This is a genomic window from Streptomyces sp. NPDC100445 (assembly GCF_044759735.1).
Lineage (GTDB): Bacteria > Actinomycetota > Actinomycetes > Streptomycetales > Streptomycetaceae > Streptomyces.
Genome location: NZ_JBIVZV010000011.1, coordinates 1 through 105694, shown reverse-complemented (window position 1 = coordinate 105694; position 105694 = coordinate 1). Strand labels below are relative to the sequence as shown.

The window sequence follows — 105694 nt, the reverse complement described above, 5'->3', positions numbered from 1 at the left end:
CCTTCCGGCCTTCCGGCCTTCCGGCCTTCCGGCCTTCCGGCCTTCCGGCCTTCCGGCCTTCCGGCCTTCCGGCCTTCCGGCCTTCCGGCCTTCCGGCCTTCCGGTCCCCTCCTGGGGGTCCCGGTCCCTCGGTCGTCCCGGTCCCCTCCTGGCGGTCCCGGTCCCTCGGCCGTCCCGGCTTGCGGTCCCTCGGCCGTCCCGGCCTTCCGGCGGTCCACGGCCGTCCCCTGCCGTCCCAGTCCTCCCCCGGCTCGTCCGCCCCGGTCGTGAGGTCGTCGTCCGGGGGCGCCGCGGGGCCGTCGCGCCGGGTCGTTTGGGGAAGTTTTTGCTTGTGGCCGGTTCCTGACGCTCCGGGCCCGAGGACGCGCCGCCGCGCGGTCTCGCGGAGGCAAAGCGCGGCCGAAATCATGGGGGAGCGGGGCGGTCCAGTGTTACGGCCACGTTGACCGGACCCCCGGGCACGACGGACGCTCGTCATATAGATGCTCGATACAACTGGTTTGCCGGTCCGCCCCTCCCGACCACGACATCGCAGGTCGGCGGGGGAGACGGCCCGCAGCCGGAGGCAGGAGGCAGCGCATGTGCGGCATCACCGGATGGATCTCCTTCGACCGTGATCTGAGCGCCGAGACCACCACATTGCATGCGATGACCGAGACGATGGCCTGCCGGGGTCCGGACGACCGCGGCACCTGGACCGAGGGCCCCGCCGCCCTGGGCCACCGCCGCCTCGCCATCATCGACCTCCCCGGCGGCCGTCAGCCGATGACCCTGGCGACCCCCGGCGGGACCCTAGCCTTGGCGTACTCCGGCGAGGCGTACAACTTCACCGAACTGCGCCGCGAACTCCAGGACCGCGGCCACCGGTTCACCACCGACTCCGACACCGAGGTCGTCCTGCACGGCTACCTCGAGTGGGGCGACGCGATCGCCGAACGGCTCAACGGCATGTACGCGTTCGCCGTGTGGGACGGCCGGCACGACAAACTCGTGATGATCCGCGACCGCATGGGCATCAAGCCGTTCTACTACCAGCCGACCGCCGACGGCGTCCTGTTCGGCTCCGAGCCCAAGGCCGTCCTCGCCAACCCGCTGGCCCGCCGCCGCGTCACCCTGGACGGCCTGCGGGAGATGTTCGTCATGGTCAAGACACCGGGACACGCCATCTGGGACGGCATGCGCGAGGTGGAGCCGGGCACCGTGGTCACCGTCGACCGCTCCGGGCTGTCCACCCGCGTGTACTGGCGCCTGGAGACCCGCCCGCACACCGACGACCGCGACACCACCGTCGCCGGGGTGCGCACGCTCCTCGACGACATCGTGCGCCGGCAGCTGGTCGCCGACGTGCCGCGCTGCACGCTGCTCTCCGGCGGACTGGACTCCTCGGCCATGACCGCGCTCGCCGCCCGCCGCCTCGGCGAGCAGGGCGAGAAGGTGCGCAGCTTCGCCGTCGACTTCGTCGGCCAGACCGACCACTTCGTCGCCGACGAACTGCGCGGCACACCCGACACGCCCTTCGTCCACGACGTGGCCCGCCTCGCCGGCACCGACCACCAGGACATCGTCCTGGACACCCAGTCCCTCGCCGACCCGGCCGTCCGCGAGCAGGTCATCCGGGCCCGCGACCTGCCGGCCGGCCTCGGCGACATGGACGCCTCGCTGCTGCTGCTCTTCCGCGCCATCCGGGAGAAGTCCACGGTGGCCCTGTCCGGTGAGTCCGCCGACGAGGTGTTCGGCGGCTACCTCCAGTTCTTCGACGAGGAGGCGCGCCGGGCCGACACCTTCCCGTGGCTGGCGACCATGGGCCGCCACTTCGGCGAGGACGCCGACGTGCTGCGCGACGACCTCACCCGGTCCCTGGACCTGAAGGGCTACGTCGCCGACGGCTACCGCACCGCCGTCGCCGGCGTCGACCGGCTCGACGGCGAGAGCGACTTCGAGTACCGCATGCGGCAGATCAGCCACCTCCACCTGACCCGCTTCGTGCGCATCCTGCTCGATCGCAAGGACCGGATGAGCATGGCCGTGGGCCTGGAGGTGCGGGTGCCGTTCTGCGACCACCGTCTGGTCGAGTACGTGTACAACGCCCCGTGGGCGCTGAAGTCCTTCGACGGCCGGGAGAAGAGCCTGCTGCGGGAGGCGACGGCGGACGTCCTGCCGCGCTCGGTGTACGACCGCGTGAAGAGCCCGTACCCGTCCACCCAGGACCCGCAGTACGCCCGAGCCCTCCAGGAACAGGCGAAGGACCTGCTCGCCCGGCCCTCCCACCCGGTCTTCGACCTGGTCGACCGCGACCGGGTCCGCAAGGCCGCCGACCGGGACACGCCGGTCAGCACCCAGGTGGCCCGGCGCGGTCTGGAACGCACCCTGGACCTGGCGCAGTGGCTGGACCTGTACTCGCCCGAGCTGGTGCTCGACTAGAGCCCGATGGCGCGGTCGGCCGCGGCCGCCGACCGCTGCCACCACGTCACCACCGGCTCCCACACGACGACATGCGGCCCGGCGCCGAGCCGGTCGGCGCGGAAGGAGCGACCGGGGTGCGCCGCCGACGCGGACACGGTGACCACGTCCACCCGGCGGGCCTCGGAGTCCGCCGGGTCGGCGACGGTGCGCACGTCGGCGTAGGCGGTGCCGCCCGCCGCGAGCCGGTAGGTGCCGGTGCCGCCCTCCGGCACCGGCAGCGCGGCCCCGTCCAGGTCGCCGAAGGTCACCGTGGGCACGCGGTCCACGACGCAGGCGCGCGCGCCGCGGTTGGTGACGCCGACCCGCAGTACGGCCGGGTCGCCGGCCACGGCCTTCGCCCGCACCGTCAGCGAACCGGCGGAGCAGGGGCCGGGCCGCACATGGGCCGAGGCGGCGAGGCCGTGCGGTGCGGCGGGGCGGTCGGGGCCGGTGGCGGCCCGGCTCTGTGGTGCGGTCAGCAGTACGGCCGCCATGGCGGCCGAGGCGGCGGGTACGGTGACGGCGGTGCGGATGCGCATGACGGGTGCCCCCTGTGCGTCGGTGTCCCGGAATGGGTGGCCGAAGCACGCCTGCCCGGTGTGACCGCCGGGACACCCCGGAGGTTGCCCCCGCCGGGCTCCTGTCACCCGTTCGCGCCGGACCGGTCCCCGTCGGTCCGTCAGTCGGCGGCGCCGGCCCCGGTGACGGTTCCCCCGGTCTCGTCCGCCGGACAGGAACTGCCGTTGGCGGGCAGCGAGCCGTACAGCAGGAAGTCGTCGATCTTGCGGTGCACGCAGGACGAGGAGGTGTACCCGGTGTGGCCCTCGCCCTTGCTGTCGAGCACCACGGCGGACGGGCCGAGCCGCCGGGCCGTCTCCACGGTCCACTGGTACGGCGTCGCCGGGTCACCGCGTGTGCCCACCAGCAGCATCTTCGCCGACTGCACGTCCCGGACCCGGCGGCGGATGAAGTCGGTGCCCCGGGGGCGGCCGTAGCAGAGCAGCACCTGGGCCAGCCGGTAGCGGCCGAAGATCGGCGAGGCCCGGTCGTACGCGGCCCGCAGCCCCGCCAGGTCCCGGGTGATCCGCGCCGCGGTGGGCCGGTCGGGGTCGTCCGCGCAATCGATCGCCACCAGCGCGGCCGGCAGGTTGTCCACCGGTACGTCCTCGACGTCGGTCAGCCCGCCGTCCGCGCGGAGCCGACCCCGGGGCCCGTCGATGCCGCCCCCCGAGAAGGCCAGCACCCGCCGGGTGTCACCGTCCTCGACCAGCGAGGCCAGCGCCCGTTCCAGCGAGGGCCACAGCTCCTTGCCGTAGAGGGCCTGCGCGACGGCGCCCACGAGGTCCTGGCCGGAGAACGAGCCGCCGAAGTCCGTGGGCACCGGGTTCCGGTCGAGCGAGCGCACCAGCCGGACCACCGCGTCCCCGGCCGCCCGCCGGTCCTGGCCGAACGGGCAGGCGAGGTCGGTCGTGCACCAGTCCAGGAAGTCGTCCAGCGCGGTCTGCTGGGCGGCGGCGCCCGCGACGCCCCGCTCCGACAGGGGCTCGGTCAGTGTGTCGACCCCGTCCAGGGCCATCCGGCCGACCTTGCCGGGGAACTGGGCGGCGTACACCGAACCGAGCCGGGTGCCGTAGGAGAAGCCGAGGTAGTTCAGCTTGTCGTCGCCGAGCGCCTGGCGGATGACGTCGAGGTCGCGGGAGGCGTTCACGGTGCCGATGTGGGGCAGCACCGGACCGGAGTGCCGCGCGCACCGGTCGGCGGTCTCCCGCAACTGCCGGAGCAGCGCCGCGGGCCGGTCGAGGCCGGTGTCCCCGGGCGGGGAGAAGGCATCCTCGCCGTCGTCGCCGCAGCTGACGGGCGAGGAGCGGCCGACGCCGCGCGGGTCGAACGTGACCACGTCGTAGCCGTTGGTCAGGTCCATGAACTTGCGCCCGTCGGCGGCCAGTTCGGGGATGCCGGCGCCGCCGGGCCCGCCGAAGTCCAGCAGCACCGAGCCCCGCGAGTGCCCGGTGGCACGGTAACGGGCCAGCGCCACGTCGAGCGTGCCGGCCCGTGGCCGCGCGTAGTCCAGGGGGACGGTGACACTGGCGCACTGGAGGTCGTCCGGCATGTCCGGCCCCTCGCAGGCCCGCCACGTCACCTGCTGCCGGTAGAACCGGGTCAGGTCGGGCTGCGGCCGGTCGGCGGCAGCCGCGGGCAGCCCGGCACCGAGCAGTGCCAGGGCGAGGGCCGAGGCACCCGCGCCGCGCCGCACGGCGGGCCGTGTGGACAGCTTGGCCAGCATCGTTCGCCTCCCGGGGCGCCCGCCGCGGACCGGCCGTTGCCCTCGGATCACCATAGGCGCGCCCCGGACGGCCCGCCTCCGCACGAGCGGGCCGGCGACCGCCGTCGTAATATCCGCGCCCCGCGCTCTCCGGCGGCCCCGAACGCCCCGCCCGCGGTTCGACAACCGGGTCACTCGATGGAGTGAAAGACGGATAAGCCATAACTCCGATGGTTCGCCCGCGTTCTCCTGGCGTGCGGGTGAACGCCCGCGACCACGTGCGGAAAGCAGGGAACCATGAGACGGGCTACCCGAAACGGTGTGTTCGCCGTCGTCGCCGCCTCCGGCGCGATGGCCGTGGCGCTGCCGGTGTCCGCCGCCTTCGCGGCCGACGGGGCCGGCGCCCGGGGCGCCGCGGCCGGCTCGCCCGGGCTGATCTCCGGCAACACCGTCCAGCTCCCCGTGCACGTGCCGGTGAACGTGTGCGGCAACACCGTGAACGTGGTGGGACTGCTCGACCCGGCCGCGGGAAACGCCTGCGCGAACGGGGCGGACGGGACGCGGAAGGGTCCGGCCGAGTCGGGCGGCGGCGCGTCTGCGCAGGGCGCCGCCACCGGCTCGCCCGGTGTGGTCTCGGGCAACGGCGTGCAGCTCCCCGTGCACCTGCCGATCAACGTCACCGGCAACAGCGTCGACGTGGTCGGCGTGGGCAATCCGGCGCTGGGCAACCACGCGGTGAACGGCCCCACCGAGCGGACCCGGCGCCCCCCGCGCACCCCGGCCCCGGAGCACCGCGCCCCGAAGCCCCCGGCCGCGCCCCCGGCGCACCGCCCCGCCCCGCACGCCCCGCGGCCGGTGGCGTCCAGCCTGGCGCACACGGGAGCGGATCTGACGGCCGCGACCGTGGCGGGGAGCGCCGCACTCGTCCTCACCGGCGCGGTGCTGTACCGCCGCTTCCGGCCGGACCGCACCGACTGACCCACCGCGCCCGCCCCGGCCCACCCGCGCACGCCCCGCCCTGGCCGCGCACGCCCCGCCGGTCCCCCCCGCCGGGGCCGTACCGTCGCCGCACCGCGGGCCCGCCGGAGCGGCCCCGAGGCCGCGCCACGACCGTGCGAACCGGTTCGCCCCCGCCCGCCCGGCTCGGGGGCGCGAGCGCATCGGTGCTCATCGGTGCTCATCGGCTGATCTTGTCGTGGCGCGGCCCCCGGTCGCTCCGGAAGGATGCTGTGCGGCAGTCCCCCGAACGAGACGGAGCGCACCCATGACCTCTGCGGCCCCCCATGACCTCGTCGTCACGCAGGCCACCCCCGCCGACTGGCCGGTGATCAGCGGATGGGCGGCGGCGGAGGGCTGGAACCCCGGACTGTCCGACGGACCCGCGTTCTTCGCCCAGGACCCCGACGGCTTCTTCCTCGGCCGGATCGACGGCGAACCGGTGTCGGCCGTCTCCGTCGTCACCTACGGCCCCGCCTACGCCTTCCTCGGCTGTTACCTCGTCCGCCCGGACCTGCGCGGCCACGGACACGGCCTCACCACCTGGAAGGCCGGCCTGGCCCACGCCGGTGACCGGACCGTCGGCCTGGACGGGGTCGTCGCCCAGCAGGACAACTACCGTCAGTCCGGCTTCCGACCCGCCCACCGCACCATCCGGTTCTCCGGCCCGGCGCCCACCGGCCCGGCACCCACCGGTGTCCGCCCGGTGACCCCCGCCGACCTGGCCGCCGTCACCGCCTACGACAGCGCCTGCGGCCCCGCTGACCGCCACCGGTTCCTCGCCGCCTGGCTCACCACCCCCGGCCACCGCGCCCTCGTACGGGAGGACGGCGGGCGCCTCACCGGCTACGGCGTGATCCGCCCCGGGCACGACGGCCTGCGCGTCGGCCCCCTGTTCGCCGACACCGCCGACGACGCCCGGGCCCTCTTCACCGCACTCACCGCCGACACCGGCGGGCGGGAGGTCGCGCTGGACGTGCCGGAGCCGAACGCGGCCGGGATCGCCCTCGCCGAGGAGGCGGGGCTGCGCCCCTCGTTCGAGACCGCCCGCATGTACACCGGTCCGGTCCGCGCCCACGCCCGGGAGCGCGTCTTCGGCGTCGCCACCCTCGAACTCGGCTGACACCCGACGCGGTAATCCCGTTGCCGGGCCCGGCCGCCCGTGCTGGGGTGGGCCGCATGGATCATCCCGCTGTGCTCGCCCGGTACGACCGTGAGATGCGCGAGAACGCCCGGCCCGACGGGCCCGGGGCCCGGATCGAGCGGGCCGGTGCCGTCGTGCGCCAGGTCGCCGACGCGCACGGCTGGAACGGCGTCCTCTGGTCCGGGCTGGACGCGGCGGGCGCCGGCCGGGCGATCCGCGACCAGATCGCCCGCTTCACGGGCCTCGGCCGGGACTTCGAGTGGAAGGTCTACGGCCACGACGGGCCGGCGGACCTCGGGGACCGCCTCCTCGCCGCCGGGTTCCGGGCCGAGCCGGAGGAGACCCTGATGGTCGGCGAGGTGTCCGGGCAGGTGGCGGCGGTGCGGCCGCCGGCCGGTGTCCGGCTGGTGCGGGCCACCGGCCCGGCCGGTGTGGACCTCGTCGTCGACGTCCACGAGAGGGCGTTCGGCACCGACGGCACCCGGTTGCGGCACCGGCTGCTCGCCCGGCTGGCCGCCGACCCCGGCACGGTCGTCGCCGTGGTCGCGCTGGCCGGGGCGGAGCCCGTCAGCGCGGCCCGCATGGAACTGGTGCCCGGCACCGGGTTCGCCGGGCTGTGGGGCGGCGGCACCGTCGAGGCCTGGCGGGGCCGGGGTCTGTACCGGGCCCTGGTCGCGCACCGGGCCCGCGTCGCCGCCGCCGAGGGCTTCCGCCACCTTCAGGTCGACGCCTCACCCATGAGCCGCCCCATCCTGGCCCGGCTCGGCTTCCACGCCCTGAGCACCACGACGCCGTACGTCTACGGAAACTGACACGCCGTCGCCCTGCGGCCGCGCGGGACGCCTCTGTTCACCGCGCCTTCATGCCATGTACCTTTCAATCAATCGGCGCGTGGAGAACCCTCGAACGGGCTCTACGCGCGCAGACCGCGCCCGCATCCCCCTCTCCCCACTCCCACGGAGGTTCGCCGGATGCCCGGAAGCAGGAGTACCCGCCGCAGACTCACCACCGCCCTGGCCGGCCTCGGCCTGCTCCTCGGCACAGCCGCCCTCCAGCTCGGCACCGGCACGCCCGCCCGAGCGGCGGCCCCGCACCGCGTGCTGTTCGACAACGCGCACGGCGAGACGGCCGGCAACGCCGACTGGATCGTCTCCACCAGCCAGCCCGACCCGCTCGGCCAGGACCCCTCCCCGTCCGCCGAGACGGACTGGACCGGCGCCCTGTCCTCGTGGGGCGTCGCGCTGGAGAAGACCGGCGAGTACAGCCTGAAGACGCTGCCGCCGGGCTCCGCCCTCAGCTACGGCGGCACGTCCGCGACGGACCTGTCCACCGTCGACACGCTGGTGCTGCCGGAACCGAACAAGCCGTTCACCGCCGCCGAGAAGACGGCGATCATGACCTTCGTGAAGAACGGCGGCGGCCTCTTCATGATCTCCGACCACACCGGGGCCGACCGCGACAACGACGGCAAGGACGCCGTCCAGATCCTCAACGACCTGATGACGAACAACGGCGTCGACTCCACCGACCCGTTCGGCTTCTCCATCGACTCGCTGAGCATCGGCTCCGACCACCCGGCCGCGATCAGCGACAGCGCCGACCCGGTCCTGCACGGTTCCTTCGGCACCGTCACCAAGAGCCTGATCGCCAGCGGGACGACCGCCACGCTCAAGCCCGCCGACAACTCCGCCGTCAAGGGCCTGCTGTACCGCACCGGCTATTCCGGCAGCACCGGCGCGTTCTTCGCGACCAGCGCCTTCGGCAGCGGCCGCGTCGCGTTCTGGGGTGACAGCTCCCCGATCGACGACGGCACCGGCCAGTCCGGCAACACCCTGTACGACGGCTGGAACGACCCCACCGCCACCGACGCGGCCCTCGCCCTCAACGCCACCGCGTGGCTCTCCGGCGCGGGCGGCGGCACCGGTGGCGGCTCGACGTCCTGCACCGCCGCCCAGCTCCTCGGCAACAGCGGCTTCGAGTCCGGCGGCACGGTGTGGAGCGCCACGAGCGGAGTCATCACCGCCTCGACGGCCGAGAAGGCCCGTTCCGGCTCGTACTACGCCTGGCTCGACGGCAACGGCACCGCCACCACCGACACGCTCGCCCAGTCGGTGACCGTCCCGGCCGGCTGCCCGGCCACGTTCGGCTTCGCCCTGCACATCGACACCGCCGAGCCCGCCGGCGGCACGGCCTACGACACCCTGAAGGTGCAGGTGGTCAGCGCGTCCGGCACGGTCCTCAGCACCTTGGCGACCTACTCCAACCTCGACGCCGCGTCCGGTTACACCCAGCGCGCCTTCGACCTCGGCGGATACGCCGGGCAGACCGTCACCCTGCGGTTCACCGGTACCGAGGGCTCCAAGTACCAGACCTCGTTCGTCGTGGACGACACCTCGCTGCGTACCGGGTGAACCGGGGTCGGGGGCGGGCTCAGCCGGCCGGCACCGTCCGCTCCGGGGTGTTCCAGCCGGAGACCCGCACCCGTGGCGCCGAGCCGCGCAGATCAGCGGTCCGGTAGGTGGCCGTGAGGGTCAGTTCCTCACCGGGCCACAGACTCGTCTCGTTGTCCGACCAGCGCACCGGGAGCACCGGCCGGTTCCGCGCGTCCACGACCCGGACGTCCGTGAACAGCGCCGGGGTCGAGCCGGTCCCGGCGTGGCGCAGGGTCACCGTGGTGGTCGAGGTGCCCCCCGCCGACCGGGTGACCGCGGCCGCCGTCACCGGCACGCCCGCCATCGAGGTGAGCCCGCGGAGGTCGGCGTAGCCGGTGGTCGGGGTGTGCCACCAGTCGATGCCGTCCCAGTCGAGGGTGTCCGGCACGGTGGAGAGCCAGTACACGTTCCGGCTCACCTCCGTGCCGCCGGCGTCGCGGAGCACCAGCCGGAGCAGGTGGGTCCGCGCGGGACCGTCCACCGAGGCCGGCAGGGTGAGCACGGTCGCGCGGGCGCCGTCGCCGTCCACGGCCGTCCCGGTCACGGTCCTGTCGTACCTGGGGGTGCCGTCCGGGTCGAACAGGGTGGCCCGGACGGTGAGGCCGTGCTCCCCGGCGTGCCGGTTGTTCACCACGACGATCGAGTGGTCGTCGTAGGAGTACTGCGCGTGCAGCGGCTCGTTCGCCTTCTTCGCCCCGAAGTAGGACCCGTTCTGGTCGAGGTAGCGGTCCGTCAGCTGCCAGTGCAGCGACGTCCAGCCGCTGTTGAACATCCAGTGCACGACCCCGGTGGCGGGCCGCTCGGCGTCGGTGGCGTTGCGTCCGTAGGCCTCGAACTGGGCCCGGACGTTCTCGTACTGGGCCAGCTGGGCCTTGCGGACGTAGTCGGTGAGGCCCGTGGGCGCGCCGTAGCGGCCGGCCAGCGCGTGGTCGTAGAGGGCGAGGGTGCCGAAGGTGGCGGACGGCGAGCGGTGGTACTGCCGGGCGTCCGGGTCCCGCCACAGGGTGTCGAGTTCGGCGGGTGTCAGCATCCGGTGCAGGGTGTCCGGGGTGGGGATGCTCGGGCCCGCGCTGGTCTCGGAGTTGAAGCCGGTGGCGCCGCCCTCGCGCTTGGCGTACCAGTAGCCGGGCGGCACCCAGTCGTACGGGCCGCTCATCTTCATCCCCGAGCGGCCCAGGCGCGGTGTGGCGCCGTCGGAGGCGGCGGGTACGACCGGGGCGGTGAAGTCGGCGGCCCCCAGGGCGTCGAGGTACTCCGTCTCGATTCTCGCGTCGGGGGCGGAGTCGCTGCCGATCAGGAAGGACAGCACGCTGGGGTGGTCGCGCAGCCGGGCGGCCTCGGCGGCCATGGACGCCGCGGCGACGCGGTGGTCGGCCGCGGTCCACTTCTTCCCCGAGCCGCTGGGATTGACGTCGCCCTCCCACTTGTCGCAGCACTCCCAGCCCGGCAGCGTGAGGACGCCGTAGCGGTCGGCCAGGTCGAAGAACTCGTCCGGCTCCAGGTGGCCCTCCAGGCGGAGCGTGTTCAGGCCCAGGTCGACGGCGTACCTCAGGCGGTCCTCGGCGTAGCCGCGGTCCCAGCGCAGGAACTCGTCCGGGGACCAGCCGCCGCCCCGCACCAGCAGCCTGCGACCGTTGACGCGGTACTGCCGGGCGCCGTCCGCGTTCAGCGGGGCCCGTACGTCCCGGATACCGAACCGCTCGTGCGCGGTGTCCGAGACCGTGCCGGCGACTGAGGCGGTGAGGTCGAGGCCGTACAGCGGCTGCCCGCCCATCCCGGCCGGCCACCACACCTTCGGCGCGGTCAGGCGCAGGCCCGGCGTGTCGTCGGGGGTGAAGGTGACGGTCCGCGTCTCGTGGGCGGCGAGCCGCACGGTCCGGGTGAGGCGCGTGCCGGCGACGCTGCCGGAGATGTCGGCGGTCACCGGCGCGGCGGAGTCGTTGCGGGCCCGCGCCCTCACCGTCAGGCGGGCCGTGGCGAGCGACGGCACGGCCAGCTCCGTCACCACGTGCGCGTCGCGCAGCGCGACCGGGCCGCCCCGGCGCACCAGGACGTCGCGGACGATGCCCATGTTCCGGTCGGGCGGCGGCTGGAGCCAGTCGAGCCAGCCCATGGTGAGGTCGCTGTCCGGGTCGTTGGGCCGGATCCGGAAGGCGACCGTGTTCGTGCCGGGGCGCACCAGCGGGGTGATGTCGAGTTCGTGGTGGGTGTAGGCGCCGGCGACGTCCGCCGCCCCGGCGACCCGATGGCCGTTGACGTGGACGTCGGCCGCCGAGACGACCCCGCTGAAGTCGAGGGAGGTGCGCCGCGTGGTGTCCTCGACGGTGAAGTCGGAGCGGTACCACCAGGGCACCTCGAAGTCGGCCCGCGGGATCCCGCGCTGGGCGGTGGAGTGGAAGGGGTCGGGGTACACGCCGTTCGCCAGCAGCGCGGCCAGCACGGTCGAGCGGGGGCCCGCCGGGTACCAGCCCGCCGTCGGGTAGCCGGGGGAGGAGACGGCCGCCGCGGAGTCGGTCACCCGCGCGGTGGAGCGGACGGCGTAGCCGGCGAGCGGCGTGGCGGTGCCGGCGGCTGCGGGCACGTGCGTGACCCGGTCGGACCGGCGGGGTTCCGTCGCGTCCCGGGGGCCGGCCCAGGCGCCGGCGGTCAGGGTGCCGGCCACGGCGAGCAGCGCGACGGCCCTGGCGAGCCGGCGGGCGGGGCGAGGGATCACGGCGGACTCCAGCCTCGTAAAGTTAGGAAACTTTACAAACGCCGGTCACGCTAGGTCGGCCCCCGGACGCTGTCAACGATCCTCGCCGTCGGTGACGTTGAACGGGTCAGGTTCCGGCCGTGCGGCGCTCGAACACCACGTCGCGGGCCGTCTCCAGGGCCGTGGCCACCGCGCCCAGCAGCACGGCGTCCGTGCCGAGCCGGCTCGGCGCTATCCGCGGGCGCAGCGGGGTGAGCGTGCGCAGCCGCTCACGGACCGGCCGCAGCAGCAGCCCGGCGCTGCGGCCGAGCCCGCCGCCGAGGACGACCAGGTCCGGGTCGAGCACGGCGGCGGCCGCCGCCACCGTGTGCGCGATCCGCTCGGCCTCCAGCTCCACGGCCCGCACGGCGGCCGGCTGTCCCTGCCGGGCCGCGTCGAACACGGCCTTCGCCGTGAGCCGGCCGTTCATGCCGAACCGCCGGGCGGACTCGACCACGGCCACCCCGGCCACCGCGTCCTCCAGCCGTTCCGGCCTCCCCCGGCCGGGCCAGGGCAGGAAGCCGATCTCGCCGGCCAGCCCGTGGGCGCCCGTGAACAGCCGTCCCTCGCTGACGACGCCCATACCGAGGCCGGTGCCGATCAGGAGGTACGCGAAGAGCCGGCTGCCCGCGCCGGCGCCGTACGCGTACTCGCCGAGCGCGGCCAGATTGGCGTCGTTGTGCACCTCCAGGGGGAGGTCCAGCTCCTCGCGGATCCGGTCCACCAGCCCGGGGCGCCCCCAGCCCGGCAACTGTGCCGCGTACCGGACCCGCCGGTGCCGCTCGTCGTACACGCCGGGCGTGCCGAGCACCCCGTGCGCCATCCGGGCCGGGTCCGCGCCCGACTCGGCGATCGCCCGGCGGGCGGTGTCGACGACCAGGGCGGCCAGCGCGGCGGAGGTGCGGGCCGGGTTGCGCACGTCGGTCCGGGCGACGACCGTGCCGTCCAGGTCGGCGACCGCCACGCGCAGCCGGGCCCGGCCGATGTCCACGCCGAGGGCGTACCCGGCGGCCGGGTCGGGGGCGTACAGCACGGCGGTGCGACCGCGTTCGGGGGAGTGCGTGCCGGCCTCGCGCACCAGCCCGGCCGACTCCAGCGAGGCCAGGGCGCTGGAGACCGTCGGCTTCGACAGGCCCGTGTCCCGGGCCAGTTGGGCCCGGGAGGCGGCCCCCAGGGCGCGCAGCCGGTCCAGGAGCAGCCGCTCGTTGGCGCTGCGCAGGCGCCGGCGGCTCCAGGGCTGTTCCTGCGGCTCCGTGACCTCGCTGGCGGGCATCGCACCATTCTCGCGCATCCCCGGCGCCTACTTGACGCCTCTCGTAAGGCTCCTTAACTTTGTCCGCCGTCGGCCCCGCCGGGTACGGCGTGGTCCCGCGGCGTCAGGAGTCCCATGTCCGGCAGCCCGCCACCCACGGGTGGTTTCGTCCGTCGCGTCGGCCTGTTCCAGGCCACGGCGATCAACATGAGCCAGATGTGCGGCATCGGGCCGTTCGTGACGATCCCGCTGATGGTCGCCGCGTTCGGCGGTCCCCAGGCGGTCACCGGGTTCGTCGCGGGCGCGATCCTTGCCCTGTGCGACGGGCTGGTCTGGGCGGAGCTGGGCGCCTCGATGCCCGGCTCCGGCGGCAGTTACGTCTATCTGCGCCAGGCCTTCCAGTACCGCACCGGACGCCTGCTGCCGTTCCTGTTCGTGTGGACGGCGATGCTGTTCATCCCGCTGATCCTGTCCACGGGCGTGGTCGGCTTCGTGCAGTACCTGGGCTACCTCGCCCCCGGCCTCGGGCCGGCCGCCGGCGACCTGACCGGCCTCGCCGTCATCGCCCTGGTCGTCCTGCTGCTCTGGCGCGGCATCGAGCGCATCGCCCGCATCACCCTCGTCATGTGGGCCGTGATGATCGCCTCGGTGCTCCTGGTGATCGCCGCCGCCGCGACCGGCTTCAGCCCGCACCGGGCCTTCGCCTACCCGGCGCACGCCTTCGACCCGACGAGCGGCCACTTCTGGCCGGGGTTCGCGGCGGGCCTGACCATCGGCGTCTACGACTACCTCGGCTACAACACCACCGCCTACCTGGGTGCCGAGATCAAGGACCCCGGCCGCACCCTGCCGCGCTCCATCGTCCTGTCCGTCCTCGGCATCATGGCGATCTACCTGCTGCTCCAGATCGGCACCCTCGGCGTCGTCGACTGGCACCGCATGACCGACCCCCACGACATCGCCTCCACCTCGGTCGCCTCCGCCGTGCTGGAGGAGACGTGGGGCAGGGGGGCCGCCGACACGGTGACGGTGCTGATCCTGGTCACCGCGTTCGCCTCCGTGTTCACCGGGCTGCTCGGCGGCTCCCGGGTGCCCTTCGACGCCGCCCGCGACGGCGTCTTCTTCCGGCCGTACGCGCGGTTGCACCCCCGGCACCGCTTCCCGCCGGTCGGTCTCGCGACGATGGGGGTGATCACCGCGGTGGGCTTCCTGATCGGCCGTCACACCGACCTGCTCACCCTGATCCAGTTGCTCACCACGGTCATGGTCGTCGTCCAGGCGCTCGCCCAGATCGTGGCGCTGGGCGTGCTGCGCCGCCGGCGGCCGGACCTGCGGCGCCCGTACCGGATGTGGCTGTACCCGCTGCCGGCCGTCGTCGCCTTCGCGGGCTGGTGCGTCGTCTACGGGTACGCCGACCGCAACTCCCCGGGCCGCCGCCCCGTCGAGTGGTCGCTGGCCTGGCTCGCCCTGGGTTGTGCGGCCTTCGTGGCCTGGGCGTGGCGGGAGCGGGTGTGGCCGTTCGGTGAGAAGGAGATCAGCGAGGAGTACGCCGCCCTGGAGGCGAGCGCCGGCTGAGGCGCCGGCCGGCGTGCGGGAGGCCGGCCCGCCGTCGCGGACCGGCCCCGTCGCACGCTTCGCCCTTTTCTCTACGGCCTGGGTCCGCTCCTCGCCGCCGTACCGGCGCAGACCAGTCCGAGGACGAGGGCCAGGGCACCGATGACGACGTTGTTGATGATCATGCCCGTGTCCGGGGCGCGGCCCACGATCCACGGCGCGATGATCATCCAGACACCCATGGCGCACATGGCCCAGCTCAGGCCGTACATGCGCTCGGGGGCCCGGGTGAATCCGAGCGCCAGCAGCCCTATCGCGATGCCCATGATCAGGTTGTGGGTCGCGAGGGCCGGCTGGTTCGCCGTGTAGTGCAGGATCCACGGGGAGGCGGCGCAGTACAGGCCGAGCAGGAACACCGGCCCGTCCACGAGCGCCACGTCACGACCGTCGAGCATGCGGGCGTAGCGCGCCTGCATCTCGGGGACATCGGGGTGGCTCCTCATGTCACCCCTGTGCGAGACGTCGGCCATGGTTCGTCTCCTTCGGCTCTGCGGCCAGACCCGCGTCTGGCGCGGTGTGCGGTTGAGCGCCGCAGAATCCAGTTTGCACTTATCTCGCGCTTATGTGTAGAGATGCCCGGGATTGTTCACACCGTCGCCGGTCTGCTCCTCCAAGCTGCTGCGCAAACGATGCAGACCCCGGCGCGCATAGCTCTTGACCGTGCCCAGCGGCCACCCGGTCCGCTCCGCGATCTGCGTCTGGGTGAGGTCCTCGTAGTAGGCGAGTCGCAGGACGCGCTGCTGGGGCGCGGGCAGCCGGGCCAGTTCGCGACCCACGAACACGCGGTCCAGGGCCGCCTCGGGGCGCTCGGCACCGAACCCGTCCGGCGGCAGCACCGCGCCCGCCGCCGCGACCAGTTCGCCGCGGCGCGTCCGGGCGGAGAGCGCGTCGGCGATCTTGCGGCGGGTGATGCCGACGATCCACCCGGCCACCGTGCCGCGGTCGGGCCGGAAGCCGGCGCGGCCCCGCCAGACACCGAGGAACACCTGCTGGGTGACGTCCTCGGCCTCGGCGGCGTCGCCCAGCGTGCGCCAGGCCAACGAGTGCACCAGCCCCGCCCAGCGGCGGTGGACCGCGGCGAGGCAGGCCTCGTCGCCCGCCACCAGGCCGCGGGCGAGTTCCTCGTCGGTGAGCGGCGCCCCGGCGGGCGGCCACGGCGGCGGGCCGGCGGACCGGTCGGCCGGGGCCGCGGTGCGGGGCGCGACGGCGGTCGAATGCGGGCTCATGGCGACGGCTCCTTCGCGTCGGACGGGACGGGGGCCCGACGGGCCGCGCCGTCCCTGCGTGCCGGTGTGCTCCGGGGCGCGCTCCGGGTGTTCATCGTGTGAGTCCGCGGACCAGCGGGACAACTTGCATCGTTTCTGCGTCGTATGGACGGCGTAGGGTCGTCCCATGACCGCGACCGACCCCGTGGGAACGCCGGGGACCGACCGGACGGCGCAGCGCGGCCGGACCGGTCGCACCCCGGCCTCCGAGCCGGGGCTGACCACCGGTGCGCTGGCCCGCCGGCTGGGCGTATCGCCCACCACCCTGCGTTCCTGGGACCGCCGGTACGGCATCGGCCCCGCCGCCCGCGCCGACGGCCGGCACCGCCGGTGGACCGCCCGGGACGTGACCATGCTGGAGGCGATGTGCCGGCTCACCGCGTCCGGGGTGCCGCCCGCCGACGCCGCCCGGGCCGCGAAGGAGCGGGCGTACCCGCCGGCACCGCGCCCCCCGGCCGCCGGCGCGCCCGCCCCCGCACCGCCCGCCGTCCCGGCCGCCCCCACGGCGACCGACGCGGACGCCCCGTCACCCGGTGCCGCCCGGCAGGAGGGCCGCGGCCTCGCCCGCGCCGCCGTCCGGCTGGACGCGGCCGCCGTCGGCGAGCGGCTGGAGGCCGCCGTGGAGCGGTACGGCGTCGTGGTGGCCTGGCAGGACGTGATGCTGCCGACCCTGCACGCGGTGGGCCGCCGGTGGGAGTCGTCGGGGGACCGGTACGTCGAGGTGGAACACCTGCTGTCCTGGCAGGTGTCCACCACCCTGCGCCGGCACACCCGGCAGCCCGTGGCGCCGGCCGACCCCACGGGCGCCGGCCCCGTCCTGCTGGCCTGCGTCCCCGGTGAGCAGCACACCCTCCCGCTGGAGGCGCTCAACGCGGCACTCAGCCGGCTCGGCGTCCCCACCCGCATGTTCGGTGCCGCGGTGCCGGCGGACGCGCTCGTCGCGGCGGTACGGCGACTCGGCCCGGTCGCCGTGGTGCTGTGGGCGCAGGCCCGCTCCACCGCGAGCCTGCCGCTCGCCGAGCACGTGGCCGCCATGGAGTGGGGCGTCAAGGGGGCCCGCGCGCAGCCGCTGGTGATGCTCGCCGGCCCCGGCTGGGCCCGGCCCGCGCCCGGGACGGTCCGGCCGGCCGCCCTGACCGAGGCCCTGGCCGCCCTGGCCGCCGCGTACGGCGCCGCCCCGCCCACCGGTCCCGCCTGAGCGGTGGCGGACCGGGCCGTGGCGGGTCAGCCGGCCCCGGCGGCGAGGTCGCGGTCGCGGGCGCGGCGGAAACGGGACAGGCCCTCGGCCAGTCCCACCACCGGGTCCGGGTAGTCGCCGGTGCGCGCCCGCTCCGCGGCGCCCAGCTTCCACGGCTCGTGCACCGCCGCGCCCGCGACCTCCCGCAGCTCCGGCACCCAGCGGCGCACGTACGCCCCGTCGGGGTCGTGCCGCCTGGCCTGGGCGACCGGGTTGAGGACCCGGTTCGGGCGGGTGTCGGTGCCGGTGCCCGCGACCCACTGCCAGTTCAGCTGGTTGTTGGCCAGGTCGCCGTCGACCAGCAGCCGCAGGAAGTGGCGGGCGCCTACACGCCAGTCGACGTACAGCGTCTTGGTGAGGAAGCTCGCCGTGAGCAGGCGGGCGCGGTTGTGCATCCACCCCTCGTGCAGCAGCTGGCGCATCGCCGCGTCGATCACCGGATAGCCGGTGCGGCCCCGGCGCCACGCCTCGATGTCGTCCCACGCCGTGCGCTCGGACCGCCAGTGGTCGTGCTTGGTGCGGTAGTCGGCGGCGGCCACGGCGGGCCGCGCGGCCAGCAACTGGCGGTGGAAGTCCCGCCAGGCGATCTGCCGGACGAACGCCTCCGCGCCCGGCCCGCCCGCCAGGCGCGCCCGCCGCACCACCTCGACCGGGGAGAGGGTGCCGAAGTGCAGGTGCGGCGAGAGCCGGGACGTCGCGTCCCCGGCCATGTCGTCGTGCCGGTCCTCGTAGGCGGCGACGCCCGAGCGCAGCCAGGCGGTGAGCCGCTTCCTGCCCGCCGTCTCACCGCCCTCGGCTAGCCCCGGCGACAGCCCCGGCAGCGCTGCCCGCGACGGCAGTTCCTCCGAGCCGATGCCCGGCGGGACGCGGACCGCGCGCGGCGCGTCCCGCACGTCCCGCACGTGCTGCGCCGACCACTGCCGGAAGTACGGCGTGAACACGGCGAAGTGGTCGGAGGAGGCCGGGGTCACCGCGCCCGGCGTCACCACGGTGGTCACCGTGTCGTGGACGTGCAGCCGCCGCCCCTCCGCCTCCAGGGCCCGCCGCAGCCGTCGTTCCCGCCGGTGGGCGTAGGCGCTCACGTCGGCCGCCAGGTGGACCTCGTCGGCGTCCGCCTCCGCCGCCACCCGGCACACCTCCTCCACCACGTCGCCGGAGCGCACCACCAGGCGCCCGCCCCGCCGGCGCAGCCCCGCGTCCAGGTCCCGCAGGCAGTCGGCCAGGAACGCCAGCCGGTTGGGGGCGGCGAAGCCCGCGCCGTCGACCCCGGTGTCCCGGACGAACAGCGGGACGACCTGACGGGCGCCCTCCAGCGCGGCCCGCAGGGGCGGATGGTCGTACAGGCGCAGGTCGGCGGTGAACAGGACGACCGAGACGTACATGGCGCGGCTCCGGAGGCGAGAGGTGCGGACGCTGGCGGTTCCGGTGCGGCGGGCGCGGCGGATGCGCCGTCAGCGGGTGACGGCGGCGGTCCGGCGGGCCGCCGCCCGCGCGATGTTGCGGGCCATCCCGCCGAACACCACGGCGTGGAAGGGTGAGACGCTCCACCAGTAGGCGTGGCCGAGCAGCCCGCGCGGATGGAACAGTGCCCGCTGGCGGTACCGGCTGCGGCCGGTGCCGTCGGGTTCCGCGTACATCTCCAGCCAGGCCAGCCCCGGCAGCCGCATCTCCGCCCGCAGCCGCAGCAGGTGGCCGGGCTCGATCTCCTCCACCCGCCAGAAGTCCAGCGAGTCACCGACCCGCAGCCGCTGGGCGTCCCGTCGGCCGCGCCGCAGCCCGACCCCGCCGACCAGCCGGTCCAGCCAGCCGCGCAGGCTCCAGGCGAGCGGGAAGGAGTACCAGCCGTTCTCCCCGCCCACGCCCTCGATCACCCGCCACAGCTCGTGCGCCGGCGCGGCCACCGCCGCGTCCCGGTGGTCGGTGTAGAGGCTGCCGCCCGCCCAGTCGGGGTCGGTGGGCAGCGGATCGCTGGGCGCGCCGGGCACCGCGGCGGACGACCAACGGGTGGTCACCCGTGCCTCGCGCACCCGGCGCAGGGCCAGCCGCACCGCCTCGTCGACGCCGAGCGGCCGCCCCGGCGGGAGGGGCACGTACCGCTCGATGTCGTGCTCGTGGCAGACCACCTCGTGGCGCAGCGACTCCGTCAGCGGGCGCGCCAGGGACGCGGGGACGGGGGTGACGAGTCCCACCCAGTGGCTGGACAGGCGGGGGGTGAGGACCGGCACGGACACGATGAGCCGCCGGGGCAGGCCGGCGGTGCGCGCGTACCGGCGCATCATGTCGCGGTACGTCAGCACGTCCGGCCCGCCGATGTCGAAGGCGCGGTTGACGTCGTCGGGCAGGGTCGCGCTGCCGACCAGCAGGCGCAGCACGTCGCGGACGGCGATGGGCTGGATCCGGGTGTGCACCCAGCTGGGTGTGATCATCACCGGCAGCCGCTCCGTGAGGTAGCGCAGCATCTCGAAGGAGGCCGAGCCCGAACCGATGATGACGGCGGCGCGCAGCACGGCGGTCGGCACGCCCGAGGCCAGCAGGATGCGGCCGACCTCCGCCCGGGACCTCAGGTGCGGGGAGAGTCGCTCCTCGGGCACACCGGCCGGGGTCAGGCCGCCGAGGTACACGATGCGGCGGACCCCGGCCGCCTTCGCCCGCTCCCCGAACACCTGGGCGGCGCGCCGGTCGGTCTTCTCGAAGCCGCTGCCGGTGCCCAGCGCGTGCACCAGGTAGTACGCCACGTCGACGTCCCGCATCGCCTCGGCGACCGAGTCGGCGTCGGTGACGTCCCCGCGCACCACCTCCGCCTCGCCCGCCCACGGGTGGTCGCGCAGTTTGCCGGGGGAGCGGGCCAGACAGCGCACCCGGTACCCGGCGGCGAGCAGTTCGGGCACCAGCCGGCCGCCGATGTAGCCCGTGGCTCCTGTCACCAGACAGCGGAGCCCGCCCGCCGAGTCGTCGTCGTTCATCGCTTCCAGGTCCTCCGTGTCGGTGGCCCCCCGGTAGATGCCTTCCCGCCGGGCCGCGTCCGCGGATGCGTGTCCTTCTATAGGCTGATCACGTGGCGACAGCGGACGACCGGGAACGGCATGCCGGACCGCCGCAGGCACCGGCCCCGGACCTGCGGTCCTTCGCCGTGCACCTGCGCCGGACGAACGGTGAGATCAACCGGCTGGTGCACACGTTCGCCGGGGCCCACGGGCTGCACGCCACCGACGTACAGGCCCTGGCGGCCGTGGTGGACGCCGAGGAGCCGATGACGCCGAGCCGTCTGCGCGCGCACCTCGGTCTCACCTCCGGGGCGGTCACCGCCTGTCCGGACCGGCTGGAACGCGCGGGCCACGTCCGCGGGGTACGGGAGAGCGCCGACCGGCGTGTGGTCCACCTGTACCACGCCGACGGCGCCCGGGCGGCGGCCCGCGCCCACTTCCGGCCGCTCGCGGAGGCGACGGAGGCCGCCCGGTCGCGGTTCGGCCCCGAGGAGCTGTCGGCGGCGCTGCGTTTCCTCGTCGCGCTCGACGAGGAACTCTCCCGCATACGCTGACCCCCCGTGACGGGCCGCGCGTGCCGGCCCGCCGGGGGCGGTCCCGCATCCGCCGACCCCGCGGGAGCGGAACCGGCAGGTGTCCGCCGTGGGATCACGGCAACCGTATGACTCGATGATCGAGACGGTCGGTCATCGAGGTATCCGCCTCCCCGAGCCAGGAGTGAGATGGCCGCCCCTTCCCTCCGCACCACCCGCCTGCTCCTCCCCTTCGCCCTGCTCGCCGTCTGGCTGGCCGTCGGCGCCTTCCTGGGCCCGTTCGCCGGCCGCCTGGGCGAGGTCTCCACCAACGACCAGGCCGCCTTCCTGCCGCGCAGCGCCGAGTCCACCCGGGTCGTCACCGAACAGCGCGCCTTCCGGCAGCGGGAGACCCTGCCCGTGATCGTCGTCTGGACCGGCGACGGGGGCGGCTCCGTGAGCCGGCAGCGGCCCGCCGCGACCGCCGCCCTCGCCTCCCTCGCCCGGACCCCCGGCGTGGCCGGCCGGACCTCACCGGCCCTGCCCGCCGCGGACGGCCGAGCCCTCCAGGGGGTCGTTCCGCTCCGCCCCGACCTGGGGAAGGAGCTGCCCGCCACGCTCGACCGCATCCGCGCCGCCGCGGACCGCGTACCGGGCACCACCGCCCAGCTGGCCGGCCCCGCCGCGACGCAGGCCGACCTCGGCCACGCCTTCTCCGGCATCGACGGCCTGCTCCTCGGCGTCGCGCTCGCCGCGGTCCTCGTCATCCTCGTGCTCGTCTACCGCAGCCTCCTGCTGCCCTTCGTCGTCATCCTGAGCGCCGTGTTCGCCCTCGGGCTGGCCTGCGCGCTCGTCTACGCCCTCGCCGACCACGGCCTGGTCCGCGTCGACGGCCAGGTGCAGGGCATCCTGTCCATCCTGGTGATCGGCGCGGCCACCGACTACGCCCTCCTCTTCAGCGCCCGCCACCGCGAGGAACTCACCCGGCACACCGACCGGTTCGCGGCCACCCGGGCGGCGCTGCGCCGGTCCTGGGCACCCATCACCGCCAGCGCCGCCACCGTCGCCCTCGGCCTGCTCGCCCTGCTCCTCAGCGACCTCACCAACAACCGGGCGCTCGGACCGGTCGGCGCCCTCGGCATCGGCTGCGCCCTCCTCAGCGCCCTCACCTTCCTGCCCGCCGTGCTCCTCCTCCTGGGACGCGGCGCCTACTGGCCCACCCGGCCCCGGGCCACCGACGGCACGGACGGCGCCCACGGACTGTGGCAGCGCGTCGCCGGCGTCGTCGACCGCGCACCGCGCACGGTGTGGGCGAGCTGCCTCGTCGCCCTGCTGGCCTGCGCCGCCTTCGCCCCCACGCTGGCCTCCAGGGGCGTCCCGCTCTCCGAGACCTTCGTCGACGACGCGCCGTCCGTCGCCGCCCAGGACACCCTCGACCGGCACTTCCCCGGCGGCTCGGGCAACCCGGCCGTGGTCATCGCCGACGCCGCGCGGCTGCCCCGGGTGCTCGCCGCTGCCCGGCACACCGACGGCGTAGCCTCCGCCGGCGCGGTGAGCGCCTCCGGCCGGCCCGGCGCCGAGCCCCTGGTGGCCGGCGGCCGCGTCCGGGTCGACGTCACCCTGCGCTCGGCGGCGGACAGCGACGACGCCACGGACACGATCGCCCGGCTGCGCGACTCGGTGCGGGCGGTCCCCGGCGCACACGCCGTGGTCGGCGGCTACACCGCCCAGCGCTACGACACCCTGCGCACCGCCGAACGCGACCGGACCCTGATCGTCCCCGTCGTCCTGGGCATCATCCTGGTGATCCTGGCGGGGCTGCTGCGCTCCCTGCTGATGCCCGTCCTGCTCGTGGCCAGCGTCGCGGTCAATTTCCTGGCCACCCTCGGGGTCTCCGCCCTGGTCTTCCATCACGTGTTCGGCTTCACCGGCACCGACCCGTCCGTCCCGCTGTACGGGTTCGTCTTCCTGGTCGCCCTCGGCGTCGACTACAACATCTTCCTCATGTCCCGGGTGCGCGAGGAGTCCCTGCGCCACGGCGTGCGGCAGGGCGTCACCCGGGGACTGGTGTCGACCGGCGGGGTGATCACCGCGGCCGGCGTGGTGCTGGCGGCGACCTTCGCCGCCCTCGGTGTCATCCCGCTGGCCTTCCTGGCCCAGATCGCGTTCATCGTCGCCTTCGGCGTCCTGCTCGACACGCTCGTGGTGCGCTCCCTGCTGGTGCCCGCCCTGGTGCGGGACATCGGCCGCCTCGCCTGGTGGCCCGGCCGGCTGAGCCGGCGGCCCGCCGCGCGCGAGGCTCCGCGGACCGAGCGGACGGTGGACGAAGTCCGGTGACATGCCCTCGCCGATCCGGGGCAACAGAAGCGGTACAACATGTACATTCCGTTCGGGTCAGCGACGCAGGAGGTGGCCGCCGTGATGAGTGCCAAGGTGTTGGAGCGTTTCCCCGCAGGGTCTCCGCGGGGATCGTGGCCGGCGGAGGAGTACGCGGCGGCCCGGCGCGCCGAGGGTGAACCGGCCACCGTGGTCATGGACCTGAAGTCGGACGCCTTCCTCGTCGTGGTCGACGGCCAGGAGGACGACGGCCGCGTCTGAGGCGGCCCTCACTCCCGGGTCAGCTCCCGCGCCCGCCGCACGAACGCGGTGTGCAGGTCCTGGGCGGCCTGCGGAACCGACTCCGCCCGCCGGCGCTGGAGCACCAGCAGCACCCGGGTGGTCCCGCCGGCGAGCGGCCGGTACGTGATCGTGCCGGACCGCTCCAGCGGGTCCCCGACGACACTGAAGTCCGGCAGCACCGTCGCCCCGAGCCCCTCCGCGACCATCAGCTTGCCCATCTCCGCACCGTCGGTCGAGTACGAGAACACCGCGCTCCGCCCCGCAAGCAGCCGGTGCACATAGCGGTGCATCACGTACCCGGCCCGCATCGCGATCAGCGGCACGCCCAGCAGGTCGTCCACCCCGATCACCGGCAGCGCCGCGAGGGGGCTGTCCGGGCGCAGGCACACCACCGGTCGCCCGCGCAGCAGTTCCGTGCCCTCCATGCCGGCCGGCACGTCGTCGCCCTCCAGATGGTTGACGAGACCGAGGTCGAAGCCGCCCTCCGCCAGCCCGCGCCGGATGTCCGTCTGCTGGGCGCCCACCACCTCCACCTGGGTCACCGGATGCGTGGCGCGGAACTCCCGCAGCACGGGGATCAGCAGCGGCACGGTCGCCGCGTTGACCGTGCCCACGCGCACCATACGGCTGATGCGGTGCTGCTCACCGGCGGCCGCCCGCAGCCGGTCGACCGCCTCCAGCACGCTCACGATGTGCGGCAGCAGCTCCCGGCCCGCCCCGCTCATCGTCGCGCCCGACCGCTTGCGCTCCAGCAGGTCGACCCCGAGCTCCCGCTCCAGGTTCCGCACGGTCTCGCTCAACGCGGGCTGCGACAACCGCAGTTCCTCGGCCGCCCGCCGCAGTGAGCCGAGTCGGGTCACGGCCGCGATGTATTCCAGCTGTTCCGTCCGCACCGCCGCAGAATGCGTGGCCGGCGACATCCTGTTCAAGGGTTCCCCTGTCACACCTTCGTTAAATTCAATGGTCCGCGATACGAGACCGGTCGGGTTTACCTTGACGGCCATATCCGGCTGCTGCCACGATCGACGGCATGACGATGCGACTGGACCTCACGCGGCGACGCCATGTCGACCTCGCGCGCGTCTCCAGCGCCTCCTGTTGCCCCGCGGTCTGATCCGCCGCGCTCTCCCCGCCCCACCGGACCTCTCCGGCACGCCCGAATTCCCGCGCCCCCTGGCGCCCGGAATTCCGCATGCCCGAAAGTCCTCGCGCATTCCCCGCAACAGGAGTTCCGCATGCCCGCAGCGCCCCTGCAATTCGCCTACTGGGTCCCCAATGTCAGCGGGGGACTCGTCACCAGCACCATCGAACAGCGCACCGACTGGGGGTACGACTACAACCGCCGGCTCGCCGTGCTCGCCGAGAACAACGGATTCGAGTACGCGCTCAGCCAGGTCCGCTACATGGCCGGTTACGGCGCCGAGTACCAGCACGAGTCCACCAGTTTCAGCCTCGCTCTGTTGCTGGCCACCGAACGGCTGAAGGTCATCGCCGCCGTCCACCCCGGCCTGTGGCACCCGGGTGTCCTCGCCAAACTCGGCGCCACCGCCGACCACCTCTCCGGCGGCCGCTTCGCCGTCAACGTCGTCTCCGGCTGGTTCAAGGACGAGTTCACGGCGCTCGGCGAGCCCTGGCTGGAGCACGACGAACGCTACCGCCGCTCCGAGGAGTTCATCACCGCCCTGCGGAAGATCTGGACCGAGGACCACACCGAACTCGCCGGTGACTTCTACCGGCTGCGCGACTTCTCCCTCAAGCCCAAACCGCTCAACACCCCCGAGCGTCCGCACCCCGAGATCTTCCAGGGCGGCAACTCCACCGCCGCCCGCCGGATGGCCGGCCGCGTCTCCGACTGGTACTTCTCCAACGGCAAGGACTTCGACGGCGTCACCGAACAGCTCCGGGACGTCCGCGCGTCCGCCGCGGAGTCCGGGCGCCCCGCACCGAGGTTCGGGCTGAACGGCTTCCTCATCGCCCGCGACACCGAGGCCGAGGCCCACGACACCCTGCGCGAGATCGTCGCCGGGGCCGACACCGAGGCCGTCGAGGGCTTCGGTGCCGCCGTACGCCAGGCCGGGCGGTCCACGTCCGACGGCAAGGGCATGTGGCAGGACTCCACGTTCGAGGACCTGGTCCAGTACAACGACGGCTTCCGCACCGGGCTCATCGGCACACCGGAGCAGATCGCCGAACGCATCGTCGCCTACAAGAGGCTCGGCGTCGACCTGTTCCTCCTCGGCTTCCTGCACTACCACGAGGAGGTCGAGTACTTCGGCGAGCGCGTGCTGCCGCTCGTACGCGAACTCGAGGCCGGAGTGCCGCACACGGCCGACGGGCCCGAGATCGTGCCCGCGCACGTCTGACCCTCCCCCCACCTTCCGCACCGCACCCCGCGAAAGAGGTCGCCGCAGCATGAGCACCGCCCCCCGCACCGACTGGACCACCGGCCCCGCCCCGCGCACCGCCGAGGAGTGGATCGCCCGCGCCACCGAGGTGGCCGCCGTCCTCGCCACCGACGCCGCCGCCCGCGACCGGGCCGGCGCCACCCCGCACGCCGAGATCCGCCTGCTGAAGGACTCCGGCCTCGTCACCCTGCTCGGCCCCACCGAGCACGGCGGCGCCGGCCAGGAGTGGCCCACCGCCTACCGCGTCGTCCGCGAGGTCGCCAAGGCCGACGGGTCGATCGGCCAGCTCCTCGGCTACCACTACCTGTGGTTCTGGGCCGCGCGCCTGGTCGGCAACCGCGAGCAGTGGGAGCAGGTGGAGGCCGAGGCCTCCCGCGACCGCTGGTTCTTCGGCGGAGCCGTCAACCCGCGCGACAAGGACGTCACCGTCACCGAGGACGGCGACGACCTGGTCTTCACCGGACGCAAGTCCTTCTCCACCGGCAGCAAGATCTCCGACGTCACCGTCCTGGAAGGCGTCCTGGACGGCACCGACCAGCACGTCTTCGCCATCGTGCCCTCCGACAGCGAGGGACTGACCTTCCACGACGACTGGGACAACATCGGCCAGCGCCTCACGGAGAGCGGCGGCGTCACCCTCGACGGCGTCCGCACCCCGTGGTCCTCGGCGGCCGGCTACGTGGACAAGCGGTTCCGGCCGCGCGTCTACAACACCCTCAACGTCCCCACCATCCAGCTCGTCTTCGTCAACTTCTACCTGGGCATCGCGGCCGGCGCGCTGGAGACGGCCGCCACCTACACCCGCACCAAGGCCCGGTCCTGGCTGCACGGCGGCCACGAGCGGGCGGTCGACGAGCCGTACGTCATCGACATCTACGGCGACCTCACCGCCAAGCTGTGGGCGGCCGAGGCGCTCGCCGACGCCGTCGCCGCCGAGGGGCAGACGCTGCACGACGACCCGGACGCGGTCACCGAACGCGCCCGCGGCGAGTTCGAGGTCCGGGTCGCCGCGGTCAAGGCCCGCGCCACCGACGTCGCCCTGGAGATCACCACCCGCATCTTCGAGGTCACCGGCGCCCGCTCCACCGCCACCACCGAGGGACTGGACCGCTTCTGGCGCAACGTCCGCACGCACACCCTGCACGACCCGGTCGCCTACAAGCGCCGCGAGGTCGGCCGCTGGGTCCTCGAAGGCGAACTGCCCGAACCCACCTGGTACTCCTGACCGACTTCCCCTCCGGGCGCCCGCACCAGCGCGGGCGCCCGGCGCACCCGAAGGAACGAGGCACCCATGGCCACCGTCCTGTCCGTCTCCGGCAGCCCCTCCGCCTCCTCGCGCACCGGCCGCCTGCTGCGCCACCTGGACCAGCGGCTCATAGCCCAGGGCCACGAGGTGATCCCGCTCGACGTGCGCACCGTGCCGGCCGAGGCCCTGCTCGGCGCCGACTTCCGGCACCCCGCCATCGTGGCGGCCACCGAGCTGTTCGCCCGCGCCGACGGCGTCGTGGTCGGCACCCCCGTCTACAAGGCGTCGTATTCCGGCGTCCTCAAGGCGCTGCTGGACCTGCTCCCGCAGCACGCCCTGGCCGGCAAGACCGTGCTGCCGCTCGCCACCGGCGGCTCCACCGCCCACGTCCTCGCCATCGACTACGCCCTGCGCCCGGTGCTGAACTCCATGGGCGCCGCGCACATCGTCCAGGGCTGGTTCACCCTCGACAAGGACATCACCGTCCGGGAGGACGGCTCGGTGGCCGTCGCGCCCGCCACCGAGGAGGCCCTCGGGCAGGTGGTGGACCAGTTCGCGGCGGCCCTGGGTCGCACCCCGGTCCTGGCGGCGGCGAGCTGACCCCCATGACCGCACACGTCATCGCCGACCAGGCGGAGGCACTCGCCGTCGCCGCGGCCCTGGCCGACGAGTTCCGCGCCGGGGCCGCCGCGCGGGACGCCGAGCGCCGGCTCCCGCGCGCCGAACTGGACCGGCTCTCCGCGTCCGGGCTGCTGGCCGTCACCGTGCCCGCCGAGCACGGCGGCGCGGACGTCGGCGCCGGGACCCTCGCGGAGATCTTCCGGCTGCTCGGCTCCGCCGACGGCAGCCTCGCCCAGATCCCGCAGAGCCACTTCGTCCACGTCAACGTCATCCGCCGTCAGGGCACCGACGAACAGCGGAAGTTCTTCTTCGCGGAACTCCTCGCCGGCCGCCGCCTCGGCAACGCCCAGTCCGAGGCCGGCACCCGGCACGTCCAGGACATCCGCACCCGTCTGGCGCCCCGGGCGGACGGGTCCTACCTCCTGCCGGGCGTCAAGCACTACAGCACCGGTGCCCTGTTCGCCGACTGGATCCCGGTACTGGCCCGCGCCGAGGACGACAAGCTGCACGTCGCCTACGTCCCCCGGGACGCCCCCGGCCTCACCGTCGTCGACGACTGGGACGGCATGGGCCAGCGGACGACCGCCAGCGGCACCGTCCGCCTCGACGGCGTCCCCGTGCCCGGGGACCGGGTCCTGCCCCACCACCTCACCTTCGAGGGACCGCAACTGCACGGCGCCGTCGCCCAGTTGCTGCACGCCGCCATCGACACCGGCATCGCCGGCGGTGCACTGGCGGAGGCGGCCCGGTTCGTCCGCACCACCAGCCGCCCCTGGTTCGAGGCCGGCGACGGCAGCGCCACCGACGACCCGCTGCTCGTGCAGCGCTTCGGCGAACTCGCCTTGGAACTGCGCTCCGCCGAGGCGCTGCTGCGAGAGGCCGCCCGTGCGGTCGACGCGGCCCGCGCCCGGCTCACCGACGACTCCGCCGCCGAGGCGTCCATCGCGGTGGCCGCCGCCAAGGTGCGGGCCGCCCGGGCCGCCGTGGAGGTGGCGAGCGCCCTGTTCGAGGTGGCCGGCACCCGCGCGGCCCTCGACTCCCTCAACCTGCACCGCCACTGGCGGGACGCCCGCACCCACACACTGCACGACCCCGTGCGCTGGAAGATCCAGCACATCGGCCGGTACGTGCTCACCGGAACCCGGCCGCCCCGGCACGGCCTGCTCTGATCGGAGACCCCCACGTGCCCCTCACCTTCCACTGGTTCCTGCCCACCAACGGCGACAGCCGCCATGTCGTCGGCGGCGGCCACGGCACCCCGGCGACCGCATCCGGCCGGGACCGGCCGCCCACGGTCGCCTACCTGAGCCAGATCGCCCGCGCCGCCGAGGACCTCGGCTTCGCCGGCGCGCTCACTCCGACCGGCGCCTGGTGCGAGGACGCGTGGCTGACCACCGCCATGGTCAGCCAGAACTCCGAACGGCTGAAGTTCCTGGTCGCCTTCCGGCCCGGCTCGGTCTCCCCGACCCTCGCCGCCCAGATGGCGTCCACGTTCCAGCGCCAGAGCGGCGGACGGCTGCTGCTGAACGTCGTCACCGGCGGCGAGAGCCACGAGCAGCGGGCCTACGGCGACTTCCTCGACAAGGACGCGCGCTATCGCCGTACCGGTGAGTTCCTGCACATCGTGCGCCAACTGTGGGAGGGCGGGAGCGTCGACCTGCACGGGAAGCACCTCCAGGTGGAGGGCGCGAAGCTGAGCCGGGTGCCCGATCCGGTGCCCGAGGTGTACTTCGGCGGCTCCTCGCCCGCCGCCGGGGAGGTCGCGGCCCGGTACGCCGACGTGTACCTCACCTGGGGGGAACCCCCGGCCCAGGTCGCCGAGAAGATCACCTGGATACGGAAGCTGGCCGCCGAGCACGGCCGTACCCTCCGTTTCGGCATCCGGCTGCACGCCATCACCCGGGACACCTCCGAGCAGGCCTGGGCGGAGGCGGACCGGCTCCTCGCCGGCTTCGACCCCGAGACGGTACGGGCCGTGCAGACCGGGCTGGCCCGCAGCGAGTCGGAGGGCCAGCGGCGCATGCTCGCCCTGCACGGCGGCAGCCGGGAGGGCCTGGAGATCCACCCCAACCTGTGGGCCGGCATCGGGCTGGTGCGCGGCGGCGCCGGCACGGCCCTGGTCGGCAGCCACGACGAGGTCGCGGAGCGCGTCAAGGAGTACCACGCCCTCGGCATCGACGAGTTCGTCCTCTCCGGCTACCCGCACCTGGAGGAGGCGTACTGGTTCGGCGAGGGCGTCCTGCCCCGGCTCGCCGCGCAGGGCCTGTGGGCACACCCGGACGCCGGCGGCCGCACCGCCACCACGGCCCAGGTACCGTTCGCGAGCTGACCGCCCCGGCGGGGCCGGCGCACGCGGTCGGCTCCGGTGTCCGTCCGCCGGTTGTGCGGGGAGTCGCGTCCGACGTGCACGACCGGCTCGCCGAACTCGTCCTGCGCGGCGGCGGGGTCCACGACGTGGTGGCTGCCGTCTCCCAGGTGTGTGTCCGCGCCCGGGGCGGTGCGCGGTGTGACGGTGCCGCCGGTGGGTGGCACGCGTGCGCTGCGCCGCCCACGGCACCGCGCCGCTCGTCGCCTCGCGCCCTGCCGGCTGGCGCACGCGGTGGGCTCCGTGTCCGTCCGCGGGTTGTGCGGGGAGTCGCGTCCGCGACGGGGGCGGTGCGCGGTGTGACGGTGCGGCCGGTGGGTGGCACGCGTGCGCTGCGCCGCCCAGGGGGACCGCGTCTCTCGTCGCCTCGCGCTCTTCCGGCTGGCGCACGCGGTCGGCTCCGGTGTCCGTCCGCCGGTCGTGCGGGGAGTCGCGTCCGCGCCCGGGGCGGTGCACGGTGTGACGGTGACGCCGGTGGGCGGCACGCGTGCGCTGCGCCGCCCACGGGGACCGCGCCGCTCGTCGCCTCGCGCCCTGCCGGCGGGCCACGCGGTCGGCTCCGTGTGCGCCCGCTGGCCGCCCCGGGGAGTCGCGTCCGCGCCCGGGGCGGTGCGCGGTGTGACGGTGCCGCCGGTGGGTGGCACGCGTGCGCTGCGCCGCCCACGGGGACCGCGCCGCTCGTCGCCTCGCGCCCTGCCGGCGGGCCATGGGGAAGGGTCGCTGCTCGCCGCCGCGGCCCCGGCGTCCCGGTCCTCCCGGGGGCGGTCGTCACCGGTGCCGGGTCCGACAGGGACGCGCACCGGTGCCTCCCGTGCCGCTCGGTCGCGCGACCGTCCCGTACCTCCCGCGAGTGGCGCCGCGCGGCCGGGCCCCGGGACGCTCCTCCTCGTCCACGGACACCGCTTCCGGGGAGATTTTCGGTGGGCGCAGCGCGCGGTGCCGGGCCCGGGGCCGCGCGCTCGTGTAGGAGGTGACTCGGAGCTCGACACGGGTCCGACGCCTAGGAGGACGTCATGAACCACTACCTGCTCAGCGTGGTCCAGCCGGCCGGCGGGACCCCGCCCGGTCCGGAGGCGCTCGCCGGGATCATGCGCGACGTCGAGGCGTTCAACGACGAACTGCGCGCCGCGGGCGCCTGGGTCTTCGCGGGCGGCCTGCACGGCCCGGAGACCGCGACCGTGCTCCGCCCGCGCGACGGTGACGTGCTCGTCGCCGACGGCCCCTACGCCGGGGGCGAGGAATACCTGGGCGGCCTGTGCCTGATCCGGGCGGCCGACCGGGACGAGGCCCTGGAGTGGGGCCGAAGGGCCGCGTTGGCCACCGGCCTGCCCATCGAGGTACGGGCCTTCGTGGCCCAGCACTGACCGCTGTGACCCTCGTCATGATGGGGCGGCGACGGAATGAACTTCAGGTCATGAAAGGTTGGCCTTTACATCCGAACCGCACCGAGCCGGCCGGACCCGGCCCCGGGCCGCCCCGGCCCGCGCATCCCAGCGAGGCACCCGTGAACCAGTCCCTGCCCGAGCAGCCCGCCGACGTCGTGGCCCGGCTGCGCGCCACCTTCCGGACCGGCCGCACCAAGTCCGTCCAGTGGCGCACCGGCCAGCTCCGTCGGCTGCGCGCGATGCTCACCGAGCGCGGTGCCGACCTCGCCGCCGCCCTCCACGCCGACCTCGGCAAGAGCTCCACCGAGGCCTACCGCACCGAGATCGACTTCACGGTCCGCGAGATCGACCACACCCTGGACCACCTCGACGAGTGGCTGCGCCCGGAGCCCGCCCCCGTCCCCGCGCACCTCGGCGCGGACACCACCGCGTGGACGCAGTACGACCCGCTCGGCGTCGTCCTCGTCATCGCCCCCTGGAACTATCCCGCGCAGCTCCTGCTCGCCCCCGTGGTGGGCGCCCTGGCCTCCGGCAACGCGGTCGTCGCCAAGCCGAGCGAACTCGCGCCGGCCACCTCCGCCGCGCTGGCCGAGCTGATACCGGCCTACCTGGACACCGACGCGGTCGCCGTCGTCGAGGGGGGCGTCCCGGAGACGACGGCCCTGCTGGCGGAGCGCTTCGACCACATCTTCTACACCGGCAACGGTGCCGTCGGCCGCGTCGTCCTGCGGGCCGCCGCCGAGCACCTCACCCCGGTCACCCTGGAACTCGGCGGCAAGTCACCGGCGTTCGTGGACCGGGGCACCGACCTCGACGTGGTCGCGGACCGGCTCGCCCGCGGCAAGTTCCTCAACGCCGGCCAGACCTGCGTCGCCCCCGACTACGTCCTGACCGGCCCGGAGACGGCCCCCGCCCTGGAGGCCGCGCTGGTCCGCGCGGTCGAGGCGCTGTTCGGCGCGGACCCCGCGCTCTCGCCGGAGTACGGCCGGATCATCAACGAGCGCCACTTCGACCGGCTGTCCGCCCTGCTCGGCTCCGGCCGCGTCGCCGTCGGCGGCACCCGCGACCGGCCGGCCAGGTACATCGCGCCCACCGTCCTCGCGGACGTCGACCCGGGCTCGCCCGTCATGCGGGAGGAGATCTTCGGCCCGATCCTCCCCCTCGTCACCGTGGCCGGTCTCGACGAGGCCATCGCTTTCATCAACGACCGCGACAAGCCGCTCGCCCTGTACGTCTTCAGCGAGTCCGGGGCGACCCGCGGGCGCATAGCCGCCGAGACCTCCTCCGGCGGCCTGGGACACGGTCTGCCCCTGGCCCACCTCACCGTCTCCGACCTGCCGTTCGGCGGGGTGGGGGAGAGCGGCATGGGCAGCTACCACGGCCGCTACTCCCTCGACACGTTCAGCCACCGCAAGGCGGTCCTGGCCAAGCCGCTCGGCTGAGACCCCGCCGGGCACGGGTGTGCGAGACTCCGCCGATGATCACGGACACGGTCACCGCGGCAGACTCCGGCACGTTCACCCTCGGCGACCTGCCCGTGAACCGCGTAGGCCTCGGTGCCATGCGGCTCACGGGCAGCGCCCCCTTCCACCTGGGCACCCCCGGCGACCGGGCGCGTTCGATCGCCGTGCTGCGCACGGCCGTCGAGCTCGGCGTGAACCACATCGACACCGCCGCCTTCTACTTCTCCTCCCTGCGCTCCGCCAACGAACTCGTCAACACCGCCCTCGCCCCGTACGCCGACGGCCTGGTCATCGCCACCAAGGTGGGACCCTTCCGCGACCAGCGGGGCGAGTGGGGGACCTCGGCCCGGCCCGACGAGCTGCGCGGCCACGTCGAGGAGAACCTGCGCCAGCTCGGCTGCGACCACCTCGACCTGGTCTACCTGCGCCGCACGGGGCAGGACTCCATAGCCGAGCACTTCGGCGCGCTCGCCGAACTGCGCGAGGCCGGCCTCATCCGCCACCTGGGCATCTCCGCCGTCGCCCCCCGGCACCTGACCGAGGCGCTGGAGATCGCGCCCGTGGCCGCCGTACAGAACCGGTACTCCCTGGACGCCGCCGGTCCCGAGGGCGACGAGCTGCTGCGGATGTGCGCGGAGCGGGGCATCGCCTTCGTCCCCTATTACGCCGTCGCCGGCAAGGGCGGCGAACGCGGTGCCGCCGAGGCACGCCAGGACGAGGAGCTGCTCGCCGTCGCCCGGGCGCACGGAGCGAGCCCCACCCAGGTCCGCATCGCCTGGACCCTGCACCGGGGCCCGCACGTCCTCGCCGTCCCCGGCACCGGCGACCCCGCCCACCTGGTGCAGAACATCGCCGCGGGCGCCCTCCGGCTGACCGGCGCGGAAGTGGCCCGGCTCGACGCCCTGCGCACGTCGGGCCACTGACCGCTCCACCGGCACCGGGGGCGCTACCGGCCCGCCGGACGGGCCCGCGTCACCGCGGGTGCGGGCCCGTCACCACGGGCCGTCCCCCGCCCGCGGTGACGCGCGTAGAACAGGGACTGGCGTCCGTCGGGTTTTACGTATAACCTCACCCGCTAACCACCCCCGCCGGAAGGTCACGATGCGCCGTATCGCCCTGGTCACCCTCGTCGTCGACGACTACGACGAGGCCGTCCGCTTCTACACCGAGGCCCTGGGCTTCCGTCTCGCCGAGGACGCCCCGCGCCCCGACGGCTCCCGTTGGGTCGTCGTGGAACCCGGCGGCGACGGCTCGGGCACCGGACTGCTCCTGGCCCGTGCCAAGGACGCCGGACAGCGGGCCCGGGTCGGCGACCAGACCGGCGGCCGTGTCGGTTTCTTCCTGCACACCGACGACTTCGCCCGCGACCACGCCCGGATGACCGCCGCGGGCGTCACCTTCCTGGAGGAGCCGCGCGAGGAGCCGTACGGCACGGTCGCGGTCTTCCGCGACCTGTACGGCAACCGCTGGGACCTGCTCCAGCCCGTCGCCTGACCGCCCGGCGACGGCCGGCACCCGCCCCGACGCTTCCGCACCCCTGTCGAACCACCTGCCGAGGAAAGCCCTGCCATGACCGCGTCCCCTGTCGACACCGAGACCCTCCGCCGGCTGCCCAAGGCCGTCCTGCACGACCACCTCGACGGCGGCCTGCGCCCCGCCACCGTCGTGGAGCTGGCGGAGGCGGTCGGCCACACCCTGCCCACCACCGACCCCGACGAGCTGGCCGCCTGGTACTTCGAGGCCGCCAACTCCGGCGACCTGGTCCGCTACATAGCCACCTTCGAGCACACCCTCGCCGTCATGCAGACCCGCGAGGGCCTGCTGCGCACCGCCGAGGAGTACGTCCTCGACCTGGCCGCCGACGGCGTGGTCTACGCCGAGGTGCGCTACGCGCCCGAGCTGAACGTCAACGGCGGCCTGACGCTGCCCGAGGTCGTGGAGACGGTCCAGGAGGGCCTGGCGGCGGGCATGGCCAAGGCCGCCGCGGCCGGCACCCCCGTCCGGGTCGGCACCCTACTGTGCGGCATGCGGATGTTCGACCGGGTCCGCGAGGCCGCCGACCTGGCGGTCGCCTACCGCGACGCGGGTGTCGTCGGCTTCGACATCGCCGGCGCCGAGGACGGCTTCCCGCCCGCCGACCACCTCGCCGCCTTCGAGCACCTGCGCCGCGAGAGCGTGCCCTTCACCATCCACGCCGGCGAGGCGCACGGCCTGCCCAGCATCCACCAGGCCCTCCAGGTGTGCGGCGCGCAGCGCATCGGTCACGGCGTACGCCTCACCGAGGACATCGTGGACGGCAAGCTCGGCCGCCTCGCCTCCTGGGTCCGCGACCGCCGGATCGCGCTGGAGATGTGTCCCACCTCCAACCTCCAGACCGGCTGTGCCACCTCCATCGCCGAGCACCCGATCACCGTCCTGAAGGACCTGGGCTTCCGGGTCACGCTGAACACCGACAACCGTCTGGTGTCGGGCACGACGATGACCCGCGAGATGTCCCTGCTGGTCGAGCAGGCCGGCTGGACCGTCGAGGACCTGCGCACGGTCACGGTGAACGCCCTGAAGAGCGCGTTCATCCCGTTCGACGAGCGCAAGGCCCTCATCGAGGACGTGGTGCTGCCGGGTTACGCCGCCGCGCTCTGAAACAGTCCCCTCAGGTAGGCGGCCTGTCCGACGTGCTGGAGATCGTCGGACAGGACGCTCACCAGGCGGGCGCCCAGCGTGACCGGGGGGTCCCAGCCCTCGTCCACGACCCGTTCCAGGTCCTTGGCGGCCAGGGAGCGCAGGGCGTCGAGGGTCTGCGCGTGGACGGCGTCGTGGTAGCCGGTGAGCAGATCGGCCGACTCCACCCGCACCTTCGCCACGTCGGCGGCACTGTGCCCGTAACCGGTGTCGTGCCGCGGCAGGCCGAGCCCGAACCGCTTCTCCCAGTCCTGGGAGAGCCACACCTGGTCGAGGCCGAACGCGTCGGCGACGTGGTCGTCCTGCACCCGGGTCAGGTGCCAGACGAGCCAGGCGATCGTGTTGGCGTCCGGGGCCGGCCGGTGGTGCAGCCCGTCCGGGCCCAGACCGTCGAGGACGGCGTGGACTTCTTCCTGGATGCGGCCGTAGCCGTCGATGAGGATGTCCTTGGCATGCATACCGTCCACCCTCGCAAATGACCGCCGTCCGCGCGTGCCGATGTCCGTTTCCGCGGCCGCGCGTGCCGCGTTCAGTACGGCGGGAGCCCGTCCCCCGGCCGGTCCGGGCCGGCCGTCTCCAGGAGGGTGAGCAGGGCGCGGGCGGCCGGGCCGGTCGCCCCCTGCGGCGGCAGCAGCGCGACCGTCTCGTACCGTGTGTCGCCCACGCCCTCCAGGGGGAGCGCGGCGAGCGCCGGCCGCTTGTGCCGGAAGTGCCGGGGGACGACGGCGATCCCGAGGTTCTCGTCCACCAGGTCCAGCAGACCGTGCACGTCGTTGACCTCCAGCGCGACCGTGCGCCGGACCCCCGCCGCGGCGAACACCGTGTCCGTGGTGCGGCGCGGCCCCCAGTCGGGCTGGAAGTCCACGAACACCTCCCCGGCGAGGTCGTCGGGGCCCAGCACGGCCGCGGCCGAGGCGAGCCGGTGGCTGGGATGGCACAGCACGGTCATCGGCTCACTGGTCAGCGGCACCGAACGGAGCTGGTCGGTGTCGGCCCGGGTGCGGTAGGCGAAGGCCAGGTCCAGCCGCCCGGCCGCGACCTCCTCGGCCAGCGCCCCCGAGCCGGCCTGCCGCAGCCGGATCTCCACGTCGGGGTGCCGGCCCCGGAAGGCGGCGAGCAGCCCCGCCACGTGCACCCCGGCGATGCACTGCTCGGTGCCGAGCGCGAGCGTGCCGCGCAGCACGCCCTGCACCGCCGCCACCGCCTCGTGCGCCGAGCGCACCTGCGCCAGGATCCGCTCCGCCTCGACCAGCAGCGCCCGCCCGGCCTCCGTCAGGGTCACCCGGCGGGTGGTGCGCACGAACAACGGCGCCCGCAGCTCCCGCTCCAGCGTCCTGATCGACGCCGACAGACCCGACTGGGACACCATCAGACGTTCGGCGGCCCGGGTGAAGTGCTGGTCCTCGGCGACCGCGACGAAATGCTGGAGATGACGCAGTTCCATGATTGAGCAGCCTAACCGCTGAATTCCATCGGATTCTCCTGTTGGACCGCTGCCCCGGCTCCGGGGAAGAGTGGAGATCGGTAGACCGTGTGCCAACCCCTCTGGAGTCGCGTTGTACACCGCACACCCCGACCGTTACGCCGACATGCCCTACCGGCGCACCGGGCGCAGCGGGCTGAAGCTGCCCGCGCTGTCGCTCGGCCTGTGGCACAACTTCGGGCCCGACCGTCCCGTGGAGACCCAGCGCGCCATCCTGCGCCGCGCCTTCGACCTGGGCGTCACCCATTTCGACCTGGCCAACAACTACGGCCCGCCGCCCGGCGCCGCCGAGTCCGCGCTCGGCGAGGCCCTCCGGGCCGACTTCGCGCCCTACCGCGACGAGCTGGTCATCTCCACCAAAGCCGGCTACCTGATGTGGCCCGGCCCGTACGGCGAATGGGGCTCGCGCAAGTACCTGCTGTCCTCGCTGGACCAGAGCCTGACCCGGCTGGGCCTGGACCACGTCGACATCTTCTACTCGCACCGCCCCGACCCGGACACCCCGCTCGAGGAGACGATGGGCGCCCTGCACACGGCGGTGCAGCAGGGCAAGGCGCTCTACGTCGGCGTCTCGAACTACTCCGCCGAGCAGACCCGCGAGGCCGCCCGCATCCTGGCCGACCTCGGCACCCCGCTCCTCATCCACCAGCCGCGCTACTCGATGCTCGACCGGCGCCCCGAGGACGAGGGCCTGCTCGACGCGCTGGACGAGATCCAGGCCGGCTCCATCGCCTACTCCCCGCTCGACCAGGGCCTGCTCACCGGCCGCTACCTCGACGGCATCCCCGAGGACTCCCGGGCCGCGAGCGACAGCCCGTTCCTCAACTCCGACGCGGTCACCGAGGACCTCGTCGGCCGGCTGCGCGCGCTGGACGAGATCGCCACCTCCCGCGGCCAGACCCTGGCCCAGCTCGCCCTCGCCTGGGTGCTGCGCGGCGGCCGGGTCACCTCCGCGCTGGTCGGCGCGAGCAGCCCGCGGCAGCTGGAGGACAGCGTCGGCGCCATCCGCAACCTGGACTTCGACGCGGAGGAGCTGGAGCGGATCGACGCGATCGTCCGCGCGTAACCCGCACCACCGACGCCGGCCCACTGTCCGCCGGGGCCCTCCCCGACCTCCCGCCCCCGGAGCCCCCGGAGGACACCCACCGCCGACAGCCCGGCTGCCCCCGGCAACCGGGCTGTCGGCAAGCCCCACCCCTCCCGCGGTCCCGCCGCCCGGTGTCCCGCCTTCGCGGCAGCCCGCCTTCGCGTTGGCCGGCCCGGGCGCCCGCGCATTCCGTTCCGCTTCACTTCGCGCCCCCGGCCCACGCCACCCCGCCCGCCCCCGCCGGCCGCGCCGCTCCCCGGCCCGCGCAGGCCGTGCCCGTACGGGCCGGGGGTGTGGTGGTACCGGGTGGGGCGCGTCGGCCGTGTCAGGGGGAGGGCGGGACGCGGTCCAGGAAGCCCAGGACCTGACGGATGCGGCCCTCGTCGTCCAGGGTGACGACGTCGAAGCCGGCGACCGGTGCGGAGCCGTCGGCCTCGTTCACCAGTTCCCAGGCGAAGCGCGCGGTGTCGTGGTGGCCGTCGACCGGTCCGAGGGGACGGAACACGAAACCGGGGAACTGCGCGTGCGCCGCCGTGATCACGGCGGCGATCCCGTCGTGCCCGCGGACGTCGGCGAGGGGGTCGGTGTAGCCGCCGTCCACGGTCCACGCGGCGGCGACCGCCTTCGCGACGGCCTCCGGCCCGGTGGCGTTCCAGGCCTCGAGGTAACGGGCGGCGGCGTTCTCGTGACGGTCGGTGTGCGTGGTCATGGCGAAGCATCCTCCATCGAGGTCGTCCGTGCTGGTCAGGTCCCGGACGCGGGGTCCGCCGCTCCGGTGTGACCACCATGCCGCGAGGCGGGGGAAGGGGTCGATTACCTCCGGGGTCATCCCAGCGTCGCCGTACAGCCCGGTTCATTCCGGCCAGAACGGACGGTGAATATGCCAACAGACTGGCCGGAAAGGAATGGTGACAGTGTTTTGGGAGTGGCGATACTCGAAGGTCAGGGGGCACTTCACCGCACAGGAGCCGCACGGGGGACGAGAGGCCGGACCGGCAGTCAGCGAGGCGACCGGGGAGTGAGACGTGCACGACGAGTTCCTGTGCCATGTCACGGCGTACGGGATCTGTGGCGGCCGGCGCATCGGCGTACCGCTCGGCACCTACCGGGCGCCGACCCTGGCGCTGGCGTTGTGGTGGCTGCGGGACCGGGCGTCCTGGATCGCGGAGCGGCTCGACCCGAGCCCGGAGGATCCCGCGTTCCCCGCGGGCGCGCTGGTGCCGGTCGCGGTGACGGTGGCCGACGTCCCCGCCCTGCTGCGCGCCTGGTGCGCCGACGACGCCCGGCAGGAGCGGGCCGCCGACGAGCTCGCGGACGGTCGGCTGCTGCGGATCGCCGCGAGCGACGACACGACGGAGTACGAGCTGCTCGCCGAGTCCGTCGACGCGCTGCGGATGCAGCGCGCCGGCCCGGGCCTCGTCCTGCCCGTCGCCTGACACGTGTCCGTGGAGCCCGACCGGCTGTACCGGCTCCGCCGCTCCGGGGGGCGACCGGGGGGACGGATCGGTGGATCGCGGCGCCCTCCTGAACGACGGCCGCGACCCGTACCGAGACCACGCGGAGCTGCGCCGACGCATCGGCTCGGTCCCGTAGGACGGCACCCCGCGCCCCTGGCTCACCGTCCGGCGGGCGGTACCCGCAGAGCGCCCCGCGGTCGTGAGGGCCCGCGGCTCTCCTCTTTCGGAGTACAGTCCCACCCCGGCCGCCGCGCGCGGCGGGGATACGCATACGGTGGACTGGCGGGCCGGGCTCGGGGTACGAGGACTGGTGCGACACCGGCCGTACCGGGCTTCCGAGAGAGACAGCATGACCGAGCACCTGGGCGGGGCAGTGATACCGACTGGCTTCGACGTACCGGTGGAGCCGTTGCGACGCGCGGCCCACTACACCGGCGAACCCGGTTGCATCGCCGACGCGCGCGCGTTCGCCGCCCGGTTCCTGGAGCAGCTGCGGACCGAGTGGTGCGCCCCGGCCGACAGCCGCGCGGACGGTGAGCTGCTCCTGGTCGTGAGCGAGCTGGTGACCAACGCGGACCGGCACAGCAGCGGTCCGTACATCCTGGAGCTGGAGGGCACCAACAGCGTGGTCGCCGTCTCCGTGTACGACAGCAGCACCGCGCTGCCCCGCCGCTACCCCAGGGACCCGCAGCGGGTCGGACGGCACGGCCTGGAGATCGTGCACGCGCTGGCCTCGGAGGTCACCGTGGAGCGCGTACCGGTGGGCAAGCGGGTCCGCGCCCGTTTCGAACTCGCGCGCTGACCGCGGAGCCGCCCCCGCCCCGGGCGGGTCAGGCGCAGCCGAGTTCGCCCAGCATGCCCTGGCGCAGCCGGGCGATGATCCGCTTGATGAGCCGGGAGACGTGCATCTGGGAGCAGCCGAGCCGCTCACCGATCTCCGCCTGGGTGGCCTCCTCGACGAACCGCAGACGCAGGATCTCCCGGTCCCGGTCGCTCAGCTCCGCCATCAGCGGGGCCAGGGCGTGGAAGTCCTCCACGAGCCGCAGCCCCTCCTCCTCCACGCCGATGAAGTCGGCGAGCACGGCCTCGCCGTCCTCGGGGCCGTCGCCGGTGAGCGCCGCGTCGAGGGAGGCGGAGTTGTAGCCGTTGGAGGCGATCTGCGCCTCGACGACCTCGGCCCGGGAGATGTTCATCAGCGTGGCCAGTTCGGCGACCGTGGGGTCCCGGTCCAGCCGGCTCGACAGCTCCTCGCGCGCCTTGGCCAGCTCCACCCGCAGCTCCTGGAGGCGGCGCGGCACGTGGACCGCCCAGGTGGTGTCACGGAAGAACCGCTTGATCTCGCCCGTGATGTAGGGCAGCGCGAAGGAGGTGAACTCGACCTCGCGGGTCAGCTCGAACCGGTCGATGGCCTTGATCAGACCGATCATGCCGGTCTGGACGACGTCCTCCATGTCGTCGCCGCGGCCCCGGAACCTGGCGGCGGCGAACCGCACCAGCGACATGTTCATCTCGATGAGGGTGTTGCGCGCGTACTGGTGCTCGCGCGTGCCCTCCTCCAGCTCGCCGAGCCGGCGGAAGAACTGGCGGGACAGGTCCCGCGCGTCGCGCGGGGCGACGGCCCCGGGGTCCGCGATCCCGGGCAGTGGTCCCTCGCCCGTCCCGTCCCGCTCGGTCCTCATGGTGACCTGTGCCTGTGACCGGATCCCGGCGGCGGTCCTCATTGCCTCTCCCACGGAAGTCAGGGTGCGACGTCTGCCTTGGCGGCCTTCTGGATGCCGGGCCCCGTCCACGAGTGTGTGGCGGAGCGGGTACCCGGTATCCGCAGGACCAAGCGTACCTGGAGCGATCTTCACCCTCCGGATACCCGCGGTCACGGCGCGCACGCGCCCGCGCGCCCGAACCGGCGGGAAACCGCCGTTCCGCGATGCCCGGACCGGCGTTCCCCTCTGGGCGGAACGCCGGCCCCTTGTCTCATCCGGCGCCGCTCCTAGGCTGACGGGATGAGCAGCGAGGTGAGCGGAGAGACCCGGAAGGCCGCCCGGCGGCCGGTGCCCCTACCGGTGCGGGGGCCGCGGCCCACGCCACGGGAGCCGCTGTGGCGCGACCTGGTCGGCGCGGTACTGCGCCGGGAACGGCGGGCCCAGCGGCGCACCCTCAGGGAGGTGGCCGACGCGGCCCGCATCTCGCTGCCGTACCTGTCCGAGATCGAACGCGGCCGCAAGGAGGCGTCCTCGGAGGTCCTCGCCGCCGCCGCCCGCGCGCTCGGCCTGGGACTGGGGGACCTGCTGTCGCTCGTCCACGGGGAGCTGACGCCGGCGGAGCCGGTCCGCCGGCCGGTCCCGGGCCACCGGCCGGCCGCCGCGCCGCACCCCTCGCGCCAGTCGCCCCCGTCGGCTCGCGCGCACCAGGGGCTCTGCCTGGCGGCCTGACCGGCGGACCGATGAGTTTCGCGGCGCGCGGCGGTCGACAGGGGTGACCGCGTTCCGCGCTTTTGGGAGGTACCCATGACCACCGACGGTTTCGTCACGTGTCTCTGGTTCGACGGCCGGGCGGAGGAGGCCGCGCACCACTACGCGTCCGTGTTCGACGACTCCCACGTGGACCGCGTCGTGCGGTGCACCGACGCCGGGCCCGGCCCGGCCGGCTCCGTGCTGACCGTGGAGTTCACCGCCAACGGCCAGCGGTTCCTCGCACTCGACGGGGGTCCCCAGTTCCGTTTCAACGAGGCGGTCTCCTTCCAGATCCTCTGCTCCGACCAGCGGGAGATCGACCACTACTGGACGAGGCTCACCGAGGACGGCGGCGAGGGCGGCCCCTGCGGCTGGCTCAAGGACCGGTTCGGCGTCTCCTGGCAGGTGGTCTACGCCCCGCTGCTCGACATGATCGGCGATCCGGACCCGGAGAAGGCCGCGCGCGCCACCCGGGCCATGATGACCATGGGGAAGCTGGACGCCGAGGCCCTGGAGAAGGCGTACGCGGGGGAGCGGCCGGACCCGGTCCCGGCTCGGCGCGCGGGTCCGGTGCCGCGTGGCTAGCGTGAACACCCGGGACACACCGCACCAGGAGGTCACGACCATGGCCGTGCAGCCCGAGGGAACGCCCTGTTGGGCGGATGCGATGTTCGGTGACATCGAGGGCGCCAAGCGCTTCTACGCCGATGTGCTCGGCTGGACCTTCGGCGAGTCGTCGTCGGAGTACGGCCACTACACGCAGGCCTACGCGAACGGCAGGGCGGTGGCCGCCGTGGTCCCGCCGATGCCCGGCCAGGACGGCCGCTCGCAGTGGTGCCTCTACTTCGCCTCGCCGGACGCCGCCGCGACCGCCGAGCGGATCCGGCATCACGGCGGCGAGGTCCTGATGGAGCCGATGCGGGTCGGCGACCTGGGCACGATGTGCCTGGGCCGGGAGCCCAGCGGGGCCGTGTTCGGCGTGTGGCAGGCCGGCCGGCACGAGGGGTTCGAGGCGACGGCCACGCCCGGCGCGTACTGCTGGGCGGAGGTCTTCACCCGGGACCCGGAGCGGACGGACGCCTTCCTGGCCGCCGTCTTCCCCTACCGGATGAAGGAGATCGACGACGACGCGGTGGACTTCCGGATGTTCGAGGTGGGTGAGGACACCGTTCTCGGCCGGATGCGGATGACCGACGACTTCCCGCCGGAGGTGCCCTCGTACATCAACGTCTACTTCACCGTGGACGACTGCGACGCGGCCGTCGCCCGGGCCACCGGGCTGGGCGCGGTCTGCCGGTTCGGCCCCATGACCAGCCCGTTCGGCCGGTTCGCCGCGCTCAGCGACCCTCAGGGCGCCAACTTCACGGTGATCGACGTCACGACCACCGAGGGCGGCATGCCGAGGACCAGGGACGTCTGACCGCACCGGTCGGCATCCCCGTACAGCGGCCTCCGCGGCCATGGCATGATCGTGCGCATGCGTGAACGTGTGGTGGCCGCGTGCGACGGGGCTTCGAAGGGCAACCCCGGACCGGCCGGATGGGCCTGGGTCGTCTCGGACGACGACGAGCGGACCCCCGCCGGATGGGCGGCGGGCCCGCTCGGCCGGGCCACCAACAACGTCGCCGAACTGACCGCCCTGGAGCGGCTGCTCGCGGCCGTCGACCCGGACGTGCCGCTGGAGATCCGGATGGACTCCCAGTACGCGATGAAGGCCGTCACCACCTGGCTGCCCGGCTGGAAGCGCAACGGCTGGAAGACCTCCGCCGGCAAGCCCGTCGCCAACCAGGACCTGGTCGTGCGCATCGACGAACTGCTCGGCGGCCGGTCCGTGGAGTTCCGCTACGTGCCCGCCCACCAGGCCGACGGCGACCCGCTGAACGACTTCGCCGACCGCGCGGCCAGCCAGGCGGCCGTCGCGCAGGAGCCGGCCGGCAGCGAGCTGGGTTCACCGGAGCCCCCGCCGTCGCCGGACACCCCGGTGAAGGCCGGAGCGCCGCGCCGGAAGACGCCCCGGCGCACCGGCGCCACCGGCGGTACCGGGTCCCCCCGCACCATCAAGGCGAAGTTCCCCGGCCGCTGTCCGTGCGGTCGGTCCTACGCGGCCGGCGAGAAGATCGCCAAGAACGCCCAGGGCTGGGGCCACCCGGAGTGCGCCACCGTCTCGTCCTGATCAGCTGTCGAACGTGTAGAACGCCGTGTGGTCCAGCAGGTCCGCGGGACGCACGGTGTTCCACGGCTTCATGGTCTCGCCCAGGTCCACCACGTCCTGTGTGCCCCCCGTCGGCAGGTAACCGCTGCCCGGGTGGCGCCGCTGCCACTCCGCCCACAGCTTGTCGACGTAGGCGTGGTGCAGCCAGAACACCGGGTCGTTGGGGGAGACGCCGGTGGCCATCTGGCCGCCGACCCAGACGTGCACCCGGTTGTGCAGGTTGACCCCGCGCCAGCCCTCCAGGTGGTTGCGGAAGCCGTCGGAGGCGCTGTTGTACGGCGCCATGTCGTACGTCGTCATGGACAGCACCGACTCGACCTCGGCGCGGGTCGGCAGTTCGCGCACGGACGTGCCCAGTGAACGGCGCAGGAAGGTGCGGCCGTCCACCCGCACCTCGATCGGCCAGTTCCCGGCCGACGCGGCGAACGGGCCGTCCATCACCCGCCCGTCGGTGCTGCGTCCGGTGCCGCCGAGGAAGTCCGGCGCCCACAGGGAGGCGCGCACCGTGCGGTCGGTGCTCCAGTCCCAGTACGGCAGGGTGACCGTCGGGTCCACGGACCGGAGCGCCTGCTCGAAGTCGAGGAGGAATCTGCGGTGCCAGGGCAGGAAGGAGGGGGAGCGGTGGCCCGTCCGCTCGCCCGTGTCGGTGTCCGCCATGATGAACTCGTTGTGCGTGCGGACGAAGTCGTCGTAGCGTCCGCTGCGCTTGAGCTCGAGGACGGCGGCGACGAACCGACGCTTCTCGTCGGCGGTCAGGGCGGCCTGGTTCTTGCGTACCGTCATGGTGCGTGGTGCTCCGGGATCGTTGCTGGGGCGGTCAGTTGGCGGGGAACGGCAGCAGCACGGCACCCTGGAGCTCGTCCACCGCGGCCCGGGCGGCGGCGCGCGGGGTGGGCACCGGGTCGTAGTGGCTGACGACGCTGATCCAGCTGCCGTCGGCGTTGCGCATCACGTGCAGCTGCACGCCGTCGACGAACACCGCGTAGCCGCCGCCGTGTTCGTGGTGGTGTCCGTCCATGGTCGACGGACGGCCCTGTATCCGGCGGCCCTTGTAGACCTCGTCGAAGGAATCGGGCGCGGTGGGCTCGTGGTGGCCGGCGGCGGACGCGGTGGGCGCGGCGAGGCCGGCGGCCGTGACGGTCGTGGCGACGGCGGCTGCCGTGGTGAGCGCACGGCGCCGGGTGATACCGGGCATGCGAGTCCTCCTCAGGAGTGGTGGGGTGTGTCGACGCATGCCTATCGGGCATTCCGGGAACGGAAGAAATCGCCCGGAACGGGTTGGCCGTGATCCGGACAATCGCTCACATGTCGTACAGAATTGAAGTAAGATGATCTTGCTGTGATCCGGTGCGGCCGTACTGCGGAACGGGCAATTCCTTGCCGGTGCGCCCCGCTTCCCGAAGATCCTTTCCGGGGGCCGCCCGTCCGAGTGGCGCGGCTCACCACGCCAGGCTGACGCGATCGCGCGGGTGGGCGGGACTGCTACGGTCCGATGCCGTTCCACCACGTCCGGTGACAGTCAGGGGTGCGCGCGTGAAGGTCGTCTGTGTCGGAGGCGGGCCCGCGGGCCTGTACCTGGCCATCCTGCTCAAGCGGCAGGACCCGTCCCACGACGTCACCGTCCACGAACGCGACCCCGAGGGCTCCACCTACGGCTGGGGCGTGACGTACTGGCGGGGACTCCTCGACCGGCTCCAGGAGCACGACCCCGAGTCGGCGCGGGTGGTCGAGGAGCACTCCGTCCGCTGGGACGAGGGGGTCGCCCACGTCCGGGACCTCGCCACCCGCCACCACGGTGACGAGGGCTTCGGCATCGGCCGGCACCGGCTGCTCGCACTCCTCGCCGGCCGGGCCCGCGCCCTCGGCGTCCGCCTGGAGTACGAGAGCGCCATCGGCGAACCGCCCGCCGGCTCCGACCTCGTCGTCGCGGCCGACGGCGTGCACAGCGCTCTGCGCACCGGGCACGCCGGGCACTTCGGCACCCGGGCCGCCTCCGGCCGCAACCACTACATCTGGCTCGGCACCACCAAGGTGTTCGACGCCTTCACCTTCGCCTTCACCGAGACCCGCCACGGCTGGATCTGGGCCTACGGCTACGGCTACGGCGACGGCCACAGCACCTGTGTCGTCGAGTGCTCGCCGGAGACGTTCACCGGCCTCGGCCTGGACCGGGCGGACCGGGCCGAGGGCCTCGTACTGCTGGAGAAGCTCTTCGCCGGCGTCCTCGACGGCCATCCCCTCGTCGCCAGGCCCGGCGCCTCCTGGCAGACGTTCCGCACCCTCACCAACCGCACCTGGCACCACGGCAACCTCGTCCTGCTCGGCGACGCCGCCCACACCACCCACTACTCCATCGGCGCCGGCACCACGCTCGCCCTGGAGGACGCGATGTGCCTGGCCGGCGCCCTGAAGGAGCACGCCGCCCTGCCCGACGCCCTCGCCGCCTACGAGAGCAGGCGCCAAGCCGAACTGCTCGCCGCGCAGAGCGCGGCCCGCTACAGCGCCCAGTGGTACGAGAACCTGCCGCGCTACATCCACCTGCCCCCGCACCGGATGTTCGCCCTGCTCGGTCAGCGCCACTCACCCCTGCTGCCGTACGTGCCGCCGCAGCTGTACTACGGCCTGGACCGGGCGGCCGGACGGCTGGAGGCGCTCCGCCGGCTCAAGCGCTGGCTCGGCCCCCGCGCCGCCCGCGCCCTGCACGCCCGCTCCGCGGCCCGCCGCGACTGACCCCGCACGGACCCGGGCTCCCCGCGGGACCGACGGAAGGGCGTTGGTGAACAGCCATTCACCCGATAAGGTGAATTGTTATTCACCGCATCGCCGTGCCGTCCCGCAGGAGCCCCGATGGAGCAGCCAGCCGACATACCCACGCCGCCCGGCACCGGCACGCCGCCCCGGGCGCGCGACCGGTTCACCATCCCGGTGCTCGCGTCGGGCGGCATCCTCATGGCGGTCATGCAGACCGTGGTCGTCCCCCTCCTGCCGGACCTGCCCCGGCTCACCGGGTCGTCGCCGGCCGCCGTCTCCTGGATGGTCACCGCGACCCTGCTCTCCGGCGCCGTCCTCACCCCGGTCCTCGGCCGGGCCGGCGACATGTACGGCAAGCGCCGGGTGCTCACCGGCGCGCTCGCCCTGATGACCGTCGGCTCGGTGATGTGCGCGCTCTCCTCCGACATCCGCGTACTCATCGCCGCCCGCGCGCTCCAGGGTGCCGCCGCCTCCGTCGTCCCGCTCTCCATCAGCATCCTGCGCGACGAACTCCCGCCCGAACGCCGGGGATCGGCGGTGGCGCTGATGAGCTCCACCGTCGGCATCGGCGCCGCCCTCGGCCTGCCGCTCGCCGCGCTGGTCGTGCAGTACGCCGACTGGCACACCATGTTCTGGCTGACCAGCGCGCTCGGCGCGCTCGGTGTCACGGCGACCTGGTGGGCGGTGCGCGAGTCGCCGGTGCGCGAGCCGGGCCGCTTCGACGTCCTCGGCGCGCTGGGACTGGCCGCCGGACTGGTCTGCCTGCTGCTGGGCGTCTCCCAGGGCGGCACCTGGGGCTGGGGGAGCGGGCGGGTCCTCGGGCTGTTCCTCGCGGCCGTCGCCGTCCTCGCCCTGTGGTGGCGCCAGCAGCTGCGCGGCGCCCGGCCACTGGTCGACCTGCGCCTGGTCACCCGCCCCCGGGTGGGCCTGTCGCACGTGGCGGCCCTGCTGACCGGGTTCGCCTTCTACGCCAACTCGCTGGTCACGGCCCAGCTGGTGCAGACCCCCCAGGGCACCGGCTACGGCCTCGGCCTGTCCATCGTCGCGACCGGGCTGTGCCTCCTGCCCGGCGGCGTCACCATGCTGCTGTTCTCCCCGCTGTCGGCCCGCATCTCGGCCACGCGCGGCCCCCGTGTCACCCTCGCCCTGGGCGCCGCCGTCATCGCCTGCGGGTACGCGCTGCGCATCGCCGACAGCCGCGACCTGTGGATGATCATCCTGGGGGCCACCGTGGTCGCGACCGGCACCACCCTCGCCTACTCCGCGCTGCCGACCCTGATCCTGCGCGCCGTCCCCGCCGCGCAGACCGCCTCCGCCAACGGCGTCAACGTCCTCATGCGCACCATCGGACAGGCCGTCTCCAGCGCGGCCGTCGCCGCCGTCCTCGTCCACCACACCAGCCCCCTCGACGGCGTGCCCGTGCCCACCCTGCACGGCTACCTGCTCGCCTTCGCGATGGCCGGCGCCATCGCGCTCGCCGCCTGCGCGGCGGCCCTGACCATCCCGGGCGACGAGCCCGCCGACGGCGGCCGGCGCGCCCGCGGGGCCACCCGGGGCGCGCGCGACGGGGCGATGGAGGGAGCATGAGAGGCATGACCGCACCGGCCGGCCGCGAGGCCGCCCCCGCACGCCGGGACGCCGAGGCCACCAGGGCCGCCATCCTGAAGGCCGCCCGCCACCTCCTGGCCCGGCACGCCCACGCCGACATCACCCTGCGGGCCGTCGCCGAGCGGGCCGGCGTCAGCGCGCCCCTGATCCTGAAGTACTTCGGCAACAAGGACGCCCTCTTCGCCCGGGTGATGTCCTTCGACACCGACGCCGACGCCCTGCTGGACGCCCCGCTGCCCGACCTGGGCCGGCACATGGTCCGGCACGTGCTGTCCAGCCAGCGCGACCGCGGCGCCGACCCGCTGCTGCGCATCGCCTTCGCCCCGCTCCACGGCGACCACGGCGACATCCTGCGCGCCAACTTCCGCGCCCAGGTCACCGAACGGCTCGCCGCCCGGCTCACCGGCCCCGACGCGGGCCTGCGCGCCGAACTCGCCGTCGCCGCGCTCGTCGGCCTCGGCGTCATGTACGGCATCGCCCGCGGCCCGCACCTGCGCGGGACCGACGCCGACACCGTCGCCGACCGCTACGGGCCCGCCGTCCAGGCGCAGCTGACGCCCGGCCGCTGAACTTCGGCGGGCCCCGCGCCGGAGCGGCCGGTTCCGCGGGGCGCCGTGCCGGGTGACAGACTGGGCCCATGGACGAACGCGTAATCGGCAGGTCGGGTCAGTGGGCATCGGTGGTCGGACTCGGCACGTGGCAGCTGGGCGCCGACTGGGGCGACGTGGACGACAAGGAGGCCCTGTCCGTCCTGGAGGCGGCGGCCGAGTCGGGTGTCACGTTCTTCGACACGGCCGACGTGTACGGCGACGGGCGCAGCGAGGAGACCATCGCCTCGTTCCTGCGCGGCCGTCCCGACCTGCACGTGCTGGTGGCCACCAAGATGGGGCGCCGGGTCGAGCAGGTCCCCGAGAACTACGTCCTGGACAACTTCCGCGCCTGGAACGACCGGTCGCGCCGCAACCTGGGCGTCGACCGGATCGACCTGGTCCAGCTGCACTGCCCGCCCGCCGCGGTCTACTCCTCGGACGCGGTGTTCGACGCCCTGGACACCCTGGTCGAGGAGGAGCGCGTCGCCGCGTACGGCGTCAGCGTGGAGACCTGCGCGGAGGCGCTCGCCGCGATCGCCCGCCCGAACGTGGCGAGCGTGCAGATCATCCTCAACCCGTTCCGCATGAAGCCCCTGCGTGAGGTGGTGCCCGCCGCCCGCGAGGCCGGCGTCGGCATCATCGCGCGCGTGCCCCTCGCCTCCGGCCTGCTGTCCGGCAAGTACACGCGGGACACCGTGTTCGCGGCCAACGACCACCGCTCCTTCAACCGCCACGGCGAGGCCTTCGACCAGGGCGAGACCTTCTCCGGCGTCGACTACGCCACCGGCGTGGAGGCCGCCGCAGAGTTCGCCGCGCTCGCCCCCGAGGGGTACACCCCGGCCCAGCTGGCCCTGCGCTGGATCATCGAGCAGGACGGCGTCACCACGGTGATCCCCGGGGCGCGCAACCCGGAGCAGGCCCGCGCCAACGCCGCCGCGGCCAAGCTGTCGCCGCTGCCGCGGGAGACGTCCGCCGCGATCCGGGAGCTGTACGAGCGCCGCGTCAAGGACCAGGTGGAACACCGCTGGTAGGCGCCGGTGCGCCGACCGTTTGAACGAACGGCCGTCCGGTTACACGCACCGCATGACGGAGGCAGGACGACGCACAGGCCGCGACGAGACCGAGGAGGAGCGGGCGGATCGCAAATGGGGTGAACTCATCCAGGAGGTCCGCGTCGCCCAGACGGGCGTGCAGATCCTGTTCGGCTTCCTGCTGACCGTCGTCTTCCAGCCGAAGTACGTACGGCTCACCGACACCGACCAGGTCATCTACATCGTGACCGTCGTCCTGGGCGCCTGCGCCACCGGAGCCCTCATCGGACCCGTCTCCCTGCACCGCCTGGTCTCCGGCCGCCGCGTCAAGCCGCAGGCCGTACGACTGGCCTCCCGGCTGACGTTCGTCGGCCTGTTGCTGCTGCTGGCCACGATGACGTCGTCGCTGCTGCTGATCCTCCGGGTGGCCACGCACGACGCCTACGTGCCGTACCTGGTCACCGGCGTCGTCGCCTGGTACCTGGTCTGCTGGTACGGCCTGCCGCTGTGGGCCCGCAGCAAGCACACGGACCGCTCGGACGACCAGGACGACTGAGCACGGTCCCGTCGGACCCGGAGCGAGTCCGGACGGCACCGGCTGTCCCGACGCATCACGCGCTCGGCGGATCCGGCTCGCGATCGATCCTTTCGGCGCCGGCCAGCAGCACCGGGTGCAGTCGGCGTGCGGCGCTGAACAGCTCGATGCCCAGGAGCCGTCCGTGCGAGTCGTAGTCGAGTATCGCCGAGTCGTCCCAGGCGGGCACCTGCCGGACGGCCTGCCCGGGGGCGATGCTGTCGACGAGGTAGATGTACGCCATGTCCGACGACGCGTCGTGCTCGACCCGCATGACCGGCCTTCCCCGTTCTTCGCCGACCCCGGGTGTCAGGGCCTGCTCTCCCGGAGAGCCTACCGATCCGGAGATCGCCTCGACAGACCCCGCGACGGGCCGTGCGAGCGTGCGCGAACAGGCCGGGGGCCGCGGGTCCGGCGTGGCGCCGGACCCGACCGCGGGCACCGGTACGGCTATTCGGCCGCGGAGAGGATCTCCTCCAGCAGTTCGTCCACCGCGACGCGCTCTTGGCCCGGCGGGACGACCTGGTACGTCTCCCGGAGGAAGGAGGCGATGCCGGGCGCCCAGGCGAACACCACCGCGTGGTGCCGGCCGCCGTCCGGCCGCGCGTCCCCGAGGAACTCCAGGCGCAGTTCGTGCCACGGGCCGGTGGCCTCCGGCCGCATCCGCACGTCGCCGACCCCGACCGGTCTGACCAGGGCGTCCGAGAGCATCTGCCGGTCCAGCCGCCAGCAGGCCAGCACATGACCGTCGTGCGCGAAGGCGGCGGTGACGGCGAACGGGTCGTCGGCGTCGTAGCTGAGGTGGGCCAGCACCGGACACCGGCCGGTACCGTGCGCAAGGAGCTGCACCACCAGGGTCTTGTGCACGAACGAGTTCACGCGGGGGCCTCCGGGACGATCGGCGTAGAGCCCTCTAGTACCCCGGTAGCGCACGAGATGCTCATCCGAGCGACTGATTCCCTGAGTGGTGCGCGCCACGGCCGGCCGGAACGTCCCGGCGGCGGTCAGGCGAACGCCTCCCGCAGGGCCGGCAGCAGGGTCTTCGCCGACCAGTCGATGAACTCCGGCTGGGAGTCGCCGCCGATCTGCACCAGGGCCACCTCTCCGAACCCGGCCTCCGCGTAGGGCCGTACCGCCTCGACGAACGCCTCCGGGTCGTCGCCGCACGGGATGGCGGAGGCGACGTCGTCCTCGGTGACGAACTGGGTCGCGGCCTCGAAGGAGTCGGGGTGCGGCAGCTCGGCGTTCACCTTCCAGCCCAGGCCGAACCAGCGGAACTGCGAGTGGGCCCGCTTGACGGCCCTGTCGCGGTCGGTGTCGAAGCAGACCGGGAGCTGGCCGACCCGGGGCTTGCCGCTGCCGCCGTGCCGGTCGAACGCCTCCAGCAGGCCCGGCTTCGGCTCGGTCGCGATGACCAGGTCGGCGAGGTGTCCGGCGAGCCTGCACGAGCGTTCGCCGGAGACGGCGAGACCGATCGGCGGCGCCTCGTCCGGCAGGTCCCACAGCCGGGCCGACTCCACGTCGTAGTGCTGCCCGTGATGCGTGACGTGGCCGCCCTCGAACAGCGCGCGGATGATCTGCACGGCCTCCTCGAGCATCTCGTGGCGTACGTCCACCGGCGGCCAGCCGCCGCCCACGACGTGCTCGTTGAGGTTCTCGCCGGAGCCGAGGCCGAGCCGGAACCTGCCCTCGGACAGCAGCTGCACCGTCGCCGCCTTCTGCGCCACGATCGCCGGGTGGTAGCGCAGGATGGGACAGGTGACGTAGGTCATCAGCGGGATCCGCGAGGTGGCCTGGGCGGCGGCGCCCAGCACGCTCCACGCGTACGAGGCGTGTCCCTGGGAGCGCAGCCACGGGAAGTAGTGGTCCGACGTCACGGAGAAGTCGAAGCCGGCCTCCTCGGCCCGCACCAGGTGGTTCACCAGGTCACGGGGGCCGGCCTGCTCGGTCATCATCGTGTATCCGATTTGCACCATGGGGAGCGAGTCCCCGGCTCGGCCGCCGGAAAACGGCCGGCGGCCACCCGGTCAGTCCTTCGGCGGACGGAAGGTCCCGAGAAAGGTCCGCAGCGCCAGCCGGCCGGCCGCGTTCCCCCAGGCCCCCGCCGGGGTGGTGAAGCGCAGCGAGAAACCCCGCTCCCCGCCCAGCAGGCACCCGCGCCCGAAGGTGTGGACGCGTGAGCCGCCCGAGCCGGACAGCCACTCCAGGTCGGCGGCCCTGCGCCCCTGGTAGGTGGTGGCGCGGACGGCACCGAGGCGGTGGTAGCCGGGCAGCCTCGCCAGGCCGGGCTCGACGTCGTCCCGCCAGACGGCGACCGGGTCGGGGCCGACGCGGTCGCTGTAGGTCACGGCGAGGGCGGTCCGGTCACCGCCGCGGCCGAAGGTGACCCGGTAGGCGGCGCCGGCACCCCGGGAGGTGACCAGCCGCCGCCAGCCGTCGGGCAGCGCCACCGAGAAGCCCTCCGGTGCGGTGTAGGGGTGGTAGCCGGCCGGCAGGGCGGGGGAGGCGGACGGAGCCGGGGCGGGCGTGGCGGCGCCACCGGTGCGCCGGTCGGGGGGGCCGGCCGGGGCGGTGGCGCGGCGCGCCGGCCCGGCGGTGTCCGCGCCCGGCAGCGCGCCGGCCGCCGTCAGCACCGCGGCGGTGACGGCGGTCACCGCGAGGGCGAGCACCGCGCCGACGGTGGCGAGCCGCCGGCCGCGCCCGGGGCCGTCGGCGGCCCGGTCCGCGCCGGGCGCCCCGGGCGTCGGCGGGCGGTGCTCCGGGCCCGTCCCCGGGTCGCTCCCCGACTCCCCGTCCTCGGCCAGCGCCCGGGTCAGGGCCTCCCGGACCACCGGCCGGGTCAGCCGCTCCCGCGCGTCCTTGCGCAGCAGTCCCTGCACGGCCCGGGTGAGCGGGCCGGCCCGCAGCGGGGCGCGCAACGGCAGCCGCTCGACGGCCCGCAGGGTGGCGCCGGGCCGGCCGCGGTCCCGGAACGGCGGCCGGCCCTCGACCATCGTGTACAGCAGCGCCCCCAGCGCCCACAGGTCGGCGGCGGGGCCGGGGCGTTCGTCGCGGGCCTGCTCCGGCGAGGCGTAGGAGGGTGCCGTCAGCCGGGGCGCCGGGGTCGCGCCCGCCAGTCCGAACCCGGTGACGACGGCGGGGCCGCCGTCCCGCACGAACACCTGGCCGGGGCTCAGTTCCCCGTGGGTGATGCCCTCGTCGTGCGCCGCCCGCAGCACGTCCAGCAGTTCCAGGCCGGTGCGCGCGGCGCGCACGGGGGACAGGGGGCCCTCCCGGGCGAGGAGTGCGGCGAGCGGTGTGCCGTCGATCCACTCGGTGACCGTCCACAGGGTGCCGGCCTCCACCACGGCGTCGACGACCGCGGCGACCTGGCCGGGACGGAGCAGCCGCATGGCCTCGGAGGTACGCACCACCCGGGCCGTGACCCGGCGCGCGGTGTCCTCGGCGACGGGGCTCGGCAGGGCCGTCTGCGTCACCAGGCGGGGCCGCTGGGCGGCCGTGTCCTCGGCGTACCACCAGAGGCGGTTCGTCTCGCGGGCGAAGACCTCCATGAGCCGGTACCGCCCGGCGATCCACTCGTGTGCGGAGACGTGCGCCTCGACCATGGTCATCCCTCGCTGAAGCCCCTGCCGCCTGTCTCCCAGAGGTACGCGGGGCGCGCGGGGGTGCGTTCAGCGAATCCTCGATTCACGCCCCCTTTCTGCCTTTCGTTCATGGGTTCGAAGGTGCGTGCGGCGCCGGAAACGGCCACCCGTCCCGGCGCCGGCGGTGTCACAGCAGCCCGAAGCGCTCCGCCCAGCCGAGCAGTTCCCGGGGTGCGGTGTTGCCCCCGCACACCACCAGCCCGATGCGGGCGCCGGCGCCGGCCCGAGCCGCCACCTGCCGGGCCGCCGGCAGCAGACAGCCCGCGGCCGGCTCCGCCCACACCTTGGCGTGGTCGGCGAGGTCCAGGCAGCCCCGCACCGCGTCCCGGTCCGGCACCACCAGGACGTCCTCGACGAGAGCCGACACGTGGTCGTACGTCAGCTGGGCGACCGCGGGCGCGCTCAGGGTGGTGACCAGGGAGGACAACGGCACCGGTACCGGGCCGCCCGCCCTGAGCGCGCCGGACATCGCCTCCGCGCCCTCGGTCTCCACGCCCCACACCCGCACCCCTGGGCGCCGGGCGCGCAGCGCCACCGCGACCCCCGCGATCAGACCGCCACCGCCCACACTGACCACGACGTCCGTCAGCTCGCCCGCGTCCTCGGCCAGTTCCAGCCCCACGGTGCCCTGCCCGGCGATCACCACCGGGTCGTCGAACGGGTGGACCAGGGTGAGCCCCTCGTCCCGCAACCGGGTCACCAACTCGAAGGCGCTGTCCATGCCGTCGGTGAGCCGCACCGACGCCCCGGCCTCCTCGGCGAGCGCGAGGGAGCGCGCGGGCGCGGTCCGCGGCATCACCACGGTCGCCTTCACGTCGAGGGCCGCCGCCATCACGGCCAGCGCGACACCGTGGTTGCCGCCGCTGACCGCGACCACGCCGGCCGCCCGTTCCGCCTCGCTGAGCGAGAGCAGTCTCGCCGTGGCGCCGCGCGCCTTGAACGAGCCCGTCCGCTGGAGCAGTTCCAGCTTGGCGGTGACCGGGACGCCGAGCAGCGCGCCCAGACCGGGACTCGGGACCGTCGGTGTCCTGACGACGTGTCCGGTGATCCGCTGTGCCGCGGCTTCGATGTCCGAGATGCCGATCACGGTGCTCCGTCCTTCCGGCGCGGATCGCCGGTCGCGCCGCAAGCACCTTCACCCGCGGGGGCGTCCCAGGTCAACGCCGTACCGGAGGGTGGTCACCTAACACGGTCCGCCAGGAGGTCCACCAGCCGTGCCAGTTCCCCGGCGGGGCCGGTGGCCAGCGGGCCGTCGGCGAGCAGCCGTCGTGCGGTGGCCGTGTGGGCGCGGGCCTCGGCCAGGGCCGCCGCCCGGCCGCCCGCGGCCTCGACCAGCGCGGCGGCCTCCTCGGCCCGCCCGGGGCGGTCCAGCAGCGCGGGCAGCCGCCGGGCCGCCGGGGAAGCGAGCGCGGCCAGTACCGGAAAGGTCTTCTTGCGCTCCCGCAAGTCTGCGCCGACCGGCTTGCCGGTGACGGCCGGATCGCCCCAGATGCCCAGCACGTCGTCGACCAGCTGGAAGGCGACCCCGAGGTGCCGCCCGGCCCGGTCCAGGGCGCCGACCGTGGCACCGGGCGCCCCGGCGAGCGCGGCGCCCAGCGCGGCGGCACAGCCCAGCAGCGCGCCGGTCTTGCCCTCCGCCATCGCCCGGTACTCCGCCACCGTGACCCGTTCGGGCCCGGTCCACGGCCGGGTGGCGAACAGCAGGTCGTCGGCCTGCCCGCGCACCAGGTCGGCGAGGGCCGAGGACAGCAGCCGTACCGCCCCGGGGCCCTCGGGAGCCGCGGCGAGGACGTCCACGGCCAGCGCGAACAGCGCGTCCCCGGCCAGTACGGCCGGACCCGTGCCGTACGCCCGCCACACGGTGGGGCGGCCACGCCGCACCGCGTCCCCGTCCATGACGTCGTCGTGCAACAGCGAGAAGGCGTGCACCAGCTCCACGGCGACCGCCGCCGGCACCCCGGCCCGCCCGTCGGCGCCGGCGGCCTCGGCGCCCAGCACGGCCAGCGCCTGCCGCACGCCCTTGCCGCCGTCGGCGTCGGCGGGCGCCCCGCCCACGTCGCACCAGCCGAAGGAGTACGCCGCCATCTCGGCCACCCACGGGTGCAGCCGCCCCACCGCCCGCTCCAGCGCGGGCCGTACGAGGTCCCGGCAGCGCGTCAGGGTGAGGTGGGCCGGGTCCTGCACCCGCGAACCGAGCGCCGTCACCGGGCGGCCTCCGCCTCGACGCCGAACTCCCGCTGGGCCCGGGCCACCATCTCCCGGGCGTGCCGCAGCCCGCTGCGCTCCAGCGTGCGGGCCAGGGAGGCGAGTTCGGCGGCCGTCTCGGCGCGGTCGCGGCCGAGGCGGGCGAGGGACTTGGCGAGGCCGAGCCGGGACAGCGCCTCGCCGCGCGGCTCGCTCATCGTGCGGAACTCGGTGAGCGCCAGCTGATAGCGGTCCCGGGCCTCGGCGTACCGCCCGGCGCGGTAGTGGACGTTGCCCTGCATCTTGTGGTTGTAGGCGAGCGCGCTGGACAGGTTCATCTCGCGGCACGTGGCCTCCGCCTCGGCCAGCAGCTCCAAGGCGCGCTCGGTGGCGCCGTCGCGCACGGAGAGGACGTCCGCGAGTCCGCGCAGCGCCCAGGCGTACCCGCGCCGGTCCTCGGCCCGGCCGGCTATCTCGGCGGCCTCTTCGAACAAGGCGTACGCCCGGTCGAAGTCGCCGGTGTTGCGGTGCATCTGGGCGATGCCCTCCAGCGCCCACACCGTGTGCCGGGCCTCTCCCCGCTTGCGGGCCTCGGCCAGCAGCTGTTCGTGCAGCCGGCCGACCGCCGCGTAGTCGCCCTGGATGCGGCCGGTCTCCGCGAGCCCGGCCAGCGAGTAGCCGCGTACGACGACGTCCCCGCCGCGCTCGCCGAGGTCGGCGGCGAGCTTCAGCAGCCGCCAGGCGAGTGGGAACGCCCCGCGCTGGCGGGCCAGGGTGCCGCCGCTCCACAGCGCCCACGCCATCGCCGCGGTGTCGCCGGCCTCCCGGGCGGTGCGGTAACTCGCCTTCCAGGCCCGGTCGGCGTCCCGTACGTGGCCGAGCCTGCGGTGGGCCTCGGCGACGGCGAGCCCGCAGCGCGCCGCCTCGCCGGGCAGTCCGGCCCGCTCGGCCTCGCGCAGCCGCTCGGTGGCCTCGGCCAGCACGTCGACCAGCGAGGAGTTCACGGACAGGGTGGTCAGGGCGCCCTGGTACTCCGGGGCGAAAGCCTTGCCGTACATGCGTACCCTTCTATGCACGGAGTGTATACACGGCGTGCATAGCCTCTCGGAAAAATGCCCCGGCCCGAGGGCCGGGGCTCGGTCTGTTGTCGATCAAGACGCCGGTACGGCGCCACCGGTTGCCCGGCGGCGCGGCTCACTTGTGAAGGTTCAGTGCTGCTGGGCCTTCTGGGGCGTCAGCTCGCTCGGCCGGACCACCACGTACCCCTCGCCCTGGAGCATCAGCTGCACGGCCTCGCCGGAACCGCCGCGCAGCATCGAGCCGATGGACTGCGAACGGTGCAGCGAGGTCTGGAGGTGCGCGGTCCAGCCCACCACCGCGTCCGTGTCGACGTAGACCGGCGCCTGGGCCGTCACGGGTATCACCAGCGGGTTGCCGTCGCAGACCAGACCGAGCCGGCCCTGCCCGCTGAAGACGCTGTTGAACAGGCCGCCGCCGGCGATGCCCGACCCCTTCACCGTCCTGATCTCGTACGACAACGAGGCGTCGAAACAGAGCACGTTGCGGCCGTTGACCGTGAACTGGTCACCGGCCTCGACCTCGACGACGAAACAGTTCTGCGCCTCGTGCGCGAACCAGGCCTCGCCCTGGCCGCGCACCGCCATGAGGGGCAGTCCCTCGCCGGTGACCGCCCGCTTGAGCATGCCGCCGACGCCCTGCCCCTTGCGCTCGAACCGCAGGTCGCCGCGGTAGGCGATCATCGCGCCCTGCCGGGCGTGCATCTCACCGTTCACCGCGTACCCGAGGCACTTGGCGTTCTCTACGTACATCCCCGGCTCCACGGCCGGCTGCACCACGTGCTGACTGGAGAAAAGATCACCCTTCATGCGGGGCATGGTGTCCCGGACGGCGGTGTTCCGCCAAGATCACGGACAGTACCGGTTCGGCCACGCCGGGGCGGTCACGGCTTCGCCGCCCCCGTCCTGCCGCAGAACGCCGCGTCCAGGGCGCCCGCCAGCGCGTCGAGCACCTTGCCGTTGTTCGAGGTGTTGGCCATCGCGGTGAGGCTGCGCCCGCCGTCCTTCGTGGCGAACGCGTACGTGTAGTAACCCTGTACGACCCCCGTGTGCCCGTACACCGACACCCCGCAGGACAGCTCGCGCCGCCGCAGTCCGAGCCCGTACGCCGTCCTGGCGTCGACCCGGGTGAACCGCTCCATCTCGGCGAGCCGCGCGGCGGACATCAGCCGGCCGCCCAGCAGCGCGCCGTAGAACGTGTCGAGGTCCCGCGCGCTGGAGATGACCGCCCCCGCGCTCTGCGCCCAGGACACCGTCTGGGCGGTCGAGTCGACCGGCGCGGCACCCGCCGTGTCCTGGGTCAGGTAGCCGCGGGCGTACCGTCCCGGGATCGTGGTGCGCGGATGCACGTAGAACGTGTCGGTCAGCCCCAGCGGGCCGATGACGCGGTCCTGGTACGCCGTCGCCACGGACCGCCCCGTGAGCTTCTCGATGAGCAGGCCGGCGACGACGAAGTTGGTGTTGGAGTACGAGTAGGCGGCGCCCGGCGCGTTGGTGCGGGGCTTCTTGAGGGAGAGGGCGACCAGCTCGCGGTAGGTGAAGACCTTGTTCCGCACCGCCTCGAAGCCGGAGACGCTGTGCGCGAACATGTCGTTGGTGTAGTCGTACAGCCCGCTGCGGTGGCTCAGCACCTGACGGACCGTGATGCGGTCGTCGGGCAGCAGCCTCGGCAGGTACCGGTTGACCGGCGCGTCGAGCGAGAGCCGGTGCTCGTCCACGAGCTGGAGCAGCACGACGGCCGAGAACGTCTTGGTGACGCTGCCGATCCGGAACCGGTCCTCGGTGCTGACGGCCCGCCCGGTGGCCCGGTCGGCGACCCCGTGCGTGACCCGGTACGTCCGCCCGTGGTCGTCGATCCTGGCCAGCGCGCCCGGCGCTCCCCGGTCCACCGCCGACCGCAGCACCGCGGCCAGTCCGGCCGTGTCCGGCGCCGGGAGCGCCGCCGGCGCGGGGGTGCCGCGCTCCCCGGCCACGGCCTGGACCGGAACCGCGAGGAGGGACAGCGCGACCGCCCCGAGAACCGCTCCCCGTCCCACCGCTGCTGAGACCATCCGGTACCCACTCCCTAGGTTCGGTCGCCGATGCGATATCGGTCACATTCCGCCCTGGGAACCTAGGGGATCGAGGCAACGTCTCCCCGGTCGACACACAGTTGCGTGGTCCAGTGATCACTCTATGGCGCCCATTTGCAAAGGATTGCCATAGAAGTTCGCGAAATCGATCATTCCGGCTTTACGTGCACATGACTGATCGGACAGGGTAACCCTCCGGGGGCGCCAGAGCCCCCATGGCGTCATATCGCGCCATTTCTCAAGGCGGTTGGTGTCCCCGACCGCCTTCGAACGAAGGAACCCTGATCAGATTGCGTAGAGCGCACATACGCTCCGGGGCGATCGCCATCGCGGTGGCGACCGCCGCCACGGGCCTGGCCGGTACGGCCTTCGCGGGTCCCTCCGTGGAGCGGACCGCCGCCTCCACCGCCTCCGACGCCACCGCGGTGGTGCGGGCGGCGCGCACCGCGGCCTTCACGCACGCCTCGGCGACCGGTGTCTCCAAGGGCGACGTACTGCACGCCCAGGACGTCATGATCGACCCCGAGGGTGCCCGGCACGTCCGCTTCGTCCGCACGCACGGCGACCTCCCGGTCCTCGGTGGCGACCTGATCGTCCACCTCGACCACAAGCTCGGCTACACCGGCGTGACCCGCGCGGCCGACCACACCGTCGAGCCGGCCGCCAAGGCCCGGCTGACCCCGGCCCAGGCCGTCGCCAAGGCCGCCGAGGCCGCCAAGGGCGACGCGCGCGGCGCCCAGCTCGTGGTGGACGCCCGGGGCGGCGCCTCCGCGCTCGCCTACCAGGTCACCGTCGCCACGGACGACAACACCCACACGGTCGTCGTGGACGCGGTCAGCGGCAAGGTGCGCAGCAACACGCCCGTCCGGGACGAGTTCCTGTCGCCGAAGCTGGTCGACACCCTGCGCCGGCGCGGCGAGACCGCCGACCCGGCCACCGGCGCCGGCTCCGCCTCCGGCGCCTCCGGCCTCCTCGGCTCGGGCGCCTCCGGCGTCACGCACTACCCGTCGGCCGCCAAGGGCACCGGCAAGACGCTGTTCGTGGGCACCGTCGGTCTGACCACCACGCAGACCTCGCGCGGCCACTTCCAGCTCAAGGACCCGAACCGGTACGGCACCGAGACGCGGGACGCCAAGGGCTCGGAGACGGAGAAGTTCAGCGCCGGCACCAAGTTCACCAACACGACCGACGTGTGGGGCAACGGCAGGACCACCAGCCGGGTCAGCGCCGCCGCGGACGCCCAGTTCGGCATCACCAAGACGCTGGACTTCTACAAGTCCACGTTCGGCCGCAAGGGCATCGCCAACAACAGCAAGCCCGCCCAGGCGATGGTCCACTGGGGCAAGAAGGTCGCCAACGCCTTCTGGGACCCGGACTGCAACTGCATGCTGTACGGCGACGGCGACGGCGACGTGTTCAAGAAGCCGCTCGTCGTCCTCGACGTCACCGGTCACGAGCTGACCCACGGCGTGGTCGAGGCGACCGCCAACCTCCAGCCGACCTTCGTCGACACGCTGGGCAACCAGTACGGCGAGCCCGGCTCGCTGAACGAGTCGCTCGCGGACATCTTCGGCTCGAACGTCGAGTTCTACGCCAAGAACGCCAAGGACACGCCGGACTACCTCATCGGCGAGAAGCTGGGCCTCGCCCAGAAGTTCCTGCGCCGCTTGGACCACCCGTCGCTCGACAAGCTCGAGGGCACGATCGACTACTGGAAGCCGGAGGTGTACGGCACCGAGGTGCACGCCGGTTCGGGTGTCTCCTCGCACGCCTACTACCTCCTCGCCGAGGGCAGCGGCAAGAAGACGATCGGCGGCGTCGCCTACAACTCGCCGACGTACCACAACGTCACGGTCAAGGGGATCGGCCGCACCAAGGCGACCGCCATCTACTACCGGGCGCTCACCCGCTACATGGTCTCCGACACCGACTTCCACCAGGCGCGCCTCGCGACGCTGAAGGCGGCCAAGGACCTGTACGGCGCGAACAGCACCGAGTACAAGACGGTGGACAAGTCGTGGTCGGCGGTCAACGTCACCGCGGCCAACACGCCGGCCGCCCGCCACTGACGGACGGCAGCGACACCGTAGGACCGGATGCCCCGCCCCGCGCGGGGCATCCGTGCGTCCGGCCGCGCCGGTGGGCAGGTGCCCGCCGGGCCGGTCGGCGGTGGGGGAGAAGTCGTCGCCGGTGGTGGGCGGGGCCGTCGACGGCTACCGCTGTTCCCGCTCGGTCCGGGTGAGCGCGTACTCGGCCTCACCGTGTGCGGAGCCCTCGATGGCCTCCGGCCACTCCCCGGTGAAGTTCCGGACGAAGGACAGTCCCGACTTCTCCATGACGCGGCGGGAACGGGTGTTGCCGGCCATCGTGTTGGCCGTGACCCGTTCGACCTCCAGGTCCGTGAACCCCTTGTGGATCAGGGCCCGGGACCCCTCGGCGGCATGACCGTGCCCCCACGCCGCCCGGTTCAAGCGGTAGCCGAGCTCGACGACGGCGGGGCTGTGCTCGTCCGTCGGCCGGAACTCGAACTGTCCAGGGCGAGCAGGAGGCCGGTGTCCGCCGGCGTGAACGCGCGCAGGACGAGCCGGCCGGTCTCCAGGAAGTGGGTCGTGCCGCGATCCTCACCACGTGCCGGCCGGGCCCGCCACCGGGTTTTCCGGCCGACGCCCGCCGGTGGTGTCCACGCCGTGCGAGCCGCGGATCGCTGGACGAAGTGCGGTGCCGAGACGATCGACCGCTAGGACCGCTCCGGGACAGGCCACCTGATGGCCACCGCCTTCGACGGCGGTGCCGGTTCCGGGGCGCACGCCGGGATCCGGCGGCGCGCGGCGGTCAGCGCCGCCTCGACGTCCCGAGTACCGGTCGACACGCACAAGGTGTAGGCGACGTCCTCCATACGCTGGCGCACCCGAGTGCTGTCCGCGTCGGCCGCGTGCAGGACCGAAAGGGCTTCGTACTCTTCGACGAGGTCGCGCAGCAGAGCGGGGTGAGCCATCAACATGGGAGTTCTCCTTCCGCGGCACGGCGGACGGCCGGCGAGCGGCGGGGCTCAGTACCCGATTGTCCCTCCGTTGTCCCCCCTCCGCCACACGACCGGCCCTTGGCCGCGGTGCTGCCGGGTCGCCTCGCGGCCCGGTTCCCGCTGCGCCAATGGGGGCGGTTCGTGCCCACCGCAGTACGGCGCGCGGCTGCGGTGGCATGGAAAGGAGAGCCGGCTCCCGAGTCGAACCCCGGGACAGCCGAGCGTGGTGCGGACCGATCGAAAGGCGAGATCTTGGACTCCAACGTTCAGCCGGCGCAGCTGTCCGGGAGACGTGTTCTGGTCACCGGCGCGGCGCGCGGCCTCGGCGCGTCCATCGCCCGCTGCCTCGCGCAGGCCGGAGGGAGCGTGTGCCTGAGCGACGTACGCCGGGAACAGGGCGAGAAGCTCTGCGCCGCCCTGACCGTGGAAGGTCACGACGTACGCTTCGTCGAGTTGGACGTCCGCGACGCGGATGCGGTCGCCACCGTGATCGAGGAGCTCGAGCAGGGCGGGTGGCCCTTGGACATCCTGGTCAACAACGCCGCCGTCGACGTCACGAAGGCCATCGAGCACCTGACCGCCGACGAGGTCACCCATGTGGTCACCACGAACCTGCTGGGCCCGATGTACCTGTGCCTGGCCGTCTACCGGCGCATGGTCGCGCGCGGCGGGGGACACATCGTCAACATCCTGTCCACGGCGTCCAATCGGACCTGGACCGAGGCCGGCCCGTACGCCGCCAGCAAGACGGGGCTGCGGGCCTTCACCCACACCCTCTTCCAGGAGGCCCAGCGGGACTGCCCCGGCATCGGCATCACGGGGGTCGTCGCCGGCGGTATGGAGACGCCCTTCATCACGGAGCGCTTCCCCGACGCGGACACCTCCAAGCTCCAGCACCCTGACGTGGTGGCCGGCGCGGTCCTGAGCGCCCTGTCCGTACCGGCCACCAGCTCCATGGCCGAGGTGGTCGTCGTACCCCGCAACGAGCCGTCCTGGCCCTGACCACCGCACCGGGCGTGGACCACCTACGGTGACGTGTCGGCGGCCTCGTTCCTCGAGTCCGACCGCGGGACCGTGGTCCCGCGCGGCTGGAGATCGCGGCCGGCGAGTACGCCTGCACCACGCAGGACCTCGCCGACCTCGTCGAAGCTCCCGCCGTGGACTGCCTCCAGGCCGATGTCACCCGGTGCGGCGGCATCACCGGTGTCCTGGAGGCGGCGGGCCCGGCCGCGGCCCGGCACCTGGATCCCGAGCCCTACCGCGTGTACGGGACACCGACCGCCTGACCGGGCTCGCGTCCGAGGGGGGCGCCGGGGAGCGGGGTCAGTAACGCAAGGCGGAGCCGACGTCCGCCTTCACCCCGTTGGTCAGCTTGCGGTGGCTGGCGGCCGTGGCGTTGCCGGAGGCGCCGGCGGCCACCTTGTCGAGGGTCACCACCGTCACGTCCAGCAGGTTGCCGTTCTTGTCCGTGAAGTTGATCTGGACCGCGAAGGACTTGGCGGAGTTCGCGGTGTTCTTCGCGGTCACCTTGACCATGGCCTTGCCGTCACCGCCCGTGGTGACGGTACCGAGCGTCACATCGTCCTTGGCCTTCACCCCGCCCTTGGCCTCGTCGAGTCTGCGCTTGGCCTCCGCCGATGCCGACGCCAGCGCGTCGCCTCCCCGGGAGGAGAGGGAAGCCGCGGCGGAAGAGGCCGCCGAGGCCGCCTTGCTGGCGGCGCCGGACGAAGTCCCGGAGCTGTCGGAGCAGCCGGCTGCCGCGACCGCGACGACCGAGGCCAGTACCGCGCCCACCGCACCCCGTGCCCAGTAGTGGTCTGCCATGCCGCGCCTCCCATGATCACGCTACGAAGTGTCCCTCCCAGTGAAGGGGGCGCGGCCGCGTACCGCACGCGGGGTAGGACACCCGGCCCGCACAGGCACCCGAACGGCCGCCGATCGCGCCTCCCGGGCCCGAAGCAGTACCGGCGCGGCGCGGCCTTGGGCCGGCCGCAGGACCACAACGCCGGGTGGCCCCGTCCGGCGGAGTCCGCGCAACACTGGGAACCAGGGCCGATGGGCCCTGTTCCCTGGACCTCGGCAGCGGAATGATCGCAAGGAGACCCGAACACGCGACGAGGAGCGACCGATGGCGGAGCGCGAGCAGGCCGGGCCCGACGATCCGATCCGGGTCTTCCTCCTCGACGATCACGAGGTGGTCCGGCGGGGGGCGCACGACCTGCTGGACGACGAGCCGGACATCACGGTGGTCGGCGAGGCGGCCACCGTCGAGCAGGCCCTGGTCCGCGTCCCCGCGCTCCGTCCCGACGTGGCGGTCCTGGACGTCCGGCTGCCGGACGGCGACGGTGTGACCGTGTGCCGGGAGCTGCGGTCCAGCATGCCGGAGCTGGCGTGCCTGATGCTGACGTCGTTCGACGACGAGGAGGCCCTGCTCGACTCGATCATGGCGGGCGCGTCCGGGTACGTCCTCAAGCAGATCCAGGGATCGGACCTCGTCACGGCCGTGCGCACGGTCGCCCGGGGGCAGTCGCTGCTGGACCCGAGCGCCACCACCCGGCTCATGGCCAGGCTGCGGGGCGGGCAGCAGCGGGAGGTCGAGCCGGAGGCGCTGCCCGGACTGACCGAGCGGGAGCGGGAGATCCTGGCCCTCATCGGCGATGGCCTCACCAACCGGCAGATCGGCCGGCGGCTGTACCTGGCCGAGAAGACGGTGAAGAACCACATCTCCCGTCTGCTCGCCAAACTCGGCGTCGAACGACGTGTCCAGGCCGCCGTCATCGCCACCCAGGCCCAGGACCGCCTCCGCGCCCAGGGCCGCTGAGGACCGCACACAAGCCGCAGCAGGGGAGCCTCACGGGTCACGCGCCCGTGAGCGGGTGCCCGGTGACCATCTCCGCCTCGATCCGCACGAATGTGCCCGCCCGTCCGGGCATCCAGGAGTCGGGCCCGCGCTCCCGGAGGCGAGCGCGCTCGGCGGCGTCCGTCACCACCGTGGCCCGGCCGGTGACGACGACACTCCAGCCGGACCGGGTGACGGCGTCGAACTCGTCCGCCTCGAAAGCGACCACCGTACCGTCGACCGCGCGGACCAGGCCCGAGGCGCCGGCAGTCCGCAGCACCACGGAGGAATCCGCGTCCAGGCAGCAGCCGACCGGGAGCACGGCCGGCAGGGCCCGCTCGGTGTGGACGACGCGGCCGACCGGCGCCTCGCCCAGCAGGCGCAGGCAGTCCTGCCGGTCGAGTGGGTGGAGATCGCCGTCGTGAAGCACGGGGCCACCCTCCGCCGCGCCGCTTCCGGACGACAGGGCCGATCGGCCCTGTGGGGCACGACGGACCGGACCGTCCCCGTCACGTTCCCGCGGAGACGTGACGGTCCGGCCGGGCGGGCGGCGCATTGTCGGCCGTCCCGGCATCCGTCCCCACCGACGCCCGCGGGCATCCCGTACTGTCCTGTCGTCCGGCCCGTTCTACCGTGAGAGACGGGGCGGGGCGGGTCCAGCAGGGCAGGGGGGGCGGGAGGAACCGGTGGGAAGCTCCGAGAGCGCCGACGCGGCGCGGGTCGTGCGACTGCCGCAGCTGCGGCTGGACGAGCTGCTGGCGGAGCTGGAGGCACGCCTGGACGCGGCCCGCCGCACCCAGGACAGGGTGCACAGCCTGCTGGAGGCGGTGCTCTCCGTCGGCCGGGAACTGGAGCTGGAGCAGGCGCTGCGCGGCATCGTGGAGGCCGCGGCCGTCCTGGTCGACGCCGAGTACGCGGCGCTCGGCGTGATCGGCTCCGGCGGCGAGCGCCTCTCGGCGTTCATCACCCACGGGATCGGCGAGGCGGAGACCGCCCGCATCGGCCCGTACCCGCAGGGCCACGGCATCCTCGGTGAACTGATCCGCCACCCCGAGCCGCTGCGGCTGGCGAAGCTCTCCGCGCACGCGGCCTCGTACGGCTTCCCGCCCGGCCATCCACCGATGAACAGTTTCCTCGGCGTGCCGATCCGGGTGCGCGGTCAGGTCTTCGGCAACCTCTACCTGACCGAGAAGCGCGGCGGACGGCAGTTCGACGAGGACGACGAGTCGTTGCTGTCCACGTTGGCCGTGGCGGCGGGCGTGGCGATCGACAACGCCCGTCTGTACGAGGAGTCGAAGCTGCGGGAGCGCTGGCTGATGGCGAGCGCGGAGATCAGTACCGGTCTGATGTCGGGCGCGGGCCAGCACGAGGTGCTGGGGCTGATCGCGGAGCGGGCGCGGGACATCACCGGCTCGGCGCTCGCCGCCGTGGCGACCCCGGTGAGGAACACCGCCACCCTCGCGGTGGAGCTGGCCATCGGCCGGCAGGAGGACGCGCACCGCGGACTCGTCCTGCCGGTCGAGGGCACCCTGACCGGGCAGGCCTTCGCGCTCGGCGCACCCGTCAGCAGCCCGGACGTCTCGCACGACGACCGGATCACCGCGGGCCCCCCGAGGTTCGCCGGCCTGGGCCCGGCCATCGCCGTGCCGATCGGCCGGGAGGACCGCGTGCGCGGTGTGGTCCTGCTCGCCCGGGACACGGGCGCGAGTGCCTTCTCCGAGCGGGAGACGGACCTGCTGAAGGGCTTCGCCGCACAGGCCGCCGTCGCGATGGAACTCGCCGAGCGCCGCCGGGACGCTGAACAGATCGCGCTGCTGGAGGACCGCGACCGGATCGCCCGGGACCTGCACGACCTGGCCATCCAACGGCTGTTCGCCACGGGTATGACCTTGCAGAGCGCGGGCCGCTTCATCCAGCACCCGCAGGCCTCGGACCGGGTGCGGCGGGCCGTCGACGACCTCGATCGGACCATCAAGATCATCCGGTCGACGATCTTCGGCCTCCGTACGCACGACGACGGTTCCGCCCCCGGCCTCAGGGCCCGTGCGGTACGCGTGGCCGGCGAGGCGGCACCGCTGCTGGGCTTCACGCCCAGTGTCCGCATGGAGGGCCTGCTCGACACCCACGTGCCGCAGGAGACCGCCGACCACGTCGTGGCCGTCCTGTCCGAGTCCCTGACCAACGTCGCCCGCCACGCCCACGCCGACCGCGCCGACGTCGTGCTGGAGACCGACGGCCACCAGGTGCGGCTGACGGTCACCGACAACGGCGTCGGCATCCCACCCGAAGGGCGTCGCAGCGGACTGCGCAACATGACCGAACGAGCGCGCGACCTCGGCGGCGACATGGAGATCGACCGCGCCGAGGGCGGAGGAGCCAAGCTGGTCTGGCACGCACCCCTGAAAGAGCCGACGGCCCCCTCGCGGAACTAGTCGGGCATGCCGCGACCACTCACTCCCGTTCCCCTGCCTGGCCGCACAGGGCCGTTCGGGCCTTCGCGGGGGACCTGCGGGCCCTGCTCCGTGCCGGCCGTGGCAGGAAGGCTGGAGGTGATCCCGACAGCTGGAGGTGGACACCATGTCCCGCACCGTCACCGTGGGCCTCGACGGCTCCCCGGAGAGCAGGGCCGCCGCCGAGTGGGCGGCCCGCGAGGCGGCCCTGCGTGAGGTGCCGTTGCGGCTGGTGTACGTGAGGGAACCGGCCCCGGCGTGGACGGCGCAGGTCCCGCCGCCGGACGCGGAGCAGGGCACCGCGGTCGGGGACGGGGGCGGCGGCCCGCGCGAGGCGGCCGACGGTCGTCCGCGGGGCCCGGGTGGCCGTGCGCCACCAGGGCGTCGGCCCGTGCGTCCACGCGGGCCCCGACAGGATCGGTCATGGTGGACGGAGAAGGCGACGGCTCGCAGCCGAGGATCGAGGAGTCATGGCCGAACAGAGTGGACCGGACCCCAAGCCGCCGACGGCCGACCAGCCGCCCCAGGGGGACCTCGGACGCCGGATCGAGCGGCGGCGGCGCGAACTGGGCCTGTCGGTGGAGGACCTGGCTCACCGCGCCGGAATGGCGGCCCGTTACATCGCGCACCTGGAGAGACACAGCACGGCCGCGCCGGAAGCCGCCACGTTGCTGCGACTGGCCGGGGCGCTGGGGACCAGCCCCGGCGAACTCACCGGTGGCAACGTCGATCTGCCGCCGGGGACCGGGCGGGCCGGCGGGGCGCCTCGGGTGACGGAACTGGGCGAAGGGGACTGCCGGCGGCTGCTGTCGACACACGGTGTGGGCCGGATCGCGGTCTCCACCGACGCGGCCCCCCTGATCGTCCCTGTCAACTACAGCGTCGTCGACGACACCGTCGTCTTCCGGACCGAGCCGGGCACGGTCTCCCTCCAGGGGCTCGACCGGGAGGTGGCCTTCGAGGTCGACCGCGTGGACGACGCGCTCAGCCAGGGCTGGAGCGTCGTGGTGCGGGGCGTCGCCGAGGAGGTGACCGATCCCGACGCCGTACGCCGCCTCACCGGACAGGCCTACAGCGCGCCGTGGGCCGGCGGCGAACGGGACGTGTGGGTACGCATCACGCCGACCGCGCTGACCGGACGCCGCATCGACACCTGACGACCACGGCCGGGGAGGACCACGGCGGGGGAGGACCACGGCGGGGGAGGCCCCCCAGCGCCCCCGCGGGCCCCGGTCACGGCTCGGCCGGCGCCACGAGCGACGTCATCGGTCCGGTCCCGGCGATGGGTGGCGAGCCGATGATCAGGAATGTGCAGGGGGGAACGCGGACCCAAATTGTTCAGCCACTTGCAATCACTCTCCGTAATTTATCCGCTGCTCATGGTAGTCATTCGGTGTCCGGCGGTCACCGATCCCGGGCCGCCGTCCCCGGGTCGTGCTGGCAGTGGTCCGGCGGTGAAATCGCCAGCCAGCCGAGGAGTCGCATGTCCGAGCAGGACGCAGTCGAGATCGAAACAGCCTCCGGCAGGGTCTCCGGACTGAGGGCGGAGGACCACGTCCGGTTCCTCGGCATCCCCTACGCCGCCGCGCCGGTCGGCGAACTCCGCTTCGCCGCGCCCCGACCGCCCGCGCCCTGGACGGGCGTACGCGCCGCGCACGCCTTCGGTCCGACAGCGCCCAAGCCCCCGCTGGGCGGCCGGCTGGGCGAGATCGTCTCCGATCCGGACGTGGAAGGCCCCGACTGCCTGAACCTGAACGTCTGGACGCCCGATCCCGCGGAATCCGGGCTGCCGGTGCTGGTCTGGATCCACGGCGGCGGGTTCACCACCGGTTCCTCGGCGGTGCCCTCCTACGACGGCGCGACGTTCGCCCGTGACGGTGTGGTGTGCGTCAGCCTCAACTACCGGCTCGGTGTGTACGGTTTCGGCTACCTGCCGGACGCTCCCGCACCGGCCAACCGCGGTCTGCTGGACCAGATCGCCGCGCTGCGATGGGTCCAGGACAACATCGCCGCCTTCGGCGGGGACCCGGGCAGGGTGACCGTGGCCGGTGAGTCCGCCGGCGCGATGAGCATCCTCGCGCTGATGTCCCGCGACGACGGGCTGTTCCACAGGGCCATCGTGCAGAGCGGCACCGCCCACCTCGGCCAGACCCCCCAGGACGCGGCCAAGGTGCTCAAGCATGTCGCCGACGAACTCAAGGTCGAGCCCACCGCCCGGGCGCTGGGAGGTGTGGACACCGACGCCCTGCTCGCCGCGCAGAACCTGGTCAGCGGCAACATCAGCGTCAGCCCGAACAAGGCCAAGTACGGCGAGAGCACCATGGCCGCCTGCGGACTGGCGTTCATGCCGGTCGTCGACGGCGACGTCCTGCCCCGCCGCCCCATCGACGCCCTCGCCGACGGTGCGGGCAGTACCGTCGAGCTGCTGATGGGCACCACCACCGAGGAGTTCCGCCTCTTCGTCCTCACCCAGCCCCTCCTGGTGAACCTCGACAGCAAGATCATGTACAACGCGCACCTGGCCGCCTACAGCGTTCCCAGCGGCACGTGGGACGAGTACGCCAAGGGCGGCAGCGCCACCTACCCCCGGGCCAAGGCGTACGACGTGGCCTGCGCCGTGTTCACCGAGCGCATGTTCCGCATCCCCACCTACCGCATCGCCGAGGCCCGAGCCCGAGTGGACGCGGCCCCCACCCACCTGTACGAGTTCGGCTGGCGCTCGCGGGTCGCGCCCAACGACCGGCAGGTCGGCGTCGGCGCCTGCCACAGCCTGGACCTGCCGTTCGCCTGGGACACCCTGGACCTGGCCGACAGTCAGAAGTTCACCGGCCCCAACCCTCCGCAAGCCCTGGCCGACACCCTCCACCGGGCGTGGGCCGACTTCGCCCAGGGCGCGGACGTGCCCTGGGCCGCCTACGACACCGACAACCGCCCGGTCATGGCCTACGCCCACGACAACGACGACACCGCTCACCACGTCGTCCAGGACCCCCGCGGCAGCGAGCGCAAATGGTGGGACGGACACCCCGCGACCGCGTGACGGGCGAGCCGACCGGCACCCGGCGACCGCTCACCCGTCGGCGGCGTGCCGCCGACGGGCAGGTCCGCGCGGACGTCCGGTCGTCCCCGCCTCGCCGCGGCCGCTACCTCGTGCCGTTGTGGTCGGCGAGGGACGGCGGCTGGACGTGCGGATGGGTGGTGCGGTCCGTCTCGTCCTGCACGAGCAGGGAGAGGAGGGCGGCGACGGACAGGCCGGCTTCCGCCGGGTGCCGCAGCACCCGGTCCGGTTCGATGCGGTAGGTGTTCGTGCGTCCGTCGCGGGTGTGGGAGAGGTAACCGTCCTGTTCGAGGTCGGAGATGATCCGCTGTACCGCGCGCTCGGTCAGCCGGCAGCGAACGGCGATGTCGCGGATGCGGATGTTCGGGTTGTCAGCGATGGCTGCCAACACGCGCGCGTGATTGGTGATGAACGTCCATCCGGTGTGGGACTCGGGCACTCCGACCATGCCCACATTTTAGGCAGCGTCATTGCCGGAACCCAAATACATGACATACTTTTCGCGCATCAGATGACGTGTTCCGGATCGGAGCGCCACAGGAAGGGTCCGTAACGGTGTGCTTGGACGAAGTCGTCGCCGTGAGCAAGGGCGGCAGGGGTGAACAGTCACCTGGCTCGGACGGTGGTGTCCGAGCCGAGCAGCGCGTGGCGGTCGCGCAGTACGCGTGGCGCGGCGTATGGACCGTCGTCGCACACGGCCCCTGCGACGAGCAGACGGTCACCCCGCTGGCGCACGCGCTGGACACCGCGGCCAAGAACCACGCGACGGTCGTCCTGGACGCCTCCGGCATCACCTTCGCGGACTCGGCGCTGCTGAACCTGCTGATCCTCACGCACCGGGCGACCGACCTGCGTGTGGTGGCGCCGGGGCCCCAGCTTCGGCGGCTGCTGGAGATCACCGGGGTCGACACCGTCCTGCGGATACGGGCGACGGTCGACGACGCCGTTTCCGCCGAGTGACCCCGAACCGCTGACCCGAGGCGCCCCGGCTCACCCGTAAGGGTGGCCATGTCGGGACATCGCCCGTCACGGGCAGGGAGGCGATACACCTCTCCTGCCGTTCCGTGTGGCAACGAGTGGTACCGGCGCACCGGCCGCTACCGAGCCGGAAGCAGCCGGTCACTGTCCCCGTTCCGTGCCTCGGCCACCCCGCGCGTACGGAGCTGATCCCCTGTCCGGCGTGCCCGGGCGCGCCCCTCGGGCACGACCGGGCGCGGTTGCGCGGACCGGCGGGCGGATCAGGAGCCGTTGAGCTGGGATGCCTTGGGCACCTTGTTCTTCACCTCGGCGCCCGCGCTCTTCCCGGCGTCCTTCACCTGGTTGATGATGTCGTCGTAGCTGTTGACGGTGCCGTCGGTGGACTTGCCCTTGCGCAGTTTGGCGGGCAGCGCCTTCAGCGACGCGATGCCCGCGCTGAGCGGGGCCAGCGCCTTGGAGAGGGCGGGATCGCCCTGGGCGTTGCGGACGGCCGCCTTGAGCCGGTTGTAGGCGAACGCCCCGGCGACGGCGGCCTTGACCAGCGCCAGCCGACGGCCGTGTGCGCCCTTCTTGAACTTGCCTGCCTTGTACGGCTTGACGATCCACTGGTAGGTGGCGCCGGCGGCCAGGGCCGCGTCCGCCACGAAGCGTGTCTTGGCGAACTTGCGTTTCTCCGTGGAGGTGCTCGGGCTGGGTACGGGATCGGCGGCCGCGACGGTGGCGACGTTCCGCGCCGTGTGCTGGGGGGCGGCATAGGCCGTCGACCCCGCGAGCAGGGCGCAGCACAAGGTGAGCGCCACGGTCAGGCGCCGGATCGGTACGGGCATGGGTCTTCTCCCCGCGATAGAGGACACAGCACGCCCCGGCGGGATCGGTCACCGCCGAAGCGGATGGCTCCCCACCAGGCTCACCCGTGCACGCGGAGTACGCCACTCGATCGGGTGATCGGCGCCACCCGATGTGCCGCGGAGGTGGGAAACCCCCAGGTGAAGAGCGGCCGTCATCGGGGGGCGCGAGCCAGGTGTGCGCGCCGTGCACACCTGACGGGTCGTCATATCACCATTGCTCTTGGATCGTCGTGGCCGTGCGCTCCCGTGCCCGATAGTGGGCACCAGCACCACGAGAACAGGCGACGAGGAGGCCCAGGGATGACACGCCCGATCACGGCAGGGGTGGACGGTACGGAGGAGAGTCTGGCCGCGCTGGACTGGGCGGCCCGGGAGGCCGTCCGCCGGGGGGTTCCGCTGCGCGTGGTCCACGCGTGGCGGTACGCCGAGACGCTCGCCGACGCCGACCGGGACACCCAGCACGGGTGGGTGTCCCAGGGTGTCTCCGAGGCCGTGCGCGTCGTCACCGGGCGGCACCCGGACCTGACGGTGGACGTCGCCGTGGTGGAGGGCGGGCCCGCTCAGGCGCTGGCCGGCGCGGCGGCCGACGCCGAGATGCTGGTGCTGGGTTCGCGCGGGCACGGACCCGTGGTCGGCTTCCTGCTCGGCTCGGTCGGCCAGCAGGTCATCGCGGAGGCGGCCCGGCCCGTGGTGCTGGTACGCGCGAAGGACGAGGCGGCGGCCGAGGCGGCCGGACGGGACGTCCTGGTCGGCCAGCAGGGCTCGCCGGAGGACAGCGCGGCGGCACTGCGGTTCGCCTTCGAGACGGCCGCGGCCCGCGGCGCGACCGTCCGGGCCGTCCGGGCGTGGACGTTGCCGCCGGTGTTCGCCTACAGCCCCGGCTCGCTCCGGCTGCTGGACGACGCGGGCGGTCTCGAACCGTACGAGCGGCAGTCGCTGGCCGAGGCCGTGCGGCCCTGGCGGGAGCGGTTCCCCGACGTGCCGGTGGCGGAGCACGTCGAGATGGGCAGCGCGGGCCAGGTGCTGCTGTCGCTGGCCGGGCGGGCGCAACTGGTCGTCGTCGGGCGCCGGGCACACCGCACGGCCGTCGGCGCCCGGATCGGCTCGGTCGCGCACGGCGTGCTGCACCACGCGGACTGCCCGGTGGCCGTCGTGCCGCACGTCTGAGCCGCGGGACGGGCTACGCGGGTTCCGTCGGCTCCAGGGTGGTCCGCGCCTTCGGCAGCACCCGCTCGATGTAGTCCGTGACGGCGGTGTCCAGGCCTATGTCGTGCTGGGCGCGCTCGGACAGGTACCAGCGGTGTTCGAGGAGTTCGTGGTAGATCTCGGCCGGGTCCATGGAGCCGCGCAACTCGGGCGGCACCGCCCGCACGGTCGGCCGGAACACGTCCCGCACCCAGCGGTGCGCCAGCACCTCCGGGCGGGCGGCGAGCGGGTCGGCCGGGGCGTAGTCGTCCTGGGTGGCCATCCAGCTCTCCAGGTCGTTCAGCAGCCGCCGCGCCTGGTTCTCCTCGGCGTCCAGCCCCGTCAGCCGCAGCAGCTGCCGCTGGTGGTGGCCGGCGTCGACGACCTTCGGCACGAAGGTGACGGTGTCGCCGGTGGGGGAGTGCTCGATCTGCATCTCGGCCACGTCGAAACCGAGGTCGTTCAGGCGGCGGATGCGGCGCTCGATGTAGTGGTACTTGCCCGCCGGGTACACCGAGGTGCGGGTCAGCTCCTGCCACAGCCCCTGGTAGCGGGTGACGATCTCGTGGCCGAAGTCGACCGGGTCGACGGAGGGGTGGAGCGCGCCGGACGCCTCCAGGTCCAGCAGCTCGCCGCTGATGTTGACCCGCGCCAGGTCGAGGTCGTACTCCCGCTGACCCGGACTGAGTCGGGGGTGCAGGTCGCCGGTCTCGGCGTCGACCAGGTAGGCCGCGTAGGCGCCGGCGTCCCGCCGGAACAGGGTGTTGGACAGCGAGCAGTCGCCCCAGGCGAACCCGGCGAGGTGGAGCCGCACCAGCAGGACGGCGAGGGCGTCCATCAGCCGGTGCATGGTCGCCGGGCGCATCGTCGTCTCGAACATCGACCGGTACGGCAGCGAGCCGCGCAGGTGCCGGGTGACCAGCACCGGTTCCAGCGGCGCGCCGGAGCGGCCGGCCCGCCCGGTGACGACGGCCAGCGGGTCGACGGCGGGGATGCCCAGCCGGTCCAGGTCGCGCAGCAGCTCGTACTCGCGCAGCGCGGGCCGTTCGGCGAGTTCCTTGACGGCGATCACCTCGTCGCCGGCGCGCGCGTACCGCACGACGTGCCGGGAGATGCCGCGGGGGAGCGGCACGAGGTACTCCTCGGGCCACTCCTCCAGCGGCGTGTCCCAGGGCAGGGCTAGCAGCAGCGCGGGGTGCTCCGGGTTCGTGGCGTTGATCTGCAAGGCCATGGCACGAACCTTACGGCCTCGTACGCCTGTTCCCCGAGGCGTGGGCCGCGGCCCGCTCGGCGGCGGCCCGCACCGGTCCGCGGTGCGCGGGACCGTGCCCGGGCAGCAGCGTGTCGCCGTCGAGCGCGGCGATCAGCTCCAGGGAGGCGACCGCCCGGGCGCGCTCGTGGTGGAAGAAGCCCGGCAGCAGTTGCGGGCCCTTGATCCGCGAGGTGGCGTGCCCGGTGACCAGGGCGTCCCCGGAGATGACGATGCCCGCTCCGGGCAGGTGGTAGACGCAGTGGCCGTCCGTGTGGCCGGGGGTGTGGACCGGGACCGGCCGGCCCGGAAGGTCGAGCGGGCCCTCGGCCGGGAACGGTTCGGGCGCGGTGACGGGGTGCTGCTCGGTGCCGCCGACGCGCACGACGTGCGCCGCCCAGGGCAGGACGCCGGGCCGCCACGCGTTGCGGACCACGTCGGCCAGGGTCGCCTGCTGGAGGAAGTCCCGCCGGGCGTGCGGGACCTCGGCGGGGTGCAGCAGGACCGGCGTGCCGTGGGTGGCGCGCAGGTGCTCGGCGGAGCCCAGGTGGTCGTTGTGGGCGTGGGTGATCAGGACGGCCGTGACCGCCTCCGGTGAACCGCCCACCTCCGCCAGGGACTCCAGCAGACCCTGCCGGTCCCCGGGGTAGCCGGTGTCGACGAGGGTGAGGGCGTCACCGTCCTTGAGGATGACCCAGTTGGTGTGGTGGCCGTGCACCAGGTAGGTGCCTTCGGCGACTTGGCGTACGTAGGCCGGCATGTTCTCCCCGAGCGCTGGGCGGTGGTGGTCGGGGACAGCCAACCAGACGGGGGGACGGTCGCGGACCGAGGACCCGGACGCGCCGGGTCCCGGGGGAGGTCAGCGCACGCCGTGCGGCCGGAACTGGATGCTGACGCGCGGCCCGGCGGCCCGGGTGCTCTTGGGCACGCAGTGCTCCCAGGTGCGCTGGCAGGAACCGCCCATCACGATGAGGTCGCCGTGGCCGAGGGGCCGCCGCAGCGTGCCGCCACCTCCGCCGACCGGGCGCAGCAGCAGCTCCCGGGGCGCGCCGACGGAGAGGATCGCGACCATGGTGTCCTGGCGTCCGCCCCGGCCGATCCGGTCGCCGTGCCAGGCCACGCTGTCCCGGCCGTCGCGGTAGAGGCACAGCCCGGCCGTGGTGAAGGGCTCGCCCAGTTCCTCGGCGTAGTGCCGGGAAAGGGCTGCGCGGGCGTCGTGAAGGACCGGGTGGGGGAGCGGGTCCGCCGCGCCGTAGAAGGCCAGCAGGCGGGGCACGGCCACCACGTGGTCGTACATCGCCCGGCGCTCCGCCCGCCACGGGACGTCCGCCGCCAGCCGCCCGAACAGGGCGTCGGCCCCGCTCAGCCAGCCGGGCAGCACGTCGATCCAGGCGCCGGCGCCCAGCTCGGTGCGGCGCAGCCCGTCGAGCGGGCCGAGCCGCAGCTCGTCGGTCTGGTCGAACAGGGAGCCCTGGAGGTGCGTGGCCATGGGTCCAGCGTACTCCGTAATCGAAAATACGTTCCCATTCGATCACCCCGTCCGGCGGTGACCTGCCGGAAGCCCTTTCGATACATCGATGCATCCGATACATTCATGTATCGAACGGAGGTCGGTCACCCATGGAGAACGCCACCCCGGGGCGCGTCACCCGGCGCCGGGGCCGCACCCGCGCCAGACTGCTCGACGCCGCGTTCCGGGTGTTCGCCGCCAAGGGCTTCGGACGGGTCTCCATCGAGGAGGTCTGCGAGGCGGCCGGGTACAGCCGGGGCGCCTTCTACTCGAACTTCGCCACCCTCGACGAGCTGTTCTTCGCCCTCTACCGGGAACGCGCCGACCTCATCGCCTCCCAGGTGGCCGACGCCCTGGCCCAGGACGGACCCGACCTGGACGTACCCGCCTCCGTGGACCGGGTCACCGAGGCGCTCCTGCTCGACGTGGACTGGCTGCTGGTCAAGACCGACTTCCTGGTGCACGCGGCCCGGGACCCGGCGGTCGCCCGCACCCTCCTCGACCACCGGGCCCGGCTCAGGCGGGCCGTCGCCGACCGGCTCCGGCGGGCCCGGGGCCACACCGCGCTCCCCGCCGCCCTGGGCGACGTGGACGGCGCCGCGCACGCCGTGGTCGCCGCGTACGACGGCGTCACCACCCAGCTCCTGCTGGACCGGGACGCCGAGGCGGCCCGGGTCTGGCTCAAGCAACTCCTCACCGCACTGCTCACGGACGGCAGCCGCACCCCCGTCTGAACCCCGGCACCGGCCGGCCCCGAGCACCGTCAGGAAGGACACAGTCGTCATGGACGCGGACGTCATCGTCGTCGGAGCGGGCCTGGCCGGCCTGGTCGCGGCACACGAACTCACCAGCCGGGGCCGCCGGGTGGCCCTGGTCGACCAGGAGAACGCCGCCAACCTCGGCGGCCAGGCGTTCTGGTCCTTCGGCGGGCTCTTCCTCGTCGACTCGCCCGAGCAGCGCCGGCTCGGCATCAAGGACTCCCTCGACCTCGCCTGGAACGACTGGCGCGGCAGCGCCCGGTTCGACCGGCTCGACGACGAGGACACCTGGGCGGCGCGCTGGGCCCGCGCCTACGTCGAGTTCGCGGCCGGCGAGAAGCGGTCCTGGCTGAAGGGGCACGGCATGGAGCTGCTGCCCACCGTCGGCTGGGCCGAGCGCGGCGACCTGCGGGCCGACGGCCACGGCAACTCCGTACCGCGCTTCCACATCGCCTGGGGCACCGGCACCGGCGTGGTCGAACCCTTCGTGCGGTACGCCCGGCAGGCGGCCCGCGACGGACTGCTGACCTTCCACCACCGCCACCGGGTGGACGAGCTGGTCGTCGAGGGCGGCACGGCGCGCGGGGTGCGGGGGACCGTGCTCACCCCCGACGACTCCCCGCGCGGCGTCGCCTCCGGCCGCGAACGGGCCGGCGACTTCGAACTGACCGCCCAGGCCGTCGTCGTCACCACCGGCGGGATCGGCGCGAACCACGACATCATCCGCCGGTACTGGCCCGAGCGGCTCGGCACACCCCCCGCCCGGATGGTCACCGGCGTCCCGGCCCACGTCGACGGCCGCATGCTCGACATCAGCGCCGCGGCCGGCGTACGCCTCGTGAACCGCGACCGCATGTGGCACTACACCGAGGGCCTGGAGAACTGGGACCCGGTCTGGCCCGGCCACGGCATCCGCATCCTGCCCGGCCCCTCCTCCGTCTGGCTCGACGCCCTCGGCCGCCGGCTGCCCGACCCCTGCCTGCCCGGCTACGACACCCTCGGCACCCTCAGGCACCTGCGCACCACCGGGGACATCGCCGCGCACGACCACTCCTGGTTCGTCCTCACCCGGAAGATCATCGAGAAGGAGTTCGCGCTCTCCGGGTCCGAGCAGAACCCCGACATCACCGCCGGGGACCGCAAGGCCGTGCTGCGCGACCGGCTGCTCGGCAAGGGCGCCCCCGGACCGGTGCGGGCCTTCCTCGACCACGGCGCCGACTTCGTCACCGCCCGGACCCTCGAACAGCTCGTCACCAAGATGAACGCCCTCACCGGCGAGGACCTGCTGGACGCGGCCGAGGTGCGCCGTCAGATCGAGGCCCGCGACCTCCAGATCGCCAACCCCTACAGCAAGGACGCCCAGGTCCAGGGCATCCGCAATGCCCGCCGCTACATCGGTGACCGGCTCGGCCGGGTCGCCGCCCCGCACCGCATCCTCGACCCGGACGCGGGCCCCCTCATCGGGGTCCGGCTGCACGTGCTGACCCGCAAGACCCTCGGCGGCATCCAGACCGACCTCGACTCCCGCGCCCTCGGTACCGACGGCACGCCCATCGGCGGGCTCTACGCGGCGGGTGAGGTGGCCGGGTTCGGCGGCGGCGGCGTCCACGGCTACAACGCCCTGGAGGGCACCTTCCTCGGCGGCTGCCTGTTCTCGGGCCGGGCGGCGGGCCGGCACGCCGCCTCGCTCACCGCCTGAACCGTCAGTCGCGCAGCAGGTCCAGCAGGACGTGCGCGTGGCTCCTGTCCGGCGCCTTCGACGCCGTCAGCAGCGTCACCGGCCCCCCGCGGGCCGCCTCCCGGAGGCCGTCGAGCAGCGCGGCGGCCTCCGGGGCGCCCAGCTCCGCCTCGTACCGGCGGCGGAACTCCTCGTACCCGCCCTCGCCGGCGTGGTACCAGCGGCGCAGCTCGGTGGACGGGGTCAGTGGCTTGGCCCACCGGTCCACGTGCGCCGCGTCCTTGGCGAGGCCGCGCGGCCACAACCGGTCGACCAGCACGCGCAGGCCGTCGTCCGGCTCGGGCGGTTCGTAGATCCGGCGCAGGCGGACGCTCACGCTGGGGCCCCTCTCGGGTCGTGGACGCTCCCGCGAGCGTACTGCGGCACGCCCCGCCCACCGCTCCGCGACGCGGCACGACTTGACCGGAACAAGGGGGAGACCAGGGCCCCGTCCAACCTAGTCTGGCGGCCGAACGATCACCGGCCACCCCGGAGGAGCACACATGACGCCACCGCGCAGACGACCCGCCCGACGCCGTACCGCCGCCCTCGCCACCGTCCCCCTCGCCGTCGCGGCCCTCATCGGCGCCGCCGGACCCGCCGCCCCGGGCACCACCGGCGCGCCCGGCGCGGGCGACCCGTACTTCCCGCTGAGCGGCAACGGCGGCTACCACGTCCGCCACTACGGCCTGACACTCCGGTACGACACCGCCTCCCGCCGGCTCGACGCCACCGCCGTCCTCACCGCCCGCGCCACCCAGCGGCTCACCCGCTTCGACCTCGACCTGTCGGGCCTGACCGTCACCTCCGTCGCCGTCGACCACGCCCCGGCGGCGTTCCGGCGCGACGGCCAGGAACTCGTCGTCACCCCGCGCCACGCCCCGCGCCGGGGCCGGGAGTTCCGCGTCACGGTCGCCTACCACGGCACCCCGCGGCCGGTCACCGACCCCGACGGCTCCGCCGACGGCTGGATCCCCACCGACGACGGCGCGTTCGTCGCGGGCGAGCCGCAGGGCGCGATGACCTGGTTCCCGGCCGACAACCACCCCAAGGACAAGGCGTCGTACGACTTCACCATCACCGTGCCGCGGGGCCGCACCGCCGTCGCCAACGGTGTCCTGCTCGGGCAGCGCACCGCCCACGGCCGGACCACCTTCCGCTGGCGCGAGACCCGGCCCATGGCCGCCTACCTGGCCACCGCCACCATCGGGAAGTTCCAGGTCGAGCGGTACACCACCCGCGACGGCGTCCAGGTGTACAACGCCGTGGACCCGCGGGAGGCGCGGGCCGCCGCTCCCGTCCTCAAGAAGCTGCCCTCCGTACTGGAGTGGGAGAGTGGGCTGTTCGGGCCCTACCCGTACCGGGCCGCGGGCTCGATCGTCGACCACGCGCCCGACGTCGGCTACGCGCTGGAGACCCAGACCCGGCCGCTCTACGACTCCGCGCCCGACCTCGCCACCCTCGTCCACGAGAGCGCCCACCAGTGGTTCGGCGACTCCGTCTCCCTGACCGGCTGGAAGGACATCTGGCTCAACGAGGGGTTCGCCACCTACGCCGAGTGGCTCTACACCGAGCAGCACGGCGGCCGCACCGCCCAGCGGGCCTTCGACGCCCTCTACGCCCGCCCCGCGGGCGACGCCCTGTGGGCCTACCCGCCGGGCGACCCCGGCGGCGGCGCCCGCCTCTTCGGCACCCCCGTCTACGCGCGCGGCGCCATGGCGCTGCACGAACTGCGCCGGGCCGTCGGCGACCGGGACTTCCTGCGCGTGCTGCGCGCCTGGGCCGGGCGGCACCGCGACGGGCACGGCACGACGGCCCAGTTCGTGAGGCTTGCCGAGCGGACCTCGGGGAAGAGGCTGGAAGGGCTGTTCCACACCTGGCTGTACACGCGGGGGAAGCCGGACAGCGCCTGAACCCTGACCACTTCCACACAACCGGCGAGCAAGATCGACCCATGATCCGACGCAGAACCGCTGTCGCCGTCCTCGCCTCCCCGCTGCTGCTCACCGGCTGCGGCGGCGGAGCCGAGGCGACCGAGCGCCGGGCGCCGTCCCGCCGTCCGGCGCCGGCGCCCGCCCACCCGACGTCCACGCGTCCGGCCCCGAAGGGCATACCGGGGCTCGGTCCCGCACGCTCGGCGCAGATACCGGCGCGCTGCGCGCAGGCCGTCGTCGTCACCGGGCGCGGCAAGGACTCCCCGCACTGCACCGTCGTACTGCACCGGCGCACCCGGGACGGCTGGGAGGCGGGCCCCGCCTGGCCCGCCCACAACGCCCTGCACGGCTGGAGCGGCCACCACATCTCCGGTGACCTGCGCTCCCCGCTCGGTGTCTACACCCTCTCCGACGCGGGCGGCCTGCTCCCCGACCCCGGCAGCAGACTCCCGTACCACCACTCCGACGGCTTCCGCTCGCCCGGCACCGGCTTCAAGGGCGAACCGCTGGAGGGCTCCTTCGACTACGTCGTCGCCATCGACTACAACCGCCGGCCCGGCACCTCCCCGCTGGACTGGACGCGGCCCCTCGGCCCGGAACGCGGCGGCGGGGTCTGGCTGCACGTCGACCACGGCGGCCCCACCCACGGCTGCGTCAGCATCGCCAAGGCCCACCTGAAGACCCTGCTGCGCACCCTCGACCCGCACCGGCACCCGGTCGTCGCGATGGGGTACGCCGACTGGCTCGCCCGCTGAACGGCCTAGGATCCGAACTCGTGTGCGCACATGTGCTGGTCGCCGAGGACGACGAGAAACAGGCCGAACTCATCCGCCGCTCCCTGCTGGCCGAGGGGCACACCGCCACGGTGGTGCACGACGGCGCGACGGCGCTCGACGCGGCCCGCCGGCTGCGGCCCGACCTCCTCGTCCTCGACCTGATGCTGCCGGTCGTCGACGGCTTCGGCGTCTGCCGGGCGCTGCGCGGCGGCGCCGGCCCGGACATCCCCGTGGTGATGCTGACCGCCCGCTCCGCCGAGGACGACGTCCTGCTCGGCCTCGACCTCGGCGCGGACGACTACATGACCAAGCCGTACAGTCCGCGCGAGCTGATGGCCCGTATCCGCACCGTCCTGCGCCGCGGCGGACGCGGCGTCGGCGCCGGGCGCGAGGACCCCGTGGTGGGTGCCGCCGGGATCAGCGTCGACCCGGTGCGGCACGAGGTGCGGCGCGACGGCACGCCGGTGGAGTGCACGCCGGCCGAGTTCCAGATCCTGCTGGCCATGGCCGGTGAGCCGGAGCGGGTGTTCACCCGGCGTCAACTGCTGCACTGCACCCGCGGTTTCGACCGAGCGTCCACCGAACGGGCCGTCGACGTGCACATCATGAACCTGCGCCGCAAGATCGAGGCGGATCCGCGCCGTCCGACCCGCCTGGTGACCGTGTTCGGCGTCGGCTACAAGCTGACCGGCGCCCGCACGTGAGGCCGCCGGGCCGTACCGCTGAGGTGCGGGCGCTTCCGGTGCGGCGCCGGATCCCGCTGCGCAAGCGGCTGCTGGTGCGGCTGCTGTTCGGCTCCGCCCTGATCGCCGTCTGCTCGGTGGCCGCCACCGCCTGGCTCGCCGTGACCACCACCACGAGCGCGCTGAAGGAGGAGCAGGGCCAGGACCTGGCCGCCGACAACCGCATCCTCGCCCGGCTCAGCGGCTACGCCGCCACCCACCCGGACTGGGCCGGCGTGCGGCGCACCGTCCACGACCTGGCCGACCGGACCGGCCGCCGGATCGCGCTGACCACCGCCGACCGCACCCTCGTCGCGGACTCCGCGCCCCGCGGCACCCCGCTGCCGCCCCGGCCCGCCGCCACCGTCGACCCGCTGCGCACCGACACATACACCGAGACCGGCGCTCAGCTCAGCGGCATCGACCCGCGCGTCGTCGGCCCGTACCGGCTCCCGCCCGCCGAACGGCGCAAGCTGGACGCGCTGGCGGCCGTCCGCACCCGCTGCTACGCGCGGTACGGCCTCCGGGCCACCGTCGTCCGCACGGCGAGCGGGCGGCCGGTGGTCACCGCCGGGGACGGCACCGACCCCGCCGGATACGGGGCGACGGGCTGCGAGGACGGCCGGCTCAACACGCCCACCCCCACGGAGGAGCGGGCCCTGGACGGACTGGCGGAGCTCGCCCGCCCCTGTCTGCGCAAGGCCGGCGTGGAAACGGGCGGCCGGCCCTTCCCCACCTTCGACCCCGGCGGCAAGGACCCCCTCGGCGACCGCTACCTCCTCGCCAAGTACACAGCGGCGGGCAAGGGCGCCGACGCGCGGGCGGCGCAGAGCTGCGTCCGGACCGCCCGCCGCACCCAGCTGGAGCCCTACGCCGCCCCGCCGGCCGAGCTGTTCCTCGGCATCGGGGACCAGAACCCGGCCCGCTTCGACATGTCACCGGCCAACAAGGCCAAGGTGGTGGGCGTGGCCGGGCTGGTCCTCGCCGTCACCGTCGCCGTGACGGCCGTGGTCGCCGTCCGCCTGGTACGGCCCCTGCGCGCGCTGACCGCCGCCGCGCAGCAGCCGCCCGAGCTGCACGTGCGGGTGCCGGTGACCACCCGGGACGAGACCGGCATCCTCGCCGAGGCGTTCAACGGCCTCACGGAGCGCCGCGAGCGGCTGGAGGCCCAGCGCAGGGCCATGGTCAGCGACATCGCCCACGAGCTGCGCAGCCCGCTCACCAACATCCGCGGCTGGCTGGAGGTGGTGCGCGACGGGGTCGTGGACCCCGACCCGCCACTGCTGGACTCCCTGCACGAGGAAGCGCTCGTCCTCCAGCGGATCATCGACGACCTCCAGGACCTCGCCGCGGCGGACGCCGGCACCCTGCGCCTGCACCGGGAGCCGCTGCGCCCCGGTGACCTGCTCGACCAGGTCGCCGCCGCGCACCGGGTCGCCGCCGGCGCCGCCGGGGTCGCGCTGCGCACCGACGCCGGCACCGACGCCACCGCCTGGCTGGACGCCGACCCGGTACGGATGCGGCAGGCGCTCGGGAACCTGGTCTCCAACGCGCTGCGGCACACCCCCGCCGGCGGCGCCGTCACGCTCGCCGCCCGCCGGGACGGCGACGACGTCGTCCTCACCGTCACCGACACCGGCCACGGCATCCCGCCGGAGGACCTGCCACGCGTTTTCGACCGGTTCTGGCGCGCCGAGAAGTCCCGCAGCCGCCGCACCGGCGGCAGCGGCCTGGGCCTCGCCATCGTCCGTGACCTGGCCGCCGCGCACGGCGGCACCGCCGGGGCCGAGAGCGGGCCCGGCGCGGGATCGGTGTTCACCCTGCGGCTGCCGGGCGCGCCGCCACCGGGCGACACGGCCTGACGGGCGGACGCCCCCGGTCCGATTCCCGGCGTGCGCCAGGGGTACTCCGGTCGCGGCGCCGCGCAGCCGAGGGAGGTCATGCCATGAGCACAGCGGACGACCTGCCGGTCGTGTCCACGCTCACCGAGGTGGCCCGCCTGGTGGAACGGCACCGGGACCTGTACGTGCGCTGGTCCCGGGGACCCGCCACCGACCTCGACCGCGTCTCCAGCACCGACGAGCTGACCGGCGTGCCCATGCCCGGGCTGTCCGCCAACCCGCTCGACGTCGAGGCCTGGTGGGAGGACCGGTCCCGGGAGCTGTGGGTGGCGCGCCGCCTGTACGACTACGCGCACCTGCCGCACGAGAAGGGCCCCGGCGTCCGTCCCTGGGTCCTCAAGGGCCGGGAGACTGGCCGGGGCCCTGACAACGAACCGCTCGTGGCCGATGTCGAGCCGCTGTGCTGGATCGCGGGCGAGGTGATCGACGAGGCGAAGGCCGAGGTGGCCCGGCAGGAGCGGGCGTGGGGCACGCTGCGCCGCGGGAGCCGTTGACCCGGCCGCGGGGGCCCGCCAGGCCCCCGCTGTCGTCGCCGGTCACCCCGAGCGGGGCCGGGAGCGGGCGCGGCGCCGCAGCGCCCGGCGCTCCAGCTCCGTCGTACCACCCCAGACGCCGATGGTCTGGTCCGTCTCCAGCGCCCACCCGAGGCACTGCTCCCGGACCGGGCACTGCCCGCACACGGCCTTCGCCTGCTGGGTCTGGACCTGTGCCGGACCGGTCGTGCCGATCGGGAAGAACAGGTCGGGGTCCTCTTGACGGCACGCGGCATGGTCGCGCCAGTTGTCCATCACAATCTCCTGGAGGAAGTCGAAGTCGTCCGTGCCTGTCGAAAGTGTGCTGGGGTGCGGGTGACCGGTCGCGACGGCGTGAAACGGCACAACTGGAGGAGATCGGGCGGTGGGTGCGATCCGGGCGCCCGGTGCGCGGTGCGCGGTCGGCATTCCCGTCGTCCGATGCGGCGGCGGGGCAGGGGAGTTGACGGCGTCGGTGCCGGCGGGGTGAACCCCGGGTCGCGCGCGCGTAGTTCGGGATCGGGCACGGCCCGCTGCCGCGCCCGGGTCGGCCGCGGCGGCGCCGGCCGGGTGCCGCGCCGCACCCGCGGCACCGTGTCCCGCACTCGCCCGAGGGCGCCGGTGACCGGTGAACCGGAGGCGGTACCGCGGGTGTCAGCGGCGGCGCAGCGCCCCGGCCGCGGCGGCCGTCACCGCGTCGGCGAGGGCGGCCAGGGCCGGCGAGTCGAGCTTCCACTGCTGCCAGTACAGGGACAGGTCCATCCACTCGCCGGGGGCGAGCACGACCAGCCGGCCCTCCTGAAGCAGCGGGCCGGCCTGAGCCTCGGGGACCATGCCCCAGCCGAGTCCCGCGGCGACCGCGTCGAGGAACCCCTCCGAGGTCGGCACGAGGTGCCGGTGGGGACCGGCCGACGTCCGGCCCAGCCGGCGGAGGAAACCGTCCTGGAAGTCGTCCTTGCGGTCGAACACCACGACGGGCGCCCGGGGCAGCGCCTCGGCCAGGGGCGGCCCGTCCAGGTGGGCGGCGGCGAAGCCGGGGGCGGCCACGGGCAGGTAGCGCATCCGCCCCAGCGGGCGGACCGTGCAGCCGGGCACCGGGTCGGGGGAGGAGGTCACCGCCGCCATCACCAGCCCCTCGCGCAGCAGGGCCGCCGTGTGGTCCTCGTCCTCCCGGTGCAGTTCGTAGCACAGGCCCGCGACCCGGGACAGCGCCGGCAGGAACCAGGTCGCCAGCGAGTCGGCGTTCACCGCGACCGACACCCGCGTCGGCTCCCCGGTGCCGTCCAGCCCCAGTTCGCCCCACGCGTCCCGCTCCAGCCGGGCGAGCTGCCGGGCGAACCGCACCAGCACCGCGCCGGACTCCGTGGGCCGTACCGGCTTGGTGCGCTGGAGCAGGACCCGGCCGGTGCGCTGCTCCAGCGCCTTGACCCGCTGGCTGACCGCCGACGGTGTCACGCGCAGGGCGGCCGCGGCCGCGTCGAAGGTGCCCTCGTCGACCACGGCCAGCAGGGTGCGCACCTGGTCCAGGGGCAGCTCGTTCATCACGACAGCTAAGGGTACGTAAGAATCTTTAGCTGTACTTGCCGCCGGGCCGTGCCTAGCGTCGAGGGCATGAACCACGCCCTGACCGCCGCGGCCGCCGGATTCGGCACCGGCCTCTCCCTGATCGTCGCCATCGGCGCCCAGAACGCCTTCGTCCTCCGGCAGGGGGTGCGCCGCGACGCCGTTCTCACCGTGGTCGGCATCTGCGCCCTGTCGGACGCGGTGCTGATCGCCCTCGGGGTCGGCGGGGTGGGCGCGGTCGTGGTGGCCTGGTCGGGCGCCCTGCGCGCGGTGGGGATCGTGGGCGGGGCCTTCCTGCTCTGCTACGGCGCCCTGGCGGCCCGCCGGGTGCTCAGGGCGGGGGCCGGGCTGCGGGTGGCGGGCGAGGCGGTGGGCTCGCGGCGCCGGGCGGTGCTCACCTGCCTGGCCATGACCTGGCTCAACCCGCACGTCTACCTGGACACGGTCTTCCTGCTCGGCTCGCTGGCCGCCGACCGCGGCCCGCTGCGCTGGACGTTCGGGCTCGGCGCGGCCCTCGCCAGCGTGGTCTGGTTCGCCGCGCTCGGTTTCGGGGCGCGGCTGCTCGGGCGGGTGCTGGCCCGGCCGGGCGCCTGGCGGGTACTCGACGGCCTGGTCGCCGCCACCATGCTGATCCTGGGCGCCTCCCTGGTCCTGGGCTCCTGAGTCATATCCGGTCGTGGTGCACGGCTCTCCCTGGAATAGTCAGGCTCTCGAAGCAAGAAGATGTAGCGAGCAACCAGGACAGCCGTGGACACGAGTGAGAGCAGTACCGCAACCGACGCCGGGGCGCCGGCGGAGCAGGAGCCGTCCCGGGGCGGCTGGCGCCGCTGGGCGATGGACACCCGCCCGCTGCGGATCCCCGCCTACCGGCGCCTGTGGTCGTCGACCATCGTCACCGCCGTCGGCAGCCAGCTCACCGCCGTCGCCGTGCCCAAGCAGATCTACGACATCACCCACTCCTCGGCCTGGGTCGGCTACGCGAGCCTCGCGGGACTCGTGCCCATGGTGGCGTTCGCGCTGTGGGGCGGGGCGGTCGCCGACACGGTGGACCGCCGCAAGCTGCTGCTCGTCACCAACACCGGCATCGCCGTCACGTCGCTGCTGTTCTGGGCGCAGGCCGCCACGGGCCTCGGCTCCGTCGTGGTCCTGATGGTGCTGCTCGCCCTCCAGCAGGCGTTCTTCGGCCTGAACTCCCCGGCCCGCAGCGCCTCCATAGCCCGGCTGGTCCCCGCCGAGCAGCTGCCCGCCGCCAACGCCCTCGGCTCCACGGTGATGCAGACGGGGCTGGTCGCGGGCCCCCTGCTCGCCGGCGCGCTGATCCCGGTCGTCGGACTGCCCGTGCTCTACCTCGTCGACGCGCTCGCCCTGTGCGTGACCGTCTGGGCCGTCTTCCGGCTGCCCGCGCTGCCGCCGCTGGGCGGGCCCGCCGCCCGCCGGGCCGGGGTGCGCGAGATAGCGGCCGGGTTCCGGTACATCGCCCTGCACAAGGTGCTGCTGCTGTCCTTCCTCGCCGACATCGTCGCGATGGTCCTCGGCATGCCCCGCGCCCTCTTCCCCCAGCTGGCCGCGCAGACGTACGGCTCGTACGGCGAGGGCCTCGCGCTCGGTGTGCTGTTCGCGGGCATCCCGGTCGGCGCGGTGCTCGGCGGCCTCTTCTCCGGCGTCTTCTCGCGGGCCCGCCGGCACGGCTGGATGGTCATCGGCGCGGTCGTCGGCTGGGGCGTGGCCATCGCCGGGTTCGGGCTGAGCGGCAACCTCTGGGTCGCCATGGCCTTCCTCGCCGTGGCCGGGGTCGCCGACATGGTCTCCATGGTGTTCCGCGGCGCCATCCTGCTGTCCGCCGCGACCGACGAGATGCGCGGACGGATGCAGGGGGTCTTCACGGTGGTCGTGGCGGGCGGCCCGCGCCTGGCCGACGTGCTGCACGGCACGGCCGGCTCGGCGTTCGGCCCGCGCGCCGCGGTCGCGGGCGGCGGCGTGCTGGTCGTCGTCGTGATGCTGGCGCTCGCGGCCGCCGTCCCGGCGCTGCGCCGCTACCGCGTCTGACGGGCCCGCCCGCGATCCGGCGGACCGGCCCCGGGAAGCGACCGGCGCACCGCCGCGGCCGGTCCGCCGGTCGCTTCCCGGGGTCGGCTACAGCGGGCCCCGCCGGCGGGTCGTGTACTGGTCCATCAGCTTCCCGCGGGTCGTCTCCAGCCGGTGGGCGAGGATCTCGGCCACCGTCCGCACCAGCGAGAGCCCGAGCAGCGGATCCTCCACGCACAGCGCGAGCACCGAGGGGCCGTCGAACTCGTAGGCGCGCACGTTGCTGAACGCCACCGCGCCGAAGTCCCACTGGTACGGCGGGAACAGCCAGGACCAGCCGAGCATGTCGCCGGCGCCGAGCGTGGCCACGGTCACCCGCTGCCGGGTGGTCACCTGCTGGTCGAGGTGGACCGCGCCCGAGCGCACCACCCAGAACCGGTCGGCGGTGCCGCCCGCCTCGAAGATGCGGCTGTCCTCCGGGAAGGACACCTCCTTGGCCAGCTCCATCAGTCGCTCGCGCTGGGCCTGGGGGAGGGCGGTCAGCAGTTTGATCGCTTTGGTCATGCGCGGGGCTCCTCGCCGGCGGCGGTGGCGGTTCGGGTGATGTCGCCAAGCCCATTTCAGCCGCTGCCACAGCGCCGGGCACCTCGAAGCGGGGCGTGTCGGCGTTTTCCGGCGCCCGTCCGGGCAGCAAGAAGCCCTGGCTGGACGGGGGAGACCAGCCAGGGCCGTATGCGGTGACACGGGAAGGGCGGAAGGACGGTTCCGCGCCACTCCGGCATCACGTATGTATGAATAATAAACCATCTCGGGTGCCTGTGTCGCACCCCATCCGGGTCAGGTGACCCGCTTCACTCCGTCGTCCCCGACGCGGCCGCGCCCGGGTTCACGATCTCGTCCAGCACCCGCAGCACCGCCGCGTACGTCTCCGCCCGGACCGCCGCCTCCCGCGCGCCCTCCGGGTCGGTGGCCGTCAGCCCCTGGGCCCGCTCCCGCCAGGCCCGCTCCTCCTCGCCCGCACAGTCCCGGCCCCGCCGGATCCGCCGCAACAACTCGTCCGCGTCCACCACATCCGTCATGCCGACCGGATACCCGCGCCGCGCGGGGTGATGACAGGACGGTGACGGGTGTTTGACGACGCCCGGAAGGGTCAGCCGAAAAGGGAACGACAGCTGTGGAACGGGTACGAACCTGGAGGAAAAGGATGCTCGACCAGCACCGCACCGCCGCCTCCGTCGCCCTGGCGGAACCGCCCCCACGACTGCCCTGCCGCGCGGCCGACGCCCGCCGGGCCGTGGAGCGCGCGGTGACCGAACGCTGCCGTGCCCGCTCCCTGCACTGCCCGCCGCGCGCGCTGGCGGACGCCGTCCTGGTCACCTCGGAGCTCGCCACCAACGCCCTGGTGCACGGCGGCGGCATCACCGGCTTCGACGTCGACGTGGACCCCGCAGGGGTCCGGGTCTCGGTCAGCGACCGCAGCGACGCCTTCCCCATGACCCGCCCGGCCGCCGACCGGCGGGAGGGCGCCCGGCCCGGCGGCCACGGCTGGCCCCTGGTCCGCCGGCTGGCCCGGGACGTCCGGGTGGCGGAGCTGCCCCGCGGCGGCAAGCGCATCACGGCCGTCGTGCCGCTCCATTGAAGTGGTTTGCGAAGTTCCGCTCAGCGGCGTTTGCCCGTGAGGGCGGGGGGCAGACGGAATCTCGTGCTTCGGACTGGAGGCGCGCGCCCGGCGGGTAGCACGACCGCCCCGGGCCCGCTTCCGGCGGGCCGGCGGCTCACCCGTGGGGACCCCTGACACCACCGTTCGGGCCAGGACCCGGAACCAGGTTCCGGCGCAGAGCCCTGAAACCCCGTTCAGGAGCGATTCCGCATGCTGACCGACATGTCGACAAGCCGTCCCGGTACGACGGCCACCACCAACGCCCCCGCGACGTCCGGCCGGCGCAGCCATGACGACGCCCCCGAGACCGCGGACCTCTTCACCCGGCTGGCGGAACTGGACGACGGCCCCGAGCGCGACGCCGTACGGGACGAACTCGTCACCGCGTGGCTGCCCATGGCCCACCGCATCGCCGGCCGGTTCCGCGACCGCGGGGAGTCCGTCGAGGACCTGCGCCAGGTGGCCGCGCTCGGCCTGGTCAAGGCGATCGACCGGTTCGACCCCTCCCGCGGAGCCTTCGAGAGCTACGCGGTGCCGACCATCACCGGCGAGGTGAAGCGGCACTTCCGCGACCGGATGTGGGCCCTGAGGGTGCCGCGCCGGGTGCAGGAGCTGCGCAACCGGGTGCGGGTGGCCCGCCGCGAACTCACCCAGCATCCCGGCAGCCCCGAGCCCACCGTCGCAGCCATCGCCGCCCACACCGGGCTCACCGAGGACGAGGTGACCGCGGGCATGGAGGCGCTGGAGAGCTTCTCCACCCTTTCGCTGGACGCCGAGCTGTCCGCCGCCGAGGACGGCTACAGCCTCGCCGACACGCTCGGTGCGACCGAGACCTCCTACGACGTCGTCGTCGACCGGGAGGCCGCCAAGGAGGGGCTGCGCCGACTGCCCGAACGCGAGCGGGCCATCCTCTACATGCGATTCTTCGAGGACATGACGCAGAGCCGCATCGCCGACCAGCTCGGCATCTCGCAGATGCACGTCTCCCGGCTGATCAGCCGCAGCTGCGCCCGCGTCCGCGACGAGGTGCTCGGCAACCGTCGCCCCGGCGGCGAGCCGCGGTGAGGGGTCACCGGCCCGGCGCCGCCGGACCGCCGGTGACCCCCAGCGGCCGCGCCAGGCCGGAGACCGCCTCGTCCAGGCGCTGGAGGTGGCGCAGCACCCGGTCGGTCACCCGGCCGTAGCGCGGGGTGCGCAGGGTTCCCGGCTCCAGCATCGACGCGATGCTGGAGCCGGTCCGCATCTCCGCCGTGGACCTGGGGTCCCTCCCGTGTGCGGCGAGGGCCCCGATGTTGTGCACGATCCGCCCGCACGCCCCGCGCAGCCGCGGGTCCGCCGCGATCGACGGATGCGTCGGCAGCAGCTCCGCCGTGGCCGCCAGCGAACGCGCGTGGTACGCGCAGGTCTCCAGCAGTGCGACGACGTACCGGGCGGTGTCCCGCCGGGAGCGCAGCGGGGTGATCGGGTGGGTCAGCGGCTGGATGGCCGCGCGCAGGTCGGCCAGTGCCTGGTCCAGCTCGCGCGCCCGCTCCACCAGATCGCCGCCGGTCCCGCCGCTGAGCTGGTCGACGGCGGCCTGCGTGACGTCGGCCAGCCGGTCCAGGACGGCGACCAGCAGCTCGTTGGTCCGGCGGTCGGTGTGCACGGGCAGCACCAGCGCCGCCGCGATCACCCCGCAGGCCGCGCCGAGCGCCGTCTCCTCCACCCGCAGCACCAGCACCGCCGTGCTGTAGGTGTTCAGCAGCGTGTACAGCAGGCCCAGCATGGCCGTCACGAAGAACGACATCAGCGTGTACGACAGGGGCGCCGAGTAGAACATCGCGAAGATGAACAGCAGCACCAGCGCGAACGCCGTCCACGTGTGGTGCCCGACCAGGGCGGCGAGTCCGATGCCGGCCACGACGCCGAGCACCGTGCCCAGCAGCCGCCGGTAGCCCTTCACCAGGATCTCCCCGGTGGAGGCGGTGTTCAGGAACACGATCCAACAGGTCAGCACCGCCCAGTACCAGCGCTGGCTGGACAGCAGCTCGCCGCCGGTGATGGCCAGCGCCGAACCGACGGCGACCTGGACCGCGGCCCGGGTGGTGGGCCGCCTCAGGCCGGTCGGCCCGGCCTCCTCCCGCTCGGCCTCCTCGCTCACCTCGATGGCGGCGTCCTCCGCGTCCAGCTCCTCGCGGGAGCGGATGGTCGCCGGGCTGTCGTCGGCGTCGTCCTGCGGGCCGTCCAGGGCGAGCCGCAGGCCCAGCGCGGCGCGGGCGGCCTCCCCGAGCCCGCGGAAGGCGTCCTGCACGGCCGGTGACGCCACCGGCAGGTTCTCCTCGTCGCGGTAGCCGAGCAGCCGGTTGCGCACGTGGGCGAGCGCGGTTCCCGCGGCCTCCCCGGCGGGCCGCAGCATCAGCAGCCGCAGCGCGCCCAGGTCCCGGCGCAGCGCGGCCGTCGCCTCGTCCCGTACCGGCAGCGTGCCCGCGGAGGGCACGGGCGCGCCGGGCAGGTGCAGGGTGAGCGTGTCGGTGCGTTCGGCGCTGCGCGCGGTGAGCAGCAGCAGCCCGAGCCGCTCGGCCGCGATCTCGGCGTCGGCGATCCGGCGCTGGAGCAGCCGGGCCACCGCCGCGTCGGAGGTGCCGTCCTCCAGCCGGCCCTGGATCAGCAGTGCCGTCTCGTGCAGCCGCGCGGTGCCGGTGCGCAGGTCGTCCAGGACCTTCTCCACCGCGTCGGGTCCGGCGTCCAGCAGCTCGGTCTGGGTGGCGACGAGCTGGGCCAGGCGGGCCCGGAAGGCCCGCCGCAGCCGGTCCAGGGTGCCCGCCGGGGTCTGCGGCAGCAGCACGAACCGGGCGGTCGCGCTGCACGCGAAGGCCACGCAGAGGACGCCGGACAGCTGGGGCAGCGTGGCGACGGTGGCGTGTACGAACAGGGAGAGGAAGTAGATCTGGAAGCCGATCAGCCCCAGGGCGGTGCCGCGGTCGCCGAACCGGCGGCCGTAGACGGCGCTGAAGATGAGGGCGACGAAGAACAGATCACCGGCGAGGACCCGCTGGTCGAGCAGTGCGCCCAGCGCCACCGAGGCCAGGGCGACCGGCAGGCCGAGCGCCAGGGTGACGGCCTGCGGGCCGCGCTGCTTCTCCCGGATGGCGAAGGTGGCGACCATCGACGCCATCGCGCCGGCCACCAGCTGCGGCACCGGCACCCGCAGCGCGGCGAGCACCGCGAGGGTGAGCGCGATGGCGGCGACCGTGCGCAGCCCGGCGGTCAGCCGCAGCAGCCCGGGATCCGACGCCGCGAGCCGGTCCCACACGCGTACCCGTCCCGACCGTCCCGCTGCCCTCACGCCGCCGCGCTCTCTCCCTGCCAGAAAATGATCTCCGACCCAGCATCGCACGTGGCGCCGGGCTACTCGCCCCCGGCCAGGGTCGCGGCCACCAGGGCGTTGGCGTGTCCGTGCCCCATGCCGTGCTCGGCCTTGAGCCAGGCCACCAGCTCCATGTGCCGGGTGAGCGGCGAGCAACGGATGAGTGCCTGCCACTCGCCGACCGGCCGGCCGTACTTCTCCTCGATCGAGGGGAAGTAGCTCGCGGGGCCCTTCACGGTCTTCTCGGTCATGCCGGGACGCTCCGTCCGTGTGCTGCGTTCTGCGGTCACCGGGGAGGACCGCCGGTACGGCCGGAACCGATCGGCGATCCCCCGGTGATCCACGTCACATCACGGCTGGGCGAGGGCCCCGCCCTCCACCCGGGCCCGGACCTGCTCCGGCGTCAGGTAGGCGTCGGTGAACTCGAAGTCCTTCAGCCGGGCGGGCTTGCGGGCCTGGAAACCGGTGCGCACGAAGTCGTCGCCGGCGACCGCGTTCAGCAGCCAGTTGGTCATCACCCGGGTCTTGGCGACGTTGGTGCGCAGCGCCGACCAGTGGTAGCCGCGGGCCACCGCCTGCGCGGGCACCCCGCGCAGCTCGATGCCCAGCGGCTTGGACACCGCGTCCTTGCCGCCGAGGTCGACGACCAGGCCCAGGTCCTTGTGCTCGTACGGCTGGAGGGGGCGGCCCTGGAGCGCCGCGATGACGTTGTCGGCGACCTTCCGGCCCTGCCGCATGGCGTGCTGCGCGGTCGGCGGGCAGACCGAGCCCTCCTGGCCCTTCGCCAGATCCGGGACGGCGGCGGAGTCGCCGAGCGCGAACACGCCGTCGTGGCCCGGCAGGCACATCTCCGCGGTGACCGCCAGCCGGCCGCGGACCGTCTCCGCGCCCAGCGTGGACATCAGCGGACTGGCCACCACGCCCGCCGTCCAGATCAGGGTGTGCGTCGGCACGACCCGGCCGTCGGTGAAGGTGACCTCCTCCGGGCCGGCCTTGGCGATCGACACTCCGAGCGAGACCTCGATGCCGCGCCGCTTGAGGATCTCCTGCGCGCTGCGGCCGAGCTTGTCGCCCAGCTCCGGCATGAGCTTGGGCGCGATGTCGATCAGGTGCCACTTGATCAGGCCCGGGTCCAGGCGCGGATAGCGCTGTACGGCGGCGTGCGTGAGCCGCTGGAGGCAGGCCGCGGTCTCGGTGCCGGCGTACCCGCCGCCGACGACCACGAACTGGAGCCGCGCGGCCCGTTCGGCCGGGTCGTCGCTGGCGTCGGCGAGGTCGAGCTGCGTGATGACGTGGTCGCGGATGTAGGCGGCCTCGGCGAGCGTCTTCATGCCGAAGGCGTGGTCGGTCAGGCCCGGGATGTCGAAGGTGCGGGTCACGCTGCCCGGCGCCAGCACGATGTAGTCGTAGGGCTCGTTGACGATCTTGTCGGTGATGGTGCGGACGACGCACACCTTGGCCTGCGGGTCCACCCCGATCGCACCGCCCGGGATGATCCGCGTGCGGTACTTGCTGCTGCGCCGCAGCGACAGGGCGATCGACTGCGGCGTGAGCACGCCGGAGGCGACCTGGGGCAGCAGCGGCAGGTAGAGCTGGTAGGCGAACGGCGTCACCAGGGTGACGTCGGCCTCGCCGGGGGTGAGTTTCCGCTCCAGGCGGCGGACGCACTCCACTCCGGCGAAGCCTGCTCCCACCACCAGGATCCTGGGTCGTGTCACGGTGTTCATCCCTTTCTGCGGCTCCGGGCGGTCCGACTCGACGCCGTTCGCCCGCCCCGGATCGCTGTGCACCGACTCCGATCCCACCGTGCCTCCAGCCGTTCCGCCAGCTGGGTACGGCAGGCAGACGAACGCGTGGGGATCAACGTGCCCCCGCACGGGACGGAGTAACCGGATGGCGTACACCTACACGTCGCACACCCGCTCACCAGGGCAGGAAGACGTGGATGTCCTTGCCGCCCTCGTGCACGACGACGCTCACCTGCGTGCACAGGGTGTGCACCAGGTGCCAGCCGATGCCCCCGCCGCCCGTCCGCGGGTGGAAGGGCCTCGGCTCCGGCTTGGTGGTGTTCGTGTCGCGCATCGTCACGTGCACCCCGTCGAAGGTGCGGCGCATCCGCAGGTCGAACGGGCCGGGCGCGTACTGGATCACGTTCGCGGCCAGCTCCGTCACGACCAGCAGGATGTCGTCCCAGTACTCGGGCGCGCCCGGTGGCACGCCCGCGGCGAGCGCACCGAGGTACGTCTCCGCCGCCACCCGGGCCTCCGTGACGTTGCGCAGCTCACCCGGGAAGGAGAACGTACGCTCGTACGTCTCCTCCGAGGGCGGTGTGTCGTCCCAACGCGGCTCCGTCGCCATCTCGCATTCCCCGGTCCGGGTGTAAGGGGCCGACCCGGCCTCTTCCGACCAGGACGGTCGTCGTTGCTGATCTCTGCCTGCGCTGCGGGTTCCCCGAGCCGCGCCGGCTATCCGTCCCCCCTCGGCACAGCCGTCCCCACGGTGCGCCCGCTCAGCGGAAGACGTCGTCCGACTCGTCCCAGTCCGCGGTCTCCAGCGGGCTCCGCCGCCCCCGGGCGCGCGCCTGGTACATCGCCTCGATCTCGGCGGCGTAGTGCCGCACGACGGCGGCCCGGCGCAGCTTCAGGGACGGGGTGAGCAGCCCGTTGCCCGGCCCGAACGGTTCCTGGAGGACCCGGTGGACCCGGATCGACTCGGCCCGGGACACCGCGCTGTTGGCGGAGGCGACGGCCCGCGTGATCTCCTCGCGCAGCGCGTTCTCCTCCCGCGCCTCCCGGCCCGCGACGTCCCCCTGGATCCGCAGGGCGGCCCGCCAGTGCGCGAGGAACTCCGGGTCGAGGGTGATGAGGGCGCCGACGCAGGGCCGGTCGTCACCGATCACCACCGCCTGGTGCACCAGCGGGTGCCGGCGCAGCCGCTGCTCCAGCAGGGCGGGGGCCACGCTCTTGCCGCCGCTGGTGACGATGATGTCCTTCTTGCGTCCGGTGATCGTCAGATAGCCCTCGGGGTCCAGCCGTCCCAGGTCGCCGGTGGCCAGCCAGCCACCGCGCAGCACGGCACGGGTCGCCGCCTCGTCGCCGATGTAGCCCTGGAACACCGACGGCCCGCGCACCAGGATCTCCCCGTCGTCCGCGACCCGGACCTCGGTCCCCGGCAGGGGCCGGCCCACCGTCCCGGACCGCTCACGGCCCAGCGGCTGCATGGTGATCCCGCCGCAGGACTCGGTGAGGCCGTACCCGTCGTGGACGTACACGCCGATGCCCTCGTAGAACAGGGACAGCCCCCGGTCGAGCGAGGAGCCCCCGGAGGTGCCGCGCACCACCCGGCCGCCGAGCGCCGCGCGCAGCCGCCGGTAGACCGTCCGCTCGTACACGGCGTGCTGGAGCCGCAGCTCCAGCGCGGGGCCCGGCCCGGTGCCCAGCCGCCGGCGCTCCTCGGCCGCGGCGAAGTCCCGCGCGGTCCGCGCGGCCCGCTCGAACAGGGCGCGCCGGCCCTCCCGTTCCGCGGCCCGCAGGAAGTTCTTGTACACCTTCTCGAACAGCGACGGCACGCCGTAGAGGTACGTCGGCCGGAACGTGGCCAGCGCCGACGCCAGCGCCGGCTCGGTCAGCTCCGGCTCGTGCCCCAGCAGGATCCCGCCGCGCACGCACGTCAGCATGATCATGATCCCGTAGACGTGGGAGAACGGCAGGAAGGCCAGGACGGCCCCCTGTTCGCCCGGGGCGGCGGCGGTGTGTCCCCAGCCGGCCAGCAGGGTGTCGCACGGGTAGGCGAGGCCGCGGTGGCTCAGCGCGCAGCCCATCGGACGGCCCGAGGTGCCGGAGGTGTAGACGACGGCCGCCGTGGCGTCGGGGAGCACGATCCGGCGCAGCGACGCCACGGTCGTGTACGGCACCGTCGCGCCGCGCTCGGCCAGCGCGGGCAGCGCACCCGCGTCCAGCTGCCAGACGTGCCGAAGCAGCGGCAGCCGGGCGCACACCGTGCCTACGGTCATGACGCCCTGCTCGTCCTCCACGACCACGGCCACGCAGCCGGCGTCCCGCAGGATCCACTCGACCTGGTCGCGCGAGGCGGCCGGATGGATCGGCACGATCTCGGCGGCCACCGCCCACAACGCGTGGGCGAACACCGTCCACTCGTACCGGGTGCGGGCCATCAGGGCCACCCGGTGGCCCGGGGCGACGCCCGCGGCGATCAGGCCCTTGGCCACGTCGACCACCTGGTCGCGGACCTCGGCCGCCGTCAGCGACTCCCATCCGGCGGCGGGATCCGCGCGGTGCGCGAGCATCGGCAGCCGGGGATTGCGCTCCGCCGTCTCGAAGACGCTGTCGACGAGACCGCCGGTGAACGGCGGGGTGACGGTTGGAGCGAGGGCGACGTTCCGCATGCGCTGCTCCTGGGATACGCGGGGCCACTCCGCCGACCGGCTCGGTGTCGGCGGTGCTCGAATGTAGCCCAGGCGAGCGCGTCCGGTGACGGGAACGGTCAACTCGTGATCGGCTGATGATCCGGTCGTGTTCTGGGCACCGTGTTCTGGGGACTCGTACGGCATGAGCCATGTGAACCCCGATCCGGAACCCGAGCGCACGACCGGACTGGAACCGGGCGGAGGGGTCCCGCCCGGTGAGACTCCGCCCGCCGAGAGCAGCATGCCGGAGGCCGGGCCGCGCGAGCCGCACGTCCAGCGCAGAGGCTGGGCCAAGGCCCCGTTGACCCTGATCCTCGTGCTGGTCGTGCTGGTCGCGGCCTTCTTCCTGGTCTACGCCCTGGTGCTGATCCTCTGACCGGCGCCCTCAGCCCTGGGTGCGGCGCACGCACTCGGTGACGACGTCCCGCAGGCTACCGGTGCGCTCCAGCAGCCGCCGCTGCTCGCGGGCGCCGTTGCCGTGCCGCAGCAGACCGGCGACGGCCTCCTCGGCGCGGGCCGCGTCCCCGCTGCCGGCGAGCGCGTCGCCGGTGTGCTCCAGCAGCGAGCGCAGCACCTCGGCGGCGGGCCGCGGCCGGAGCGTCACCGGGTCGAGCAGTTCGTGGTCCAGGCCGAAGCGGGCGGCCTGCCAGTCGGCGAGCCGCAGCAGGCTCACACTGTGGTCGAGCGGCGGCCGGCCGGCCCGCCAGTCCCGCGCGGCGGTCTCCACCAGGCCCCGGGTCAGCGTGGCGATCAGCACGGTCGTCTCCGCGTTCAGGCAGACGTCCGACACGCGGATCTCCACCGTCGGGTAGGCCGCGGACAGCCGCGCGCTGAAGTACACCATCCCCTCGTCGAGCAGCGCACCGGTCGCCACCATGTCCGCCACCCGCCGGTGGTACCGCTCGGGCGTGTCGAACAGCTCGGTCGGCCCGGCCGACGGCCAGCGCTCCCACACCCGGCTGCGGTAGCTGTGGTACTCGGTGTCCCGGCCCTGCCAGAAGGGCGAATTGGCGCTGATCGCGCGGAAGACCGGCAGCCACGGCCGGATCCGGTCGAGCACCGCCACGCCCTCCTCGTCGGACTCCACCGACACATGGACGTGACAGCCGCACACCAGCTGCTCCCGGGTCGGCACCCCGTACCGTTCGGCCAGCCACCGGTAGCGCTCGTTCATGCTGAGGGACGGGCTCACCGGCAGGGGGGAGCTGGCCAGCGCCGCGACCCCGCAGCCGATCTGTCCCGCGTGCCCGGCCGCCTCCTTGCGGCAGCGCACGATCTCGTCGCCGAGAGCCGCCATGTCCGACTGCGGATGCGTGGCGAACTCCAGCATCTGCCCGAACAGTTCCTTCTCGAAGACGTCCTGGTCCGGATCGTCCTGGGCGGCGCGGGCGAGCACGGGCGCCGCGAGCGCCTTGGGGTCGCCGCTGTCCGGGTCGACCAGGAGGAGCTCCTCCTCCACTCCGACGGTGCGCACGAGGTGCCGCCCTTCTCTTGGTGCCGCAAGGGGCAGTCATGGGTCCGTACGAACCCCGACTGCCCCCACGGACGGCCGCGACACCTGCGGCGCGCTCAGCCCGCCGGGACCAGCCAGACGGTGGCGAGCGGTGGCAGCGTCAGCTCCAGGAACCCGTCCCCGGGCTTGACCGGGTCATCGGTGCCGACCCCGCCGCCGCCGTAACCGGTGGCGTCGGTGTTCAGCACCTGCCGCCAGGCGGGGACCTCGTCGGGCACCCACAGGCGGTAGCCGTGCCGGACGACGGGGGAGAAGTTCGACACGCTCAGCAGGGGGGCACCGTCCCCGGCGAACCGTAGGAACGCCAGGACGTTGTCGTCCGCCGCGTCGCACAGCACCCACCGGAAGCCGCCCGGGTCGGTGTCCCGCTGCCACAGCGCCGGGGTCCGCCGGTACACCGTGTTCAGGTCCCGCACCAGGTCGCGCACACCGCGGTGGTCGCCGGCGGAGTGGTAGTCGTCGGCGAGCAGCCACCACTCGGGGCCGTGCGCCTCGGACCACTCGGCGCCCTGCGCGAACTCCTGCCCCATGAACAGCAGTTGCTTGCCCGGGTGGGCCCACATGAAGCCGAGGTAGGCGCGGTGGTTGGCGCGCCGCTGCCACCAGTCGCCCGGCATCTTCGACACCAGCGCCTGCTTGCCGTGGACGACCTCGTCGTGGGAGATGGGCAGGACGTAGTTCTCGCTGTAGGCGTACACCATCGAGAAGGTCATCTCGTTGTGGTGGTACCTGCGGTGCACCGGCTCCTTCTGAATGTACTCCAGCGAGTCGTGCATCCAGCCCATGTTCCACTTCAGCCCGAAGCCGAGGCCGCCGCTGTCGGTGGGCCGGGTCACCCCCTCCCAGGCGGTCGATTCCTCGGCGATGGTCACCACGCCCGGGCAGCGCCGGTACACGGTGGCGTTCATCTCCTGGAGGAAGGCGACCGCGTCCAGGTCCTCCCGCCCGCCGAAGACGTTCGGCTCCCACTGGCCGGAATCACGCGAGTAGTCGAGGTAGAGCATCGAGGCCACGGCGTCCACGCGCAGCCCGTCGATGTGGAACTCCTCGCACCAGTAGACCGCGTTGGCGACGAGGAAGTTGCGCACCTCGGTCCGCCCGAAGTCGAACTCGTACGTGCCCCAGTCCGGGTGCTCGGCCCGCCGGGAGTCCCCGGGTTCGTACAGCGGCTCCCCGTCGAACCGGGCCAGCGCCCAGTCGTCCTTGGGGAAGTGCGCCGGCACCCAGTCCATGATCACACCGAGGCCGGCCCGGTGACAGGCGTCCACGAAGTACCGGAAGTCGTCCGGTGGACCCAGCCGGGGCGTCGGGGCGTAGTACGAGGTGACCTGGTAGCCCCAGGAGCCGCTGAAGGGGTATCCGGCCACCGGCATCAGCTCGACGTGCGTGAAGCCCATGTCCCGCGCGTAGGCGGGGAGTTCCTCCGCCAACTGCCGGTAGGTCAGCCCGGGCCGCCAGGACGGCAGGTGCACCTCGTACACCGAGAACGGGGCCTGGTGCACGGGCACGTCACCGCGGTGCGCCATCCACTCGGCGTCGCCCCACTCGTACCGCGAGGACGTCACCACCGACGCGGTGTCCGGCGGCACCTCCGTGAGGCGCGCCATCGGGTCCGCCTTCAGGAACCGGTGACCGTACCGGGAGGTGATCTCGAACTTGTACCGGGTGCCCTCGCCGATGCCGGGCAGGAACAGCTCCCACACCCCGGACGCGCCGAGCGACCGCATCGGGTACTGCGTGCCGTCCCAGTACGTGAAGTCACCGGCCACCCGCACCCCCTGGGCGTTCGGCGCCCACACGGTGAAGCGGGTGCCGGCCACGCCCTGGTGGACCATCGGCTCGGCCCCGAGCGCCCGCCACAGCTCTTCGTGCCGGCCCTCCCGGAGCAGGTGCAGGTCCAGTTCGCCGAGCGCGGGCAGGAAGCGGTACGGGTCGTGCACCTCCCGCTCGCCGTCGTCGTACTCCACCAGCAGCGTGTACGACGGGACGGCCGAGCCGGGGAGGACGGCCGCGAAGAGGCCGTCGCCCTCGGACACCAGCGCGGTGCGCACGCCGTCCACCAGCACGCCCACCGCCCGGGCGTTCGGGCGCAGCGCCCGGACGAGGACGCCGCCCGGCACCGGGTGGGCGCCCAGCAGGGCGTGCGGATCGTGGTGCGCCCCGGCCAGCAGCCGGCCCCGGTCGGTCGGGTCCAGCGCGTGGGGAAGCGTCTCGTCCCGGACGGTGTCCGGGACGGCAGCGGGCGGCGGCGGGCCCGCGGCCTCGGGAGGTGTCGTGTCACGCAGTGCCATGGGTCAGCCTCCCCACACGGCGAGCCGCTTGATCGCCGCCATCGGTACCGGCAGCCAGTCCGGTCGGTGTCTTGCCTCGTACAGCACCTCGTACACCGCCCTGTCCGTCTCGTGCGCGCGCAGCAGCGCGTGCTTCTTGCGTGGATCCCAGCCCGCGCGGGCCGCGTAGCCCGCGCAGAACGCCTCCCGGCAGCGGCGCGCCCACTCGGGTCGCCAGGGGCGGCGCTGCCGGGCCGCGTAGTCGAAGGAGCGCAGCATCCCGGCGACGTCGCGCACCGGGGACTGCGGGGCCCGCCGCTCGGTGAGCGGGCGGGAGGGTTCTCCCTCGAAGTCGATGACGAACCAGTCGCGGCCGGCCCGCAGCACCTGTCCGAGGTGCAGGTCGCCGTGGATGCGCTGAGCGGGCGGCCCGGTGTCGCACGTGGCGAGCGCCCCGAACGCGGCCCGCAGCCCGGGGACGAAGGGCGCCAGCGCGGGCACGGCGTGCGCGGCGGCGTCCAGCCGCGCGCACATCGCCTCGGCCGTACGGCCGTTCTCGGCCGGCCCGGGCGACGGGAACGCCCCGGCGAGCGCCAGGTGCACCTCGGCCATGGCCCGGCCGAGCGCGCGGGCCTCGGCGGTGAAGTCGTCGCCGGCGGCGAGCGCGCGCAGCGCCAGCGTCCAGCCGTCCGTCGCGTCCGGCAGGAACGGCTGGAGCACCCCGAGGGTGGCCGGGCGTGGGGCGGTCGTGGTGAACCAGGCCACCGGCGGGGGCACCCGCGTGCAGCCCTGCCCGGCCAGCGCGGCCGACACCTCCAGGTCCGGGTTGACGCCCGGCTGGATCCGGCGGAACACCTTCAGGATGTAGGCGTCGCCGTAGACGATCGAGGAGTTGGACTGCTCGGCGTCCAGCAGCCGTGGCGGCAATCCGCCGGGCAGGTGCGCGGCCGGGTCGGACTCGAACCGCAGCGGGCCCGCCGTACCCGGCTGCCGCAGCCGCTCCAGCAGCAGGTGGGCGGCGCGCGGGTCGTGCAGCGCGTCGTAGACGGCGAGTCCGGCCAGCGGGCCCTCCACCGCCCGTCCGATGAACGCCCGCTCGAGGCGGGGGGCGAGGTGCGGGCGCAGGCCCAGCAGGAGCTGGTAGCAGTCACCGGGCGGGGGGGTGCCGCCGGGGGCCGGCACCGGCGCGTGCGAGGCGTGCACCAGCAGGTGCAGACACCCCGGGAACAGCTCCGTCACGGACAGCACCGACAGGTCGGTGACGGGCCGGTCCTTGCCCGCGAACCAGCGTTGCCTCGGCAACCACTCGCGCAGCAGCGCGCCCAGCGAGACCAGGGGGCCGTCGACGCCGACGGCGGTCCTCGGTCGGGGAGTGATGGTCTTCGGCATGGTGACGCGTCCTTTCCTCGGCGCCGGATCAGCGGCGGCGGCCGATGCGGGATGCGACTCGGGTGAGCCGGAACCAGTAGAAGCCGTGGCCCTGGAGGGTGAGCAGGTACGGCAGTTCACCGATGGCGGGGAAACGCACCCCGCCGATCAGCTCGACCGGGTGCCGGCCGTCGTAGGCCCGCAGGTCGAGTTCGGTGGGCTGGGCGAAGCGGGAGAAGTTGTTCACACACAGCACCAGGTCGTCGCCGTACTCCCGCAGGAACGCCAACACCGCCGGGTTGGACGAGGGCAGTTCGGTGTAGGAGCCGAGTCCGAAGGCGGGGTTCTGCTTGCGGATCTCGATCATGCGGCGGGTCCAGTGCAGCAGGCTGGACGGCGACGACATGGAGGCCTCGACGTTGGTGACCTGGTAGCCGTGGACCGGGTCCATGATCGTGGGGAGGTAGAGGCGGCCGGGATCGCAGGAGGAGAAGCCGGCGTTGCGGTCGGGGGTCCACTGCATGGGGGTGCGGACGGCGTCGCGGTCGCCGAGCCAGATGTTGTCGCCCATGCCGATCTCGTCGCCGTAGTAGAGGATCGGCGAGCCGGGCAGGGACAGCAGTAGGGCGGTGAACAGCTCGATCTGGTTGCGGTCGTTGTCGAGCAGGGGCGCGAGGCGCCGGCGGATGCCGATGTTGGCGCGCATCCGCGGGTCCTTGGCGTACTCGGCCCACATGTAGTCGCGTTCCTCGTCGGTGACCATCTCCAGGGTCAGCTCGTCGTGGTTGCGCAGGAAGATGCCCCACTGGCAGCCGGAGGGGATCGCGGGCGTCTTGGCGAGGATCTCGGAGACCGGGTAGCGCGACTCGCGGCGCACGGCCATGAAGATGCGCGGCATGACGGGGAAGTGGAACGCCATGTGGCACTCGTCGCCGCCGGCCGCGTAGTCACCGAAGTAGTCGACGACGTCCTCGGGCCACTGGTTCGCCTCCGCCAGCAGCACGGTGTCCGGGTACATCGCGTCGATCTCGCGGCGCACCCGACGCAGGAACGCGTGGGTGGCGGGCAGGTTCTCGCAGTTGGTGCCCTCCTCGGCGTAGAGGTAGGGCACCGCGTCCAGCCGGAACCCGTCGATGCCGAGGTCCAGCCAGAAGCGCAGGGCGGCCAGGACCTCCTCCTGCACGGCCGGGTTCTCGTAGTTGAGGTCCGGCTGGTGGGAGAAGAAGCGGTGGAAGTAGTACTGGCCGCGCACCGGGTCGAAGGTCCAGTTGGAGACCTCGGTGTCGACGAAGATGATGCGGGCGTCCTGGTACTGCTTGTCGTCGTCGGCCCACATGTAGTAGTCGCCGTAGGGGCCCTCGGGGTTCTTGCGGGACTCCTGGAACCACGGGTGCTCGTCGCTGGTGTGGTTCATGACGAAGTCGATGATCACGCGCATGCCGCGCTGGTGCGCGGCGTCCACGAACTCCACGAAGTCGGCGAGGTCACCGAACTCGGGCAGCACCGACGTGTAGTCCGACACGTCGTAACCGCCGTCCTTCAGCGGGGACTTGAAGAACGGCGGCAGCCACAGGCAGTCCACGCCGAGCCACTGGAGGTAGTCGAGCTTGGCGGTGAGTCCCTTCAGGTCGCCGACGCCGTCGCCGTTGCTGTCGTGGAAGGAGCGGACCAGCACCTCGTAGAAGACGGCGCGTTTGAACCACTCCGGATCCCGGTCCTTGGCGGGCGTGTCCTCGAAGGTGTCCGGTACGGGATCGTTGACGGTCATGACGCTGCGGGCCCTCCGATCTGGGGCGTCGATCGCCCGACGTGGAGCACGTGCGCCGGCGTCCGGCCGGGCGTGAGACGCACGTAGTTGGTCCTGCCCCAGCGGTACGTCTCGCCCGTCAGTTCGTCGTGCACGGACAGGGCGGCGTTCCGGTCCAGGCCGAGTTGCGGCATGTCCAACGAGACCGTGGCCTCCTGGGTGTGGTGCGGGTCGAGGTTGACGACCACGATGACCGTGTCCGCCCCCGTGCTCTTGCTGTAGGCGAGCACGGCGTCGTTGTCGGTCGGATGGAAGCGGAGATTGCGCAGTCGCCGCAGCGCGGGATGGCGGCGTCGTACGGCGTTGAGGCGGGTGATCAGGGGGGCGATGGTGCGGCCCTCGCGTGCGGCGGCCTCCCAGTCGCGGGGGCGCAGCTGGTACTT

The 105694-nt window shown here is 73.8% G+C and carries 100 protein-coding genes and 3 pseudogenes; 55 read left to right on the top strand and 48 right to left on the bottom strand.

Annotated features, from left to right (window positions below; genetic code table 11):
• The first annotated feature begins 579 nt into the window (after positions 1-579).
• A complete protein-coding gene (asnB, locus tag ACIQVT_RS24955; RefSeq protein ID WP_403758071.1) occupies positions 580-2421 on the top strand; it encodes an asparagine synthase (glutamine-hydrolyzing) in 1842 nt (613 codons plus the stop codon).
• Here asnB and ACIQVT_RS24950 read toward each other — a convergent pair.
• On the bottom strand, positions 2418-2981 hold the full coding sequence (locus tag ACIQVT_RS24950; RefSeq protein ID WP_403758068.1) for a DUF4232 domain-containing protein: 564 nt from the start codon (positions 2979-2981) through the stop codon (positions 2418-2420). The genes asnB and ACIQVT_RS24950 overlap by 4 nt on opposite strands.
• Positions 2982-3121: 140 nt before the next feature.
• The gene (locus ACIQVT_RS24945) at positions 3122-4726 is read right to left on the bottom strand and encodes an alpha/beta hydrolase (protein ID WP_403758065.1); all 1605 of its coding nucleotides are present in this window, start codon (positions 4724-4726) and stop codon (positions 3122-3124) included.
• A gap of 276 nt (positions 4727-5002) precedes the next feature.
• Between ACIQVT_RS24945 and ACIQVT_RS24940 the strand changes: the two genes are divergently transcribed.
• From ACIQVT_RS24940 to ACIQVT_RS24925, 4 genes are all read left to right on the top strand, one after another.
• Positions 5003-5683, top strand: coding sequence for a chaplin (locus ACIQVT_RS24940; RefSeq protein WP_403758062.1), 681 nt, complete (start codon positions 5003-5005; stop codon positions 5681-5683).
• A 286-nt stretch (positions 5684-5969) separates the two neighbouring features.
• Positions 5970-6824, top strand: a complete 855-nt coding sequence (locus tag ACIQVT_RS24935) for a GNAT family N-acetyltransferase (RefSeq protein ID WP_403758059.1) — start codon at positions 5970-5972, stop codon at positions 6822-6824.
• Positions 6825-6880: 56 nt separating this feature from the next.
• Positions 6881-7657 (top strand): GNAT family N-acetyltransferase, encoded by a 777-nt coding sequence (locus tag ACIQVT_RS24930; protein WP_403758056.1) that lies wholly within the window; start codon positions 6881-6883, stop codon positions 7655-7657.
• A gap of 159 nt (positions 7658-7816) precedes the next feature.
• Positions 7817-9256: a hydrolase gene (locus ACIQVT_RS24925; protein ID WP_403758053.1), complete on the top strand. Its 1440-nt coding sequence runs from the start codon at positions 7817-7819 to the stop codon at positions 9254-9256.
• 19 nt (positions 9257-9275) lie between these two features.
• On the opposite strand, the gene ACIQVT_RS24920 is transcribed toward ACIQVT_RS24925, so the two are convergent.
• Positions 9276-11990 carry a glycosyl hydrolase 2 galactose-binding domain-containing protein gene (locus ACIQVT_RS24920; RefSeq protein WP_403758050.1) on the bottom strand — a complete coding sequence of 905 codons (2715 nt, stop codon included), beginning with the start codon at positions 11988-11990 and terminating at the stop codon, positions 9276-9278.
• 106 nt (positions 11991-12096) lie between these two features.
• Positions 12097-13281: an ROK family protein gene (locus ACIQVT_RS24915; RefSeq protein WP_403758047.1), complete on the bottom strand. Its 1185-nt coding sequence runs from the start codon at positions 13279-13281 to the stop codon at positions 12097-12099.
• A 114-nt stretch (positions 13282-13395) separates the two neighbouring features.
• Between ACIQVT_RS24915 and ACIQVT_RS24910 the strand changes: the two genes are divergently transcribed.
• Entirely contained in the window at positions 13396-14835 is a 1440-nt protein-coding gene (locus ACIQVT_RS24910) for an APC family permease (protein WP_403758044.1), read from the top strand.
• A gap of 71 nt (positions 14836-14906) precedes the next feature.
• Here the strand turns inward: ACIQVT_RS24910 and ACIQVT_RS24905 are convergent, their stop codons facing one another.
• Positions 14907-15344, bottom strand: coding sequence for an SPW repeat protein (locus ACIQVT_RS24905; protein ID WP_403758040.1), 438 nt, complete (start codon positions 15342-15344; stop codon positions 14907-14909).
• A gap of 90 nt (positions 15345-15434) precedes the next feature.
• A complete protein-coding gene (locus ACIQVT_RS24900; protein ID WP_403758037.1) occupies positions 15435-16100 on the bottom strand; it encodes a sigma-70 family RNA polymerase sigma factor in 666 nt (221 codons plus the stop codon).
• A 166-nt stretch (positions 16101-16266) separates the two neighbouring features.
• Here ACIQVT_RS24900 and ACIQVT_RS24895 point away from each other — a divergent pair, with 166 nt between their 5' ends.
• Positions 16267-17337, top strand: coding sequence for a MerR family transcriptional regulator (locus ACIQVT_RS24895; protein ID WP_403758034.1), 1071 nt, complete (start codon positions 16267-16269; stop codon positions 17335-17337).
• A gap of 26 nt (positions 17338-17363) precedes the next feature.
• Here the strand turns inward: ACIQVT_RS24895 and ACIQVT_RS24890 are convergent, their stop codons facing one another.
• Together ACIQVT_RS24890 and ACIQVT_RS24885 are read right to left on the bottom strand one after the other, a co-directional pair.
• On the bottom strand, positions 17364-18758 hold the full coding sequence (locus tag ACIQVT_RS24890; RefSeq protein WP_403758030.1) for a cryptochrome/photolyase family protein: 1395 nt from the start codon (positions 18756-18758) through the stop codon (positions 17364-17366).
• A 69-nt stretch (positions 18759-18827) separates the two neighbouring features.
• Positions 18828-20339 (bottom strand): SDR family oxidoreductase, encoded by a 1512-nt coding sequence (locus tag ACIQVT_RS24885; protein WP_403758027.1) that lies wholly within the window; start codon positions 20337-20339, stop codon positions 18828-18830.
• Between the two features lie 92 nt (positions 20340-20431).
• Between ACIQVT_RS24885 and ACIQVT_RS24880 the strand changes: the two genes are divergently transcribed.
• The 3 genes from ACIQVT_RS24880 (at position 20432) to ACIQVT_RS24870 (ending at position 23470) form a co-directional block, all read left to right on the top strand.
• Positions 20432-20914, top strand: a complete 483-nt coding sequence (locus ACIQVT_RS24880; protein ID WP_403758024.1) for a MarR family winged helix-turn-helix transcriptional regulator — start codon at positions 20432-20434, stop codon at positions 20912-20914.
• 168 nt (positions 20915-21082) lie between these two features.
• Complete coding sequence (locus ACIQVT_RS24875; protein ID WP_403758021.1) at positions 21083-23209, top strand: MMPL family transporter; 2127 nt, start codon at positions 21083-21085, stop codon at positions 23207-23209.
• A gap of 84 nt (positions 23210-23293) precedes the next feature.
• Positions 23294-23470 carry a hypothetical protein gene (locus tag ACIQVT_RS24870; protein ID WP_403758017.1) on the top strand — a complete coding sequence of 59 codons (177 nt, stop codon included), beginning with the start codon at positions 23294-23296 and terminating at the stop codon, positions 23468-23470.
• An 8-nt stretch (positions 23471-23478) separates the two neighbouring features.
• Here the strand turns inward: ACIQVT_RS24870 and ACIQVT_RS24865 are convergent, their stop codons facing one another.
• Positions 23479-24384, bottom strand: coding sequence for a LysR family transcriptional regulator (locus tag ACIQVT_RS24865; RefSeq protein ID WP_403758014.1), 906 nt, complete (start codon positions 24382-24384; stop codon positions 23479-23481).
• Positions 24385-24521: 137 nt separating this feature from the next.
• Between ACIQVT_RS24865 and ACIQVT_RS24860 the strand changes: the two genes are divergently transcribed.
• The 11 genes from ACIQVT_RS24860 to ACIQVT_RS24810 all read left to right on the top strand — a co-directional run bounded on the left by ACIQVT_RS24860 (position 24522) and on the right by ACIQVT_RS24810 (position 35616).
• On the top strand, positions 24522-24605 hold the full coding sequence (locus ACIQVT_RS24860) for a putative leader peptide (RefSeq protein ID WP_353758244.1): 84 nt from the start codon (positions 24522-24524) through the stop codon (positions 24603-24605).
• Positions 24606-24726: 121 nt separating this feature from the next.
• On the top strand, positions 24727-25854 hold the full coding sequence (gene sfnG, locus ACIQVT_RS24855) for a dimethylsulfone monooxygenase SfnG (protein WP_403758011.1): 1128 nt from the start codon (positions 24727-24729) through the stop codon (positions 25852-25854).
• A gap of 49 nt (positions 25855-25903) precedes the next feature.
• A complete protein-coding gene (locus ACIQVT_RS24850) occupies positions 25904-27121 on the top strand; it encodes an acyl-CoA dehydrogenase family protein (RefSeq protein ID WP_403758008.1) in 1218 nt (405 codons plus the stop codon).
• Between the two features lie 66 nt (positions 27122-27187).
• Positions 27188-27742, top strand: coding sequence for an NADPH-dependent FMN reductase (ssuE, locus tag ACIQVT_RS24845; protein ID WP_403758005.1), 555 nt, complete (start codon positions 27188-27190; stop codon positions 27740-27742).
• Between the two features lie 5 nt (positions 27743-27747).
• Positions 27748-28932 carry an SfnB family sulfur acquisition oxidoreductase gene (locus ACIQVT_RS24840; protein WP_403758002.1) on the top strand — a complete coding sequence of 395 codons (1185 nt, stop codon included), beginning with the start codon at positions 27748-27750 and terminating at the stop codon, positions 28930-28932.
• A gap of 14 nt (positions 28933-28946) precedes the next feature.
• Positions 28947-30092, top strand: coding sequence for an LLM class flavin-dependent oxidoreductase (locus tag ACIQVT_RS24835; RefSeq protein WP_403758000.1), 1146 nt, complete (start codon positions 28947-28949; stop codon positions 30090-30092).
• Positions 30093-31141: 1049 nt separating this feature from the next.
• Positions 31142-31492 carry a YciI family protein gene (locus tag ACIQVT_RS24830; RefSeq protein WP_403757995.1) on the top strand — a complete coding sequence of 117 codons (351 nt, stop codon included), beginning with the start codon at positions 31142-31144 and terminating at the stop codon, positions 31490-31492.
• A 140-nt stretch (positions 31493-31632) separates the two neighbouring features.
• Positions 31633-32955, top strand: coding sequence for an aldehyde dehydrogenase family protein (locus ACIQVT_RS24825; RefSeq protein WP_403757992.1), 1323 nt, complete (start codon positions 31633-31635; stop codon positions 32953-32955).
• A 35-nt stretch (positions 32956-32990) separates the two neighbouring features.
• Entirely contained in the window at positions 32991-33899 is a 909-nt protein-coding gene (locus ACIQVT_RS24820; protein WP_403757989.1) for an aldo/keto reductase, read from the top strand.
• A 178-nt stretch (positions 33900-34077) separates the two neighbouring features.
• Positions 34078-34470: a VOC family protein gene (locus ACIQVT_RS24815; RefSeq protein ID WP_403757984.1), complete on the top strand. Its 393-nt coding sequence runs from the start codon at positions 34078-34080 to the stop codon at positions 34468-34470.
• 75 nt (positions 34471-34545) lie between these two features.
• Complete coding sequence (locus ACIQVT_RS24810; protein WP_403757981.1) at positions 34546-35616, top strand: adenosine deaminase; 1071 nt, start codon at positions 34546-34548, stop codon at positions 35614-35616.
• On the opposite strand, the gene ACIQVT_RS24805 is transcribed toward ACIQVT_RS24810, so the two are convergent.
• A complete protein-coding gene (locus ACIQVT_RS24805) occupies positions 35598-36113 on the bottom strand; it encodes a DinB family protein (protein WP_403757977.1) in 516 nt (171 codons plus the stop codon). The genes ACIQVT_RS24810 and ACIQVT_RS24805 overlap by 19 nt on opposite strands.
• A gap of 71 nt (positions 36114-36184) precedes the next feature.
• A complete protein-coding gene (locus ACIQVT_RS24800) occupies positions 36185-37099 on the bottom strand; it encodes a LysR family transcriptional regulator (protein WP_403757974.1) in 915 nt (304 codons plus the stop codon).
• 112 nt (positions 37100-37211) lie between these two features.
• Here ACIQVT_RS24800 and mgrA point away from each other — a divergent pair, with 112 nt between their 5' ends.
• Entirely contained in the window at positions 37212-38204 is a 993-nt protein-coding gene (gene mgrA, locus ACIQVT_RS24795; protein WP_403757971.1) for an L-glyceraldehyde 3-phosphate reductase, read from the top strand.
• 346 nt (positions 38205-38550) lie between these two features.
• On the opposite strand, the gene ACIQVT_RS24790 is transcribed toward mgrA, so the two are convergent.
• Positions 38551-38934: a nuclear transport factor 2 family protein gene (locus ACIQVT_RS24790; RefSeq protein ID WP_403757969.1), complete on the bottom strand. Its 384-nt coding sequence runs from the start codon at positions 38932-38934 to the stop codon at positions 38551-38553.
• Between the two features lie 316 nt (positions 38935-39250).
• Here ACIQVT_RS24790 and ACIQVT_RS24785 point away from each other — a divergent pair, with 316 nt between their 5' ends.
• Together ACIQVT_RS24785 and ACIQVT_RS24780 are read left to right on the top strand one after the other, a co-directional pair.
• Positions 39251-39661, top strand: coding sequence for a hypothetical protein (locus ACIQVT_RS24785; RefSeq protein WP_403757966.1), 411 nt, complete (start codon positions 39251-39253; stop codon positions 39659-39661).
• 370 nt (positions 39662-40031) lie between these two features.
• Positions 40032-40484, top strand: a complete 453-nt coding sequence (locus ACIQVT_RS24780; RefSeq protein WP_403757963.1) for an ATP-binding protein — start codon at positions 40032-40034, stop codon at positions 40482-40484.
• 28 nt (positions 40485-40512) lie between these two features.
• Here the strand turns inward: ACIQVT_RS24780 and ACIQVT_RS24775 are convergent, their stop codons facing one another.
• On the bottom strand, positions 40513-41403 hold the full coding sequence (locus ACIQVT_RS24775; RefSeq protein WP_403758654.1) for an RNA polymerase sigma factor SigF: 891 nt from the start codon (positions 41401-41403) through the stop codon (positions 40513-40515).
• Positions 41404-41682: 279 nt separating this feature from the next.
• On the opposite strand from ACIQVT_RS24775, the gene ACIQVT_RS24770 reads away from it, so the two are divergent.
• From ACIQVT_RS24770 to ACIQVT_RS24755, 4 genes are all read left to right on the top strand, one after another.
• Positions 41683-42111, top strand: coding sequence for a helix-turn-helix domain-containing protein (locus ACIQVT_RS24770; protein WP_403757959.1), 429 nt, complete (start codon positions 41683-41685; stop codon positions 42109-42111).
• A gap of 75 nt (positions 42112-42186) precedes the next feature.
• On the top strand, positions 42187-42717 hold the full coding sequence (locus tag ACIQVT_RS24765; RefSeq protein ID WP_403757957.1) for a VOC family protein: 531 nt from the start codon (positions 42187-42189) through the stop codon (positions 42715-42717).
• 40 nt (positions 42718-42757) lie between these two features.
• On the top strand, positions 42758-43552 hold the full coding sequence (locus ACIQVT_RS24760) for a VOC family protein (RefSeq protein WP_403757954.1): 795 nt from the start codon (positions 42758-42760) through the stop codon (positions 43550-43552).
• Between the two features lie 45 nt (positions 43553-43597).
• Positions 43598-44305, top strand: coding sequence for a ribonuclease H (locus tag ACIQVT_RS24755; RefSeq protein ID WP_403757951.1), 708 nt, complete (start codon positions 43598-43600; stop codon positions 44303-44305).
• Here the strand turns inward: ACIQVT_RS24755 and ACIQVT_RS24750 are convergent, their stop codons facing one another.
• The gene (locus ACIQVT_RS24750; RefSeq protein ID WP_403757948.1) at positions 44306-45127 is read right to left on the bottom strand and encodes a tyrosinase family protein; all 822 of its coding nucleotides are present in this window, start codon (positions 45125-45127) and stop codon (positions 44306-44308) included.
• Positions 45128-45161: 34 nt separating this feature from the next.
• On the bottom strand, positions 45162-45539 hold the full coding sequence (locus ACIQVT_RS24745; protein WP_403757945.1) for a tyrosinase cofactor: 378 nt from the start codon (positions 45537-45539) through the stop codon (positions 45162-45164).
• Positions 45540-45877: 338 nt separating this feature from the next.
• Between ACIQVT_RS24745 and ACIQVT_RS24740 the strand changes: the two genes are divergently transcribed.
• From ACIQVT_RS24740 to ACIQVT_RS24720, 5 genes are all read left to right on the top strand, one after another.
• Entirely contained in the window at positions 45878-47074 is a 1197-nt protein-coding gene (locus ACIQVT_RS24740; protein WP_403757942.1) for an FAD-dependent monooxygenase, read from the top strand.
• 117 nt (positions 47075-47191) lie between these two features.
• Entirely contained in the window at positions 47192-48682 is a 1491-nt protein-coding gene (locus ACIQVT_RS24735) for an MFS transporter (RefSeq protein WP_403757939.1), read from the top strand.
• Positions 48679-49272 (top strand): TetR family transcriptional regulator, encoded by a 594-nt coding sequence (locus ACIQVT_RS24730; RefSeq protein WP_403757936.1) that lies wholly within the window; start codon positions 48679-48681, stop codon positions 49270-49272. Before ACIQVT_RS24735 ends, ACIQVT_RS24730 begins: the two co-directional genes overlap by 4 nt.
• A 68-nt stretch (positions 49273-49340) precedes the next feature.
• Positions 49341-50324: an aldo/keto reductase gene (locus ACIQVT_RS24725; RefSeq protein ID WP_403757933.1), complete on the top strand. Its 984-nt coding sequence runs from the start codon at positions 49341-49343 to the stop codon at positions 50322-50324.
• Positions 50325-50376: 52 nt separating this feature from the next.
• Entirely contained in the window at positions 50377-50880 is a 504-nt protein-coding gene (locus ACIQVT_RS24720) for a DUF6328 family protein (RefSeq protein ID WP_403757930.1), read from the top strand.
• Between the two features lie 55 nt (positions 50881-50935).
• Here ACIQVT_RS24720 and ACIQVT_RS24715 read toward each other — a convergent pair whose 3' ends face one another.
• The 9 genes from ACIQVT_RS24715 to ACIQVT_RS24675 all read right to left on the bottom strand — a co-directional run bounded on the left by ACIQVT_RS24715 (position 50936) and on the right by ACIQVT_RS24675 (position 59853).
• A complete protein-coding gene (locus ACIQVT_RS24715; RefSeq protein WP_403757927.1) occupies positions 50936-51172 on the bottom strand; it encodes a DUF2283 domain-containing protein in 237 nt (78 codons plus the stop codon).
• 176 nt (positions 51173-51348) lie between these two features.
• On the bottom strand, positions 51349-51777 hold the full coding sequence (locus ACIQVT_RS24710) for an SsgA family sporulation/cell division regulator (RefSeq protein ID WP_403757924.1): 429 nt from the start codon (positions 51775-51777) through the stop codon (positions 51349-51351).
• A 125-nt stretch (positions 51778-51902) separates the two neighbouring features.
• Positions 51903-52874 (bottom strand): LLM class F420-dependent oxidoreductase, encoded by a 972-nt coding sequence (locus ACIQVT_RS24705; protein ID WP_403757921.1) that lies wholly within the window; start codon positions 52872-52874, stop codon positions 51903-51905.
• Positions 52875-52925: 51 nt separating this feature from the next.
• Entirely contained in the window at positions 52926-54509 is a 1584-nt protein-coding gene (locus tag ACIQVT_RS24700) for a protein kinase (protein WP_403757918.1), read from the bottom strand.
• 160 nt (positions 54510-54669) lie between these two features.
• A complete protein-coding gene (locus tag ACIQVT_RS24695; protein ID WP_403757915.1) occupies positions 54670-55629 on the bottom strand; it encodes a threonine/serine dehydratase in 960 nt (319 codons plus the stop codon).
• 92 nt (positions 55630-55721) lie between these two features.
• Entirely contained in the window at positions 55722-56747 is a 1026-nt protein-coding gene (locus ACIQVT_RS24690) for a polyprenyl synthetase family protein (RefSeq protein WP_403757912.1), read from the bottom strand.
• On the bottom strand, positions 56744-57784 hold the full coding sequence (locus tag ACIQVT_RS24685; protein WP_403757909.1) for a tetratricopeptide repeat protein: 1041 nt from the start codon (positions 57782-57784) through the stop codon (positions 56744-56746). The genes ACIQVT_RS24690 and ACIQVT_RS24685 overlap by 4 nt, the downstream gene beginning before the upstream one ends.
• 150 nt (positions 57785-57934) lie before the next feature.
• On the bottom strand, positions 57935-58612 hold the full coding sequence (locus ACIQVT_RS24680) for an AIM24 family protein (RefSeq protein WP_403757906.1): 678 nt from the start codon (positions 58610-58612) through the stop codon (positions 57935-57937).
• 74 nt (positions 58613-58686) lie between these two features.
• On the bottom strand, positions 58687-59853 hold the full coding sequence (locus ACIQVT_RS24675; RefSeq protein ID WP_403757903.1) for a serine hydrolase domain-containing protein: 1167 nt from the start codon (positions 59851-59853) through the stop codon (positions 58687-58689).
• Positions 59854-60164: 311 nt separating this feature from the next.
• On the opposite strand from ACIQVT_RS24675, the gene ACIQVT_RS24670 reads away from it, so the two are divergent.
• A complete protein-coding gene (locus tag ACIQVT_RS24670) occupies positions 60165-61943 on the top strand; it encodes a M4 family metallopeptidase (protein WP_403757900.1) in 1779 nt (592 codons plus the stop codon).
• Positions 61944-62087: 144 nt separating this feature from the next.
• Here the strand turns inward: ACIQVT_RS24670 and ACIQVT_RS24665 are convergent.
• Positions 62088-62408 (bottom strand): annotated as a pseudogene (locus ACIQVT_RS24665) (GNAT family N-acetyltransferase); the annotation flags it as partial.
• Positions 62409-62611: 203 nt separating this feature from the next.
• Positions 62612-62875 (bottom strand): DUF5133 domain-containing protein, encoded by a 264-nt coding sequence (locus ACIQVT_RS24660; protein WP_403757897.1) that lies wholly within the window; start codon positions 62873-62875, stop codon positions 62612-62614.
• A gap of 273 nt (positions 62876-63148) precedes the next feature.
• Here ACIQVT_RS24660 and ACIQVT_RS24655 point away from each other — a divergent pair, with 273 nt between their 5' ends.
• Both ACIQVT_RS24655 and ACIQVT_RS24650 read left to right on the top strand, forming a co-directional pair.
• Complete coding sequence (locus ACIQVT_RS24655; RefSeq protein WP_403757894.1) at positions 63149-63898, top strand: SDR family oxidoreductase; 750 nt, start codon at positions 63149-63151, stop codon at positions 63896-63898.
• A gap of 65 nt (positions 63899-63963) precedes the next feature.
• Positions 63964-64143, top strand: a pseudogene (locus ACIQVT_RS24650) (enolase C-terminal domain-like protein); the annotation flags it as partial.
• Positions 64144-64219: 76 nt separating this feature from the next.
• On the opposite strand, the gene ACIQVT_RS24645 reads toward ACIQVT_RS24650, so the two are convergent.
• Entirely contained in the window at positions 64220-64720 is a 501-nt protein-coding gene (locus ACIQVT_RS24645) for a hypothetical protein (protein ID WP_403757891.1), read from the bottom strand.
• 304 nt (positions 64721-65024) lie between these two features.
• Between ACIQVT_RS24645 and ACIQVT_RS24640 the strand changes: the two genes are divergently transcribed.
• Positions 65025-65717: a response regulator gene (locus ACIQVT_RS24640; RefSeq protein ID WP_403757888.1), complete on the top strand. Its 693-nt coding sequence runs from the start codon at positions 65025-65027 to the stop codon at positions 65715-65717.
• A gap of 37 nt (positions 65718-65754) precedes the next feature.
• Here the strand turns inward: ACIQVT_RS24640 and ACIQVT_RS24635 are convergent, their stop codons facing one another.
• On the bottom strand, positions 65755-66165 hold the full coding sequence (locus ACIQVT_RS24635) for a pyridoxamine 5'-phosphate oxidase family protein (protein ID WP_403757885.1): 411 nt from the start codon (positions 66163-66165) through the stop codon (positions 65755-65757).
• A 256-nt stretch (positions 66166-66421) separates the two neighbouring features.
• Here ACIQVT_RS24635 and ACIQVT_RS24630 point away from each other — a divergent pair, with 256 nt between their 5' ends.
• The 4 genes and pseudogenes from ACIQVT_RS24630 to ACIQVT_RS24615 all read left to right on the top strand — a co-directional run bounded on the left by ACIQVT_RS24630 (position 66422) and on the right by ACIQVT_RS24615 (position 71225).
• On the top strand, positions 66422-68167 hold the full coding sequence (locus ACIQVT_RS24630) for a GAF domain-containing protein (protein ID WP_403757882.1): 1746 nt from the start codon (positions 66422-66424) through the stop codon (positions 68165-68167).
• 145 nt (positions 68168-68312) lie between these two features.
• Positions 68313-68462, top strand: a pseudogene (locus ACIQVT_RS24625) (universal stress protein); the annotation flags it as partial.
• Positions 68463-68655: 193 nt separating this feature from the next.
• Positions 68656-69342: a helix-turn-helix domain-containing protein gene (locus ACIQVT_RS24620; protein WP_403757879.1), complete on the top strand. Its 687-nt coding sequence runs from the start codon at positions 68656-68658 to the stop codon at positions 69340-69342.
• A 326-nt stretch (positions 69343-69668) separates the two neighbouring features.
• Entirely contained in the window at positions 69669-71225 is a 1557-nt protein-coding gene (locus ACIQVT_RS24615) for a carboxylesterase/lipase family protein (RefSeq protein ID WP_403758650.1), read from the top strand.
• A 103-nt stretch (positions 71226-71328) separates the two neighbouring features.
• Here the strand turns inward: ACIQVT_RS24615 and ACIQVT_RS24610 are convergent, their stop codons facing one another.
• Entirely contained in the window at positions 71329-71691 is a 363-nt protein-coding gene (locus tag ACIQVT_RS24610) for a helix-turn-helix transcriptional regulator (RefSeq protein WP_403757876.1), read from the bottom strand.
• A gap of 107 nt (positions 71692-71798) precedes the next feature.
• Between ACIQVT_RS24610 and ACIQVT_RS24605 the strand changes: the two genes are divergently transcribed.
• Complete coding sequence (locus ACIQVT_RS24605) at positions 71799-72203, top strand: STAS domain-containing protein (RefSeq protein ID WP_403757873.1); 405 nt, start codon at positions 71799-71801, stop codon at positions 72201-72203.
• A 278-nt stretch (positions 72204-72481) separates the two neighbouring features.
• Here the strand turns inward: ACIQVT_RS24605 and ACIQVT_RS24600 are convergent, their stop codons facing one another.
• Positions 72482-73048: a hypothetical protein gene (locus tag ACIQVT_RS24600; RefSeq protein WP_403757870.1), complete on the bottom strand. Its 567-nt coding sequence runs from the start codon at positions 73046-73048 to the stop codon at positions 72482-72484.
• A gap of 321 nt (positions 73049-73369) precedes the next feature.
• On the opposite strand from ACIQVT_RS24600, the gene ACIQVT_RS24595 reads away from it, so the two are divergent.
• Positions 73370-74236 carry a universal stress protein gene (locus tag ACIQVT_RS24595; protein WP_403757867.1) on the top strand — a complete coding sequence of 289 codons (867 nt, stop codon included), beginning with the start codon at positions 73370-73372 and terminating at the stop codon, positions 74234-74236.
• A 13-nt stretch (positions 74237-74249) separates the two neighbouring features.
• On the opposite strand, the gene ACIQVT_RS24590 is transcribed toward ACIQVT_RS24595, so the two are convergent.
• From ACIQVT_RS24590 to ACIQVT_RS24580, 3 genes are all read right to left on the bottom strand, one after another.
• Positions 74250-75485 (bottom strand): DUF4032 domain-containing protein, encoded by a 1236-nt coding sequence (locus ACIQVT_RS24590; RefSeq protein ID WP_403757864.1) that lies wholly within the window; start codon positions 75483-75485, stop codon positions 74250-74252.
• Positions 75486-75495: 10 nt separating this feature from the next.
• On the bottom strand, positions 75496-76263 hold the full coding sequence (locus tag ACIQVT_RS24585) for an MBL fold metallo-hydrolase (RefSeq protein ID WP_403757861.1): 768 nt from the start codon (positions 76261-76263) through the stop codon (positions 75496-75498).
• Between the two features lie 99 nt (positions 76264-76362).
• Positions 76363-76992 carry an alpha-ketoglutarate-dependent dioxygenase AlkB gene (locus tag ACIQVT_RS24580; RefSeq protein WP_403757859.1) on the bottom strand — a complete coding sequence of 210 codons (630 nt, stop codon included), beginning with the start codon at positions 76990-76992 and terminating at the stop codon, positions 76363-76365.
• A 131-nt stretch (positions 76993-77123) separates the two neighbouring features.
• Between ACIQVT_RS24580 and ACIQVT_RS24575 the strand changes: the two genes are divergently transcribed.
• On the top strand, positions 77124-77747 hold the full coding sequence (locus tag ACIQVT_RS24575; RefSeq protein WP_403757856.1) for a TetR/AcrR family transcriptional regulator: 624 nt from the start codon (positions 77124-77126) through the stop codon (positions 77745-77747).
• A 49-nt stretch (positions 77748-77796) separates the two neighbouring features.
• Positions 77797-79470, top strand: a complete 1674-nt coding sequence (locus ACIQVT_RS24570) for an FAD-binding dehydrogenase (protein WP_403757853.1) — start codon at positions 77797-77799, stop codon at positions 79468-79470.
• 4 nt (positions 79471-79474) lie between these two features.
• Here ACIQVT_RS24570 and ACIQVT_RS24565 read toward each other — a convergent pair whose 3' ends face one another.
• Positions 79475-79825, bottom strand: coding sequence for a DUF488 domain-containing protein (locus ACIQVT_RS24565; RefSeq protein WP_403757850.1), 351 nt, complete (start codon positions 79823-79825; stop codon positions 79475-79477).
• Positions 79826-79991: 166 nt separating this feature from the next.
• Here ACIQVT_RS24565 and ACIQVT_RS24560 point away from each other — a divergent pair, with 166 nt between their 5' ends.
• The 5 genes from ACIQVT_RS24560 (at position 79992) to ACIQVT_RS24540 (ending at position 85315) form a co-directional block, all read left to right on the top strand.
• On the top strand, positions 79992-81401 hold the full coding sequence (locus ACIQVT_RS24560; protein WP_403757847.1) for a M1 family metallopeptidase: 1410 nt from the start codon (positions 79992-79994) through the stop codon (positions 81399-81401).
• A 41-nt stretch (positions 81402-81442) separates the two neighbouring features.
• Complete coding sequence (locus tag ACIQVT_RS24555; protein WP_403757845.1) at positions 81443-82177, top strand: L,D-transpeptidase family protein; 735 nt, start codon at positions 81443-81445, stop codon at positions 82175-82177.
• A gap of 20 nt (positions 82178-82197) precedes the next feature.
• Positions 82198-82902: a response regulator transcription factor gene (locus ACIQVT_RS24550; RefSeq protein ID WP_403757840.1), complete on the top strand. Its 705-nt coding sequence runs from the start codon at positions 82198-82200 to the stop codon at positions 82900-82902.
• Between the two features lie 38 nt (positions 82903-82940).
• Entirely contained in the window at positions 82941-84782 is a 1842-nt protein-coding gene (locus tag ACIQVT_RS24545) for a sensor histidine kinase (protein ID WP_403757837.1), read from the top strand.
• An 83-nt stretch (positions 84783-84865) separates the two neighbouring features.
• Entirely contained in the window at positions 84866-85315 is a 450-nt protein-coding gene (locus tag ACIQVT_RS24540; protein WP_403757834.1) for a DUF6098 family protein, read from the top strand.
• Positions 85316-85357: 42 nt separating this feature from the next.
• Here the strand turns inward: ACIQVT_RS24540 and ACIQVT_RS24535 are convergent, their stop codons facing one another.
• Positions 85358-85609, bottom strand: a complete 252-nt coding sequence (locus ACIQVT_RS24535) for a WhiB family transcriptional regulator (RefSeq protein ID WP_403757831.1) — start codon at positions 85607-85609, stop codon at positions 85358-85360.
• A gap of 378 nt (positions 85610-85987) precedes the next feature.
• Positions 85988-86878: a LysR family transcriptional regulator ArgP gene (locus tag ACIQVT_RS24530; protein ID WP_403757828.1), complete on the bottom strand. Its 891-nt coding sequence runs from the start codon at positions 86876-86878 to the stop codon at positions 85988-85990.
• 66 nt (positions 86879-86944) lie between these two features.
• On the opposite strand from ACIQVT_RS24530, the gene ACIQVT_RS24525 reads away from it, so the two are divergent.
• Together ACIQVT_RS24525 and ACIQVT_RS24520 are read left to right on the top strand one after the other, a co-directional pair.
• Entirely contained in the window at positions 86945-87559 is a 615-nt protein-coding gene (locus ACIQVT_RS24525) for a LysE/ArgO family amino acid transporter (protein ID WP_403757825.1), read from the top strand.
• Positions 87560-87643: 84 nt separating this feature from the next.
• Complete coding sequence (locus ACIQVT_RS24520) at positions 87644-88942, top strand: MFS transporter (RefSeq protein ID WP_403757822.1); 1299 nt, start codon at positions 87644-87646, stop codon at positions 88940-88942.
• 87 nt (positions 88943-89029) lie between these two features.
• Here the strand turns inward: ACIQVT_RS24520 and ACIQVT_RS24515 are convergent, their stop codons facing one another.
• Positions 89030-89485 (bottom strand): cyclic nucleotide-binding domain-containing protein, encoded by a 456-nt coding sequence (locus ACIQVT_RS24515; RefSeq protein WP_403757819.1) that lies wholly within the window; start codon positions 89483-89485, stop codon positions 89030-89032.
• Between the two features lie 287 nt (positions 89486-89772).
• Complete coding sequence (locus ACIQVT_RS24510) at positions 89773-90000, bottom strand: hypothetical protein (protein WP_403757815.1); 228 nt, start codon at positions 89998-90000, stop codon at positions 89773-89775.
• Positions 90001-90125: 125 nt separating this feature from the next.
• Here ACIQVT_RS24510 and ACIQVT_RS24505 point away from each other — a divergent pair, with 125 nt between their 5' ends.
• Both ACIQVT_RS24505 and ACIQVT_RS24500 read left to right on the top strand, forming a co-directional pair.
• Positions 90126-90560 carry an ATP-binding protein gene (locus ACIQVT_RS24505; protein WP_403757811.1) on the top strand — a complete coding sequence of 145 codons (435 nt, stop codon included), beginning with the start codon at positions 90126-90128 and terminating at the stop codon, positions 90558-90560.
• A 231-nt stretch (positions 90561-90791) separates the two neighbouring features.
• Entirely contained in the window at positions 90792-91646 is an 855-nt protein-coding gene (locus tag ACIQVT_RS24500; RefSeq protein ID WP_403757808.1) for a SigB/SigF/SigG family RNA polymerase sigma factor, read from the top strand.
• Between the two features lie 4 nt (positions 91647-91650).
• Here the strand turns inward: ACIQVT_RS24500 and ACIQVT_RS24495 are convergent, their stop codons facing one another.
• The 5 genes from ACIQVT_RS24495 to ACIQVT_RS24475 all read right to left on the bottom strand — a co-directional run bounded on the left by ACIQVT_RS24495 (position 91651) and on the right by ACIQVT_RS24475 (position 98332).
• The gene (locus ACIQVT_RS24495; protein ID WP_403757805.1) at positions 91651-93906 is read right to left on the bottom strand and encodes an FUSC family protein; all 2256 of its coding nucleotides are present in this window, start codon (positions 93904-93906) and stop codon (positions 91651-91653) included.
• Between the two features lie 62 nt (positions 93907-93968).
• Entirely contained in the window at positions 93969-94178 is a 210-nt protein-coding gene (locus ACIQVT_RS24490) for a DUF4287 domain-containing protein (protein WP_403757803.1), read from the bottom strand.
• Positions 94179-94277: 99 nt separating this feature from the next.
• Positions 94278-95654 (bottom strand): NAD(P)/FAD-dependent oxidoreductase, encoded by a 1377-nt coding sequence (locus ACIQVT_RS24485; RefSeq protein ID WP_403757800.1) that lies wholly within the window; start codon positions 95652-95654, stop codon positions 94278-94280.
• Positions 95655-95850: 196 nt separating this feature from the next.
• The gene (locus ACIQVT_RS24480; protein WP_403757797.1) at positions 95851-96285 is read right to left on the bottom strand and encodes an ATP-binding protein; all 435 of its coding nucleotides are present in this window, start codon (positions 96283-96285) and stop codon (positions 95851-95853) included.
• Positions 96286-96436: 151 nt separating this feature from the next.
• Positions 96437-98332 (bottom strand): AMP-dependent synthetase/ligase, encoded by a 1896-nt coding sequence (locus ACIQVT_RS24475; RefSeq protein ID WP_403757794.1) that lies wholly within the window; start codon positions 98330-98332, stop codon positions 96437-96439.
• Positions 98333-98495: 163 nt separating this feature from the next.
• Here ACIQVT_RS24475 and ACIQVT_RS24470 point away from each other — a divergent pair, with 163 nt between their 5' ends.
• Entirely contained in the window at positions 98496-98729 is a 234-nt protein-coding gene (locus ACIQVT_RS24470) for a DUF6480 family protein (RefSeq protein WP_403757791.1), read from the top strand.
• Positions 98730-98738: 9 nt separating this feature from the next.
• On the opposite strand, the gene ACIQVT_RS24465 is transcribed toward ACIQVT_RS24470, so the two are convergent.
• The 5 genes from ACIQVT_RS24465 to ACIQVT_RS24445 all read right to left on the bottom strand — a co-directional run.
• Complete coding sequence (locus ACIQVT_RS24465) at positions 98739-99827, bottom strand: glutamate--cysteine ligase (protein ID WP_403757788.1); 1089 nt, start codon at positions 99825-99827, stop codon at positions 98739-98741.
• Between the two features lie 95 nt (positions 99828-99922).
• Entirely contained in the window at positions 99923-102157 is a 2235-nt protein-coding gene (glgB, locus tag ACIQVT_RS24460) for a 1,4-alpha-glucan branching enzyme (RefSeq protein ID WP_403757785.1), read from the bottom strand.
• Between the two features lie 3 nt (positions 102158-102160).
• On the bottom strand, positions 102161-103525 hold the full coding sequence (locus tag ACIQVT_RS24455; RefSeq protein WP_403757780.1) for a maltokinase: 1365 nt from the start codon (positions 103523-103525) through the stop codon (positions 102161-102163).
• Positions 103526-103553: 28 nt separating this feature from the next.
• Complete coding sequence (treS, locus tag ACIQVT_RS24450; RefSeq protein ID WP_403757777.1) at positions 103554-105272, bottom strand: maltose alpha-D-glucosyltransferase; 1719 nt, start codon at positions 105270-105272, stop codon at positions 103554-103556.
• On the bottom strand, positions 105269-105694 hold a 426-nt coding region (locus tag ACIQVT_RS24445), incomplete at its 5' end, for an alpha-glucosidase C-terminal domain-containing protein (protein ID WP_403757774.1). The genes treS and ACIQVT_RS24445, both read right to left, overlap by 4 nt.

Coding starts and splice junctions, on each gene's coding strand:
- asnB (WP_403758071.1), top strand. CDS start 580: ATGTGCGGCATCACCGGATGGATCTCCTTCGACCGTGATCTGAGCGCC.
- ACIQVT_RS24950 (WP_403758068.1), bottom strand. CDS start 2,981: ATGCGCATCCGCACCGCCGTCACCGTACCCGCCGCCTCGGCCGCCATG.
- ACIQVT_RS24945 (WP_403758065.1), bottom strand. CDS start 4,726: ATGCTGGCCAAGCTGTCCACACGGCCCGCCGTGCGGCGCGGCGCGGGT.
- ACIQVT_RS24940 (WP_403758062.1), top strand. CDS start 5,003: ATGAGACGGGCTACCCGAAACGGTGTGTTCGCCGTCGTCGCCGCCTCC.
- ACIQVT_RS24935 (WP_403758059.1), top strand. CDS start 5,970: ATGACCTCTGCGGCCCCCCATGACCTCGTCGTCACGCAGGCCACCCCC.
- ACIQVT_RS24930 (WP_403758056.1), top strand. CDS start 6,881: ATGGATCATCCCGCTGTGCTCGCCCGGTACGACCGTGAGATGCGCGAG.
- ACIQVT_RS24925 (WP_403758053.1), top strand. CDS start 7,817: ATGCCCGGAAGCAGGAGTACCCGCCGCAGACTCACCACCGCCCTGGCC.
- ACIQVT_RS24915 (WP_403758047.1), bottom strand. CDS start 13,281: ATGCCCGCCAGCGAGGTCACGGAGCCGCAGGAACAGCCCTGGAGCCGC.
- ACIQVT_RS24910 (WP_403758044.1), top strand. CDS start 13,396: ATGTCCGGCAGCCCGCCACCCACGGGTGGTTTCGTCCGTCGCGTCGGC.
- ACIQVT_RS24905 (WP_403758040.1), bottom strand. CDS start 15,344: ATGGCCGACGTCTCGCACAGGGGTGACATGAGGAGCCACCCCGATGTC.
- ACIQVT_RS24900 (WP_403758037.1), bottom strand. CDS start 16,100: ATGAGCCCGCATTCGACCGCCGTCGCGCCCCGCACCGCGGCCCCGGCC.
- ACIQVT_RS24895 (WP_403758034.1), top strand. CDS start 16,267: ATGACCGCGACCGACCCCGTGGGAACGCCGGGGACCGACCGGACGGCG.
- ACIQVT_RS24890 (WP_403758030.1), bottom strand. CDS start 18,758: ATGTACGTCTCGGTCGTCCTGTTCACCGCCGACCTGCGCCTGTACGAC.
- ACIQVT_RS24885 (WP_403758027.1), bottom strand. CDS start 20,339: ATGAACGACGACGACTCGGCGGGCGGGCTCCGCTGTCTGGTGACAGGA.
- ACIQVT_RS24875 (WP_403758021.1), top strand. CDS start 21,083: ATGGCCGCCCCTTCCCTCCGCACCACCCGCCTGCTCCTCCCCTTCGCC.
- ACIQVT_RS24870 (WP_403758017.1), top strand. CDS start 23,294: ATGAGTGCCAAGGTGTTGGAGCGTTTCCCCGCAGGGTCTCCGCGGGGA.
- ACIQVT_RS24860 (WP_353758244.1), top strand. CDS start 24,522: ATGACGATGCGACTGGACCTCACGCGGCGACGCCATGTCGACCTCGCG.
- sfnG (WP_403758011.1), top strand. CDS start 24,727: ATGCCCGCAGCGCCCCTGCAATTCGCCTACTGGGTCCCCAATGTCAGC.
- ACIQVT_RS24850 (WP_403758008.1), top strand. CDS start 25,904: ATGAGCACCGCCCCCCGCACCGACTGGACCACCGGCCCCGCCCCGCGC.
- ssuE (WP_403758005.1), top strand. CDS start 27,188: ATGGCCACCGTCCTGTCCGTCTCCGGCAGCCCCTCCGCCTCCTCGCGC.
- ACIQVT_RS24840 (WP_403758002.1), top strand. CDS start 27,748: ATGACCGCACACGTCATCGCCGACCAGGCGGAGGCACTCGCCGTCGCC.
- ACIQVT_RS24830 (WP_403757995.1), top strand. CDS start 31,142: ATGAACCACTACCTGCTCAGCGTGGTCCAGCCGGCCGGCGGGACCCCG.
- ACIQVT_RS24820 (WP_403757989.1), top strand. CDS start 32,991: ATGATCACGGACACGGTCACCGCGGCAGACTCCGGCACGTTCACCCTC.
- ACIQVT_RS24815 (WP_403757984.1), top strand. CDS start 34,078: ATGCGCCGTATCGCCCTGGTCACCCTCGTCGTCGACGACTACGACGAG.
- ACIQVT_RS24810 (WP_403757981.1), top strand. CDS start 34,546: ATGACCGCGTCCCCTGTCGACACCGAGACCCTCCGCCGGCTGCCCAAG.
- ACIQVT_RS24805 (WP_403757977.1), bottom strand. CDS start 36,113: ATGCATGCCAAGGACATCCTCATCGACGGCTACGGCCGCATCCAGGAA.
- ACIQVT_RS24800 (WP_403757974.1), bottom strand. CDS start 37,099: ATGGAACTGCGTCATCTCCAGCATTTCGTCGCGGTCGCCGAGGACCAG.
- ACIQVT_RS24790 (WP_403757969.1), bottom strand. CDS start 38,934: ATGACCACGCACACCGACCGTCACGAGAACGCCGCCGCCCGTTACCTC.
- ACIQVT_RS24780 (WP_403757963.1), top strand. CDS start 40,032: ATGACCGAGCACCTGGGCGGGGCAGTGATACCGACTGGCTTCGACGTA.
- ACIQVT_RS24775 (WP_403758654.1), bottom strand. CDS start 41,403: ATGAGGACCGCCGCCGGGATCCGGTCACAGGCACAGGTCACCATGAGG.
- ACIQVT_RS24770 (WP_403757959.1), top strand. CDS start 41,683: ATGAGCAGCGAGGTGAGCGGAGAGACCCGGAAGGCCGCCCGGCGGCCG.
- ACIQVT_RS24765 (WP_403757957.1), top strand. CDS start 42,187: ATGACCACCGACGGTTTCGTCACGTGTCTCTGGTTCGACGGCCGGGCG.
- ACIQVT_RS24760 (WP_403757954.1), top strand. CDS start 42,758: ATGGCCGTGCAGCCCGAGGGAACGCCCTGTTGGGCGGATGCGATGTTC.
- ACIQVT_RS24755 (WP_403757951.1), top strand. CDS start 43,598: ATGATCGTGCGCATGCGTGAACGTGTGGTGGCCGCGTGCGACGGGGCT.
- ACIQVT_RS24750 (WP_403757948.1), bottom strand. CDS start 45,127: ATGACGGTACGCAAGAACCAGGCCGCCCTGACCGCCGACGAGAAGCGT.
- ACIQVT_RS24745 (WP_403757945.1), bottom strand. CDS start 45,539: ATGCCCGGTATCACCCGGCGCCGTGCGCTCACCACGGCAGCCGCCGTC.
- ACIQVT_RS24735 (WP_403757939.1), top strand. CDS start 47,192: ATGGAGCAGCCAGCCGACATACCCACGCCGCCCGGCACCGGCACGCCG.
- ACIQVT_RS24730 (WP_403757936.1), top strand. CDS start 48,679: ATGAGAGGCATGACCGCACCGGCCGGCCGCGAGGCCGCCCCCGCACGC.
- ACIQVT_RS24725 (WP_403757933.1), top strand. CDS start 49,341: ATGGACGAACGCGTAATCGGCAGGTCGGGTCAGTGGGCATCGGTGGTC.
- ACIQVT_RS24720 (WP_403757930.1), top strand. CDS start 50,377: ATGACGGAGGCAGGACGACGCACAGGCCGCGACGAGACCGAGGAGGAG.
- ACIQVT_RS24715 (WP_403757927.1), bottom strand. CDS start 51,172: ATGCGGGTCGAGCACGACGCGTCGTCGGACATGGCGTACATCTACCTC.
- ACIQVT_RS24705 (WP_403757921.1), bottom strand. CDS start 52,874: ATGGTGCAAATCGGATACACGATGATGACCGAGCAGGCCGGCCCCCGT.
- ACIQVT_RS24700 (WP_403757918.1), bottom strand. CDS start 54,509: ATGACCATGGTCGAGGCGCACGTCTCCGCACACGAGTGGATCGCCGGG.
- ACIQVT_RS24685 (WP_403757909.1), bottom strand. CDS start 57,784: ATGTACGGCAAGGCTTTCGCCCCGGAGTACCAGGGCGCCCTGACCACC.
- ACIQVT_RS24680 (WP_403757906.1), bottom strand. CDS start 58,612: ATGAAGGGTGATCTTTTCTCCAGTCAGCACGTGGTGCAGCCGGCCGTG.
- ACIQVT_RS24675 (WP_403757903.1), bottom strand. CDS start 59,853: ATGGTCTCAGCAGCGGTGGGACGGGGAGCGGTTCTCGGGGCGGTCGCG.
- ACIQVT_RS24660 (WP_403757897.1), bottom strand. CDS start 62,875: ATGTTGATGGCTCACCCCGCTCTGCTGCGCGACCTCGTCGAAGAGTAC.
- ACIQVT_RS24645 (WP_403757891.1), bottom strand. CDS start 64,720: ATGGCAGACCACTACTGGGCACGGGGTGCGGTGGGCGCGGTACTGGCC.
- ACIQVT_RS24640 (WP_403757888.1), top strand. CDS start 65,025: ATGGCGGAGCGCGAGCAGGCCGGGCCCGACGATCCGATCCGGGTCTTC.
- ACIQVT_RS24620 (WP_403757879.1), top strand. CDS start 68,656: ATGGCCGAACAGAGTGGACCGGACCCCAAGCCGCCGACGGCCGACCAG.
- ACIQVT_RS24615 (WP_403758650.1), top strand. CDS start 69,669: ATGTCCGAGCAGGACGCAGTCGAGATCGAAACAGCCTCCGGCAGGGTC.
- ACIQVT_RS24610 (WP_403757876.1), bottom strand. CDS start 71,691: ATGGTCGGAGTGCCCGAGTCCCACACCGGATGGACGTTCATCACCAAT.
- ACIQVT_RS24600 (WP_403757870.1), bottom strand. CDS start 73,048: ATGCCCGTACCGATCCGGCGCCTGACCGTGGCGCTCACCTTGTGCTGC.
- ACIQVT_RS24595 (WP_403757867.1), top strand. CDS start 73,370: ATGACACGCCCGATCACGGCAGGGGTGGACGGTACGGAGGAGAGTCTG.
- ACIQVT_RS24590 (WP_403757864.1), bottom strand. CDS start 75,485: ATGGCCTTGCAGATCAACGCCACGAACCCGGAGCACCCCGCGCTGCTG.
- ACIQVT_RS24585 (WP_403757861.1), bottom strand. CDS start 76,263: ATGCCGGCCTACGTACGCCAAGTCGCCGAAGGCACCTACCTGGTGCAC.
- ACIQVT_RS24580 (WP_403757859.1), bottom strand. CDS start 76,992: ATGGCCACGCACCTCCAGGGCTCCCTGTTCGACCAGACCGACGAGCTG.
- ACIQVT_RS24575 (WP_403757856.1), top strand. CDS start 77,124: ATGGAGAACGCCACCCCGGGGCGCGTCACCCGGCGCCGGGGCCGCACC.
- ACIQVT_RS24570 (WP_403757853.1), top strand. CDS start 77,797: ATGGACGCGGACGTCATCGTCGTCGGAGCGGGCCTGGCCGGCCTGGTC.
- ACIQVT_RS24560 (WP_403757847.1), top strand. CDS start 79,992: ATGACGCCACCGCGCAGACGACCCGCCCGACGCCGTACCGCCGCCCTC.
- ACIQVT_RS24555 (WP_403757845.1), top strand. CDS start 81,443: ATGATCCGACGCAGAACCGCTGTCGCCGTCCTCGCCTCCCCGCTGCTG.
- ACIQVT_RS24540 (WP_403757834.1), top strand. CDS start 84,866: ATGAGCACAGCGGACGACCTGCCGGTCGTGTCCACGCTCACCGAGGTG.
- ACIQVT_RS24535 (WP_403757831.1), bottom strand. CDS start 85,609: ATGGACAACTGGCGCGACCATGCCGCGTGCCGTCAAGAGGACCCCGAC.
- ACIQVT_RS24525 (WP_403757825.1), top strand. CDS start 86,945: ATGAACCACGCCCTGACCGCCGCGGCCGCCGGATTCGGCACCGGCCTC.
- ACIQVT_RS24515 (WP_403757819.1), bottom strand. CDS start 89,485: ATGACCAAAGCGATCAAACTGCTGACCGCCCTCCCCCAGGCCCAGCGC.
- ACIQVT_RS24510 (WP_403757815.1), bottom strand. CDS start 90,000: ATGACGGATGTGGTGGACGCGGACGAGTTGTTGCGGCGGATCCGGCGG.
- ACIQVT_RS24505 (WP_403757811.1), top strand. CDS start 90,126: ATGCTCGACCAGCACCGCACCGCCGCCTCCGTCGCCCTGGCGGAACCG.
- ACIQVT_RS24500 (WP_403757808.1), top strand. CDS start 90,792: ATGCTGACCGACATGTCGACAAGCCGTCCCGGTACGACGGCCACCACC.
- ACIQVT_RS24490 (WP_403757803.1), bottom strand. CDS start 94,178: ATGACCGAGAAGACCGTGAAGGGCCCCGCGAGCTACTTCCCCTCGATC.
- ACIQVT_RS24485 (WP_403757800.1), bottom strand. CDS start 95,654: ATGAACACCGTGACACGACCCAGGATCCTGGTGGTGGGAGCAGGCTTC.
- ACIQVT_RS24480 (WP_403757797.1), bottom strand. CDS start 96,285: ATGGCGACGGAGCCGCGTTGGGACGACACACCGCCCTCGGAGGAGACG.
- ACIQVT_RS24475 (WP_403757794.1), bottom strand. CDS start 98,332: ATGCGGAACGTCGCCCTCGCTCCAACCGTCACCCCGCCGTTCACCGGC.
- ACIQVT_RS24470 (WP_403757791.1), top strand. CDS start 98,496: ATGAGCCATGTGAACCCCGATCCGGAACCCGAGCGCACGACCGGACTG.
- glgB (WP_403757785.1), bottom strand. CDS start 102,157: ATGGCACTGCGTGACACGACACCTCCCGAGGCCGCGGGCCCGCCGCCG.
- ACIQVT_RS24455 (WP_403757780.1), bottom strand. CDS start 103,525: ATGCCGAAGACCATCACTCCCCGACCGAGGACCGCCGTCGGCGTCGAC.
- treS (WP_403757777.1), bottom strand. CDS start 105,272: ATGACCGTCAACGATCCCGTACCGGACACCTTCGAGGACACGCCCGCC.